Source organism: Bacillus sp. RAR_M1_44 (genome assembly GCF_020165935.1).
Classification (GTDB): Bacteria; Bacillota; Bacilli; order Bacillales; family Bacillaceae; genus Bacillus; species Bacillus altitudinis.
Window position 1 is genome coordinate 57,672 of record NZ_JAIUKX010000001.1, and the last position, 113,528, is coordinate 171,199.

The 113,528-nt window shown below is 40.5% G+C and carries 128 protein-coding genes, 2 other RNA genes and 1 riboswitch (2 of these 131 cut by a window edge); of the genes, 34 read left to right on the forward strand and 96 right to left on the reverse strand.

Features of this window, described 5'->3' with window-relative positions:
* The 3 genes from LCD34_RS00220 to LCD34_RS00230 form a co-directional block, all read right to left on the reverse strand.
* A protein-coding gene (locus tag LCD34_RS00220) for a bifunctional 2-methylcitrate dehydratase/aconitate hydratase (RefSeq protein ID WP_224558386.1) crosses the window boundary here: on the reverse strand, positions 1-673 show its beginning. The gene continues 764 nt to the left of window position 1, outside the view; the window shows 673 of its 1,437 coding nt (coding positions 1-673); the start codon lies at positions 671-673; the stop codon falls past the left edge of the window.
* Between the two features lie 2 nt (positions 674-675).
* Positions 676-1,818, reverse strand: a complete 1,143-nt coding sequence (gene mmgD, locus LCD34_RS00225) for a citrate synthase (protein ID WP_224558387.1) — start codon at positions 1,816-1,818, stop codon at positions 676-678.
* 167 nt (positions 1,819-1,985) lie between these two features.
* Positions 1,986-2,525: a DUF420 domain-containing protein gene (locus LCD34_RS00230; RefSeq protein WP_008346516.1), complete on the reverse strand. Its 540-nt coding sequence runs from the start codon at positions 2,523-2,525 to the stop codon at positions 1,986-1,988.
* Positions 2,526-2,729: 204 nt separating this feature from the next.
* Between LCD34_RS00230 and LCD34_RS00235 the strand changes: the two genes are divergently transcribed.
* A complete protein-coding gene (locus tag LCD34_RS00235) occupies positions 2,730-3,236 on the forward strand; it encodes a GNAT family N-acetyltransferase (protein WP_019743302.1) in 507 nt (168 codons plus the stop codon).
* A gap of 149 nt (positions 3,237-3,385) precedes the next feature.
* Here LCD34_RS00235 and LCD34_RS00240 read toward each other — a convergent pair whose 3' ends face one another.
* The 8 genes from LCD34_RS00240 to LCD34_RS00275 form a co-directional block, all read right to left on the reverse strand.
* A complete protein-coding gene (locus tag LCD34_RS00240) occupies positions 3,386-4,177 on the reverse strand; it encodes a LysM peptidoglycan-binding and 3D domain-containing protein (protein ID WP_007500712.1) in 792 nt (263 codons plus the stop codon).
* 256 nt (positions 4,178-4,433) lie between these two features.
* On the reverse strand, positions 4,434-6,215 hold the full coding sequence (recQ, locus tag LCD34_RS00245) for a DNA helicase RecQ (protein WP_058214060.1): 1,782 nt from the start codon (positions 6,213-6,215) through the stop codon (positions 4,434-4,436).
* 135 nt (positions 6,216-6,350) lie between these two features.
* A non-coding RNA gene (gene ssrS, locus LCD34_RS00250) (6S RNA) lies at positions 6,351-6,536 on the reverse strand.
* Between the two features lie 133 nt (positions 6,537-6,669).
* The gene (locus tag LCD34_RS00255; protein WP_224558388.1) at positions 6,670-7,170 is read right to left on the reverse strand and encodes a TraR/DksA family transcriptional regulator; all 501 of its coding nucleotides are present in this window, start codon (positions 7,168-7,170) and stop codon (positions 6,670-6,672) included.
* A 91-nt stretch (positions 7,171-7,261) separates the two neighbouring features.
* Entirely contained in the window at positions 7,262-7,909 is a 648-nt protein-coding gene (locus LCD34_RS00260) for an SDR family oxidoreductase (RefSeq protein ID WP_017367442.1), read from the reverse strand.
* Positions 7,910-8,086: 177 nt separating this feature from the next.
* Positions 8,087-8,428: a PH domain-containing protein gene (locus LCD34_RS00265; RefSeq protein WP_008346505.1), complete on the reverse strand. Its 342-nt coding sequence runs from the start codon at positions 8,426-8,428 to the stop codon at positions 8,087-8,089.
* A gap of 277 nt (positions 8,429-8,705) precedes the next feature.
* A complete protein-coding gene (locus LCD34_RS00270) occupies positions 8,706-8,843 on the reverse strand; it encodes a YozQ family protein (RefSeq protein WP_017359491.1) in 138 nt (45 codons plus the stop codon).
* A gap of 49 nt (positions 8,844-8,892) precedes the next feature.
* Entirely contained in the window at positions 8,893-9,105 is a 213-nt protein-coding gene (locus LCD34_RS00275) for a DUF6501 family protein (RefSeq protein WP_017367443.1), read from the reverse strand.
* Between the two features lie 208 nt (positions 9,106-9,313).
* Here LCD34_RS00275 and LCD34_RS00280 point away from each other — a divergent pair, with 208 nt between their 5' ends.
* From LCD34_RS00280 to LCD34_RS00295, 4 genes are all read left to right on the forward strand, one after another.
* Entirely contained in the window at positions 9,314-10,798 is a 1,485-nt protein-coding gene (locus tag LCD34_RS00280; protein WP_017359492.1) for an aldehyde dehydrogenase family protein, read from the forward strand.
* A gap of 100 nt (positions 10,799-10,898) precedes the next feature.
* Positions 10,899-12,776: a prenyltransferase/squalene oxidase repeat-containing protein gene (locus LCD34_RS00285; RefSeq protein WP_224558389.1), complete on the forward strand. Its 1,878-nt coding sequence runs from the start codon at positions 10,899-10,901 to the stop codon at positions 12,774-12,776.
* Positions 12,769-13,593, forward strand: a complete 825-nt coding sequence (locus LCD34_RS00290) for a superoxide dismutase (protein WP_224558390.1) — start codon at positions 12,769-12,771, stop codon at positions 13,591-13,593. The genes LCD34_RS00285 and LCD34_RS00290 overlap by 8 nt, the downstream gene beginning before the upstream one ends.
* 150 nt (positions 13,594-13,743) lie before the next feature.
* The gene (locus LCD34_RS00295; RefSeq protein WP_008346493.1) at positions 13,744-14,694 is read left to right on the forward strand and encodes a bile acid:sodium symporter family protein; all 951 of its coding nucleotides are present in this window, start codon (positions 13,744-13,746) and stop codon (positions 14,692-14,694) included.
* A 31-nt stretch (positions 14,695-14,725) separates the two neighbouring features.
* Here the strand turns inward: LCD34_RS00295 and odhB are convergent, their stop codons facing one another.
* The 7 genes from odhB to cdaS all read right to left on the reverse strand — a co-directional run bounded on the left by odhB (position 14,726) and on the right by cdaS (position 24,968).
* On the reverse strand, positions 14,726-15,982 hold the full coding sequence (odhB, locus tag LCD34_RS00300; RefSeq protein WP_007500721.1) for a 2-oxoglutarate dehydrogenase complex dihydrolipoyllysine-residue succinyltransferase: 1,257 nt from the start codon (positions 15,980-15,982) through the stop codon (positions 14,726-14,728).
* A gap of 14 nt (positions 15,983-15,996) precedes the next feature.
* The gene (gene sucA, locus LCD34_RS00305) at positions 15,997-18,831 is read right to left on the reverse strand and encodes a 2-oxoglutarate dehydrogenase E1 component (protein ID WP_035703265.1); all 2,835 of its coding nucleotides are present in this window, start codon (positions 18,829-18,831) and stop codon (positions 15,997-15,999) included.
* A gap of 224 nt (positions 18,832-19,055) precedes the next feature.
* Positions 19,056-20,972, reverse strand: coding sequence for a vWA domain-containing protein (locus LCD34_RS00310; protein ID WP_017367448.1), 1,917 nt, complete (start codon positions 20,970-20,972; stop codon positions 19,056-19,058).
* Positions 20,973-20,983: 11 nt separating this feature from the next.
* A complete protein-coding gene (locus LCD34_RS00315; RefSeq protein ID WP_017367449.1) occupies positions 20,984-21,862 on the reverse strand; it encodes an ATP-binding protein in 879 nt (292 codons plus the stop codon).
* 89 nt (positions 21,863-21,951) lie between these two features.
* Positions 21,952-22,530, reverse strand: coding sequence for a superoxide dismutase family protein (locus tag LCD34_RS00320; protein ID WP_007500730.1), 579 nt, complete (start codon positions 22,528-22,530; stop codon positions 21,952-21,954).
* A 77-nt stretch (positions 22,531-22,607) separates the two neighbouring features.
* Positions 22,608-23,939 (reverse strand): LysM peptidoglycan-binding domain-containing protein, encoded by a 1,332-nt coding sequence (locus tag LCD34_RS00325; RefSeq protein WP_035392632.1) that lies wholly within the window; start codon positions 23,937-23,939, stop codon positions 22,608-22,610.
* 402 nt (positions 23,940-24,341) lie between these two features.
* Positions 24,342-24,968 carry a sporulation-specific diadenylate cyclase CdaS gene (gene cdaS, locus LCD34_RS00330; protein WP_007500734.1) on the reverse strand — a complete coding sequence of 209 codons (627 nt, stop codon included), beginning with the start codon at positions 24,966-24,968 and terminating at the stop codon, positions 24,342-24,344.
* An 81-nt stretch (positions 24,969-25,049) separates the two neighbouring features.
* On the opposite strand from cdaS, the gene LCD34_RS19525 reads away from it, so the two are divergent.
* On the forward strand, positions 25,050-25,175 hold the full coding sequence (locus tag LCD34_RS19525; protein WP_003215647.1) for a hypothetical protein: 126 nt from the start codon (positions 25,050-25,052) through the stop codon (positions 25,173-25,175).
* A 59-nt stretch (positions 25,176-25,234) separates the two neighbouring features.
* Positions 25,235-26,602: an MATE family efflux transporter gene (locus tag LCD34_RS00335; protein ID WP_048003184.1), complete on the forward strand. Its 1,368-nt coding sequence runs from the start codon at positions 25,235-25,237 to the stop codon at positions 26,600-26,602.
* Between the two features lie 21 nt (positions 26,603-26,623).
* Here LCD34_RS00335 and bshB2 read toward each other — a convergent pair whose 3' ends face one another.
* The 4 genes from bshB2 to rarD all read right to left on the reverse strand — a co-directional run bounded on the left by bshB2 (position 26,624) and on the right by rarD (position 28,925).
* Positions 26,624-27,289 (reverse strand): bacillithiol biosynthesis deacetylase BshB2, encoded by a 666-nt coding sequence (gene bshB2 / locus LCD34_RS00340; protein WP_138825934.1) that lies wholly within the window; start codon positions 27,287-27,289, stop codon positions 26,624-26,626.
* A gap of 17 nt (positions 27,290-27,306) precedes the next feature.
* Entirely contained in the window at positions 27,307-27,657 is a 351-nt protein-coding gene (locus tag LCD34_RS00345) for a YojF family protein (RefSeq protein ID WP_008346474.1), read from the reverse strand.
* Complete coding sequence (locus tag LCD34_RS00350) at positions 27,654-27,935, reverse strand: hypothetical protein (RefSeq protein ID WP_035703270.1); 282 nt, start codon at positions 27,933-27,935, stop codon at positions 27,654-27,656. Before LCD34_RS00350 ends, LCD34_RS00345 begins: the two co-directional genes overlap by 4 nt.
* Before the next feature lie 78 nt (positions 27,936-28,013).
* Complete coding sequence (gene rarD, locus LCD34_RS00355) at positions 28,014-28,925, reverse strand: EamA family transporter RarD (RefSeq protein ID WP_224558391.1); 912 nt, start codon at positions 28,923-28,925, stop codon at positions 28,014-28,016.
* A gap of 86 nt (positions 28,926-29,011) precedes the next feature.
* Between rarD and LCD34_RS00360 the strand changes: the two genes are divergently transcribed.
* Positions 29,012-29,485, forward strand: a complete 474-nt coding sequence (locus LCD34_RS00360; protein WP_008346468.1) for a germination protein GerT — start codon at positions 29,012-29,014, stop codon at positions 29,483-29,485.
* Between the two features lie 40 nt (positions 29,486-29,525).
* Here the strand turns inward: LCD34_RS00360 and LCD34_RS00365 are convergent, their stop codons facing one another.
* A complete protein-coding gene (locus tag LCD34_RS00365) occupies positions 29,526-29,744 on the reverse strand; it encodes a hypothetical protein (RefSeq protein ID WP_003215921.1) in 219 nt (72 codons plus the stop codon).
* Positions 29,745-29,819: 75 nt separating this feature from the next.
* Positions 29,820-30,152, reverse strand: a complete 333-nt coding sequence (locus LCD34_RS00370; RefSeq protein WP_224558392.1) for a winged helix-turn-helix transcriptional regulator — start codon at positions 30,150-30,152, stop codon at positions 29,820-29,822.
* A 141-nt stretch (positions 30,153-30,293) separates the two neighbouring features.
* On the opposite strand from LCD34_RS00370, the gene LCD34_RS00375 reads away from it, so the two are divergent.
* The 3 genes from LCD34_RS00375 (at position 30,294) to LCD34_RS00385 (ending at position 32,845) form a co-directional block, all read left to right on the forward strand.
* On the forward strand, positions 30,294-30,911 hold the full coding sequence (locus tag LCD34_RS00375) for a nitroreductase family protein (protein ID WP_008346464.1): 618 nt from the start codon (positions 30,294-30,296) through the stop codon (positions 30,909-30,911).
* 237 nt (positions 30,912-31,148) lie between these two features.
* Positions 31,149-31,367, forward strand: a complete 219-nt coding sequence (locus LCD34_RS00380; RefSeq protein ID WP_017359680.1) for a DUF3311 domain-containing protein — start codon at positions 31,149-31,151, stop codon at positions 31,365-31,367.
* A complete protein-coding gene (locus LCD34_RS00385) occupies positions 31,352-32,845 on the forward strand; it encodes a sodium:solute symporter (RefSeq protein WP_217815866.1) in 1,494 nt (497 codons plus the stop codon). Before LCD34_RS00380 ends, LCD34_RS00385 begins: the two co-directional genes overlap by 16 nt.
* A gap of 245 nt (positions 32,846-33,090) precedes the next feature.
* Here LCD34_RS00385 and LCD34_RS00390 read toward each other — a convergent pair whose 3' ends face one another.
* The gene (locus LCD34_RS00390; RefSeq protein WP_224558393.1) at positions 33,091-34,476 is read right to left on the reverse strand and encodes a S41 family peptidase; all 1,386 of its coding nucleotides are present in this window, start codon (positions 34,474-34,476) and stop codon (positions 33,091-33,093) included.
* A 151-nt stretch (positions 34,477-34,627) separates the two neighbouring features.
* Here LCD34_RS00390 and LCD34_RS00395 point away from each other — a divergent pair, with 151 nt between their 5' ends.
* Positions 34,628-35,326, forward strand: a complete 699-nt coding sequence (locus tag LCD34_RS00395) for a class I SAM-dependent methyltransferase (protein ID WP_224558394.1) — start codon at positions 34,628-34,630, stop codon at positions 35,324-35,326.
* A 92-nt stretch (positions 35,327-35,418) separates the two neighbouring features.
* On the forward strand, positions 35,419-35,682 hold the full coding sequence (locus LCD34_RS00400) for a hypothetical protein (protein ID WP_017359682.1): 264 nt from the start codon (positions 35,419-35,421) through the stop codon (positions 35,680-35,682).
* Between the two features lie 49 nt (positions 35,683-35,731).
* Here the strand turns inward: LCD34_RS00400 and LCD34_RS00405 are convergent, their stop codons facing one another.
* The 5 genes from LCD34_RS00405 to LCD34_RS00425 all read right to left on the reverse strand — a co-directional run bounded on the left by LCD34_RS00405 (position 35,732) and on the right by LCD34_RS00425 (position 38,639).
* Positions 35,732-36,562 carry a D-alanyl-D-alanine carboxypeptidase family protein gene (locus tag LCD34_RS00405; RefSeq protein WP_007500752.1) on the reverse strand — a complete coding sequence of 277 codons (831 nt, stop codon included), beginning with the start codon at positions 36,560-36,562 and terminating at the stop codon, positions 35,732-35,734.
* Positions 36,563-36,630: 68 nt separating this feature from the next.
* The gene (deoD, locus tag LCD34_RS00410; protein WP_007500754.1) at positions 36,631-37,326 is read right to left on the reverse strand and encodes a purine-nucleoside phosphorylase; all 696 of its coding nucleotides are present in this window, start codon (positions 37,324-37,326) and stop codon (positions 36,631-36,633) included.
* Positions 37,327-37,436: 110 nt separating this feature from the next.
* A complete protein-coding gene (locus LCD34_RS00415) occupies positions 37,437-37,754 on the reverse strand; it encodes a YodL domain-containing protein (RefSeq protein ID WP_007500756.1) in 318 nt (105 codons plus the stop codon).
* Between the two features lie 54 nt (positions 37,755-37,808).
* Positions 37,809-38,417 carry a phosphatase PAP2 family protein gene (locus tag LCD34_RS00420; RefSeq protein WP_017359684.1) on the reverse strand — a complete coding sequence of 203 codons (609 nt, stop codon included), beginning with the start codon at positions 38,415-38,417 and terminating at the stop codon, positions 37,809-37,811.
* A gap of 51 nt (positions 38,418-38,468) precedes the next feature.
* Positions 38,469-38,639 (reverse strand): YozD family protein, encoded by a 171-nt coding sequence (locus tag LCD34_RS00425; RefSeq protein ID WP_017359685.1) that lies wholly within the window; start codon positions 38,637-38,639, stop codon positions 38,469-38,471.
* A 119-nt stretch (positions 38,640-38,758) separates the two neighbouring features.
* On the opposite strand from LCD34_RS00425, the gene LCD34_RS19530 reads away from it, so the two are divergent.
* Positions 38,759-38,893, forward strand: a complete 135-nt coding sequence (locus LCD34_RS19530; RefSeq protein WP_017359686.1) for a hypothetical protein — start codon at positions 38,759-38,761, stop codon at positions 38,891-38,893.
* On the opposite strand, the gene LCD34_RS00430 is transcribed toward LCD34_RS19530, so the two are convergent.
* From LCD34_RS00430 to cgeC, 7 genes are all read right to left on the reverse strand, one after another.
* The gene (locus LCD34_RS00430) at positions 38,890-39,570 is read right to left on the reverse strand and encodes a hypothetical protein (protein ID WP_008346441.1); all 681 of its coding nucleotides are present in this window, start codon (positions 39,568-39,570) and stop codon (positions 38,890-38,892) included. The genes LCD34_RS19530 and LCD34_RS00430 overlap by 4 nt on opposite strands.
* Positions 39,571-39,717: 147 nt before the next feature.
* Entirely contained in the window at positions 39,718-39,942 is a 225-nt protein-coding gene (locus tag LCD34_RS00435) for a YozE family protein (RefSeq protein WP_003215834.1), read from the reverse strand.
* A 79-nt stretch (positions 39,943-40,021) separates the two neighbouring features.
* Positions 40,022-40,303 carry a YokU family protein gene (locus LCD34_RS00440; RefSeq protein ID WP_048003315.1) on the reverse strand — a complete coding sequence of 94 codons (282 nt, stop codon included), beginning with the start codon at positions 40,301-40,303 and terminating at the stop codon, positions 40,022-40,024.
* Between the two features lie 2 nt (positions 40,304-40,305).
* Entirely contained in the window at positions 40,306-41,706 is a 1,401-nt protein-coding gene (ablA, locus tag LCD34_RS00445) for a lysine 2,3-aminomutase (RefSeq protein WP_008346434.1), read from the reverse strand.
* Between the two features lie 116 nt (positions 41,707-41,822).
* The gene (locus LCD34_RS00450) at positions 41,823-43,199 is read right to left on the reverse strand and encodes a sigma-54 interaction domain-containing protein (protein WP_224558395.1); all 1,377 of its coding nucleotides are present in this window, start codon (positions 43,197-43,199) and stop codon (positions 41,823-41,825) included.
* 155 nt (positions 43,200-43,354) lie between these two features.
* Positions 43,355-44,650 carry a glycosyltransferase family 2 protein gene (locus LCD34_RS00455; RefSeq protein ID WP_318010711.1) on the reverse strand — a complete coding sequence of 432 codons (1,296 nt, stop codon included), beginning with the start codon at positions 44,648-44,650 and terminating at the stop codon, positions 43,355-43,357.
* A gap of 18 nt (positions 44,651-44,668) precedes the next feature.
* Positions 44,669-44,989 (reverse strand): spore maturation protein CgeC, encoded by a 321-nt coding sequence (gene cgeC, locus LCD34_RS00460; RefSeq protein WP_224558397.1) that lies wholly within the window; start codon positions 44,987-44,989, stop codon positions 44,669-44,671.
* 208 nt (positions 44,990-45,197) lie between these two features.
* On the opposite strand from cgeC, the gene LCD34_RS00465 reads away from it, so the two are divergent.
* Positions 45,198-45,599 (forward strand): hypothetical protein, encoded by a 402-nt coding sequence (locus LCD34_RS00465; protein ID WP_224558398.1) that lies wholly within the window; start codon positions 45,198-45,200, stop codon positions 45,597-45,599.
* Between the two features lie 183 nt (positions 45,600-45,782).
* Positions 45,783-46,577 carry a DUF3880 domain-containing protein gene (locus tag LCD34_RS00470; protein WP_224558399.1) on the forward strand — a complete coding sequence of 265 codons (795 nt, stop codon included), beginning with the start codon at positions 45,783-45,785 and terminating at the stop codon, positions 46,575-46,577.
* Positions 46,578-46,605: 28 nt separating this feature from the next.
* Here the strand turns inward: LCD34_RS00470 and LCD34_RS00475 are convergent, their stop codons facing one another.
* Complete coding sequence (locus LCD34_RS00475; RefSeq protein WP_224558400.1) at positions 46,606-47,328, reverse strand: cytidylyltransferase domain-containing protein; 723 nt, start codon at positions 47,326-47,328, stop codon at positions 46,606-46,608.
* A 253-nt stretch (positions 47,329-47,581) separates the two neighbouring features.
* Here LCD34_RS00475 and LCD34_RS00480 point away from each other — a divergent pair, with 253 nt between their 5' ends.
* Positions 47,582-48,610 carry an SDR family NAD(P)-dependent oxidoreductase gene (locus LCD34_RS00480; RefSeq protein WP_224558401.1) on the forward strand — a complete coding sequence of 343 codons (1,029 nt, stop codon included), beginning with the start codon at positions 47,582-47,584 and terminating at the stop codon, positions 48,608-48,610.
* Between the two features lie 53 nt (positions 48,611-48,663).
* Here LCD34_RS00480 and msrB read toward each other — a convergent pair whose 3' ends face one another.
* Together msrB and msrA are read right to left on the reverse strand one after the other, a co-directional pair.
* On the reverse strand, positions 48,664-49,095 hold the full coding sequence (gene msrB / locus LCD34_RS00485; protein ID WP_224558402.1) for a peptide-methionine (R)-S-oxide reductase MsrB: 432 nt from the start codon (positions 49,093-49,095) through the stop codon (positions 48,664-48,666).
* Complete coding sequence (gene msrA, locus LCD34_RS00490; protein WP_035391726.1) at positions 49,095-49,628, reverse strand: peptide-methionine (S)-S-oxide reductase MsrA; 534 nt, start codon at positions 49,626-49,628, stop codon at positions 49,095-49,097. Before msrA ends, msrB begins: the two co-directional genes overlap by 1 nt.
* A gap of 138 nt (positions 49,629-49,766) precedes the next feature.
* On the opposite strand from msrA, the gene LCD34_RS00495 reads away from it, so the two are divergent.
* The 3 genes from LCD34_RS00495 to LCD34_RS00505 all read left to right on the forward strand — a co-directional run bounded on the left by LCD34_RS00495 (position 49,767) and on the right by LCD34_RS00505 (position 51,297).
* On the forward strand, positions 49,767-50,198 hold the full coding sequence (locus LCD34_RS00495; RefSeq protein WP_007500780.1) for a MarR family transcriptional regulator: 432 nt from the start codon (positions 49,767-49,769) through the stop codon (positions 50,196-50,198).
* A gap of 52 nt (positions 50,199-50,250) precedes the next feature.
* Positions 50,251-50,511, forward strand: coding sequence for a hypothetical protein (locus LCD34_RS00500; RefSeq protein WP_008346413.1), 261 nt, complete (start codon positions 50,251-50,253; stop codon positions 50,509-50,511).
* A 117-nt stretch (positions 50,512-50,628) separates the two neighbouring features.
* A complete protein-coding gene (locus LCD34_RS00505) occupies positions 50,629-51,297 on the forward strand; it encodes a DUF4397 domain-containing protein (RefSeq protein WP_224558403.1) in 669 nt (222 codons plus the stop codon).
* A gap of 29 nt (positions 51,298-51,326) precedes the next feature.
* On the opposite strand, the gene ypmT is transcribed toward LCD34_RS00505, so the two are convergent.
* From ypmT to ilvA, 7 genes are all read right to left on the reverse strand, one after another.
* Positions 51,327-51,524 (reverse strand): protein YpmT, encoded by a 198-nt coding sequence (gene ypmT / locus LCD34_RS00510; RefSeq protein WP_008346409.1) that lies wholly within the window; start codon positions 51,522-51,524, stop codon positions 51,327-51,329.
* A gap of 24 nt (positions 51,525-51,548) precedes the next feature.
* On the reverse strand, positions 51,549-52,115 hold the full coding sequence (locus LCD34_RS00515; protein ID WP_224558404.1) for a YpmS family protein: 567 nt from the start codon (positions 52,113-52,115) through the stop codon (positions 51,549-51,551).
* 9 nt (positions 52,116-52,124) lie between these two features.
* A complete protein-coding gene (locus tag LCD34_RS00520) occupies positions 52,125-52,886 on the reverse strand; it encodes an SGNH/GDSL hydrolase family protein (RefSeq protein WP_025207511.1) in 762 nt (253 codons plus the stop codon).
* A 69-nt stretch (positions 52,887-52,955) separates the two neighbouring features.
* Positions 52,956-53,546, reverse strand: coding sequence for a cytochrome c oxidase assembly protein (locus LCD34_RS00525; protein ID WP_007500791.1), 591 nt, complete (start codon positions 53,544-53,546; stop codon positions 52,956-52,958).
* Positions 53,547-53,568: 22 nt separating this feature from the next.
* Positions 53,569-54,411, reverse strand: coding sequence for a DegV family protein (locus tag LCD34_RS00530; protein ID WP_081114628.1), 843 nt, complete (start codon positions 54,409-54,411; stop codon positions 53,569-53,571).
* A 187-nt stretch (positions 54,412-54,598) separates the two neighbouring features.
* Positions 54,599-54,850 carry a YpmP family protein gene (locus tag LCD34_RS00535; RefSeq protein WP_008346400.1) on the reverse strand — a complete coding sequence of 84 codons (252 nt, stop codon included), beginning with the start codon at positions 54,848-54,850 and terminating at the stop codon, positions 54,599-54,601.
* Between the two features lie 36 nt (positions 54,851-54,886).
* Positions 54,887-56,155, reverse strand: a complete 1,269-nt coding sequence (gene ilvA, locus LCD34_RS00540; protein WP_008346398.1) for a threonine ammonia-lyase IlvA — start codon at positions 56,153-56,155, stop codon at positions 54,887-54,889.
* A gap of 180 nt (positions 56,156-56,335) precedes the next feature.
* Between ilvA and LCD34_RS00545 the strand changes: the two genes are divergently transcribed.
* Together LCD34_RS00545 and trhA are read left to right on the forward strand one after the other, a co-directional pair.
* Positions 56,336-57,304, forward strand: a complete 969-nt coding sequence (locus tag LCD34_RS00545; protein ID WP_224558405.1) for a sigma 54-interacting transcriptional regulator — start codon at positions 56,336-56,338, stop codon at positions 57,302-57,304.
* Between the two features lie 13 nt (positions 57,305-57,317).
* Positions 57,318-57,953 carry a PAQR family membrane homeostasis protein TrhA gene (gene trhA, locus LCD34_RS00550; RefSeq protein WP_008346394.1) on the forward strand — a complete coding sequence of 212 codons (636 nt, stop codon included), beginning with the start codon at positions 57,318-57,320 and terminating at the stop codon, positions 57,951-57,953.
* A 38-nt stretch (positions 57,954-57,991) separates the two neighbouring features.
* On the opposite strand, the gene LCD34_RS00555 is transcribed toward trhA, so the two are convergent.
* The 12 genes from LCD34_RS00555 to LCD34_RS00610 all read right to left on the reverse strand — a co-directional run bounded on the left by LCD34_RS00555 (position 57,992) and on the right by LCD34_RS00610 (position 68,849).
* A complete protein-coding gene (locus LCD34_RS00555) occupies positions 57,992-58,615 on the reverse strand; it encodes a lysophospholipid acyltransferase family protein (RefSeq protein ID WP_224558406.1) in 624 nt (207 codons plus the stop codon).
* A 19-nt stretch (positions 58,616-58,634) separates the two neighbouring features.
* Positions 58,635-59,123 (reverse strand): type 3 dihydrofolate reductase, encoded by a 489-nt coding sequence (gene folA, locus LCD34_RS00560; protein WP_017359700.1) that lies wholly within the window; start codon positions 59,121-59,123, stop codon positions 58,635-58,637.
* Positions 59,120-59,914 (reverse strand): thymidylate synthase, encoded by a 795-nt coding sequence (locus LCD34_RS00565; RefSeq protein ID WP_017367468.1) that lies wholly within the window; start codon positions 59,912-59,914, stop codon positions 59,120-59,122. The genes folA and LCD34_RS00565 overlap by 4 nt, the downstream gene beginning before the upstream one ends.
* 103 nt (positions 59,915-60,017) lie before the next feature.
* Positions 60,018-60,545, reverse strand: coding sequence for a phosphatidylglycerophosphatase A (locus tag LCD34_RS00570; RefSeq protein ID WP_008346387.1), 528 nt, complete (start codon positions 60,543-60,545; stop codon positions 60,018-60,020).
* An 18-nt stretch (positions 60,546-60,563) separates the two neighbouring features.
* Complete coding sequence (locus LCD34_RS00575; protein ID WP_024718552.1) at positions 60,564-61,181, reverse strand: YpjP family protein; 618 nt, start codon at positions 61,179-61,181, stop codon at positions 60,564-60,566.
* Between the two features lie 266 nt (positions 61,182-61,447).
* Positions 61,448-62,245 (reverse strand): class I SAM-dependent methyltransferase, encoded by a 798-nt coding sequence (locus LCD34_RS00580; RefSeq protein WP_224558407.1) that lies wholly within the window; start codon positions 62,243-62,245, stop codon positions 61,448-61,450.
* 65 nt (positions 62,246-62,310) lie between these two features.
* Positions 62,311-62,745 (reverse strand): BrxA/BrxB family bacilliredoxin, encoded by a 435-nt coding sequence (locus LCD34_RS00585; RefSeq protein WP_008346384.1) that lies wholly within the window; start codon positions 62,743-62,745, stop codon positions 62,311-62,313.
* An 81-nt stretch (positions 62,746-62,826) separates the two neighbouring features.
* Positions 62,827-64,503, reverse strand: a complete 1,677-nt coding sequence (gene ilvD / locus LCD34_RS00590; protein WP_007500822.1) for a dihydroxy-acid dehydratase — start codon at positions 64,501-64,503, stop codon at positions 62,827-62,829.
* Positions 64,504-64,813: 310 nt separating this feature from the next.
* Positions 64,814-65,953, reverse strand: coding sequence for a conserved virulence factor C family protein (locus LCD34_RS00595; protein ID WP_206115516.1), 1,140 nt, complete (start codon positions 65,951-65,953; stop codon positions 64,814-64,816).
* 30 nt (positions 65,954-65,983) lie between these two features.
* The gene (locus LCD34_RS00600) at positions 65,984-66,607 is read right to left on the reverse strand and encodes an HD domain-containing protein (RefSeq protein WP_061419408.1); all 624 of its coding nucleotides are present in this window, start codon (positions 66,605-66,607) and stop codon (positions 65,984-65,986) included.
* Positions 66,608-66,609: 2 nt separating this feature from the next.
* Positions 66,610-67,092 (reverse strand): glutathione peroxidase, encoded by a 483-nt coding sequence (locus LCD34_RS00605; RefSeq protein ID WP_224558408.1) that lies wholly within the window; start codon positions 67,090-67,092, stop codon positions 66,610-66,612.
* A gap of 74 nt (positions 67,093-67,166) precedes the next feature.
* Positions 67,167-68,849: a formate--tetrahydrofolate ligase gene (locus LCD34_RS00610; protein ID WP_045035054.1), complete on the reverse strand. Its 1,683-nt coding sequence runs from the start codon at positions 68,847-68,849 to the stop codon at positions 67,167-67,169.
* Positions 68,850-68,987: 138 nt separating this feature from the next.
* Here LCD34_RS00610 and metA point away from each other — a divergent pair, with 138 nt between their 5' ends.
* Positions 68,988-69,896 carry a homoserine O-acetyltransferase MetA gene (gene metA, locus LCD34_RS00615; protein ID WP_079919897.1) on the forward strand — a complete coding sequence of 303 codons (909 nt, stop codon included), beginning with the start codon at positions 68,988-68,990 and terminating at the stop codon, positions 69,894-69,896.
* Between the two features lie 228 nt (positions 69,897-70,124).
* Positions 70,125-71,276: a diglucosyl diacylglycerol synthase gene (locus LCD34_RS00620; RefSeq protein WP_007500831.1), complete on the forward strand. Its 1,152-nt coding sequence runs from the start codon at positions 70,125-70,127 to the stop codon at positions 71,274-71,276.
* 35 nt (positions 71,277-71,311) lie between these two features.
* Here the strand turns inward: LCD34_RS00620 and LCD34_RS00625 are convergent, their stop codons facing one another.
* Entirely contained in the window at positions 71,312-72,013 is a 702-nt protein-coding gene (locus tag LCD34_RS00625; RefSeq protein WP_007500832.1) for an AIM24 family protein, read from the reverse strand.
* A 267-nt stretch (positions 72,014-72,280) separates the two neighbouring features.
* On the opposite strand from LCD34_RS00625, the gene cspD reads away from it, so the two are divergent.
* Positions 72,281-72,481, forward strand: coding sequence for a cold-shock protein CspD (gene cspD / locus LCD34_RS00630; RefSeq protein WP_003215784.1), 201 nt, complete (start codon positions 72,281-72,283; stop codon positions 72,479-72,481).
* Positions 72,482-72,532: 51 nt separating this feature from the next.
* Here the strand turns inward: cspD and LCD34_RS00635 are convergent, their stop codons facing one another.
* From LCD34_RS00635 to LCD34_RS00645, 3 genes are all read right to left on the reverse strand, one after another.
* Entirely contained in the window at positions 72,533-72,715 is a 183-nt protein-coding gene (locus tag LCD34_RS00635; protein ID WP_008346368.1) for a hypothetical protein, read from the reverse strand.
* 171 nt (positions 72,716-72,886) lie between these two features.
* Entirely contained in the window at positions 72,887-73,069 is a 183-nt protein-coding gene (locus tag LCD34_RS00640) for a zinc-finger domain-containing protein (RefSeq protein WP_008346366.1), read from the reverse strand.
* A 1-nt stretch (position 73,070) separates the two neighbouring features.
* Complete coding sequence (locus LCD34_RS00645) at positions 73,071-73,742, reverse strand: ribonuclease H family protein (protein WP_007500833.1); 672 nt, start codon at positions 73,740-73,742, stop codon at positions 73,071-73,073.
* A 94-nt stretch (positions 73,743-73,836) separates the two neighbouring features.
* Between LCD34_RS00645 and LCD34_RS00650 the strand changes: the two genes are divergently transcribed.
* The 3 genes from LCD34_RS00650 to LCD34_RS00660 are packed head-to-tail and all read left to right on the forward strand — an operon-like array spanning position 73,837 to position 75,092.
* Entirely contained in the window at positions 73,837-74,526 is a 690-nt protein-coding gene (locus tag LCD34_RS00650; RefSeq protein ID WP_007500834.1) for a queuosine precursor transporter, read from the forward strand.
* 1 nt (position 74,527) lies between these two features.
* Positions 74,528-74,923 carry a reverse transcriptase-like protein gene (locus LCD34_RS00655; protein ID WP_017359712.1) on the forward strand — a complete coding sequence of 132 codons (396 nt, stop codon included), beginning with the start codon at positions 74,528-74,530 and terminating at the stop codon, positions 74,921-74,923.
* Positions 74,924-74,966: 43 nt separating this feature from the next.
* Positions 74,967-75,092 carry a hypothetical protein gene (locus LCD34_RS00660; protein ID WP_057079415.1) on the forward strand — a complete coding sequence of 42 codons (126 nt, stop codon included), beginning with the start codon at positions 74,967-74,969 and terminating at the stop codon, positions 75,090-75,092.
* 37 nt (positions 75,093-75,129) lie between these two features.
* Here LCD34_RS00660 and LCD34_RS00665 read toward each other — a convergent pair whose 3' ends face one another.
* The 7 genes from LCD34_RS00665 to LCD34_RS00695 all read right to left on the reverse strand — a co-directional run bounded on the left by LCD34_RS00665 (position 75,130) and on the right by LCD34_RS00695 (position 82,917).
* Positions 75,130-76,017, reverse strand: a complete 888-nt coding sequence (locus LCD34_RS00665; RefSeq protein WP_057079414.1) for a 5'-3' exonuclease — start codon at positions 76,015-76,017, stop codon at positions 75,130-75,132.
* A 275-nt stretch (positions 76,018-76,292) separates the two neighbouring features.
* Complete coding sequence (locus LCD34_RS00670) at positions 76,293-76,556, reverse strand: YpbS family protein (RefSeq protein ID WP_008346351.1); 264 nt, start codon at positions 76,554-76,556, stop codon at positions 76,293-76,295.
* A 41-nt stretch (positions 76,557-76,597) separates the two neighbouring features.
* On the reverse strand, positions 76,598-80,191 hold the full coding sequence (locus LCD34_RS00675) for a dynamin family protein (RefSeq protein WP_224558409.1): 3,594 nt from the start codon (positions 80,189-80,191) through the stop codon (positions 76,598-76,600).
* A 131-nt stretch (positions 80,192-80,322) separates the two neighbouring features.
* Positions 80,323-80,430 (reverse strand): Fur-regulated basic protein FbpC, encoded by a 108-nt coding sequence (gene fbpC / locus LCD34_RS00680; protein WP_306172627.1) that lies wholly within the window; start codon positions 80,428-80,430, stop codon positions 80,323-80,325.
* A gap of 64 nt (positions 80,431-80,494) precedes the next feature.
* Positions 80,495-81,004, reverse strand: a complete 510-nt coding sequence (locus tag LCD34_RS00685; RefSeq protein ID WP_017359716.1) for an isoprenylcysteine carboxyl methyltransferase family protein — start codon at positions 81,002-81,004, stop codon at positions 80,495-80,497.
* On the reverse strand, positions 81,004-82,101 hold the full coding sequence (locus tag LCD34_RS00690; RefSeq protein WP_025207522.1) for a type III polyketide synthase: 1,098 nt from the start codon (positions 82,099-82,101) through the stop codon (positions 81,004-81,006). The genes LCD34_RS00685 and LCD34_RS00690 overlap by 1 nt, the downstream gene beginning before the upstream one ends.
* 309 nt (positions 82,102-82,410) lie before the next feature.
* Complete coding sequence (locus LCD34_RS00695; protein ID WP_144740053.1) at positions 82,411-82,917, reverse strand: GrpB family protein; 507 nt, start codon at positions 82,915-82,917, stop codon at positions 82,411-82,413.
* Between the two features lie 480 nt (positions 82,918-83,397).
* On the opposite strand from LCD34_RS00695, the gene LCD34_RS00700 reads away from it, so the two are divergent.
* Entirely contained in the window at positions 83,398-84,252 is an 855-nt protein-coding gene (locus tag LCD34_RS00700; RefSeq protein ID WP_224558410.1) for a polysaccharide deacetylase family protein, read from the forward strand.
* 65 nt (positions 84,253-84,317) lie between these two features.
* On the opposite strand, the gene pbuX is transcribed toward LCD34_RS00700, so the two are convergent.
* The 12 genes from pbuX to LCD34_RS00760 form a co-directional block, all read right to left on the reverse strand.
* Positions 84,318-85,637 carry a xanthine permease PbuX gene (gene pbuX / locus LCD34_RS00705; RefSeq protein WP_007500846.1) on the reverse strand — a complete coding sequence of 440 codons (1,320 nt, stop codon included), beginning with the start codon at positions 85,635-85,637 and terminating at the stop codon, positions 84,318-84,320.
* A complete protein-coding gene (gene xpt, locus LCD34_RS00710; RefSeq protein ID WP_181891496.1) occupies positions 85,634-86,218 on the reverse strand; it encodes a xanthine phosphoribosyltransferase in 585 nt (194 codons plus the stop codon). Before xpt ends, pbuX begins: the two co-directional genes overlap by 4 nt.
* A 118-nt stretch (positions 86,219-86,336) precedes the next feature.
* Positions 86,337-86,436: riboswitch (purine riboswitch) on the reverse strand.
* Between the two features lie 138 nt (positions 86,437-86,574).
* Positions 86,575-88,080, reverse strand: coding sequence for a carboxypeptidase M32 (locus LCD34_RS00715; protein ID WP_129548351.1), 1,506 nt, complete (start codon positions 88,078-88,080; stop codon positions 86,575-86,577).
* 127 nt (positions 88,081-88,207) lie between these two features.
* Positions 88,208-90,145, reverse strand: coding sequence for an ATP-dependent DNA helicase (locus LCD34_RS00720; RefSeq protein WP_017367482.1), 1,938 nt, complete (start codon positions 90,143-90,145; stop codon positions 88,208-88,210).
* 75 nt (positions 90,146-90,220) lie between these two features.
* Complete coding sequence (locus LCD34_RS00725; protein ID WP_017359721.1) at positions 90,221-90,418, reverse strand: hypothetical protein; 198 nt, start codon at positions 90,416-90,418, stop codon at positions 90,221-90,223.
* Positions 90,419-90,523: 105 nt separating this feature from the next.
* Positions 90,524-91,678, reverse strand: coding sequence for a class I SAM-dependent RNA methyltransferase (locus LCD34_RS00730; RefSeq protein ID WP_224558411.1), 1,155 nt, complete (start codon positions 91,676-91,678; stop codon positions 90,524-90,526).
* Positions 91,679-91,786: 108 nt separating this feature from the next.
* Positions 91,787-92,168: RNase P RNA component class B (gene rnpB / locus LCD34_RS00735), an RNA gene on the reverse strand.
* A gap of 60 nt (positions 92,169-92,228) precedes the next feature.
* A complete protein-coding gene (gene gpsB, locus LCD34_RS00740) occupies positions 92,229-92,534 on the reverse strand; it encodes a cell division regulator GpsB (protein WP_008344631.1) in 306 nt (101 codons plus the stop codon).
* Between the two features lie 75 nt (positions 92,535-92,609).
* A complete protein-coding gene (locus LCD34_RS00745; protein ID WP_263490549.1) occupies positions 92,610-93,152 on the reverse strand; it encodes a DUF1273 domain-containing protein in 543 nt (180 codons plus the stop codon).
* A gap of 49 nt (positions 93,153-93,201) precedes the next feature.
* Positions 93,202-93,438, reverse strand: coding sequence for a spore coat protein CotD (cotD, locus tag LCD34_RS00750; protein ID WP_072368252.1), 237 nt, complete (start codon positions 93,436-93,438; stop codon positions 93,202-93,204).
* Between the two features lie 314 nt (positions 93,439-93,752).
* A complete protein-coding gene (locus LCD34_RS00755) occupies positions 93,753-95,000 on the reverse strand; it encodes a ribonuclease H-like domain-containing protein (protein ID WP_224558413.1) in 1,248 nt (415 codons plus the stop codon).
* Positions 95,001-95,023: 23 nt separating this feature from the next.
* Positions 95,024-97,270, reverse strand: coding sequence for a DEAD/DEAH box helicase (locus tag LCD34_RS00760; protein ID WP_224558414.1), 2,247 nt, complete (start codon positions 97,268-97,270; stop codon positions 95,024-95,026).
* 160 nt (positions 97,271-97,430) lie between these two features.
* Here LCD34_RS00760 and LCD34_RS00765 point away from each other — a divergent pair, with 160 nt between their 5' ends.
* The gene (locus LCD34_RS00765; RefSeq protein ID WP_025207530.1) at positions 97,431-98,549 is read left to right on the forward strand and encodes an NADH-dependent flavin oxidoreductase; all 1,119 of its coding nucleotides are present in this window, start codon (positions 97,431-97,433) and stop codon (positions 98,547-98,549) included.
* 49 nt (positions 98,550-98,598) lie between these two features.
* On the opposite strand, the gene LCD34_RS00770 is transcribed toward LCD34_RS00765, so the two are convergent.
* The gene (locus LCD34_RS00770) at positions 98,599-99,105 is read right to left on the reverse strand and encodes a PTS glucose transporter subunit IIA (protein WP_065460619.1); all 507 of its coding nucleotides are present in this window, start codon (positions 99,103-99,105) and stop codon (positions 98,599-98,601) included.
* 168 nt (positions 99,106-99,273) lie between these two features.
* Here LCD34_RS00770 and LCD34_RS00775 point away from each other — a divergent pair, with 168 nt between their 5' ends.
* Entirely contained in the window at positions 99,274-99,693 is a 420-nt protein-coding gene (locus LCD34_RS00775; RefSeq protein ID WP_144740044.1) for an Hsp20/alpha crystallin family protein, read from the forward strand.
* Between the two features lie 21 nt (positions 99,694-99,714).
* Here LCD34_RS00775 and LCD34_RS00780 read toward each other — a convergent pair whose 3' ends face one another.
* The 3 genes from LCD34_RS00780 to LCD34_RS00790 form a co-directional block, all read right to left on the reverse strand.
* Complete coding sequence (locus LCD34_RS00780; protein ID WP_224558415.1) at positions 99,715-100,167, reverse strand: YppG family protein; 453 nt, start codon at positions 100,165-100,167, stop codon at positions 99,715-99,717.
* Positions 100,168-100,275: 108 nt separating this feature from the next.
* Positions 100,276-100,656 carry a YppE family protein gene (locus tag LCD34_RS00785; protein ID WP_224558416.1) on the reverse strand — a complete coding sequence of 127 codons (381 nt, stop codon included), beginning with the start codon at positions 100,654-100,656 and terminating at the stop codon, positions 100,276-100,278.
* 49 nt (positions 100,657-100,705) lie between these two features.
* Positions 100,706-100,939 (reverse strand): DUF5446 family protein, encoded by a 234-nt coding sequence (locus tag LCD34_RS00790; RefSeq protein ID WP_224558417.1) that lies wholly within the window; start codon positions 100,937-100,939, stop codon positions 100,706-100,708.
* Between the two features lie 196 nt (positions 100,940-101,135).
* Between LCD34_RS00790 and sspM the strand changes: the two genes are divergently transcribed.
* The gene (gene sspM, locus LCD34_RS00795) at positions 101,136-101,240 is read left to right on the forward strand and encodes an acid-soluble spore protein SspM (protein ID WP_017359731.1); all 105 of its coding nucleotides are present in this window, start codon (positions 101,136-101,138) and stop codon (positions 101,238-101,240) included.
* Between the two features lie 23 nt (positions 101,241-101,263).
* Here the strand turns inward: sspM and LCD34_RS00800 are convergent, their stop codons facing one another.
* Positions 101,264-102,220 carry a DUF2515 domain-containing protein gene (locus LCD34_RS00800; RefSeq protein ID WP_050827322.1) on the reverse strand — a complete coding sequence of 319 codons (957 nt, stop codon included), beginning with the start codon at positions 102,218-102,220 and terminating at the stop codon, positions 101,264-101,266.
* A 46-nt stretch (positions 102,221-102,266) separates the two neighbouring features.
* On the opposite strand from LCD34_RS00800, the gene recU reads away from it, so the two are divergent.
* Positions 102,267-102,902, forward strand: coding sequence for a Holliday junction resolvase RecU (gene recU, locus LCD34_RS00805; protein ID WP_050827323.1), 636 nt, complete (start codon positions 102,267-102,269; stop codon positions 102,900-102,902).
* Positions 102,903-102,921: 19 nt separating this feature from the next.
* On the forward strand, positions 102,922-105,609 hold the full coding sequence (locus tag LCD34_RS00810; RefSeq protein ID WP_148779975.1) for a PBP1A family penicillin-binding protein: 2,688 nt from the start codon (positions 102,922-102,924) through the stop codon (positions 105,607-105,609).
* Between the two features lie 35 nt (positions 105,610-105,644).
* Here the strand turns inward: LCD34_RS00810 and LCD34_RS00815 are convergent, their stop codons facing one another.
* The 9 genes from LCD34_RS00815 to panC form a co-directional block, all read right to left on the reverse strand.
* Complete coding sequence (locus tag LCD34_RS00815; protein ID WP_148779976.1) at positions 105,645-106,154, reverse strand: YpoC family protein; 510 nt, start codon at positions 106,152-106,154, stop codon at positions 105,645-105,647.
* Positions 106,151-106,813: an endonuclease III gene (nth, locus tag LCD34_RS00820; RefSeq protein ID WP_008344602.1), complete on the reverse strand. Its 663-nt coding sequence runs from the start codon at positions 106,811-106,813 to the stop codon at positions 106,151-106,153. The genes LCD34_RS00815 and nth overlap by 4 nt, the downstream gene beginning before the upstream one ends.
* 17 nt (positions 106,814-106,830) lie before the next feature.
* Complete coding sequence (locus LCD34_RS00825; RefSeq protein ID WP_007500879.1) at positions 106,831-107,535, reverse strand: DnaD domain-containing protein; 705 nt, start codon at positions 107,533-107,535, stop codon at positions 106,831-106,833.
* Positions 107,536-107,632: 97 nt separating this feature from the next.
* Entirely contained in the window at positions 107,633-108,925 is a 1,293-nt protein-coding gene (gene asnS / locus LCD34_RS00830) for an asparagine--tRNA ligase (RefSeq protein WP_024718525.1), read from the reverse strand.
* 116 nt (positions 108,926-109,041) lie between these two features.
* Positions 109,042-109,527, reverse strand: coding sequence for a cell wall elongation/penicillin-binding protein regulator TseB (gene tseB, locus LCD34_RS00835; protein WP_224558418.1), 486 nt, complete (start codon positions 109,525-109,527; stop codon positions 109,042-109,044).
* Between the two features lie 12 nt (positions 109,528-109,539).
* Positions 109,540-109,710 carry a YpmA family protein gene (locus tag LCD34_RS00840; protein WP_008344594.1) on the reverse strand — a complete coding sequence of 57 codons (171 nt, stop codon included), beginning with the start codon at positions 109,708-109,710 and terminating at the stop codon, positions 109,540-109,542.
* Between the two features lie 132 nt (positions 109,711-109,842).
* A complete protein-coding gene (dinG, locus tag LCD34_RS00845) occupies positions 109,843-112,635 on the reverse strand; it encodes an ATP-dependent DNA helicase DinG (RefSeq protein ID WP_224558419.1) in 2,793 nt (930 codons plus the stop codon).
* A 115-nt stretch (positions 112,636-112,750) separates the two neighbouring features.
* Entirely contained in the window at positions 112,751-113,134 is a 384-nt protein-coding gene (panD, locus tag LCD34_RS00850) for an aspartate 1-decarboxylase (protein ID WP_017359738.1), read from the reverse strand.
* On the reverse strand, positions 113,127-113,528 hold the 3' portion of the coding sequence (panC, locus tag LCD34_RS00855) for a pantoate--beta-alanine ligase (protein WP_017359739.1). The gene runs 465 nt beyond the window's last position; the window shows 402 of its 867 coding nt (coding positions 466-867); the start codon falls outside the window, past its right edge; the stop codon is at positions 113,127-113,129. The genes panD and panC overlap by 8 nt, the downstream gene beginning before the upstream one ends.

A 113,528-nucleotide genomic window follows, 5' to 3' on the forward strand; every position in this document is an offset into this window, starting at 1 on the left:
CCCCTGCTGCCCACGATTTCCTTGATCCTGTGTTCGGGGCATGCCGGTATGTTCTAAGCGGTGAATTATCCACAAAAGCTTGTGATAACACATGCTGCACATCTTCTTTCGTTCCGCCAAGCATTGCACATACGACTGCACTTGATGCCACCTTGACAAAAAGAACATGATCCAAGCCATTTCGATTCAAACAATTTTCTAAAGCAAGAACACCTTGTATTTCATGTGCCTTTACAATCGCATGCAGTACGTCATTCATCGAAAGCGGTTCTTCTCCGTTTGCAAGCCTCGTTCTGCTGATATAATCGCTTATAGCCAATATCCCGCCCAGGTTATCTGAGGGATGGCCCCACTCCTGTGCAAGCCACGTGTCATTATAATCTAACCAACGGATCATACATCCTATATTAAACGCCGCTTGAACAGGATCTAATACAAATGAAGTGCCGGGCACTCTTGCTCCGTTAGGGACAACAGTTCCAGGTACGATGGGTCCAAGATGCTTCGTACATTCTGGAAAGTTGAGCGCCAGCATTCCGCAGCCGAGTGTATCCATGAGTACATACCGAGCTGTTTCAATGGCCTCTTTGCTCGTAATTTCTCCATCCACGGCATAGGCTGCGATGTCTTCTAATAGTTGATCTGTTTGATTGGCTACTGCTGTTTTATTCATCTTCATTCCCCCGTTTTTCCTTCATCATTTGAGACTTTTAATCCTCTTGGTCCTAAATACCTTACTCTCGGTCTAAAAATCCGATTGTGTGAATGCTGCTCGATGACATGCGCTGCTAATCCGCTTGCTCTCGCAGCAAAGAAAATCGGTGTATATAGTGAAATAGGAATGCCGAGCACGTAATAAATCGGTGCTGCGTAATAATCAAGGTTTGGATAGAGGTTTTTCTTTTCTTTCATGTATGCCTCGCCTGCGACGCACATGTCATACAACGTCGTGTCTCCTTTTGATTCGGTAAGCGTTTTCAACGATCGTTTTAAAAGAGCCGCTCTTGGGTCCATTTTTCTCATATATACCCGGTGTCCAAAGCCCATCATTTTTTCTTTTGCGGCTAATTTACGTTCGATGAGCGAAAGGAAACCTTCTGTTGTTTTGCCTTCGAGCAGCATGTGCATGACTGCTTCGTTTGCGCCTCCGTGTAAGTCACCTTTTAATGAAGAAATCGCTCCAGTAAAAGCACCATACATGTCAGAATGAGTAGATGCAATGACTCTTGCTGCAAATGTTGAATTCGGCAGCTCATGCTCACTATAAAGCGTGAGTGTTTGGTCAAATGCTTTGATTTCGTCTTGTGCCGGAGTGCGGCCTGTTAACATCGCTAGAAAGTTTTCAGTGTAGGATTTGGTCTGGTCTGGAGTAGGTGTGGTGTCTTGTGTGAGAATATGATAGCTTCCCGCAACAATCGCTGGCAGCTGGCCAAGTAATCGAACGGCACGCGCTTGTTGGCATACTTCTGATCGATCATTCAGTTGTTCATCGTACCCTGCAAGAGCAGATAAACACGTTCTCATGGCATCCATTGGGTGAGTGGTTTTTGGCAGTTTTGTCAAAATGGTTTGAATGGTTGGATGTAAGCTTGTTTGTGAGGAAATATCTTGCTGAAATTGGTGATATTCCATTGCATCTGGTAATCTTCCGTAAATGAGCAGATAGGCTGTTTCTAAGTACGTCTTGTTTTGTGCCAGCTCGATGAGGTCATAACCGCGAATCACAATTTCTTCTTGCTGGACATCTAGGAACGAAATTGACGTTTCGCTTGCCACAATGTCTTCAAGCCCCGGTTTGTACTGCAATTGTTCAGTCATCATATAACCCCCGTTTCGTTCAATTGTGTTCTCCAAACGAGCAAACGGCCAGACATGATGTGATTCTATAGGTGGGAAGATACCGTGCAAGTCGGATACCCAATTCCCATTTTATCCAAAGCACTTCATCTTGTAAATAAAAGAACGTATGTCCAAATGGACATACGTTAGCTGTAGTATGGAGAAATCATGATATATACGATGACACCGGTTAGACTGACATAGAGCCAAAGAGGCATGGTCCATCTGGCAATTTTACGATGACGTTCGACTTGCATTTGTGCGCCTCTAAAGAGAGTGATCAGTGCAAGCGGTACAATGACGGCAGATAAGACGATATGTGTGATGAGAATAAAGAAGTAAATCGGACGAATGATTCCTTCTCCCCCGAAGTGTGTATCAGCTGCCATTGAATGATACGTCACATACGAAATTAAAAAGACAAGTGTTGTTGAAAAAGCCGCAAAGATAAATCGTCTATGGGCTTTAATGTTCTTTTGTTTAATCATAATGAGCGCTGAAAGTAAAAAGATAAACGTAAAACTGTTCATCACGGCATTCAGTAACGGCAGAAATGTAATATCCAGATGACTAAATTTATCTGTTTTTGGCATGAAAAATAATAAAGCAATTAAGCCATTTATGGCAATTGTTAAAAAGACAACAATGCCGGTGAAATTTTTCGGTTTTTGATTCTGTTCGTTCATGTTTGAAAACCTCTCTTTATTAGTTCCGACTAAGAGTATGTTATTTAACTTTCTCTCTAAAGTCAATGAATTCGCTGTCTTCGTCGAATTTTAGACAAACTTGCCGATTGCCTGCCTTCTAGCGGCTTGAAAGATCCACTCACTTCCTTTAGAATGGGAATTTGTGTGGTTTTTATCAACTCTTCTATGAAAGGAGCAATAGACTTGTCAATCTTACAGGAAACAACAAAAGATGTGAAGACATTAGAGCAAGAATTACAGCAGTTGCAGTTCCAAATGTATCGAATGCAAGAAAATATAAAAGATATTTCAAAAAAAGCAAAGATTATTGGCATTGATCAAGCGAAGGAAGATGAATGGATGATCGTCTCTGCAATTGAGAATGCAGAGACGTGCAAAATCATGTTAAGCGATTGCGAAAAAGCTTTTCGCGGACAATCTGATTTTTCCTTGATCGCGGAATATCCTGAAGAAGGAAAGATTCACATTGCCGATATTAAAGGCCCGCCTGATAATGGCTATGGATCAATTTGTATGAAGCATTTAAAAGAAATCGCAAGAGAGCAAAACATTCCAGTCATTACTGGCGACCTCGTCAAAAGAGATTGGAACCATGTGGACCGCCTGATTCATTTTTATGAAAAACACCATTTTGATGTCCAAATTAATTGGAAAGAGCAAAGCGGAGAAATTTATTGGGTGGACAGCTAACGACACAAAAACCAGCGTTGAGAGCTTATACGCTGGTTTTTGTCGAAAATGCGAATTTTTCAGAAAAATATGTGTATTTCCGGCCAAAAAAAGGTATAATAAAAGCATCAGGCCGCCACCTGATGCTTTCTTCCAAAAACAATAGACTACTAGTTAAGTACTTTCACTTTGACTGATTTTACGCCCCAATTTTTAGCTTGGGATTTGCTTGGTACGTGTACATCAATTTTGTTACCTTTAATTGCGCCGCCAGTATCTGCTGCGATGGCTTCACCGTAGCCTTCAACATAAACCTTACTTCCTAATGGAATGACATTAGGATCTACTGCGATTACTTTTGCATTTGGGTTTTTGTTTAAGTTTACCCCTGTTGCAGTGATACCTGAGATGCCACCATCATTTGCTGTATAAGCCGTAGCCGTTACAGTCATTTCTTTTTGAACACTTTGACTAGCAGAAGATGATTCTGCTTTAGCTGTTTCCTTTTTAGGAGCAGCTTTTTTCGTTGTTTGCTCTTTTTGGACAGGTGCCTGTTTTTGAACAGGTTCTGAGCTTACCGGAGCTGAGCTTTGACCAGCAACACTTAGTGTTGAACCAATCATAATTATATCTGAGTTTAAGTTATTCCAAGACTTAATATCGCTAATTGACACATTGAATTTTTGAGCGATTTTCCAGAGGCTGTCCCCCTTCTGGACTTTGTACTGCTCCTGAGTTTTCTCTTTTGAAGAGATTGTCAATTTATCTCCTACATAGATCATGTCTGTAGATAAATTGTTCCAACCCTTTAGGTCCTTTAGAGACACATCATTTTTTTGAGAGATTCCCCAAAGTGTATCACCTTTCTGTACAGTGATTTCCTTTGCAGAAGCTTGCTGTGCTCCTAATGCTGTTGTTGAGATTGCTGCAACAGCAACCAAGGACATAATAGTCTTCTTCATAAAGTAAATCCTCCCTTGTTAGCTTTTTATGGCGGCTAACGAGTGCTATCGTAACATATGTAAATGTCATTTCAATAACAAAACGATATGTTTTAGATTACAGTTCCTTTACATGAAACATCTCTCTCCATTGGTAAATCAGCCCACTAAATGGCTCAATTCCGCATCATATCAAGGTTTTGAAGAGATGGAAATCATCATGATGAAAACGCGTCCAAGTGAAACGAAAAAAATTTATTTTCCTTCTTCAAACTCTTTATTTTTTCTCTTTTTCTATAAATAAACGAATTTCTTCTAAAAAAACATCTCCATATTTCTCTCTTTTTTGTGCGCCGACACCTTTAATATTTAAAAGTTCTTCTTCTGTTTTAGGCTCTACTGCTGACATTTCCTTCAATGTTTGATCAGAAAAGACAACAAATGGCGGAACGCCCTGTTCTCTTGCCAACTTCATTCTGACCATTCTTAACTGCTCAAATAATCCATCATTTTCTTGAATAGCCTCTGCCTTTATCGCCTGCTTTTTATAGACGGTCTCCTGCCCCACTAACACTTTCTTTCCTTTTTGTGTCACTTTTAGTGTTGGAAAAGCTCCTTCAGACATGTGTAAATACTCTTCCGTAATTAAAAATTCAATGAAATCACTGATATGTTGGGCTGAATGCTGTTTCATTAAAGCATAAGTAGGAAGCCGGTCGAAACCAAAATCAAGCACTTTTTTGTTTTTAGAGCCGGCTAATACTTGAGCAATCATCATTTTTCCGAATCGTTCGTTCATTCTAACGGTACACGACAAAACCATTTGTGCTTCTCTCGTGACGTCTTCACGCTCTCTCTCGTCTAGACAGTTGCTGCATTTTTGACAAGGGGCACTTGATGATTGGTCAAAGTAGTCCATCACAAATTGCTGAAGGCACTGTTCCGTATGACAGTAGTCTACCATTTGTCTCAGCTTGAGCAATTCATGCTGATACCGTACTTCATCTTCTGTTGATTGTTCAATGAGAAAGCGCTGCACGCGTACGCCTTGCGGTGAAAACAGCAAAATGCATTCACTTTCAAGCCCGTCTCTCCCGGCACGTCCTGCTTCTTGGTAGTAACTTTCAATATCTCTTGGAATTTGATGATGAATGACAAAACGCACATTAGACTTATTAATCCCCATACCAAATGCAGATGTAGCTACCATTACTTGAATATCATCATTTAAAAAAAGATTTTGCTGTTCTTCTCTCACTTCATCATCTAATCCTCCGTGATAAACACCCGCTTTGATCTTTTGCTTTTTTAGACGATGATAAATTTGATCTGCTTCTTTTCGTGTGGCTGTATAAATAATGCCTGACTCAAGACTGTTTTTCTTCATATATTGTGTGATGAATTGGTCGCTGTTTTGCCCTTTCACTACTTGAAAAGACAAATTTTCTCTAGCAAAACCAGTAAAGATTGTTTCTTCTTCGTCCATGCCAAGTTGCTCACATATATCCTGTTGGACCTTCTTTGTAGCAGTGGCTGTCAATGCTACAATAACAGGCCTTTTTGAAAGCTTGTTTACACATTCTTGTATAAAGCGATAGCTCGGTCTAAAATCATGTCCCCACTCAGATATACAGTGCGCTTCATCTATAGCCATTAAAGGAATCGTCAATCGATCAAGCAGCTGAAAAAAACGTTCATTTTGTAAGCGTTCAGGGGTGATATAAAGCAAATCATACTCCCCCTGTTCACATTTTTTCAGCCTTGTATTCATTTCACCTGCTGAAAGTGTACTATTTAAAAAGGACGATCGTATTCCCATCTCATTTAACGCATCAACCTGATCTTTCATTAAAGAAATAAGCGGAGATACAACGATTGTCGTTCCTTCCATCATAAGGGCAGGAATCTGGTAGCAAACCGATTTCCCTCCACCTGTCGGCATAATGCAGACCGTATCCTTCCGTTTATTCACAATCGATTCAATGGCTTGTTTTTGTCCTTGTCTAAAAGCATCAAAGCCATAATATTGTTTAAGAAGTGCTTCAGCTTGTTGTAACATCCAATTCCCTCTCCGTCGTTTGTTTTGTCTATTTTAACATACATTTGTCCATCCACATTCGGTCTGTTCAAAATCGTATTTTGGACAAAATAAAAAGCCATTTTCCAAAAATGGAAAATGGCTTGAATCATCCTAGGAAAAGCTGCGGATGCCGTAATCTAAGTAAGAAAGTTTTAAACCACCACTCCTCAAAGTGGGTGTTTGCAGAAACGTTCCTGTCTTCCTCTCGAAGGAGGCGTGACATTCCGGATTCAATATAAAACTCCCTATTACAGCTTAAAGGTTAAAACTTAATTAACATTACGCGCATCGCAGCCTTTAAACTATACTACACGAAAGTTTATTAAATTTCAAGATATGTTTTTTCTAAAAAAATACTCATGTATACAAGATTTTTGTCTATGTAGACGGGGGAAAACATTATGTTGAGAAAACATAAATTCCTCTCATCATGTTATTTTTCCTCATCTACATCAACATCTTGCTCTTCTTCTAGCCTTTCATACGTATCTGAACGCATTTGATCCATTGTTTCTCTATTTGTTAAATCACGCATTTGCTCAGAGAACGAACGGTCAAATTCATTTGGATCTTGATTGGTTTCTTCATTTTTCTTTGCATCAATTGAATAACGAGTATAGGGTACTGCTTTCAAACGTTCATATGGAATGTCTTTTCCTGTTTTTTCACAAATTCCATATGTTCCGTCTTCCATCCGCTTAAGCGCTGCATCAATTTCACCTTCGAGCTGATCATCGACTTGATCCAGCGTCTGTTCGGTCATGCGGTCTAAATAGATGCTTCCGTGATCTGCGATATGGTTTCCAACACCATTTGAAATCTCATTCGATTCGGCCAGCATGGATTCTTCTTTCTTTTTTGATCCTTTCACATCTTCTTTTAATTGAATAAGTCTTTCATACAAATCAGCTTTTTGCTCTTTCGTTAAGCTCACGGTCAATCACTCCTTTCTTTTTACCTTCCCGCTCCATGCGAAATGAAAACATCAAAAAAGCCGCCGCCTCTTTGGCAGCAGCTTTCTTCATTTAAAGATTGCGAAGTGCTTCTTCTACTGGTGTATCACCTTTGATTAAGTCAAAGGCTTTATTTTTCACATTGGATTCCGTTAAGCTTTCCACTAAAACAGTGGCTACATCTTCTCTGGAAATCTCAATGTCACGATCGTCTGGAATATGAGCCGCCGCTTCTATTTTCCCTGTCTTCTCCTCATGCAGCAGTGCTCCTGGCCGCACAATGGTGTAAGAAAGACCAGACTGTTTTAAATGTTCATCGGCTTTTCTTTTCGCTTCATAATAAATCTCCATACTGCCTTGTCCTTTTCCTTGATGAGGATCGTCGGCATTATAAGAACTCAGCATCACAAAATGCTGAATATTTTCTTTTTTGGCTGTATCAACGAGGCGTTTTGCCCCCTCTTGATCAACAGCGATGGTTTTATCTGCACCTGTTTTTGAGCCTGAACCAGCTGCAAAGATGACAGCTTCTGCTTGCTTCACAGCATCTGTCACATCCTTTTCAAGATCACCGATGACAGGCGCTGCACCAAGTTCTTTTAGCGCATCTGCTTGTTTTTCATCTCGAATGAGAGCAAGCGGCTCATGTCCTTTTTCTTTTAAATATCGAATGACAAGTCTCCCTGTATGTCCGTTTGCTCCAGCAACTAATACTTTCATTGTTCATTCTCCTTTCTGTATCTGTTTCATCTTTATCCTTTTTTGATGTGATTCAAACACACGAATAGAAAAAAGCCTTTCCCACTGTAATGGGAAAAGCTTAAGGGATATGCGATAGATAAAAATAAGAACAAAGAATGAGAAAAGTGCATGTGATCTATGTAATCGCATCGTTGATCAGCAAAGATGTTTTGTTAAAATGGCCTGCACGTCACTCAAATCTGTATCTTTAGAAAAATCGAGTTCAAATACTTTTGAGCTTGTAACAAGCAGCATACCAGTGTCCTGATCAAACACGCCAGCTTCTTGAATGGCAAAACTTTCAATTGATCGATACGGCAAGGAGACCCTGACTTTCTTTTTAGAAAATACGCGGTTATCGCCAAAGATCAGTCGTTTATTAGTGAAACAAATTTGGTCGTGACGCAGTCTGTAAACAGCCTCAATTCTTTCTCCTTCAATTAATAAGGATTCGAATTTTTTATGATCATTTTGTTTACTGACAGAAAAAATACCCACGTAAACCCCCTCTTCCTGCATCAAATTCCTTTATGACAAAACGGCCACACGGCTCTGTGGGTACGTTTTATTCTCACTTATAGAATACGCTATAAATCGTCGTTATTCCATTACGAATAGATTAAATTTCATTTAACTTTTTCTTTTTGATCCGATGCTCTTTCCTCTACTTATTTAGACTGTTAAAGCAGGAAAAAAGTTTCATTTTTTTTCAAGAAATCATTCGTTATGAGACCATAAAAAAACAGTGATTATGTAATATCACTGTTTTAAATGACTATTCATCTTTCGGGGTATCAATCGTTCCTTCGGCATACACATCAGAAATCTGCTCAAGCGTAATCGCCATATCAGCATCTTCATTGTCATGCCAAGCATTTTGATGTTTTTGCTCTTCTTGCTGCTGCTTTTTCATTATCATCACCCTTTACTGTTTTTCTTAGTATGAGTGATGACCCTCAAAATCATTCAGCAGAATTGTCTTCGAAATACTCTTTGTAATACCCGCCTACTTTACCCGTATTATCAACGACAAAGAGAAATTCCTCTGTTTCATTTTTCACATCATATGTGTGTCCAACCGTTAATGCCCGGTCAACCATATATTTTTTCGCATTTGTATGTACACATTTTACTTGTTTTACCGTTTCAGCCGTTTGCCAGTTTTGATGGATCATGATTTAAAAACTCCTTTTTTCATCTATACATTTATTGTAGCCAATTTTTCGTGAAATGCAATGAGTGTTATCGATTGCTTTCAAAGATGTCGTGTAATATGATAAATGTATACGTTTACATATGTGTGCGTATAAAATTGCTTCATGTCCACTTTTTCCACCTAGAACTCGCAGAACAACCCATATCTTTAAGGAGGTTTGTTTATTTATGAGCTCTACAACACTTCAAATCAGTTCAAAACTCGAATCTTTTCTCCAAGGTACGAAAAAACTCTACATTAACGGTCAGTTTGTCACAAGTCATGATAACAAAACATTCTCTACGCCTAACCCTGCCACAGGAGAAACCCTTATTGATGTATATGAAGCAGGTGCAGCCGACATTGATGAGGCAGTAAAAGCTGCTAAAAAGGCGTTCCATGGACCTTGGCGTTCTATGTCTGCAGCCGAACGTGCCCGCTTGATGTTTAAGCTGGCAGATTTAATGGAAGAACACCAAGAAGAACTGGCCCAGCTGGAAACACTTGACAATGGAAAACCAATTAATGAAACAACCAATGCGGATATCCCTCTTGCCATTGAGCACATGCGCTATTATGCAGGGTGGACCACGAAAATGACTGGACAAACCCTTCCTGTCAGCCAGGGATATTTTAATTATACCCGCCATGAGCCTGTTGGCGTTGTGGGACAAATCATTCCTTGGAACTTCCCGCTGCTCATGGCCATGTGGAAAATGGGTGCTGCACTAGCAACAGGCTGCACCATCGTTTTAAAACCAGCCGAACAAACACCGCTATCTGCTTTATATTTAGCTGAATTAGTGGATAAAGCCGGATTCCCAGAAGGCGTGATTAACATCGTTCCTGGATTTGGTGAAACAGCTGGTGAAGCATTAACCGATCACCCTGATGTCAATAAACTGGCTTTCACTGGATCAACAAGTGTTGGGAAATTGATCATGGAGAAAGCAGCCAAATCCATCAAGCGTGTTACTTTAGAGCTTGGCGGAAAATCGCCGAATATTATTTTACCAGACGCCGATTTAAAGAAAGCCATTCCAGGTGCATTAAACGGCGTGATGTTTAACCAAGGCCAAGTGTGCTGTGCAGGATCAAGGGTCTTTGTGCACCGGAGCCAATATGATGAAGTCGTCGATCAAATGGCTAAATATGCGACATCATTAAAACAAGGAGCTGGTCTTCATCATGATACCCAGATTGGGCCTCTAGTGAGTAAAGAGCAGCATGAACGTGTGTTAGGTTATATCGAAAAAGGGAAGTCAGAAGGTGCAACAGCCGTAGTCGGTGGTGACTGCCCTTATGAAGCAGGCTATTTCGTCTCCCCTACTGTCTTTAGAGATGTAGAAGATGAAATGACAATCGCAAAAGAAGAGATCTTCGGCCCAGTTCTATCTGCGATTCCTTACGATTCCATTGATGAAGTGGTCGAACGGGCCAATCAATCTGACTATGGGTTAGCGGCAGGACTTTGGACAGAAAACTTAAAGCATGCCCACGATATCGCTGCACGCCTAGAAGCAGGAACCATTTGGGTCAACTGCTATAATGTCTTTGATGCCGCCTCCCCGTTTGGCGGATATAAACAGTCAGGCCTTGGCAGAGAAATGGGATCATATGCCCTTAACAACTATACAGAAGTCAAAAGCGTGTGGATTAATCTGCAAGACTAATCATTTAAGAAAGCCGATGACGATGTCATCGGCTTTTTTTGTGCTGGCATGTGACAGGCCGACTCCTGAATATAGTGATAAAGGAAAGGAGCATGGCCGAATGCAAGATTTTAAAACGAGAGTCTACGAATATATCGATGAACTGCACATGCAGGTAGAACGCAGACAAAGAGAAGATGGCGCATTTATTTTCTGCTTTGAAGGACCTATGATGACAAATGCTTTTTTCATTATGCTGTTAAAAGCCGTTGGTGACCCCGATCAGCAATTGATCCATCAATTGGCCGAAGCAATACATGCCAAACAAAATGAAGATGGTTCCTTTTCTTTGTATCATGACCAGTCGGGACATCTCACAGCTACAGTACAAGGTTATTGCGGCATGCTCGCATCTGGCAGATTTCAAAAAGACGAGCCCCATATGGAAAAAGCAGCACAATATATTCGCTCAAAAGGTGGACTAAAGAACGTTCATTTTATGACAAAGTGGATGCTTGCCGTAAATGGCATGCACCCTTGGCCCTACTTCTATGCACCTCTTTCCTTTTTACTCATCCCTACGTCTTTTCCGCTACACTTCTACCACCTTAGTGCCTATGCAAGGATTCATTTTGTACCCATGATGATCGCACTGAACAAACGGTATACCTCTCATGCTACGTTTCCATCATTAGCCCATCTTGATGAAAACATGTCTAAAAATCCATTTGACTGGTTTATGGCAAGAGAAGAACGTTCGACGGATCACTTCCTCATGTATATGCGGTCATATACAGCCCTCGACAGCCGGATCGACTTTTTCGGATATGAAGCGGCAAAGCGATATATGTTTGACCGTCTTGAAAAAGATGGGACGCTGTACAGTTACTTAAGTGCAACCATCTTTATGGTCTATGCCCTCATGAGCCTTGGGTACTCCCCTGGACATCATCTCATCCAAAAAGCAGTCAGAGGTATGAAAAAGCTCGTCACCTCCTGTCAAGGCAAGATATATGCTGAGAATTCCACCTCGACTGTGTGGGATACAGCGCTTGTCAGTTACGCTTCTCAAAGAGCAGGAAGAAAACGACAAGATCCCATGATCATGAATTCCTTCAACTATTTGCTGGACCGCCAGCAAATGAAGAAAGCGGATTGGGCAGTTCATAACCGGCATGCTGCTCCTGGTGGCTTTGGTTTCTCACATATCAATACGAATAATCCTGATTGTGATGACACGCAAATTGTGTTAAAAGCGATCCCAAAAAAATACGCTCCACTTCAGTGGAAACGAGGATATGACTGGCTTCTCTCCATGCAAAACCGTGATGGCGGCTTTTCTGCTTTCGAAAAAAATCAAGATCACTTTCTGCTTCGTCACCTTCCGCTTGAATCTGCGGAGGATGCGGCGATTGATCCGTCAACTCCTGATATTACTGGTCGTGTGCTCCATTTGATTGGTTTAGAAGAAAAAGATACTGCTTCACCCTCGATTCTCAGGAAAAAAGATCGATGTGTAAAATGGCTCATTGACCACCAGGAGAAAAACGGATCATGGTTTGGCAGATGGGGTGTTTGTTATATTTATGGAACTTGGGCAGCGTTAACAGGACTGAAAGCGGCTGGCATTCCCTCCTCACACCCTGCTGTGCAAAAAGCGTGCCGTTTCCTAAAGCAGATTCAGCTTGAAGATGGCAGTTTCGGAGAATCGTGTAAAAGTGCAGAACTGAAAACCTATGTCCCGCTTTCCTTTGGCACAGTGGTTCAAACCGCATGGGCGACAGAGGCGCTCCTCCAATATGAGAAAGCAAATAACGCAGCCATTTTGAAAGCTGTCTCCTTTTTAGTGAACCATCACCATACTGAAGAAGCCATGTACTATCCGGTCGGCATTGGACTGCCAAAACAATTTTACATCACCTATCATAGCTACCCATTTGTGTTTCCGATGATGGCTTGTTCTACATTTTTAGAGGAAATGAGGCGTATACATGAATAAAGAAGAATATCGCTCACAGCTCAAAGAGTGGCTTAGCACGATTCAACATGTGTGGCAAGATGATAATATCCATCGAAAAGTGGAACATTTACGACTCAAAATGGAGGATGATGATTCCAGTGAACAAGAATGGTACGAACTAGCCGAAAGGATTGCAGAAGACATGCAGCATCCACACGAAGAAGTGCGCGATGTAGCAGCTGGAAATCATCAGTTACCACCACTGCCTTATCGGTATGACGCGCTCGAACCTTATATTTCAAAAGAAATCATGTACTTGCACCATCAAAAGCATCATCAAACTTATGTTGATGGTCTAAATCAAGCTGAACTTGCGCTAAAAAAAGCAAGAAGAACCAACGACTTTACCATAATCAAGCATTGGGAACGTGAGCTTGCCTTTCATGGGGCAGGACATTATTTACATTGTATCTTTTGGTTTTCCATGAGTCCTTCAGGGAAAAGAAAACCTACTGGTCAAATGCTTCGTCTCATTGATCAATCATTTGGCAGCTATGAGGCGTTCAAGTCACATTTTTCAGCTGCTGCCAAACAAGTAGAAGGTGTCGGATGGGCGATTCTTGTATGGTCCCCTCGATCTCAGCGTTTAGACATTTTACAAGCAGAACGCCATCAGTTCCTCTCACAATGGGACATCATCCCCCTTCTTGCTCTTGATGTGTGGGAGCATGCCTATTACCTCCAATATCGAAATGAAAAGGCGCAATATGTAGACCGGTGGTGGAATGTCGTTGACTGGCGTGAGCCAGAAGCAAGACTAAAACAGGCTCAACAAGTGAAATGGACACCTTTTTGATCGCATACTCCACATAGTTCATTTACTATGTGGGTTTTATTAGTTAACATAATAATATTATGAACACCCATTACAAAATCATAGGTTGTTTTTTCAGAAAATTCATTTAAAATAGAAAAGATATGAAAAGAAAGAGAGTTGAAAGATAGTATGAACACCCTTTTACACATTAGTCACTTTGCAGGAAGAACATTCGCTATATGGGTCATTGTCTTTGCTTGTCTAGGTTTTACTTTTCCTGCGGCATTTTCTTTGATTGGACCTTATATCCCTTTTTTACTGGGCATTATTATGTTTGGCATGGGGCTGACGCTGTCTTCTGAAGATTTTAAAGAGCTTTTTAGAAAGCCTCTTTATGTATTGATCGGGGTTTTAGCGCAGTATACACTGATGCCACTCATAGCATTTTTATTGGCCTATGGGTTACATTTGCCTTCTGAAATCGCTGTTGGTGTCATTCTCGTCGGCTGCTGTCCAGGCGGGACTGCATCCAATGTAATGACCTTTTTAGCGAAAGGGAATACGGCCTTATCTGTTGCCGTGACAACGATCTCGACCCTACTTGCTCCCATTTTGACCCCTGTTTTTATTTATATTTTTGCAAAATCTTGGTTATCTGTATCACCGGGTGCTTTGTTTTTGTCGATTGTCCAAGTTGTCTTAATTCCGATTATTTTAGGTGTCATCGTCAAATTGTTTTTTAAAAAACAAGTGACGTATGCTGTACAAGCACTCCCGCTTGTATCTGTTACTGGCATTGTCGCCATCATTGCAGCTGTTGTCAGTGCAAATAAAGAACAGATTCTGCAATCTGGACTGCTTATTTTTGCCGTTGTTGTTTTACATAATGCTCTTGGTCTATTATTGGGTTACCTCATTGCAAAATGGTGTAAAATGGACATTCCTTCTCAACGAGCAATTTCAATAGAAGTAGGGATGCAAAATTCTGGACTTGGCGCAGCCCTTGCAACCGCACATTTTTCTCCACTTGCCGCCGTTCCCAGTGCCATTTTTAGCGTATGGCATAATTTATCTGGCTCTTGGCTGGCAACATTTTGGTCAAAAAGAGGCTACTCAGAAAATAAAGACCAAAAAAGCTAGTACCCTCATCGGTACTAGCTTTTTCTTTCGATTATCCTTCAAGCAATAGCTGTTCAGGATCTTCAAGTAGATTTTTAATCGTGACAAGGAACCCAACAGCTTCTTTACCATCGACAATACGGTGGTCGTATGAAAGAGCTAAATACATCATTGGACGGTTTTCAAAGCGTTCTTCATCAATTGCAACAGGGCGAAGCTGAATTTTATGCATACCTAAAATTCCAACTTGAGGACTGTTTAAAATTGGTGTTGAAAGCAGAGAACCAAATGTTCCTCCGTTTGTGATCGTGAATGATCCACCTTGTAATTCATTGAGCGATAATTTGTTATCTCTTGCTTTTTTCGCAAGATGACCGATTTCTTTTTCAATTCCTGCAAATGATAGTCTATCTGCATCACGGACAACTGGTACCACAAGCCCTTCATTGGCGGCTACAGCAATACCGATGTCATAGAATTTTTTAATGACAAGCTCATCACCTTGAATTTCTGCGTTGAGAAGTGGATATTTTTTAAGTGCTGCTACCACTGCTTTTGTGAAGAAGGACATGAAGCCCAGTTTCACATCGTTTTGTTCAAGGAAGGCATCTTTGCGACGCTTTCTTAGATCCATGACAGCTGTCATATCGACTTCATTAAATGTTGTCAGCATCGCTGCCGTTTGTTGAACTTCAACTAAACGTTTTGCAATGGTTTGTCTGCGGCGTGACATTTTTTCACGCTCAACTGGTTTCCCTGCTTGATCATTTTGCACCGCAGCATTTGCTTTTGGCGCGGCTTTCGGTGCACTTGCAGGAGCTTCATTCTTTTGGTAAGAAGCTACATCCTGCTTTCGTACCCTGCCCAGCGGATCTGCGGTTGGAATCTCAGATAAGTCTAACCCCTTCTCTCTCGCTAGTTTTCTAGCTGCTGGAGAAGCGATCGTTCTGCCATTACCAGATTTCGGCTCTTCTTTTGCTGCCTCTTCTTTTTGTTCAGCTGCTGGTTCTTCTTTCGAAGCTGGTGCAGAATCTTGCTCAGGTGCTGGAGCTGCGGACTCGCTTCCGCCAGCTTCACCTGCTGCAATCGTTCCGATGACTTCTCCAACTTGGACAGTGTCACCAGAATCTTTCAGTACTTCTTTTAGAACACCAGATTCTTCAGCTGTCAATTCGACATTGACTTTATCTGTTTCAAGTTCTAACAGGTATTCCCCCTGCTCAACATAATCGCCCGGCTGTTTTAGCCACTGAGCAATTGTTCCTTCCGAGATTGATTCCGCTAGTTCAGGTACTTTAATTTCCGCCATTTTTCATTTCCCCCTTAGTTTTTGCGAGTCAAGCTATCAGATACAATTCGTTCTTGTTCTTTTTTATGAACAGTTGGATCACCCTCAGCCGTACTTGAACGTCTTCTGCGGCCGATGTAACGTACTTTTACTTTTTCAGATGCAATTTCACGTAAATATGGCTCAATATATCCCCAAGCGCCCATATTTTGCGGTTCTTCTTGCACCCATACGATTTCTTCTAAGTTCGACAGTTTTGATAAAATGGCTTTAATATCTTTGGCTGGGAATGGATATAATTGTTCCACTCTCGCAATATGAAGCCAATCTTTTGAGTCTTCCATTTGAGTAAAACGATCACTAATATCGATCGATACCTTCCCGCTCGATAGCACAAGGCGTGTTACTTTTTCATGATCATGCACAAGGCCCGGCTGTTCAAGAACTGGACGGAACTGTCCATCTGTTAGTTCTTGGACTTCGGATAATGTGTTCGGGTTTCGAAGCAGACTCTTCGGTGTCATGATGACAAGAGGACGAATCTCTTCACGAAGCAGCATTTTCGCCTGTCTTCTAAGAATATGGAAGTATTGAGCTGCACTTGTCAGGTTCGCAACTGTCCAGTTATTCTCAGCAGCTGATTGCAAGAAGCGTTCTGTTCTTCCACTAGAATGTTCTGGACCTTGTCCTTCATATCCATGTGGCAAGAGCATCACAAGCCCTGACTTTTGTCCCCACTTGGCGCGGCCTGCTGAAATAAATTGATCAAAATACACTTGAGCCGCATTTGCGAAGTCTCCAAATTGAGCTTCCCAAATCACTAATGTTTCAGGAGAATAGACATTATAACCATATTCAAACCCGATGACAGAGCCTTCTGACAGTGGACTATTATGGACTGTAAATGATGCATTTGCATCACTCAGTTCATGAAGAGCAATGAATTCATCACCCGTTTGACTGTCGTGAAGAACAAGGTTTCTTTGAGCAAATGTGCCTCGCTCAGAATCCTGTCCGGTCATTCGAATCGGCGTACCGTCTTTTAATATAGATGCAAATGCCAGTGCTTCACCAAGTGACCATTCCACTTTGCGATCATCTGTAAACACTTTTGCACGTTTTTCAAGGATCCGCTTTAGCTTACCGAATACTTGGAAGTCTTTCGGCCAGCTAATTAATTCTTCATTCAGCTTTCTTAATACATCAAACTCTACAGATGTATCAACTGCAGGGAAGCCGTTAGATACAGGCTCTGGCAGTTCGATTTCTTGAATCGTATGTTCTTTCTTTGAAGGTACTTTTTTATAAGCTTCTTCAATTTTTGCCGTGACAGCCTGCTCAATTTCTTCTCTTTGTTCTTTTGACAGAAGGCCCTCAGTGACAAGCTTATCTGCGAAGATATTCTTGACCGTTTTGTGCTTTCTGACCGCATCGTACAGCATTGGCTGAGTAGTAGAAGGCTCATCCATTTCGTTATGGCCATATCTGCGGTAGCCAATCAAGTCAATTAAGAAATCCTTTTTAAACCGTTTACGGTATTCTACCGCCAGCTGAACAGCTGCTAAACAAGCTTCTGGATCGTCTGCATTGACGTGAACAATTGGAATCTCGAAACCTTTTGCAAGGTCACTAGCGTATTTCGTTGAACGAGATTCATTGCTTTCTGTGGTAAATCCAATCATATTGTTGGCAATGATATGGATCGTTCCCCCCACTTGATAGCCGACTAATTGACTTAAATTTAATGTTTCTGCGACAATTCCCTCTCCAGGAAATGCAGCATCCCCATGAATTAAGATGGCTAACGCTTTTTCAACGTCTTGAACTGGATAGCCTTTTTGAGTACGCGATTCTTGAGCAGCACGAGTGCTTCCTTCAATAATCGGATCAATAAATTCCAAGTGACTTGGGTTATTGGCAAGTGTGACTCTTGCACTCTTTGTATCTTCATCTTTGATTTGGCGGTCAGCACCGAGATGATATTTTACATCCCCTGTCCATCCGTAGCTGATGCCGATAGAGCCTTCTGATGGTACAAGCTCTTTATTAGGCGCATGCTGGAATTCTGAGAAAATGATCTCATATGGCTTTCCTAACACATGTGCTAATACATTTAAACGGCCTCTATGTGCCATTCCAATGTTAATATTTGAAGTCCCTTGTGTAACAGACTCGGATATAATTTCATCAAGTACTGGAACAAGTGCGTCTAATCCTTCTATAGAAAAACGCTTTTGTCCAACAAATGTTTTATGAAGAAACTGCTCAAATTGCTCGACTTCTGTTAATCTTTTGAGTACAGAAACTAGTTTATCTGCTGGTTTTTTCTTAAATAATTCACCAGACTCAATAGATTTAGAGAGCCAGTTGCGCTCTTCGAAGTCATGTACATGATCAAACTCAAATGAAATGGTACGCTTATACGTATTTCTCAAATGGTTAATGGCTTCTATGCCGTTTGAAATGTGTTTAGGTGCATCTGGACTAATAATTGATATTGGAATATTCTTAACGTCTTCTTCAGTTAAACCGTATTCCTTTAATGGAAACAGCTCTTGTAATTCCTTTTCTTTGCGAAGAGGATTGACGGAAGCATTTAAATGGCCATACGTTCTGATGTCTTCTGCCAGTTTAACGACTGATGCTATCTTTTGGATTTGTTCAGAAGTAACTACGCTATTTTCTTTTTTCCCAATTTCCTCCTTCATTTCACTCGGTGGTGCACCAAGTTCATCAAATATGCCTCTTATGTCTTCATCAACACTAGTAGGATCCTGGACATATTGATCGTAGAGCTCGAGCACGTAGCCGAGGTTCGGACCATGAAATTCTTCCCAACTCAACGGTTGTTTCACATCATTTTGAAACATTTTGAACACTACCCCCAACTTTGATCATCAAGTGATTGAACACTATCTCGATATAACTTCCAGAACACAATGACCAAATTTATGTAATAAAACGCTTCCAATCATATTCTACCACTGTTTCGGATTACTTTCTACATTCTTTGTTCAATTAAAGATAAAAAATTCAAAGAAAAACAAAAAATTTAAATCATTCCGAAAAATATTTTAAAGAAAGGGGCAAAACCTTATGCCCCAATGCTTTTATGCAGCAATTTCTTGAGTAATGGATATAGCACATCTGGCAATGTATCGACATCCGGTACAAAAATGCTGAACTTGCCATACATATCTTGGATCGTTTTCATCTGCGCCTCTTCAATCGGAGAATTGGATAAAAACACATTGATGACTTCAATTCCCTTTTTTCTCGCTTCGAGAACCGCTTCATGTGTATCCACGATCCCATTTTGTTCGTAGCTGAATGCAGCCGGCTCTCCGTCTGAGAAAACAATGAGGAACTTTTGCTCTTCTCTTCGTTTTAAAATCATTTTTGTCATTTGGCGAATCGCATAGCCGTCCCGGTTATCCTCTTCTGGCTCAAGTGACATGATGGATGGTCCTGCGTCAAATAAGGAATCTTTGAACGATACGACGGTGTTAAAGTAGTTCGGCTGACTTGTTTCAGTTGCGTCATTTGTATCTTCCCAGAACCCTACAATTTGATGAGGTACCTGCACTGATTTTAAAGCTTCATGAAACAGAACAATCCCTTTTTTTGTCTCATCCATTTTGTCAAACATACTCGCAGAACAGTCAACTAATAAAGTGAACACAGCATCAATTTGAGAAGATGGCGCTTGTTTTTTATAAAATAGTCGAGGATTGGACTCTGTAAAATAACGAATGAGCTTTTTACTGAGACGTCCTGCATGAAGATCTGTTTTTGGCCATGATTTTTTATGCTCAAGTGTTTTTTGAATCATTTGTTTTAAGCGTTTCTGATAAGGCTCGATTGCCTTTGCGTGCTGCCTGTACACATCTACTTGCTCTGGTGAAGGAGATTCTGGTGAAATCATGACTGGAAATGCATATTTGTTTTCTTTTCCATTCTCATGCGAATCTGCCCCGCTTTCTTCTCCTTCTGCCTCTTCTAGTGCTTCAAGCTTTGAATAGTCTTTTCGATGGGTTTGTTTGGCTGAACCTTGAACCGTTCCAAGCGCCTGATCTCCATCGTCACCTTCTCTTGCCGCATCTTTACCGAGATCGCTTTTACCACCGTGTTCTAAATCAAATTGAAGGAAACTTTTAGATGGTGCTTCCGTTTCTCTATGCCATACTTCCATATATTCATTATGGATGTCTTCATCCCCCTCTTTTTCCCGATCGACTTTTATATCCTCACTTAATTTTGGCTTTCTTTTGAGGTCATGGAAAAGCGGTTCTTTTGCCGCTTTTTCATAGTCCAATTCTGGGAAGAAAAAGTATGTGTTCAGCATATCCTTTTCAAGGAGCTCATCGAAGCCTTCTGTCAATTCCTTCACAATGATGGCGATATCAGATGTCGAGCGTGCGTCATATACACGTTCAAGACTTGACTCAATAAACGGAATCATTGGATCTATCCGCTCATGAAGGGGTGGAATTTCTTCAAGCGGAGATTCGGCTGTCAGCTTCACGTATATCGCACAAAAGAGTGCATCTGTTAAAATACTGCGCTCTTGGTTAATCGTTAATTGTGTTTTAAAGTGACGTCTGTAAAGCTCTCTTCTCCGTTTAAATACCTTTTTTGTTCCTGGGCGGTCACGTTTAATCCGCTCTTCAATGCGGATATCTTCAAACAGCATAAACAATTGTTTGCACACATCAGGAATGGATAATGTGTGGGCATAGGAAATGATGTCTTCAAACACTGTAAGATCGCTATACACTGTCCCTACTGCTCGCAGAAACACATCACTTTTTAGGCCTGCCATCATATCCTCTTGATGACGATCATCCCAAAAATGGCTGATGAAAATTTTCTTTTCAAACGGTTCATAGTACGATTGAACACCGTATTCAAGCTCCACATCATCACTTTTGGCAAGTGTTTTGGCTAAATCCGTTAATTCCATAAATAGAAATGAATCGATTCTGCTGTCATTAAATTTGATGAATTTCAAAAGTCAGAACCTCACTCGAATAATGTTTGAGCGATATTTCTTACCGCTGCTTTTTCCCGGTCATCTTCTAGCTTCTCTACAATTCCTCGTTCAATTGCACGAAGCGGCGGAATATATTGCGCAAGATCACATGTATCTAACAGTGCGCGAATGGATGCGGCTTCTTCACTGACCTGTCCATTGTGTGCTTGGACGATGAGATCTGATGAGAGCTGTACGAATTGATCGATTAACCGCTCATCCTTTAATACGGACTGAGTGTGCAGTACTTCTTTTAAAATGCCACCGCCAATGTAAGGAACTTCAATGACGACAAAACGGTTTTTCAGTGCTTCATTGAGCGGCACTGTCCCCACATATCCCTCATTGATTGCTGCAATCACGCCAAAACCTTCTTCTGCTCTAACGACTTCACCTGTAAATGGGTTTGTCATCATTTTTCTGTAATCAAGCACACCGTTTAAAATAGGCAGTGTTTCTGGTTTTGCCATGTTGATTTCATCAATATATAAAAGGTGTCCTTTTTTCATTGCTTTTGTAACGGGTCCTTCAATGAATTCTATAGAAGCAACTTGTCCATCATTATGGATGGTTTTATAGCCAATAAGACTTTCTGCATCAAGGTCAACTGAGCAGTTTACACTGTGCATCGGCTGTTGAAAGAAAGCGGATAAAGTTTCTGCTAGTTTGGTTTTACCTGAGCCCGTCGGTCCTTTTAACAGAACATTTTTTCCTAGGGCAAGTGCAATCATGGCATCTTGAATAATAGACGTATCTTGTGATTCATAGCCGCCTGTTCCGATAAGCGGACGAAATTCTTCTTCGAGAACTTTTCCTTTTGCTTCGATCATTGCTTGAATTTCTTCTGGGAGTGATGGTTGGTTAAACATATATGATTAATTCCTCTCTTCGATCATTTTCCTCACCAAGTATACTAAAAAAACCTTTATGCACTCAATACATAAAGGTTCGTCTTCTGTTATTTTACCATTTCTTTTGTGATGGCTCCGCAAGCAATGCGTTTCCCTGAGTTGCCAGAAGGGTTGCTTAAGTAATCATCTGCTTCTGCATGGATGATGAAACTTCGCCCGTTTTGATCGATTAATTGATTTGGGCCTCCCTTTAACGTCACATCTGGTACATTCACGACAACATCAATTTGTCCATCTGCCCCTACCTCTAAATTAGGCATATCTCCAGCATGATGCCCTTTTGGGTTGTCGAAGCCATGCTCTCTATGGGTCGGATTAAAATGTGCACCTGCTGTTTCAAAATCTGGCGTTTCACATATTCCTGTTTCATGAATATGAAAGCCGTGAGGACCTGGTGGCAGTCCTTTCGCTTTCACATGCAGATCCAGCCCATTTTCTGAGGACTCTCTTATTTCAATGCTCCCTATTTTTTGCCCGCTTTCGTTTATGAGTGACGTTGTGACTGGTGCTTGTTTAGGTGCGGCAACTTCTCTTGTTTCTTCTGTCGTTTCTTTTTTCGGCGGTGCATGACATGCTGATGCGGTAAAGATCAAACATATCATGATCATCCACACTGACTTTTTCATTTATGACTGCCCCCTTTTGATATCAGTATGGACAATCACAGCAACGGGCAAACAAAAAAAGCCGAAAATCGGCTTTTTTAGAAGAAACGTTTTGCGCCTAGGTAGGCTTTTTTCCAATAAGGATTGCTTAAGTTTGAAATTCCTACTCCGCTGTCACTTGCATGAAGGAAATCTCCTCCACCTAGGTATAGTCCCATATGAGAAGGACCTGCTTTGTACGTTGTGAAATAAACAAAATCTCCAACTTGTGGTGTGCTGACAGGCGTCATCATATTCCAGTATCCTGCTGTACTCAATCTAGATACTGATGAAACCTTATTAATGAGATAGTAAACAAAGCCGCTACAATCAAATCCAGCTGGTGTATTGCCACCCCATCTGTAAGGAATGCCTGTGAGTTTTTTACCTTCTTGAATCATTGTCGTGATTTTTGCATTCATTGGAACGTCAGTTTTATTATTGTTGACCGGTGTTGTTGAACCGTTTGACGTAGAACCATTAGATCCAGTTGAACCGGAAGCTGTTCCGTTGATTTTTAATACTTGTCCAATTCTCAGCACATCACTTTTCAAGCTGTTTGCTGTGCGGATTGATTGAACCTGCACCTTAAACTGATTCGCAATTTTCCATAATGAATCACCTGATTTAACCGTATAAGATGTTGTTTTACTACTTGAAGACTGATTGCTGTTTGAAGGCGTGCTAGGTTGAGCAGGTGCTTTCGGCTGACTTGGTTTTGACGTCACCGTTCCTTTTACCTTCAATACTTGATTTGGATAAATCATATCAGATTTTAGCGAGTTCAATGTTTTAATTTCACCAATCGACATATTTAACGAATTGGCAATTTTCCAAAGTGAATCGCCTAATTTCACTTTATATGTACTAGATGCTGACGACGAACTATTAGAATTCGTTGATTTGTTACTTGAGCTAGAATTAGATGTTGAGTTTGAATTTGTGGACTGGCTGCCGCTCGTTTTCGTCGTTCCAGACACTTTCAGCTTTTGTCCAGGACGAATGAGGTCACTGTTTAAGCTGTTCAAACTTTTCAAACTTGCAACTGACATTTTGTGATTCTTCGCAATCAGCCATAATGAATCCCCAAGCTTGACTGTATAGCTAGATGTTGTTGAAGCACTTGATTTCGTTGCTTTTGAACTTGTTGATGAGCTGGATTTTGAACTTTTTGCACCAGGAATCTTTAAGCTTTGTCCTGCAAAAATCATCGTCGTTTTTAATTGATTAAGAGATTGAAGTTCCGAAATACTTGTGTTGTACTGTTCGGCAATCTTCCAAAGTGAGTCACCGCTTTTCACCTTGATCGTCTGTGCTTCTGCCGGTGCAGCAATAACAGCTGAGCCTGCGATCGCTGAAACTGTGAGGCCGGTTACTACTTTTTTCTTCATAGATAAATCTCCGCCTTTCATGATTTCGTTCCATAAGACTTATGTACTAGTTTTGAGTTTAGCATTTAATGGTTCTGCTTCTCTTGCACTATTTTATCTTTATTTCTATTATATTACTCGACATGAAGACGTTGGGCAATACTAAATAGGTTAGAGTAGCAAACTCAAAATGCTAAAACAAAGCCATATCGTTTCTATCGGCTGTTTGCTGTATTTATAAACAATTTTTAAGGAATTTTTAAGTTGACGTTTAGAAATTTGTCAAAACAAGCACGTTGCTAGTTTCATAGTTCTATTCTACATGACAAATTTTTCTGTATCAAATGACTTTTTACTTAATTGCCTGTTTTTTCTTCTCAATAAAAAAAGCACCCTTCCCAATGAAGAATGCTGTGTTCATGTTTACTTTCTGATTTCTTGATCTTTTACAGTTAACGGATAGAGGACGCCTTCTTTCGCAAACGACATTTTCCCTGTTTCTTCTGATACAACAAGAACAAGGGCATCAGTCATGCCAGAAAGTCCAATGGCTGCCCGGTGTCTTGTGCCTAGAGAAGGGCTGACTTTTTTTGAGGTGAGCGGTAGGACATTTGCAGCGGAAACAAGCGTGTTTTCTTTTACTAAAAGGGCGCCATCATGAAGTGGGTTTCCAGGATAGAAAATGCTTTCTATTAATGATGCGCTAATTTTCGCATGGAGGTTTGTCCCTTTTTGTATATAATCCTCCACCTCATCTCTCCTTTGAATCACAATCAGTGCGCCATGCTTTTGTTTTGATAAGTTCTCAATGGCTAAAGAAAATTGAGCAAAACCTGGTGTGAATTCTTCCATATATGCTTGTAAATAAAACGAGGAAGCCTCTGCATGCATTTCATTAAACTGATCATGCAATGATTCGAGTTCACAAAGAAGGCATTGTTCCGTCTGGTCAAGCGATTCGACGATTTTCCTTGCATCCATCATAATTTGCGTTAAATGAGATTTCATTTCTAACTTAAACATCGCTTCTTCATTTGTGCGATTGATCATCTCACCATGTCCCTCCTTCTTTCGCTTGTGTCATAAAATAACAAATTGTGCACATTCTATTTGCATGGAGGTGAATTCAATATGACCATTCAAAAAGTGATTCAATATGCTTGCAGCATTTTAGGTGTTGTCAGTCTTTCTTTTATTTATGCCCAAATGTTCAAAAAAACGAAGCCCTCAAAGAAAAATAATCCGACGGAGAATTGATTTTTTTACATAGCGTGATATAATTCCTCTCGTTATTTCTGTTCAGAGAGGAACTTATGATGAGAGAAACGAATAGTATTCGAGCAAAGTTGGCACAATTTTTAACCATATTGATTCCGATTTTAATTACACAGGCAGGTCTTTCGCTCATCACATTTTTAGACACGGTGATGTCTGGAAAAGTGAGTGCAGAAGACCTAGCAGGTGTAGCGATCGGTTCGAGCATTTGGACACCTGTTTATACTGGTCTCGCTGGCATTTTAATGGCTGTTACCCCTATTGTGGCTCAGCTGATGGGCGGCGGCCGCAGGGAAGATGTTCCTCGTGCGGTCTTCCAGGCCATTTATTTATCTTTTCTTTTAAGTATCGTGGTGATTGTCATTGGATCGATGTGTGTTCCTTTTATTTTAGGGCGACTTGGGCTTGAACCATCCGTAGAAACCATTGCCCGTCATTTTCTCAGCTTCCTTGCTATTGGAATCATCCCGCTTTTTGGTTATTCAGTCATGAGATCGTTCATTGATGCATTAGGAAAAACACGTGTAACGATGTTCATTACGTTAACCGCACTTCCTATTAATTTTGTTTTAAATTATCTCTTTATTTTTGGAAACTTTGGGTTTCCAAAGCTTGGCGGTGCAGGGGCAGGTCTTGCATCTGCGCTGACGTATTGGGCGATTTTCATCATGAGTATTTGTATTGTCATCAAAGCCGAACCGTTTGCATCCTTTCGGTTGTTTCAGACATTACCTCGCTTCAACGTCGCACGAATGGGTCAAATACTGAAAATCGGTATCCCTATTGGGTTTGCGATCTTTTTTGAAACAAGTATTTTTGCAGCTGTCACACTCTTAATGGGTCACTTTGATACCGTGACAATCGCCAGTCACCAAGCAGCAATGAACTTTGCTTCTATTTTATATATCCTGCCGCTTAGTATCTCAATGGCTTTAACGATTGTTGTAGGTTTTGAAGCCGGTGCCATGCGGTATAAAGACGCAAAAAGCTACAGCTATATTGGCATTGCAACAGCTGTTTTGTTCTCATTATGTACCGCAGCACTCATCTTGTTATTTAGACCTGAGATCGCTGGTTTATATACAACTGAATCAGCTGTTTTACAAATGACACAGCACTTTTTGATGTATGCGATCTTTTTCCAGCTGTCAGATGCGATCGCTGCACCCATTCAGGGGGCTCTGCGCGGCTATAAAGATGTGAATTACACACTGATTGCTGCGTTTGTCTCTTACTGGGTCATCGGCCTTCCAGCTGGCTACTTGATTGGCACGTATACCTCATTTGGAGCGTTTGGTTATTGGGTTGGGCTGATTACTGGGCTTGCCGCAGGTGCCATCGTCCTATTTGTTCGTCTTAGGTTGATTGAAAGACGTATGCATTCTCATACAACAGGAAAAGGCAGCTGACTGAAGTCAGCTGCCTTTCATTTAGTCATTCCATTGATACGTCCAGAAAATTTCTTCATCAAACCATTTTTGAACGACTGGTTCTTTGTTTTTCAACTTTTGTTCAAGCTCTCTTAGCATGCCTTCTGTTTGTGTTCTATGCGCTCTTAGTGCATTTAATTTGATATCGGCTACATCCGTAATATCAATCACAATATCGGCATTTCCTAGCACTTCTTCTCGATTTTTCGTAATGGCCATGCAGTATGTGACGGGACGGTCTTCTTTTTTCTTGCGGTATAGAGCACGAATGACCGCTTCACCTGTCGCATCATGATCAGGGTGTACGCCATGACCTGGATAAAACGTGACAATAAGAGTTGGTTTCACTTCATCAATTATGTGTTCCATCACATCCGCTAAATACTCATCATCTTCAAATTCCAACGTTTTATCTCGAAGACCAAGCATTCGCAAGTCTGTGACATCCATTTCTTTACATGCATTGATTAATTCCTGTTTTCTTAATTCAGGAAGTGTCTCACGGTTAGCATATGTTGGACTTCCCATATTTCTTCCCATTTCTCCAAGTGTCCCGCATGCATACGTCACTGGAATTCCACGTTTTCTGCTTTGCGCGATGAGCCCTGCGACCCCGAAGGATTCATCGTCGGGGTGAGGCAGCATCACAAGTACATGTTCGTTCATCACTGTTCCCCTCTCTCCTACACCTGAAATGGTGTTTCACTAATTTGTAATGAGATCGCTAGTTTTCCGTCTGGCAGGTGTCCTGCTAACAGCAGGCGACCTTGTTCATCAAACACGTAATCGGTTAAACCTTCTGCGTAAATCCAGCCATCTTCTGTTTTCATTCCGACACGGTATGGACCTTGTCCTTTTATTTTTGCCTGTGAATAGACAACTTTTGCGTTGCGGATATACGCCACGACCGTCATATTTTGCTCATTCACATGAGCTGAATAAGAACCAGTTGTCGTTTCAAGATGAACGAAGACTGGCCGATTTAAAAACGATTCAAGATGTGCTGTGACATCTTCCGTTTGAATTGGTTTCATGAGTGGTTCCTTCCTTCATTTTGAATTAGTTCTCGCAGCTTTTTTGTATGTAAGCTAATCAGCTGTAGTTGATGACCCTGCTCAATAGCACTTTCTAAAATTCTTTCCACAGCGAGTACATACTTTTGATGTAATGACTTTCTTGCGCGAGGATGGGTGCGTGCATCAAGCAAATCATCTCGTATCGCCTCGTGTAATGAAGTCATATCCACTACATCAAGCTGCCGATTTTTCCATAAAGATTGATAAGCGTGTGCAAGCTCATCGACTGATGACATGTGATCACCTCTACAGTTTTGGTAACAACTTATTATGACATGATCCGCCTGCAAAAAAAAGCAAACTGCTTCGTCTCTTTAATGAGAATTCGCTGTTTTTTTCATTCGCAGTTGAGAGGTTGTAAATAGTAAAATCGCCACCCAAATACAGAGGAATGTCACGATTTTTGCTCCAGATAAGTGTTCGTGATACACAAACAGCCCCAAAAAGAGTGTAATGGTCGGTGCAATATACTGCAAAATACCAACTTGGTATAAAGGAATTCTTTTGGCTCCTTCAGAAAATAAAAGAAGCGGTACAGCTGTAAAGACACCTGCAAAAAATAATAGCCCAAGAGAGCCGAAGCTGCTCGGATTCATCGTGACAACAGGTTCTTTTAAGAAGAAGAATAAGTAAACAAGCGCAGCTGGTGCAAGAAGCAGTGTTTCAATGGTTAATCCAATGGCACTCGTAAAGCTCATCCTTTTTTTAATCAGTCCATAAAACCCAAAACTAAAAGCCAATACGAAAGCCACGACAGGAAATGAGCCGTACTGAACAGTTGAGATGATGACACCAGCTGCAGCAATGAGAATGGCGGTGGTTTGCATTTTATTCAGTCGTTCTTTTAAGAAAATGATGCCTAGTAAAACTGATACAAGCGGATTAATATAATACCCTAAACTCGCTTCCAGCATCAGATCGTGATTTACAGCCCAAATGTATACATACCAGTTGACCGAAATTAAAATAGCCGATAAAAGTAATGAAAAAAGTGCTTTTCCATCTATCATCAGACCTTTCACAGTCTGCATCGCTGGACGGACTTGCTTTAAATATAAAAGAATACCGCACATAAAAACAAAGGACCATATGATTCTGTGCGCTAAAATTTCGCCTGACGAAATATGCTCCATCAGTTTCCAATATAATGGGAACAATCCCCATAATGTAAAAGATGCAGCCGTATATAAGACACCTTTTGATTGTTGTTCGTTCAATCTAACCATTCCTTTCTAAACCTATCGTATATTATAGCACGCACATCACATTATGGGCATATACTAATTCAGGGCATTTAGAAAGGATGATTTGCATGTTTGACTGGAACCGATTATTCCCTTTTCAAAAGCAATTTTCAAAAGAAGCGTTAAAAAATTCAGATCCTAAAGACGTTGAGCAATATGTCAATCAAGTCATGGAAAGTGTTTTCGGCTCCAATTATTCTGCTCAATTCCCCTTTCAGGATCCGCTGTCTCAGAAGCAGAAAGAAAGAGAGACAGACGATAAAAAAAAGAAAGAGCCGAATGTTGAAGTATTTGAGACGACAGATCACGTGTTTGTCAAAATAGAGCTCGATCGTCCGAACACGGAAAAAGTAAAAATCAAACATACAGCCAATCTGCTGTTTATTGATCATTTTCCTGAAGAGAATAAACAAAAGAAGGTTGTCCTGCCTGCTGCTGTGAAAAGAAAAGGAACGAAGGCTTCGTATCAAGATGGTATTTTAGAAATTATGTTTTTAAAGCATGATGATCCAGGCATTTCTGAAATTGATATTCCATTATAAAAAGCCTGCTTTGAAATGGAAGCAGGCTTACTCTTTTTTCTTAATAATATGGTGGATATCCGCCGCCATAAGGTGGTGGAACAGGCGGTGGTGGAGGCGGGTAATATGGACGAGGATAATTAAAAATCGCACTTCCTAGAAATCCGCCAAGCAGTCCGCCGACTAAAGGAGCGCCAAAACCAAAAAACAAAGGGACTCTAGATTCATATGGCGGAATGCCAGGGGCACCGCCTCGAAAATACGGAGTATGAGGGTACATGCTTTTCTCCTCCTTTGTCATGTGCCTAACATCAGCATATTCATTAGAAGACAAAACGTTTGGGCAAACCTAAAACTAAGCTTGCTCCTTTTTTTCATGAGATCCAGCATACTCCCCTGCCCAGCGCGATACTTCTCCGAACACACCATGTAATGCACTCCCTTTTTCGGTTAGACAATAGATGACTTTGACTGGCGTTTCAGGAAGTACAGTGCGCTTTATGATTTCTTCTTGCTCAAGCTCTTTTAAGCGTTCTGCGAGCATTTTTTGACTGATGGATGGAATAATGTCCGTCAGGTCTTTAAACCGCTTCGGACCATCAAGCAATACATGAATGATGAGACCATTCCACCTTTTGCCAAGAAGCAAAAAAGCTTGCTGAATGTTTGGACATAATTGAAATTCCATATATTTCAGCCTTTCTTTTCATAATCGTTTGACAAACTAACGGTGTACAATTTAAAATATATCTCTAGTTACAATAAGTAAGTTTCTCACTTTTTTATTTATTGTACCATACTATTTGCAAAAACGGGAGGAAATATCCATATGGCGAGCGATCAAAAAACGATTGACATTTTAAAAGAAAGAGCTTCAGTAAAAGAGTATGATACAACTCATGAAATGACAAAAGAAGAGTTAAAAGAGCTTCTTGATATCACAACAAAAGCACCATCTGCTTGGAACCTTCAGCATTGGCATTTCACTGTGTTCCATAGTGCTGAATCAAAAGCAAAGCTTCTTCCAATTGCTTACAACCAAAAACAAGTCTCTCAAGCATCAGCTGTGATTGCTGTGCTAGGTGACCTTGAAGCCAATCTAAAGGGTGAAAAAATCTACAGTGAGCTAGCAGAACAAGGCTTCATCACAGAAGATATTAAAGAAACACTGATGACGCAAATCAATGGTGCTTACCAAAGCGAGCAATATGCACGTGAAGCTGCGTATTCAAACGCTTCGTTAGCTGCTATGCAGTTAATGATTGCGGCGAAAGCAATGGGATATGATACATGCGCAATGGGCGGTTTCAGCAAAGAAGCGTACGTAAAAGAATTCAATGTGAGTGGTCGATACGAACCAGTGATGTTGATTTCTGTCGGGAAAGCAGCAAAAGAAGCTCACAAAAGCAATCGTTTTGACATCGAAGAAGTATCTGATTTCCTATAAAAAACGGCACAGTCTCAGCGTCATGCTGGGGCTTTTTTATTTGCTCTGAATATTATTTTTCCATACTTATTTTCAAGTCTTTCTTTCTCATTCTTCACTATTTACCTCTTTTTAAAAATGAAAGCGTTATATTAGTATGATATTCATAAAAATGATTGTTTTTTCTGAAAATGGTCTTGTGATCTAATCTGACAACTGCTATTATTATGAAATTACAAAATATTAGAGGAGGAAAACATGAACAAAAAACTGATACTGGCGCTACTCATCGCGATTCCATTCATTGGACAGCTTGCACTGCTCCCCTTTGTGAATCGTATTCATCCATTTGTCATCGGGCTGCCTTTTTTCCACTTCTGGCTCTTACTATGGATTGTACTCACACCCGTTTGCACATTTATCATTTACAGGATGCAACATTCAAATGGAGGAACTGACGAATGCAAGGAAACTTAACAGCTTTATTGATTACTGCAAGTATCATTTTCATCGTCGTGGTCATCGGTTTTGCCGCTGGTCGTGATAAATCATCAAGACAATCAGTCGAAGAATGGTCTGTTGGCGGGAGAAAATTTGGCGGGCTTCTCGTCTGGTTCCTTGTTGGCGCAGACTTATATACTGCTTATACCTTTTTAGGGCTCACAAGTACAGCTTATACAGCGGGAAGTGTTGCTTTTTTCGCTATCCCCTATTCAGTTCTTGCTTATTTTATTGCGTATTTTTTCTTACCAAAACTTTGGACGGTTGCAAAAAATCACAAGCTGACAACACTTGCTGACTATGCACGTGAGCGATTTGACAGTAAACTGTTATCTAGTTTGATTGCCATTGTTGGTGTACTCATGCTCATTCCATACATTTGTCTTCAGCTAAGCGGGATTCAAGATACGTTAACTGTCGCTGGAACGAGTTATATTAATGTGAATGCAGTTGTTATGATTTCATTTATTTTAGTTGCACTTTATACATTTTTCAGTGGTATTAAAGGTCCTACATATACAGCCATTATTAAAGATATTCTTGTTTGGGTGATCATGCTCTTTATGGTCGTTTCCCTCCCGATTATTCATTTTAACGGCTGGACACCAATGATGAATACGTTAGCTAAGGAAGCTCCACAGCTTCTGACGATTCCTGAAAGCGGCCCTAAAGGCATTTTGTGGTTTATTACCGCATCAGGTGTTTCTGCACTCGCATTATTTATGTGGGCTCATGCAGCAACTGGTGTTTTCACAGCCAAAAGCGCAGATGCCATCCGTAAAAACAGTATGTTTTTACCTCTTTACAACATTGTATTGATTTTGGTCATCTTCCTTGGCTTCATTGCCTTTTTAGTCTTACCGGAAGATACAAATCCAAGATTTGCTCTTCTTCATTTAATTCAGACGTCATATGGCGGCGTGATGCAGGGGCTTGCGTATTCAACGATTGCACTAGCTTCTCTCATTCCATGTTCGATCATGGCCATTGGGGCATCGAATTTATTTGCCAATAATTTGTACCGTGATTTAATCCATCCAACTGTGTCACCTAAACGGTTAACGATCATTACACGTTCGATGGTATTTATCGTGATCGGTCTTGCTCTTTTATTCGGTATGCTGTTCCCGACTGCGCTCGTCACGCTTCAGCTGATCGGTGTTTCTGGAATGGTTCAAATTTTCCCAGCCATTGCCATCAGCTTGTTCTGGAAAAAACAATCGAGAGAAGCAACGATTGCGGGGCTCATCGTAGGAATTATCGTGACCTTTACAGCGAATATGACACAAATGACATTCGGCCTTTATGAAGGCTTTCTCGGTTTACTAGCAAACGTTGTGGTCATCTTGATATTGAATCCATTCTTCCAGAAGAATGTCGCATCTAATGCTGTGACAAGTGATTTGTTTGAAAAGAATGGGAAAACAACGGAACCTGTGGCTAACAAAGCATAACACAAGAAAAAAGCAGTCCCCTGATGAGGACTGCTTCAGCGTGTAGACAAACCCTCGCATTCTTTGTCAGTCCTGCGTGCTGGTGCTCACGAATGTCAAATTCGCTCCGCTCCAGTACTCGTCCTTCCTAGACTTCAAAGGTTTTCTATCACGCTGAGCTGAAAAGAAGACAAAGGGCTAAAATAAAGTTCATTTTAGCCCTTTGTCAACAATTTGAAGCAGTCCCCTGATGAGGACTGCTTTTTCTATTTCATTTCTTTTTTCAACACTTCAATGGCTTTTTTCATTTGCGTATCATTTTTCTTGAGCTTATCTTGGATGTTTGTCATCAGTACCGTCGTTGTGTCCCCTGTCAGAATACCATCAGCCTTTAGATCGTGATCTGATTGGAACCTTTTCACGATCGACTGGAATGCTTGATCATATTCTCCATTGGCTTTTGCTTTGTAGCCAAGCGCTTGGAACATTTTTTGAGCCGCTTTGACTTCATCTCCATCATCATTCAGTTGATACGTCTTTTTCGGACTTAAGTATGGCAGGTTCGCATAACTCGGCAGAGATGCTTTCACCTGTGGCTCAATTCCTTTTTTGTGAATCCAAGACCCGTCTGGTGTCAGCCACTTGGCAATGGTTAATTTCACACTAGAACCATCATTGTAGCTTTGCGCATTCTGAACAGTCCCTTTACCAAATGTCTTTTCTCCAACCAGTTGAATGCTAGAGGATTGGTGCAGAGCTGCCGCCATGATTTCAGCAGCACTCGCTGAACCGCCGTTTACAAGAACAACTGTCGGCTGATGAACTTTGCGTTCTTTTTCCGCTTTGTACACTTGTTTCTTTCCTTTTTCCTCAACCTGCATAATGACTTTTCCTTTATCGATAAAGTCATTGCTCATTTCAATTGCTTCTGTCATAATGCCGCCTGGATTATCTCTCAGATCAATGACAAAACCTTTTGCCCCTTTTTTCTCGAGGTCATCAATCGCTTTATCTAACTCTTTAGACGTCGTTTCAGCAAAAGACGTGATTTGGATTTCGCCTATTTTATCTTTTGTTAGTTTTGCATACACCGTTTCAAGTGGAATCGTATCTCTTGTGATCGTGACATCCACATTTCCAACACCTTGTCGGTTCAAATGCAGTTTGACATCCGTTCCTTTTTTCCCTCTGATAAGAGAAACGGCTTTATTCACTGACATACCTTTTGTACTTTTACTATCCACTTTTAAAATACGATCATGAGGTTTCAAACCAGCTTTTTCAGCAGGAGAGCCTTTAATCGGTGCGACAATTAAAATTTGTCCATCCTTCTCTTCTACTTGTGCACCAATTCCTTCAAATGAAGATGAAATGGTGTTGTTAAACCCTTCGGCTTCCTCCTGATCCATATATGTAGAGTATGGATCATCAAGTGATGCAATCATTCCTTGAATCGCACCGTCTACTAGTTTTTGATCATCCGTTTTTTCGTAATACTCGTTTTTTACCTTCGTATATGCAGCCATGAGTTTACTAAACTTCTCATCTCCTGAAACGCTGACAGCACCTTGTTTTGTGATCACAAATGTAATCGCTGAGGAAAGCGCTGCTGTTACCAGAATGGCTATCACGAACTTGAATTGTTTTTTCAAAAAAACACCACCTTTATCTCCTTTCATTATTATCAAGGACGATTCTTCATCCGTCAACCAAAGGATCAAACTTCTATTTGAAAAGATAAGCCATTTCGCCCTGCAATGCATAATCTTTAGAGAGAAACATGATAAAGAAAGAAGGGATCCCATGAGTGACTATGTAGAAATGCTTGCCTATTTTGGTGTATCAGGTGCCCATCCTGGCGGAATTGAGCTAACAAAAACGATGATTGAGCATCTTCACTTGGCGTCTGACGATCGTATACTGGATGTTGGATGCGGCACAGGACAAACAGCCGCCTATCTAGGACATTTAGGTTATGAAGTAGAGGCGATTGATACACACCCTTTGATGATTGAAAAAGCCAATCTGCGATTCGAGCGGGAACAACTACCTTTCCGTGCACAGCAAGCATCGATCGAACACCTGCCATTTGCGGATGACTCGTTCTCTCTACTGATCAGTGAATCTGTTTTAAGCTTTACCCATTTACCTGCTGCGCTTGCTGAGATCAAACGGGTGCTTGCTCCTGGAAAACAATTGATCGCAAATGAGGCTGTGTTAAAAGTGCCGCTCCCCTCAAAAGAACAGGCAACCATTCGGGAGTTTTATGGGTTTCACTCCCTCTTTTCATTTCCTGAATGGAAAAAACAGTTAGCGTCCGCAGGATTCCGTGACATTCAGATTCTCTCATTTGATGAGCACATGGTGCAGGAAGAGCCGACCGAAATGGAATTATCAGATGAAATACCACCTTCTCTTTATGATACATTACAGACACACTATGACCTGATTCAAACACACCGAGAACATCTGAGTCACCTTGTATTTGAATGTACAGTATAAAATGAGCGAATCTCCTATATGTTTTGTCCAAACTCTATGAAGTCTTTCGCATAGGATAAGAGTGAAAAGAGTTTGTCATAAGGAGGAAAAACATGGAGCGCTACTATAAACTTTGTCAGCAGCATATGGGGAAAGTAGCTAGAATTACTGATCGAAATGGCAGAGTACATGTTGGACGTATTGAGCGGGTGTCAAACCGCAAAGTTTATATCCGTCCAGTCGGCGGGTCCCGCAGGGGCTTAGGCTTTGGCTATTACGGAGGTTATTACGGAGGCTATTATGGCTGGGGTCCAGCTTATGGCATCGGTCTCGGTTTTATTACCGGCTTCGCATTAGCAGGTTTGCTCTTTTTTTAAAACGGCGTATAAAAGAAGGCCTCCCAGCTTCGGGAGGCCTTTTATTTGTTTATATTTTCTTCACTTTGTTCATATACTCTTCGAATGTTAAATCATGATCGTGCATCGCTTTTGCAGCTTCTTTCCCTACATAGCGCAAGTGCCACGGCTCATATTCATATTTCGTGATGTCTTCTTTCCCTTTTGGATAACGGATGATAAAGCCATATTTATAAGCGTTTTTGGCTACCCATTTACCATCAGGTGTTTCACCAAATTTTTCAGAGATTTCAAAGCCGGCACTTTTTGAGGAAATATCCATAGCTAAACCTGTTTGATGTTCACTTTCGCCTGGTAAGGCTACGGCTTCTTGGGCTTTTTCTTTCCCTTTTAGTTTCACTTCACTATCAAAAATGACCTTTTGACGATCATAGGAACGATAGCCCGATACTGCAGCAAGCTCAAAGTTTTCCTTTTTAGCACCTTTGAATAACTTCGCAAGTGCCTCCGCTGCTTCTTTTCGAATATATCGTTTTTCAATATCCTCTGAAAAAGAGAATTCCACTTTTGGTACAACGAGATCAGAAGGTTTATAGGTTCCTGGCAGTGCATATTCTTTGTTCACTAAAGCAAGCACATTTTCAGGGTTTTGAATGGTCTTCAGTCCGCTCACTACCTTGATGTCATTGAAATATTCACTCTTTAACGTCAGCTCTTGATTAGATGAATCTGCCGTATCGTTTGAGTTTTGCTGGGATGATGAACTTGCTGCGTTCTTTTGTTCGTTTGTTTTGTTAGATTCAGTGGTACCGCTTTTCTGATCCAGCAACTGGCAGCCTGATAATGCGGCCGTCAAACCAAGAATCGATGCGATTGAGAGTATTTTATAGCTTTTCTTCATGACATACCTTCCTTTTGCTCTACTAAAAAAATAAAGATGCGCTACATCGTAGCACACCCTTTATACTATTATAAAACAGAATCTAGTGCAATTAAGATCATTTCGTCAAATGTCGTTTGACGCTCTTCAGCAGTTGTTTCTTCTCCTGTTAGCACATGATCGCTCACTGTCAGAATCGACAACGCTTTTCTGCCAAATTTTGCAGCAAGCGTATAAAGAGCCGTTGTCTCCATTTCGATCGCTAGAATTCCATATTGGTCCATCAGCTCAAGTGGTTTTTCATTATAAAACTGGTCTGCTGTAAATACATTCCCAACACGCACAGCTACATTTTTCGCTTCTGCTGTGTCGTAGGCTTTTTTCAGTAAACCAAAATCAGCACATGGTGCGTAATCAATCGGTCCAAATGCCACACGGTTCATTTGAGAATCTGTTGATGATGTTTGAGCTAAGATGACGTCACGTACATTGACATCTTTTTTGATCGCTCCGCAAGAGCCAACACGGATTAAGTTTTGAACATCATAGCTTTGGATCAGCTCATTCACATAGATCGAAATAGACGGTACGCCCATTCCAGTACCTTGTACAGAAATGCGTTTTCCTTTATATGTTCCAGTATAACCATACATGCCGCGCACTTCGTTATAGCACACAACATCTTCTAAGTATGTATCTGCAATATATTTCGCACGAAGCGGATCGCCTGGCAGCAATACCGTTTCTGCAATTTGTCCTTTTTCTGCTCCAATATGTACACTCATTTTTTAGCCTCCACTTACGTTTAACATGTGTTTAGTCCCATTTATTATAAACGATTGCGTTCAAAAAAGAAAATACCAGCTGAAAGTAAAGCTGGCATCGTCGTTTATATTTAACTCATCGTCATTAGGCGTTCACTGCGTTTCCATCCTGCCGGAAAGAGCTGGTAGTAGCACTTCCCTTTTTTCTGGTCATCAATCACAACGATATCCCCAGTTGTGATAAACCGTGCATTGTAATCATTAGGGACTGTATCTTGTACATTAAATGTCGAGAATGCTTTTTCCAGTACATCAAGGTGTGTCCTGCCGCCAATCTTTGTCCGGTACACAGGCTGATGCCCGCTTTCTGCACCATATTCAGGTGTTTGATAAATGGTTAAGTGATAAGCTGAAGGTTTCTTTTGAAAAAATCTCAACGTCAATTGCATTCAAATCCCTCCCCTTTTATATAAAATTGGCTGGGATCTATGAATTTCCTTCTTCTATTTTTGTCGAATGACGGACAATTTTTCGTCAATCTTTTTACATATGAGAAATAAAGCTAGTCCTATCGCAAAGCCCCCTGCTACATCAGTGACATAATGAACACCGATATACATCCTGCTGATGCCGATCATCAGCACATAGCACCCTGTCACCATGTAGACTGCTTTTTGTCTCTTTTTCAGCCACGGAACCATTTCAATGAATAGATAGGCGATAAATGGATAGATCGTTGCTGCATTCATAGAATGTCCGCTCGGAAAGCTGTAATAGGTCTCATTCACTAGATGATCAAAAGCTGGACGCTCTCTAGCAAACAGTCCTTTCAGTTCATGATTGACCGTTTTTTCTGCTATATATAGTAGAAAAAGCAGCATAATAGAGTGGTAGCGTTTATACATAAACAGCACCACGCTAAAGATGAGCATGATTGGGACAAGCAGCGCACTGATACCAAAGTCAGTCAAAGTCAGCATGACATCATTTAAAAAAGGAAGTCTGATGTTTTCAAACGATAAGATGATCTGGTTGTCCAACTCCTGGAACATGCCAGACACCATAAGCGCTGCGATGGCGCCAAACAAAAGGAAAAAAATGATGACATACACGCGAAACAATTCCCCTCCCTTTCTACTCAGAATCTCTTCAAAGTATAGTGCCTACCACGCCTCTTCTTCAACTATCATTGCTTTCCTCAGCATATATTCAAATGTAATATCGGCAAGCTCAAACGTTTCCAGTTCAGATGGTATGTACCCTCTTTTGACCAGCTCCGTGTAGAAGAATTCTGCAATTTCCTCTGTATCAATCACCAAATCTGCTTCTTTCATTGCTTTCCGCCTCCTTTTTTATGATGTATGAACGTCGCCTTATTTTTATTACAGTTTGTCATAATGGCTCATTCCATACATATAAATGCAGTAAACGAAAAGAAAAGGGGCATGAGGCAATGAAATGGTTAAGCATTTTAGATGGACATACTTTTGATCAGGTGATGGGCCGTATCTTGAGGGGATGGTTTTATGTGATTGCTTTTTTCTGTGTTCCTTACTTTTTATTCGTGTTAGGACAAGTCTTCTTTTAACCAAAATGCTCGTTTAAACTTTCCAAAATAAAGTCCATCATATCCTTATATTCTGGGTCTTTGAAAAATTCATAGAGAATTTTATAATCATTGTAAATATCAAGAAGCTCATCCACTATAGATACAGCGAGAAATTCTAGTGATGCTTCGCTTTCTTGTTTCTCTTCTAACTGTAATAGAGCGGTTTGCACCATATCTTCCTCTATTTCTTTTGAGGTTTCTCCAACGTAATGCACAAAAAGAAGCTGATGAACAAACTGATCCATCTCATATTTTCTTAGGACAAGCGTCAAGTCTTCTTCTTCTGTTTCCAGCCATTCTCCGTCTTTTAACCTTGTCAGTTCATAAATGACATCTTCCCAGCCATCTTCAAGGTAGCGCCATATCTCAGTCCGATGGCCAATGATTTTAAATAGCTCTTTCCCGTAATCCTTTACATATACAACATCGCCAATGAGGAACTCATATTCAATGTCCAGCTTTTCTGTATCTACAATCACCCCGTCGTACTCATCGTAAAGCTGGAGTGATGTTTCAAAATAAAGCACCTCATTATGATTGACCTCATATAGATAATGTTGGTCAATTTGATGGACTTTTGTTATCGTTCCAACTGTGCCGTACATGACAACGACGACAATATCCCCTACTTTATATTTTGGTGCTTTCGCCTTCATTCTGTCTCCCCCTTGCCCGACTTTTGGTCTTAACGTATCGTATGCCGGCGCAAGGAATTCTGCATGGGCAACCACACCATGCAAAACGCCATTTTATTTCTTCATGAAAAAACCGCTTCTTCCATACGGAACAAGCGGGTGTGTGTGTTATTTTTTTTTGACTTCTACTTCGTATTGCTCAAAAGCCTCATCAAATGTCGTCATGGAGCTTAAATAGTCCCCATTTAACTCTAAATAGGCACATAGCTCATGATAATCAGTGGATGCTTTAGGAAAGCTGTGATCTTCATAAGCAGCATTTGCAAAATGACTGATTTCATCCTTCGGTTTTGGATGTCTATACTTCATTAAATAATGGTAAAACGACTTCACCTGTTTTTCCCTCCGCGACACTCTATTTTGTTGTTATATTATACAGGAATTTGATGACTTGTATAGGCGGAGGTACAACTTATGAAGAAAAATCAAAGTAATTACGCTTTAATAACCGCTCCATGCTCATTAATTCTGCATATAAGATTTTTTCTGGAAGTTTTGTTTGATCGACTAAAATTAATTGATCTTCTATCTCTTTTACTGTCTCATCCTTCTGATACGTCATCCCGCAATGCGTGCAAGAAATCGAAGGCGTTTCCAAAATCTCAATCGATTGTGTGCCCGTGATGAGTTCCCAATAGACTGTGGTCTGTCCTGCGTTCGCTTTCTTCTCCTCACACCAATCACATGTCAGCAACTTTATTTCTCCTCCTTTACGGTTTGTTCTTTTTTGAGCTGGGCTTGATATTTCTTCTCTTTTAATTCATCTCGTTTTTCACGTTTGTTTTTGAGCGTATCATGTTCAGGATTCGTTTCATAAGACTCTCTTCGTTTCATTCGGCTTAAATTTTCAGGCGTAAAGGATCTTGCTTCATCCTCAAATAGAGCAGTTATGCCAATGGCGGGTTCTTTCTTTTCTTCATAGATTTCATTAAAATACGCATCTGCTTGGCCTGCGACGTAATGTTCTGGCTCCGGATAAGAGGTGATCACACCTTCAAAGTTACGCAGGACCACTTTCTCTGGGCTTTGAGATAATAAATAATTTGGCTGTAAGGTGATCTTACCTCCTCCGCCTGGTGCATCTACAACAAAGCTTGGCACGGCATAACCACTCGTATGTCCTCTTAAGCCTTCAATGATTTCAAGGCCTTTTGAAACCGGTGTTCTAAAGTGGCCGATCCCCTCAGATAAATCACATTGATAAATATAATAAGGTCTGACGCGAATCATGACGAGATCATGCATCAGCTTCTTCATAATTGGAACACTGTCGTTAATTCCTGCTAGGATCACCGCCTGATTACCAACAGGGACGCCAGCATTGACAAGGCGCTCACACGCTTCTTTCGCTTCTTTTGTGATTTCAATGCTTGTATTAAAGTGAGTGTTCAGCCAAACTGGATGATATTTTTTTAAAATCTCACACAATTCATCTGTAATTCGCTGCGGAAACACGACCGGTGCACGTGTTCCAATTCGAATGATTTCAACGTGAGGAATGTCTCGTAAGTTTTTCAAAATGTATTCAAGCACTTGGTCATTAATTAACAGCCCGTCACCGCCTGAAATTAACACATCCCGCACTTCAGGGGTTTCTCTAATATATCCAATGGCGGCATCTAATTGCTTTTTCGGCACGCCCATCCCGATCTGACCGGAAAAGCGCCTTCTCGTACAATAGCGGCAGTACATGGAGCACTGATTTGTGACAAGAAACAGCACACGATCTGGGTAGCGGTGCGTTAAACCTGGAACAGGTGAATCCTCATCTTCATGGAGCGGATCTTCGAGGTCATATTTTGTTTTATGAAGCTCCTCTGCAATTGGTACAGACTGCATACGAATTGGGCATCTTGGATCGTCTGGATTCATCAGTGAGGCATAGTAGGGTGTTATGTTGAGTGGAATGGTTTTCGTGGAAATCTTCACCCCTTCTTTTTCCTCTTCTGTTAAGTTCACGACTTTTTCTAAATCTTCTAGCGTTTTGACCGTATGCGTCAGCTGCCAAATCCAGTCGTTCCACTTTTCCTCGGGTACGTCCTTCCAAAGTTCAATGTCCTTCCAATGTCGCGCAGGTTGATACAGTTTTTGATTCATATCCATTCCCCCTATCAGCATTCACTTTATACTATGCAAGTTATGTGCCAACATGGGAAAATGCCCCTATTCTTTACAAAAGGAGCTTTTCCGTCACATTCACCTGTTTGAAGTGCCTACTTTTCGGCATCTGTATATTTTTTTAGTTTATACTGCAATGTTTGTCGAGGAATTTTTAAAGCGGCTGCCGTTTGCTTAATATTCCCTGCGTGCTGTCTTAAAGCTTCTTGAATCAGCGTTTGTTCAAATGACGTCACTTGACTTTTTAATGAGGACTCTGGCGGATGACTTTCTATCTGATGCGTCCGCAAATGGGCAGGGAGATATGCTGGGGTGATTTCTTCTGCTTCCTTTGGCATCATCAAGACGGCATGCTCGATCGTATGTTTTAATTCTCTGACATTCCCTGGCCACTGATGGGCCATAAATACTTGGACAGTTTCTTCTGAAAGGCGGTTGACGTTTTTAGAAAATTGCTGATGATACGTTTGAATAAAGTGGCGGGATAACAACTGGATATCATGCTTCCTTGTGCGAAGCGGCGGGATATGAAATGATGACACATGCAGTCTATAAAATAAGTCTTCTCTTAACATTTGTTTTTTAACGGCTTCAAATGGGTTGATATTGAGGGCAGTAATCACTCTGACATTTACTTGAACCGCCTTTGCATCACCTATCCGGCGGACAACACCATCCTCTAACACACGCAGTAATTTTGTTTGAAGCGTAAGCGGCATCGCTTGCAGCTCATCAAGAAAAAGCGTACCACCATCTGCTAATTCAAACAGCCCCTTGCGATCTATTGCGCCCGTATAACTTCCTTTGACAGACCCGAATAAAAGACTTTCAAGCAGCGATTCTGGAAGAGCAGCGCAGTTTTGCGGGATAAAGACTTGATCTTTCCGATCAGATGCATGAACAATCGCTTGTACGAGTACCTCTTTTCCTGTCCCAGTTTCCCCGAAGACCATAACCGATGAAGGATATGCAGCAGCTTTTTTCGCTTTCTCCAGCATCTCTTTTAAGTGTGGATCATTTGTTAAAAATGAAGAAAAATCGAGCATTTGAGTGGTCTCCGCGGCACCATCCGTTCGTTTTTTTTGATCTAAACGATTCGAAAGCGCTGACAGCTTCGACACATCCTTCGCTACTTCTACCGCCCCAATTAACTTGCTGCCTTCTATAATCGGCAGTGTGGTGTTGACGGTCTCAATTTTTTCTCCATTTTTATTCAAATAGGTTTGCAAAGAATGATAAATGGGTTTTCCTGTTCTAAGTACATGCATGAGTGTACTTGTCTTTTCAGTTAATGAAGGATACACGTCCAGTATGTACTTGCCAATCACCTCTTCTTTCGCTAAACAGTCGAACTTCGCTGCATTATGATTATAAAAGATGGTAACCCCTTGATCGTCTACAACGTGAATCGCTTCATCGATGGCTTCTAAAATTAATTCAAACCAATCCGCTCTTTCGACAACCTTCCCCACTATTTCCCCCTCACTTTCTATGCCGAAAATCCGGCACGTATTGCCCAATTTTCAGCGGCTTGATGATGTTCAACGTGTTCCCCTATCCTTTTCACGTTTCGCTTTTTCCTGTCGATCTCCTGCTTTTTTCATCTATTCTAAAAAAAGCACCCCTCTTAGGAGGAGTGCTTTCGTCCTGACATCTGATAAAGAGACAAGTCAAATTCCTGAAGTGACTCCATATACAGCGGCACAATTGGCTTTCCTTCTTGAAAAAATGCAAATTGAGAAGGTTGTAGTTTGATTGGCTGATGGTAAAACGCAAATATTTTCACTACCTCAGGGACAATTCGGCAAAAGGTATCATGCACAAATAAATAGACATCTTGTTTCCATTTAAACAGCCGTCTATTTGGCGGGCTGAATATAGGAGATACTTGAATGATCTTGCCATCCTTAAACGTCTCTAGCTGCTGTTTTGTGACCGTGTATATCTCCTTTTGATGAAACTGAAAATATTGCACATCACGTCTTGAAGCAAACCGTCTTTTTGTTTGATGTTCAATATAATAAAATGTCCTGCCGTTATCTGCTGTGACGACTGTATAATTTGGGACTGTCAGCGGCTCGTTCATTTCATATTTCATCGTACATAAGGAAGGAACACGAATCGCACGCCTGTTCTTTTCATTCACCCAGCGCTTGTCAATTAGATGAAGACATCCGTGAGCGATTTGATAATAAGCGCCATCTCTTTCAATCACAGTTCCGTCAATTAAGTCGTAGGGCATACTCGAAAACATATGATGGAATGATTGTGGCGTTTTATATGTGGTATCAAGTACTTCTTGTAATGGAAAGAACGCAGCAAAATGATTCAGTCTCATCCAAAACACAGAATCAGCATGATGCCAATGTTTTGGTTCGTCGGCCCAGTATTGTCCGTATTTTTCATGAATAAACGAAAGCAGCCGGCTTCTATGCATAACAGAGCAATGGTCGACTTGAAAGGATGCATGCTCCAACACTTGATCAGCTTCTCGAACGAAGCTCGCCGTTTCCACCAAATGCTGATTCACATGCACGACACGCTGCGAGGAATAGACGATATCTATGTGAGGCTTCGATTGAAAAACCTCGACCATTTTCTCTAAACGATCTTTTCTGTAGACTGTATCATCAGTTACATAACAAACCAGCTCACCTGTTATACGTGTTAATGCTTCATTAATTAGCGTTGCATAACGTACAGTCTTCAGCCGGTTTGCAGGATGAATTTGATGAGAATACAATTGAATGCGCTTATCCACTAAATAAGGCTGCATCTTTTGGATCGTTTCTTGTTCAGAGCCATCATCCATGATCAAAAGCTCCCAATGCTGATACGTTTGTTCTACCACACTCTTTAGCACACGTTCAATGAAATCAGGTTTGTTGTAGCTTGTTAATATCACTGATACTTTCATGACCATTATCCTTTTTTAAATAGATTAAAAAGCCCCCCAGCTGACAATGTTCACATAAGGAACACTTACTCTTAGCTGATTTGTCGCATTTTTAAAGACTGCTACTGAGTCAAACAATTGTACGACAACCACGTTTTGCAGCACATCTCCATTGACTAAATGAACACGCGGCAGCGGAATGCCGAGCTCAAGCCACGGGCGCAGCAATTCTTTAATCTCTGACGCACTCCCTTCCTCACTTTCCTCTAAAAGATGAAGAAGAAGTATAATCAACACAACTTCTAGTATTCCTTCTGTTTCTAGTAATTCTTCGTTCCAGCCATTTAATAGTTGTTCAAATCCCATTCAGATTCCCTCTTTCTTCTCGTTTGATCTTTACTAGAGTATGAGGATCACTTCATTTAGCATCAGCATTTGAAAACATTTTTCAAAAATGTGTGAAGTCATTAAATGAAAAAAAGAACAAGGAATGAGCATTCTGCTTATACCAAAAAAAGAGAACGGCATATACATAGTGGTGTGTTTGAATGGATGAAGAAAGGATGGGGAAAACATGAGCGAAAAGCGTGCCGAATTAAAAAAAGAGCTATTAAAGCTGTTTTTCAAACCGCTTAGTCATGCGTTAACAGTTAATCTCGAAGAAGGAGGAGTTCAAGTGGAAGAAAAATTGAACGATTTATTTAGTGAGGTGGCTGCTGAAGCATCACCTTCAAATTCTGCTACAACACTCGACGTATCTCAACCAGCAAGATGGATTTTCGCAAGACTTGCACCTGGAACAGTCATTAGCATTGTCATGGATTCAGGTGACTTAATCGGACCCGTTCAATTCGTATCATTCGATGCTTCAACAGGTGTTGTTTTCGTCACACAAGAAAGCTCTGTGACACCTACGGGCTCTGCAACGACTCTATTAGATGTAGATAAAGTAGAAAGTGTTACGTTCACATCTTAATGTGAGAGGGCCATCATGAAGCTTCTTTATATCAGCTCTGGCTACGGTGGAATCTATCGGATGTTCGATCAATGGATAGAAGATAGCTTCATTGATTCCCCCTTTTCATGCGTCAAAGTGGAAAGGGAAACTCTACCCGCTTATATGCACAAAATCCGGACATTCTCTCCGGATTTTGTTTTCATGATGATCGGTGATCATATTCCAACAGAACTGCTTCATCAATTCAAACAAGAAAAGATCCCCGTTGTACTGTGGATGACAGAAGACCCTTTTTATATAGATGTGTCAGCTGCATGCGTAAATGATGCACAGCTGATCTTAACGATTGACGAAGGTGCTTTGTCATTTTACAAACAACTAGGCGCTAATCACACGCACTACTTTCCCATTCCAACCAATACACACGTATTTCAGAAAAAAGAATCACCACATGAATCGTGCATTTATGACATTGCACTCATTGGCTACCCTTATCCAAACCGCATCAAAGCCATCGATACACTCTTACATCAAAACAAATGGCGCATTCTCGTAGCAGGAAAAGAGTGGCATCGCGTGTTGAATAAATCACGCAGACGATATCGTGATCTCACACTGATGACCCACTGGCTGAGTCCCGAGCAGATGGCAGACATCTATCAAACATCAGCCATTGTTCTGAATCCGCACAGGCCCGCGCAATTTGCCTATAATCAAAACAAAGCCAATGTTCAAAATATGAGTCTCAACAACAGAGCCTTTGATATCGCTGCAAGCGGAGGCTTTCAGTTGACAGATCTACAACCGTCACAGGCATTTTCAAGCTTCGCTTTTTACACACATGGAAACGATTTGATTGAGCAGGTCGAGCACTATGTAACAAACCCTCAGCAAAGACAATCGGTTGCAGAGAACAATTACGAGCAAGTCATTCGCTGGAACACATTTGATACGCTGCCATACAGACTTTATGAAATAGTCAAAAGCGCCCTATGACCGGGCGCTTTTTCTAATCGACATCATCTTATGCCGTTCCTTCTGCATCTTGTCGAGCCAATAAAATCTTCTCTGCCTTTTTCCGATCTTCCTCACTTTTCACAACAAGCGATTGCGCATGATCCATCATATATGCACCAACAGATCCTTCTAAAAAGGAATGAATGCATTCTTTTGCATATGGAACATGAAACGCATAGACAGCTCCATTTAAACGTCCATACGTATAAGGGTGCTTCTGAGTTGGTACAAAAAAATAATGATTGTCCTTATACAGGCTGGCTTCATTGGTGTCATGAAGTGTCCAAGTTTCATTTGGATTTTCTAACGCCTCTGTAAAAGAAGCCGCACAATCATATCCCCCCTCTACTAGAAGCTGCAAGCAGTTCTCAATATCTGCCGTCTGCCTTAGTGGTGATGCTGGATGCAAATACAAAACAATATCAAACGTCTTTCCCTCTCGTTCTAAATAAGCAAGTGCATGCTTCACAGCTACTAAAGAAGGTGTTTGTTCCGTCACATGTGTGCTTGGCAGTTCAATCACATTTGCTCCATAGTGGGACGAAATAATTTGAGTATTCACATCCTCTGAAGATACGATGACTTCATCTAATTCAATCATTTGTAATAATGGCTGAATAGTCCAATAGATCAGCGGCCGCTCCGCCAATACGCGAATGTGTTCAGCATGATGCCCCTGCTTGCTGCTAAAAGCTGGTATCATGGCTAAAATACGATTTCCCCTATACATGTATGATCTTCTCCCCTCGCGCAGCTCAGTATCAGTGAATACATTCTGAGAGCTGAACTGATCGCCGTACTGAAGTCTTCAGGTGCCTCGCTATTCTACTTAATCTTCTATCTCTACATATTCTATTAAGTCGTCAAGCAGATGGTTATAATTGGTTCACCTAATTTATGCATGAAGTGGTTCTTTTCCTCAAACGTCTTCCTCTCTTTCACATATGATGCAAAGTAGAGAAATGAGAGTTGGGGGATTAGATATGTCCAAACAAATAGAAACGAGTTTGAAGACCTTTTTTCGTGACAAAATCATCTTGGTCACAGGCGGTACGGGTTCGATTGGCCGGCAGATTGTGAAAAAATTAACAGCCTGCTCTCCTAAAAAGGTCATTGTCTTCAGTAAAGATGACAGTAAACAATACATGATGAAAAATGAATATGCGGCGCATCCAGAGGTTGTATTTGCACTTGGAGATGTGAGGGATGCAAGCCGCGTCAGGCAGCTTGTCAAAGGGGTAGATATCATCTTCCATGCAGCTGCACTCAAACAAGTACCCACCTGCGAAGATAATCCGTTTGAAGCTGTCCAAACCAACATCATCGGCGGACAGCATGTCATCGAAGCAGCACTTGAACATGAAGTCAGTCATGTTGTCAACATTTCAACCGACAAAGCGGTTTCTCCGACAAATGCCATGGGAGCTACAAAATTAATTTCAGAAAAATTGTTTTTTCAAGCGAATGAAAGTATTTCAAATCAGAAAACGAGGTTTTGCTCTGTCCGGTTTGGCAATGTGCTTGGATCAAGGGGTTCCGTCATCCCCATCATGCTTCAACAGTTGTTAAATGAACAACCTCTAACTGTAACTGATCCTAAGATGACACGCTTTTTTATGTCTATCGAAGAAGCTGTATCTCTCACGCTTGAAGCAGCTATCATGATGAAAGGCGGCGAAACGTTTATTCTCAAGATGGAGTCATTACAGCTGGCTGATCTATTGAAAGCATTTCATGAATATGCCGGTCAGATGAACGTTCCTTCTCCTGATATTCTCGTTGTCGGCAAAAGACCTGGAGAAAAACTTCACGAGGAGCTCACATTCCCTCACGAGGCAGATGCACTGTTTGAACATGAACAATTTTACGCCATTTTACCAAGACCACATCTTCACCCTCATTTTCAAAAAGTCCATTTGACCCATTACACATCGAACGAAGCACCGCTCATTACAAAAGAGAAACTGTTTCACATCATTGAACAATTACATCATACCCACCATAAAAAATAAAAAAATCGTCACACGGAAGCAGCTGACTTCCATGTGACGATTTTTTAAATCAATTATTGAAAGATGTGTTTCAAATGACCATAGCCTTCTTTTTCAAGATCATCCTTCGGGATAAACTTTAAAGCGGCAGAATTAATACAATACCTTAGACCGTTTGGCCCTGGGCCGTCAGGAAATACATGACCAAGGTGAGAGTCGGCCGTCTTGCTGCGAACTTCAGTCCGCACCATGCCATGGCTCGTATCTACTTTCTCTTCTACCTCTTGATCTTCAATCGGTTTTGTAAAACTTGGCCAGCCGCAATGGGCATCAAATTTATCTAAAGAAGAAAACAATGGTTTGCCTGAAATGATATCTACATAAATGCCCTCTTCCTTATGGTCCCAAAATTCATTTTGAAATGGCGGCTCAGTTCCATTATTTTGCGTCACTTCGTACTGCATTTGGTTTAATTCTTTGATGCGCTGCTCTTTTTCGTTAGCCATTATTTATCACTCCAATGAGATTGAATAAAACCTGCTCTGCCCGAACCGACATGGTATCGTTCGTAGTGCATTTTGTTCTTTTTATAATAATGCTGATGATATTCCTCAGCAGGATAAAAAGGACTAGCCTCTAAAATTTCTGTCACGATTGGCTTTTGGAAAATTCCACTTTGGCTCAGCTGCTCTTTTGATGTTTCTGCAAGTTGCCTCTGTTTTTCATTGTGGACATAAATCCCTGTACGGTAGGACTCTCCTCTATCACCAAATTGTCCTCCATCATCTGTTGGGTCTATTTGCTGCCAATATAGTTCTAATAGCTTCTCATACGGAAAAACGTCTGGATCAAAGGTAATTTGAACGGCTTCTCTATGGCCTGTCGTATTTGTACATACTTCCTCATAGGTTGGATTCACTGTATGTCCGCCAGTATACCCTGATTCAACTTTGATAATGCCTGGCTGTTCATCAAAAGGTTTAACCATACACCAGAAACAGCCTCCAGCAAATGTGGCTAATTCTTGTTTTTCAGACATATTAGTGCCCCCTTCATTTAAAAAATGGTATCATCATATTATAACATGATAAAAAATAATGAAAATGATACGACTTGTATACCTAAAAACAAAAGAAAGCTTTCTGTCGTATCTTAAAATATAATGGGGGTTTAATGATTGGAACAAAGAAAACAAATGATGTATGAAATGGATACTTTACTGAGAACCGTATTTAAGCAAATACGTTATGAAATTAACAGCCTGCTTGAAAACGAATTATCTCGGAATGAATTTCTCATTTTAAATCTGCTGCGTGAACAAGGCGCAAAAAAAGTAACGGAATTCGCCTCAATTCTCGGTGTATCAGCAAGCCATATTACAGCTGTAACCGACACACTTGTAGAAAAAGGCTGGATCACTCGTATCCGTTCAAAAGAGGATCGACGCATCATCAAAATCCACTTAACCGATAAGGGTAAGGAAATTACTGAGCATTTTGAGAAAAAGAAAACAGAATACTTCATGGAACGATTTGAATCATTTGATGATGAAGAACTGAAAACGATGATCAAATTATTTAAAAAGCTGGATAAAAGTCAAAAAGATTAAGCATAGATTTTAGCGTGGAGGACATGCTACGGATAAAAAGGTGGAATGAACCATGACAAGTCCATATCTGTGTCCGAACTGCAAAACCAACAGAACGCGTTTTAATCTCATCGAGCAGCATTCAGAACCTGTGAAACTTGATCCAGCAACTGGAGCTATTGTCGAAACATATGAAGGAGATCAGCTTTCTCCTTTTCACATGAACTATCAAGGACCGAAAATCAAAGTCCAGTGCGGCGTTTGCGGATTAATTGAGGATGAAAAAACGTTCATTAAGTTGGCTGAATATCATCAATATTCATCTCCTTCTTAATACGAGAGCCTGACACTTTTTGTCAGGCTTTTTTCTATGTTTCTTTTGCCTATACAGATCGTCCCTTTCTTGCATACGCTACAAAAAACACATTGCAGAGAAAGAAGGGATAAAGACGTGCAGCAGCTCTACGAGATGAATCAATTTCTATATCGTCCATTAGCTACCTTTCCCCCATACCATCCGAGAAACACCATTTCCAAAGCTGTTATTCGATTATTTCACGCTGCACCGGATTTAAGTGAGCTTGCTGTATTTGTAAATCAACAGCCAATCCAAAAAAAGCTACCATACGGTCAGCTGTCTGCTTATATGGAATGGGATGAGGGTGTTTATGAGATAGAAGTATTCAAGCTGGCTACAAAAGAAAAAATTCTTTCTTCTCGTATGTTGATTAATGGAAACGAGACTTACACGCTATGTATCACAGGAGCTCGTACCGGCTTTGCGTTGCTCACAGAAAAGCAAGACTCGCTGATTAAGCAAGATGAGCTATCAGCACTCACGTTTATCCAGCTGTCACCAGACCTCCCTTTCATTGATATATATGAACGAGATCAAGGCATGTTATCAAAGGAGCTCGGATATGTGAACGGCACCCAAACCCACCACTTCTCTCCGAATAAGTATCACTTTGAATTAAAAGCTGCCGGTACTCAAAGTGTACTGCTAGATATTCCGAAAGTTCACCTGCAAACAAAGCGGGCCTATCTTATTTTACTTCATGGATTTGCCAACGGAGAGCCAGAGCTAATGGCAAAAGTCGTCTTGTCTCACCAAATGTAAAAAGAGCCTTTCCAAATGGAAAAGGCTCTTTACGAGACATCTTCAGCTTTTTCTTGTTTTTGAAAATCAAAAGCAAGAATCATGGTACCTAAAAATAATGCACAATAGGCGATATTTAAGTAAAACTGGTCGATATTTTCTGCTTTTAAATGAGAGGCAGCTGTCATGCCAAAGTATGCAGCAAATAAGAGCGACAGTAAACTAAAATATTGATAGACTCGCTTCATCGTTTCACTCCTGACTTACACGTTCTATTGCTTTGGATGATAATATGAGAATTCAATTTCATCATTCTCAAGATCAATTTTGTTCGCTTTGACATACATATCATTCGTCAGCGGCATTTCTGAAAGGCGCACTTCCACCGTTTTTTGGTCTGGTTTCACATGAACGAAATCAGGCAGTTCATAGAATTGACCCATGTAGCTTAAAACAAAACTGATTGGGATGCTTAATTGCCCAATTGAAAAGTCATCTACTTTCAGCAGAACATCCCCGTTATCTTCAACAGTTGGTGTAAATGATACATTTGCATTAATCGTTGAAGAAAAAGCTTTGATTGCACCTGTTACTTTCACATCTTGGTCAATCGCAACATGAAAATCGGGCATATCGCTTGATCCTTGGTTTTTCAAATAATCATTGACAAAGCTGGTGAGCGATTCTTTTGAACTAGAAATGTTAAAAGCATACTCGCTGTTCACTTCTTTTTTCGGAGCGGATTGATCGCTCGGCAGCAGCATAAAAATACCGCATACAAGAACAATCAATAGATTAATTGACAGTAAAATAAAAAATAAACTCTTCCATTTTTTCATCTTTTCACCCTATTCCTTCGGCAGTCCTTCTTTTTTCACTTCTGAGAATAAACGATTTGCCATAAGAGAGTACCCCTTTTGGTTTGGGTGGAAATCATCATCTGCCAGTAATTTTTCATCTTGATCATCTTCAAATAAATCTGCTACATCGATCATATCAGCATTGCCGTCTTTTTTTAGTTCTTTTTCGGCAGCAGCATTCCAGTCTTTGACGACCTCATCAATATCTCTCAGCTCAGACAAGCTGAACTTAAAAGGATTGTACATACTGACATACATGATTTTTGCATGGTCATTATGCTCTCTTAATTGAGCAAGAATGGTCTTAAAACGCTCTTCAAAAGGACCTTGCTCTTTTTGAAAAGGAGCAAATGTCAAGTTGAGCACATTTTGACGGACGACATGCATTAAGTCATTTCCGCCGATCGTAAAGAAAATATAATCAGCGTCTTTCAATCCATCCTGCACTTTTTTTTCTTTTAATCTTTTTAATAAATCTACCGTTCTACTGCCTTTAATGGCATAGTTTTTTAATGTAACAGACTGTACACCGTCCACCGCTTCTATCTTGTCACGGGTGATGCCGGCATACCCTTTTTTATTTTGATCTCCGATTCCTTCTGTTAAGGAATCTCCAACCGCTGCGATCGTAATATGTTCTTTTACGTTTTGTGTGTCTTCTAGTTTATCCTTTATGCCAGCCTCTTGCGCGGAACATGCAGAAAGAACAAAAGCTAGAGACATCACAATCAAAATCAAACGAGCCTTCAAACGATGATGTCCCTCCTTTTTCTGATTAAAAAAGTGTATCATGTTTTCACTCATTTGAACATCCTTATGCTAGCTTCGATTCAGTGTTTTGATGTCCTTGATGATTTCATCATATGGCGTATTTTGAACACCATCATAGTTTTTCATCACTTTTCCTTCTTGATCAACGAGGAAAAACAGAGATTGATGTATCACTTGGTCTTCGTCTTCAGGTTTTTTCACAATCGTCTTAAAGCTTTTCATTGCAAATTTTTCAATCGCTGACTGCGAGTAACCAGTGAGAAAATCCCAATTTTTAAAGGATAATGGATATGCTTTTGCAAATTCCTTTAGCTTTTTCGGTGAATCCACCTCTGGATCGACGCTAAATGAAATGATGTGCGCATCCAATTTTTCTTCTTTTAACCGTTTTTGTAGCTCTGTCATATGTGCGGTCATCGGCGGGCAAATCGTTTCACAGCTTGTGAAAATAAAATCTGCCACCCAGACTTTCCCCTTTAAATCGTCGAGCGACACCTTTTGACCATCCTGGTTTTGATACTCAAACGGCTGGATTTGATAATTTAATGCATCCTTGATTTGTCCATTTGAACATGAGACTAAAAGAAGCACGCTTATAATCGTAAGCGCACCAAATAAGGCTCCCCTTTTTGTATACATGACCATTACATCCCCTTTTCAATCAATCGGTATAAAAAGTAAAGCCTATAGCGCCCTTACCAGTATGACAGGAAATAATCGGTGTTGTATAAGCGATGTCAACTAGTGCATCAGGTGTATGATCAAGCAGTGCTGCTTTAAGCTTTTCTGCAAGTTCTAATGCGTCTGCATGTGCAATCCCAATGGCCTGAACGGTTTTCCCTTTCACCGCCTGTACATACTGTTTTGTCAAATAGCGGACAAGAGCGGAGTAACTTCTCACATTCGCTTCTGGTGTGTATATGCCGTCTGTTAAGCTGGCAATTGGTTTAATATGAAGAAGTGAACCGATCAGCGCCTTTCCTCTTCCAATTCGTCCACCTTTCACGAGATTTTCTAATGTATCGATTGTGACAAATAGCTTTGTTTTAAGACGAATTTTGTCCATTTCTTTGAGGATGTCATCACGGCTTGCCCCTTTTTTTGCAAGCTCTGCTGCTTTGGTGACTTGAAACCCTAAACCATAGGAAATAAAATTCGAATCGATGACAGTGATATTTCCGTCTACCATTTTAGAAGCGCTTTCAGCAGTTTGAACCGTACCACTCATCCCACCAGTTAAATGGATACTAATGACTTCGCTTCCATCTGCCGTCAGTTTTTCATATAATTCGACGAATTGACCGATCGCAGGTTGAGACGTTTTCGGCAGTACCTCAGCGGCCTCCATTTTTTCAATAAATTCATCTGGCTGTATGTTCACTCGGTCAATATAATCAACCCCAGAAATGGAGATATTGAGCGGAATGACATGAATGGAAAGATCATTGATTTTTTCTTGCGGAAGGTCCACAGTTGAATCTGTTACAATTTTAATTTGTTTCACTATCGTCTCATCCTTGCTGTCTTAGTCTTTACATATGATATTACCTTATTTCGTGCATACTTGAAAACAACTGTCAGAACGTTTTTGAAATTGTCACATTTTCTTCTTTTCATGTAAAAAATCCTTGCCAAGATGGGTAGCCGCTATTTAAAAATGGCCGCTCACTCTCTTTGGCAAAGATTCCAATTTACGCATTGTGTTTTAGTGTAGGCTCTTGGTAGATCTGTTCATATGTGCTCCACTTGACGTTACGTTTCACATCCTCCCTGAAAGAGTACACATGCCTCTTTCCCTTAGATACATAGACTTTTTTCAAGAAAGCTTCAAGTCTAAAGGTGAGCATGAAACCATAGGATTCATCTCCCTTTAAAACAGGGACTTCTGTTACCTTGATCTGAGCTCCATCCATCCGTCTAAAACATATTGTTTTGAGCAGCACAAACGATCAATCCTCTTTTCCAATTATCTGTTAAGCCTAAATAAATAGGTGGAATAAATCTTGATCTTTATTCACTTCAACATAGTGGAAGCCTTTTTTATTCATTCGGTCAATCAGCGCTGCATAGTCATCTCTTTCTTTCAATTCGATCCCAACAAGCGCTGGTCCTTTGCTTCGGTTATTCTTTTTCGTATATTCAAAGCGTGAGATATCATCATTTGGCCCTAACACTTCATCTAAAAATTCCCTGAGAGCACCTGCTCTTTGCGGAAAATTAACGATGAAATAATGCTGGAGTCCTTCATAAATCATGGAGCGTTCCTTGATTTCTTGCATTCGGCCAATGTCATTATTGCCTCCACTGACAATACAAACGACATTTTTCCCTTTAATCTCCTCACGATGTGCATCTAAAGCTGCGATCGGTAAAGCACCCGCTGGCTCAGCTACAATGGCACATTGATTATACAGCTCTAAAATGGTTGTACATACTTTTCCTTCTGGTACAAGACTAATCTTATCGACAACAGACTGAAGCGATGTAAACGTCTTTTCGCCAATCCGCTGAACCGCTGCTCCATCTACAAACTTATCTATTGAATCAAGTGTGACAACCTCTCCTTTCTCGTGGGAAGCATGAAGTGAGGCAGCACCAAGTGGCTCGACTGCAATAATTTCTGTTTCTGGTGCGATATTTTTCATATACGTGCCAACGCCAGATAACAAACCTCCGCCCCCAACACTTGCAAATAAAAAGTGAGGCTCCACTTCGATATCATTTAATATTTCTACAGCAGTTGTTCCTTGTCCTGCCATGACATCTAAATCATCAAATGGATGGATAAATTCCCGCTTTTCCTTATCTCCGCATTTGACTGCTTCATGATACGAATCATCAAAGGTATCTCCGGTTAAGATAATGTCAACATATTCTTTTCCGAAAAGCTCCACTTGAGATACTTTTTGCCTTGGTGTGGTAGCAGGCATAAAAATTTTCCCGTGGATACCTAAATATTTGCAAGAATAGGCAACGCCTTGTGCGTGATTTCCTGCACTGGCACAAACAATGCCGTTTTCTAGTTTTTCTTTTGGCAACTGGCTCATTTTATTAAAAGCGCCTCTTAATTTAAAAGAACGAACAACCTGCAGGTCCTCTCTTTTTAAGTAGACATTACATTCATATCGTTCAGAAAGTCGCTCATTTTTTTGAAGTGGTGTATGAATCACTACATCCTTCAAATTTTGATGGGCTTTTAAGATGTCTTTCACTTGAATTAGCGTGTTTTCTTTGAGCAACGGTTTCATGTACAAGATCCTTTCTCTTTAACCTTATTTAATTTGTCATTATAACATGAATATTCAAAAAATAAACCAATAGATCATGGATCGGAGATAAATTTCATGAACTTTTTCGTTTTTCTATACATTTGTTCTAATTGGGTGTTATAATAAAACCAATTAGAACCAAAAGAAAGGAATCGCTCGATGACCACACATCCGTTTGCTAATATATATGGAGAACACCAAGATATAAAACACGCCATTCATTTGGCAAAACAATTCACGAAAAACGATCAGCCTGTGTTGATCACAGGAGAAATTGGAACAGGCAAATCACGCTTTGCACAAGAAATGGCCCATTCATTTGCTGCGCAGGCTTCGATGAAACATATCTACTGCCCCATTGTAGATGAAGAGACTTTGCAGGAAGCATTTACTCATGCGGCAAATCATTTGATTTATTTAGACGAAGTCAGCGCACTTAGTATTCCTATGCAGCATCAGGTCATTCGTTTTCTCGAAGTTTCTCCTGCAACAAAAATCATTGCTTCTTCGTCTTTATCATTAGAGGCGATGAGCGTTTCGTCCAGTTTTTTACCTGAGCTGTTTTATCGGCTCAATGTGCTTCATATCCCTCTCCCGCCCTTAGAAGATCGAAAAACAGATATTCCTATTTTAACCGCTGCTTTCTTTCAGGAACTGAACATGACGCCTGACATCGACTCAAGTGTGTGGGAAGTCTTACAGCAATATTCGTTTGAAGGGAATATCCAGGAGCTCAAAAATATCGTTCATTATGCAGCTGCAATTCTCGAAGGGCAAACAGTTTTCTTGCATCACTTGCCACCTTTTGTATTATTACCACAACAAACAGCTGGTAAAGGAAAAAAAGAAGAACACCAGCTCACGCTTATGGAGAAACAAGAATTTGTTTTCTTACTCGAAGCCATTAAGTCTCTAAATGAAAAAGGAGAAGCAGCCAGCAGACGTATCTTGTCTGAGTTAAGCAAACAAGGCGACATCCCGCTGACCCCTCAACAAGTCAGGAGTCGATTAGATGATCTTGAGAAAAAAGCCTATGTGACAAAAGGGAAAGGCAGAGCTGGAACGAAGATTACACTTGAAGGTCTCTCATTTCTGAAGTCGCTTGATGGTTATATACCGGTTCAATAAAGGAGGACATCCATTGTTTACTGTAAAAGAAGAAATTGCCAACGCAATTACACATGGCATTGGCGTCATTTTATCCATTCCCGCCATTGTTTTTCTCGTTTTATTCGCTGTTCAATACGGCACTGTCACTGACATTATTAGCTTTTCGATATTTGGCGCGTCGATGCTGCTGCTTTATTTAAGCTCTACTTTGCTTCATAGCATTCGGCACAAAAAAACAAAAGATGTATTTGAAATTCTTGACCACTCTGCGATTTATGTATTGATTGCTGGTACATATACGCCATTTTTGCTTGGCCCATTAAAAGGCGCACTTGGCTATACTCTTCTTGCAATCGTATGGGCGCTTGCTGCAGGCGGTATCGTTTTTAAAATCTTTTTCGTCAAACGGTTTATCATTGTATCCACCCTTGTTTATTTATTAATGGGCTGGATGATTATCATCGCAATTAAACCTCTGTACATTCAATTAACAGGAGCTGGATTCAGCCTCTTACTATTAGGCGGTATTTTGTATTCAGTCGGAACGATCTTTTATATTTGGCGGAAAATTCCCTATCATCATGCGATTTGGCACAGCTTTGTTCTCGGCGGAAGTGCATCCATGTTCTTCTGCATTCTATTTTATTGCGTCAACATCCCAGCATGATCAAAAAACCAGCATCCGAATGTGGATGCTGGTTTTTTCTATGCGCGCTTTTGTGCGTAATCACTCATCTTGACCGGTGCTTTGATATGGATATCGACATTAACTGGACGAAGTCTTTTGACGATCTTCCCTGTTAACAGACGGTCTGTGCCGCTTGTTTCAACCGGAACAAGTGAGCAGTTACATTCTTCAGCAAGCGTTTCTGCCATGACACGATACTGTTCAGAAAGCAACAGACTCTGGCCAGATAGAACTCTCTCTCTTGCTTCTTCTAATAACGCCTCATCAGATTGATTCTGCTTGATCACCGCCATCTTCTTCAACCATTGTTTTAAGATGGGATAGCGAAACAGATGCGGTTTTGCCATAAAAGCAAATGGCTTCTCTAAGTGACCAATCAGCAATGTCGTTGTCACTGGATGATGTGCTTCTGTGACATAAATAACAGGACCATCTGGCAGCTTTTTTTGCTGATGAATGGTCATGACCGATCCTGATTGATCAATACACCCTCTGGAAAACCTTTTTGCATGCTCATGGATGAGATGCATTCGTTTCGTATAGGAAATGCGTGGATCCGTTAATTCATGATCATACAAATGCCTTATACTTTTTAAAAAGGATACAACAACATAAATCGTTAAAAACCAATAACGAAACAACCGTACTCCTCCTACTCACTTATCCTTCTTTTCTGTCATAGACGACAAATTCATAATTGTAGGGGTTCTTTTCGTCACGATGGCCTTTTTCACGTGATACAACCGTCCAATGATCTTCATCGTAATAAGGGAAGAAACGGTCGCCTTCAAATGAATGATGAATGTGCGTGATATATAGACGATCTGCGTATGGCATCATTTCCTCATACAGCTTAGACCCGCCAATGATCAATAATTCTTCCTCGGTCTTCGCAATGGTTAAAATATCATCGATTGAATGGACTACCTCGCATCCTTCAGCTTGAAAAGAAGAACTTGTGGTCAACACGATATTCCGGCGGTTAGGCAGTGCTCGTCCAATTGATTCAAACGTTTTTCTGCCCATGACAATGGTATGGCCACTTGTGACTTTTTTAAAATACGCTAAATCAGCGGGTAAATGCCAAGGCATTTGATTATCTTTGCCAATGACTCTGTCTTTTCCTGTCGCCACTATCATGGAAATCATACACTGACTTCTCCTTTAATATGCGGATGTGGATCATAGTTCTCAAGCACAAAATCATCAAACGTAAAATCAAAAATACTTTTGACATCTCTAGTGATGCGAAGCTGCGGAAGTGTGCGCTCCTCACGCTCTAACTGCATTTTGACCTGCGGAAGATGATTTTGATAAATATGAGCATCTCCTAGCGTATGAATAAACTCTCCTGGCTCAAGGTTTGTCACTTTGGCAATCATCATCGTTAGAAGTGCATACGAAGCAATATTAAAAGGCACACCTAAAAAGATATCTGCCGAACGTTGATAGAGCTGGCACGATAATTTACCGTTTGATACATAAAATTGAAACAAGCAATGACAAGGAGGCAGCGCCATCTGATCAATTTCTCCTGGATTCCACGCACTGACAATCAATCTTCTCGAATTAGGATGATTCTCAATATCATGGATCAGCTTGCTGATCTGATCTACTGTCTCTCCGTCTCCACTCGCCCATGATCTCCACTGCGCACCATACACACGCCCTAGCTCTCCATTTTCATCTGCCCATTCATTCCAAATACGGACACCATTTTCTTGAAGATATTTGACATTTGTATCACCTTTTAAAAACCACAGTAACTCATGAATGATTGATTTCAGGTGTAATTTCTTTGTTGTTAATAAAGGAAACCCTTCCTGTAAATCAAATCTCATTTGGTAACCGAACGTGCTGATAGTGCCTGTTCCTGTTCTGTCACCTTTTTCATCCCCGTGCTGTAATACATGACGGCATAACTCTTTGTATTGTTTCATTTTTTTCATCCTTTATTTATGTTCTTGTTGTAGTTTACCTTATTTCTGCTTTTGTTGAAACCAAAAAAACATGTCTGCATGATGAGCAGACATGTTTTTCTTTTTATGCTTGATTCACTCGATCCTGCTCTTCGTCCTTAATATCTTGGTGAGAGTGAGCTATGCGGCTTGCTGCTGCTGCGGCAAGCGCAGCGACAAGGTCATCAAGGAAGGTGTGTACTTCACCAGGACGACCTTCATCTAATTCTCTAATAATACCAAATTTCTCTTTGTCTAGATAACCGAAGTTGGTCAAACCGATTGATCCATATACATTGACAATGGAAAGCGGAATAATCTCATCAATTCCATATAGCGGTTCATCTGTTTCAACTAAATGCTGCAAAGGTTCTGGCAAAAGCTTTTTTTCTGCCAGCTGATCAAGAGCAAGTCCTGTCAAAACTGCGTGGACAATTTCCCTTTTATTCAGCACTTTTTCAACATTTTCAATGCAGACACTAAGTGGAAGATTTGGGTTGTATTTCTCTTGGAGTTTCAGCACAATATGTGCAATATCTTCTATTTTCACTCCACGCTCGTTTAACATCTGTTTTGTAATGCGAACCATTTCGTTCATTGTATACTTTTTCAATTGGCATGACATCTCCTTCTAGTGGCTCATCCAGCTCGGCGGGGTGTTTTTATCCCAGTAAATATTACCGAGTTCATGATGCGTCTGGAATCCATCTTCTGCTGTATGGTAGTGAAAGTTAAACCAATATCCGCTGTGAGGCGGCTGATCTCTCCTGACATGAAAACGAAGCAAATCTTCTCCAGTCTTTCTATTATAAATGTGGAAGATTTTTTCCCCATTTCCGCTTGAAGGCTGATCAGTTAAAACAACATCTTGAAATTTTTCGTCATCTTTGAAATTTGTTAAAAAGTCGGTTAGCACTTGTTCAATTTTGGGTTGAATCTCTTCTCTATACTCGTCCTCAATGACAGGTGTGATTTTACGACCAAATTTGAGAAAGGATTGGTTTTCTGCACTTGATAGAACCTCTTGCTTATATTGCTCAAAGGGGTCTACCCGCTCTTTGTTGTCTTCTTGCGATAGTTCCCAGCTGCGCGTATCATCTGATGTATCATAAACTGCTGTATAAGGTGATTTATCAGATGAAGAAAGTTCAGATGGCTTGTCTGTCATCAAAGCCGATGGAGGAGAGATTAAACCAAAAGTCGCAATCGTAAAGAGTGCAACAAGCGTTTTTCTCATCCACATTTTCATGATATCTAATTCCTTCCATAAGTTATCATACTGCTATTCTAGCATATAATGAATTTTCAGTCATTCAATTTGGTCATTGAGTTGAGACTTTCTTTTTCATGATAAAACGTTTACAATGACAGTAACGACGACTAAAATTTGGGAGGAATGGATATGCTTGAAGGGTTTTTCATCACAGCTTCCTTGCTGACGTTATTTTATTTTGTCTATATGGAGATCACCGATTAAAAGCCCTGAAATAGGGCTTTTTTAATTGTTAAGAGTGATTAAAGTTTTGTTGATTTGTCTTCTTCTATTGAGATATATCCGTAATGGAATTGGGCGGTTTTGCGTTTCATCACCTGAAATTGATAGGAATCAGTGGTAAATCGTGTGCTTTTCCAATGATCTTTTAAAACCACTCTTTTTCTAGCCACTCTCATTGCTTCTTTCACAGCGGTTTCATGGTTAAAATGATGCTCAGCTGCATGACGAAGCGGCATCATACTAGCAGACTCTTGTATGGTTTCTTCAAACATTGGGTCAAAATAGACGATATCATAGGATCGATCAGGGAGCTTCTTTAACTGCTCAATACTATCCCCGCTGATAACAGATATCCGTTTCATTGCTTCGTCTGCCTCTCTCACACCCGTTTCCCATGTGCTGAGTCCTTCTCGAACAAGCAATGCCGTCATCGGATTTTTTTCAATGCCTGCCACTTCTCCATTGGCGCCTGTAGCGCAGCTTGCGGTAATCGCATCTGATCCTAACCCAAGCGTACAATCTAAAAAGGAATCGCCCGGCTTTAATTGTGCTGCTTCTATTAATGGATCTTTTTCACCACGAAGGATCCGCTTCACCCTAAACATCGCTGAGCTTGGATGGAAAAAGAACTTTTCACCATTTGGCTGATACCATTCAAATCGTTCTTTCCCAACAACGAGTACATCCCCCCGCTTGATCGCAAGCTGTTTGACAGATTGTTTGCGCCGCTCGATATACTCACCATGCAAGTCCTTTGCGAGGGCCTTTGCCGTTTCAATTGTTTGTTCATTTGCTCTAAAGCTTGTTGTAATGAGCATGACGTTCCTCCATCATAATCAAGAAAAAATGCCCTGATGGATCACAGGACATTTCAACATTTGTATTAGCAATGTTTTTCAAATGCAGATAAGACGTTCTTCATAATATCTTCCATTTCATGACCTTCAATTTCGTCACGCGGGATAAAGTGAACGAGTTCATTTCCTTTTAAAAGTGCCATAGATGGAGAAGATGGCTCCTCACCTGTGAAGTATTCTCTCATTTTAGCCGTTGCTTCCCGGTCCTGACCAGCAAAAACCGTCACCATTCGATCTGGTGCTTTTTCTGCTTTCATGACAGCTTGAGTAGCAGCAGGGCGTGCTAAACCAGCAGCACATCCGCATACGGAATTGACGACAACAAATGTTGTTCCTTCTGCTTCCTGCATCGTTTTTTCTACTTCTTCTTCAGTCGTCAATTCTTGAAACCCTGCACTTGTCAGTTCTTGGCGCATTGGTACGACGAGCTGACGCATATATTCTTCATATGCCATTGACATAAAAAAGCCCCCTCTATAATCCTTATGTTGTGAATAAAGGATACTATAGAGAGAGCCAATTTTCAAATGATCAATTTCACATTAAATTTTCATGATTCCGCCTGTATTGGCTGATGTCACAAGTTTTGAGTATCTGGCAAGGTAACCTGTTTTTACTTTTGGCTCAAAGCCTTTCCAGTTTGCTTTTCTTTTTTCCCATTCTTCTTCCGGGACATCTACGCTTAAAATGCGTTTTTCGATATCGACAACGACATGATCACCATTTTCAACAAAGGCAAGCGGGCCGCCTTCTGCTGCCTCTGGAGAGACGTGTCCAATAGACAATCCGCGAGAAGCACCGGAGAATCGTCCGTCTGTAATTAAAGCAACCTTTGGACCAAGTCCCATTCCAACAATTTGTGAAGTTGGTGCTAGCATTTCAGGCATACCTGGACCGCCTTTAGGTCCTTCATAACGAATAATGACAACATGTCCTGCTTCTACTTTTCGATTAATGATTCCTTCAAGTGCTTCCTCTTGGGATTCAAATACGATCGCAGGTCCTTCATGACGTGTGATGCCGTCTTGTACACCGCCTGTTTTAATGATTGCTCCATCTGGCGCAAGGTTTCCAAATAAAACGGCTAAGCCGCCCTTTTCAGTAAATGGCTTGTCAATTGGATAAATGACGTTATAATCTTTTACCTCATGACCTGCAATGTTCTCGCCTAACGTTTTCGCTGTGACGGTCATGGTATCTAAATGAAGAGCCCCCTCTTTTTTGGACAATTCATTTAGTGCAGCGGTCACTCCGCCAGCTTCATGTAAATCTTCAATATATACATCTGAAGCTGGAGCAAGTTTCGATAAATGCGGCACACGTTCTGCGACTTCATTGATGCGTTCAAGTGAATATTCAACGCCTGCTTCGTTTGCAATCGCCAATGTATGAAGAACTGTATTTGTTGAACCACCAAGTGCCATATCTAAAGCAAATGCGTTATCAATCGCTTTTTCCGTGACAATATCACGTGGTTTAATGTCTTTTTTGATTAGCTCCATCAATTGTTTTGCTGATTTCTTCGCAAATTCTCTTCGTTCTGGTGAAGTCGCCAGAATGGTTCCATTTCCAGGAAGAGCAATCCCTAGCGCCTCTGCTAAACAGTTCATTGAGTTTGCTGTAAACATACCAGAGCAAGATCCGCATGTTGGACAGCCAAATTGCTCTAATTCGTTTAACTCCTCTTCATTAATTTTCCCTGATTGGTATGCGCCTACGCCTTCAAAGACAGAAGAAAGAGAAATTTTTCTGCCATCACTTGTTCTCCCAGCTTCCATCGGTCCACCACTGACAAATACAGTTGGGATATTCACACGCATGGCAGCCATCATCATACCTGGCGTGATTTTATCACAGTTAGGAATACACACCATGCCATCAAACCAGTGTGCAGACACCACGGTCTCTACTGAATCAGCAATGATTTCACGGCTTGGCAATGAATATCTCATCCCAATATGCCCCATCGCAATACCATCATCTACACCGATTGTATTAAATTCAAATGGAACACCGCCAGCTTCACGAATGGCTTCTTTCACAATTTTTCCGAATTCCTGAAGATGGACATGCCCTGGGACAATATCAATATAGGAATTACATACGGCAATAAACGGCTTGCCAAAATCCTCATCTTTTACCCCAGCTGCTCTTAGTAAGCTTCGGTGAGGTGCTCTGTCAATTCCTTGTTTAATCATATTACTGCGAAGTTCTGCCATCTGTTTAAAAAGCCTCCTATACTACTAGTCTTGTTGACTGTATGATTTTGAGTTCATTTTATTTTACAAATTTTCTGTTTATTTAGCCACCTATAATAGATAGTGACTGATTTCTCTGCTGAAGCAAGTGCTCAGCAAGGATTGTGTCATAAAATCTGACCTCCAATATTCTATATTGGTACTACTATATAGAGTTTTTTCTCATATTTCAACAATATTCAAAATAATTTTTCTAAAAAAATTTTTCTGCCAATAAAAAAGCCATTTTCAGAAAACAAGCTGCCTTTTATTGGCAGCCTGCTCGTCTTTCTTATGATTCTGATGCATTTTTTCTACTTTCTGTCATTTGCTTCCACACAGAGCCTTTTGCTTCTTCTCCGTGCTCAATTCGTTCGATGGCCATTTTCACTTGAAGACTGACTTCAAATTCAGGGTCCTGTTCCGCTTCTTTTAAAGCTTCTAGTGCTGTTTCGTCACCTTCTTCATAAAGGAACATGGCCGCACGCCAGCGGACAAGCTTACTTGGGTCCTTTAAGGCTTGAATCATCGCTTCAATCGCACTAGAATCACCAAGATCTGAAATACAATCTCCAGCAGTTCTTCTAACCGTCACTGTTTTATCTTCAAGCCCTTTATACAAAATAGGCAAAATGTCTGGATCTTCAATCATGCCAGCATTCACAACAGCTTGTCTGCGAATTGATGTTTTTGGGTCCTCCATCGCTTTCATTAAAACAGGTATATCTTTTTTCTCTGGCTGCATTTGCTCTAAATGAGCAAAACGTTTCTTCCAATCTTCATCGCGCAGCATCTCTTCTGTCACATCATATGCTTTTCGGTTCACTTGTTTATCTACAGCCTCTTGACCTTCCTTCACTGCCTCTGTTAAACGGGATAAACGCTCGTCGTCATATGCAGCTTGCAGCTCTTCTGTGACTTCTTGACCGATATCAGCAAATTCTCCAAAACGTACGCCATGTTCTTTCCACACACGTTCAAATACAACATTATCTGAACTGCTTCTTAGCTTTAAAATCGCTGCCTGGAAACGTTCAGGCATTCCAAATCGTTCTTCTCTTTCACCGTCTGTCAACTTCACCTGCATCGGAATCCCATTAAACATTTGAACAAACACTTTGACTTCTCCAAATGTGTCATCACCTGACTGCGATTCTCCCTGAAGACCTTCTGTTTCTTGTCCAAAGGCTTCTCTGACTTGCTGTAAAATACCTTGCCAGTCAAATTTCGCATTACGCTCAACCGCTAAGAAATCGGCTACATGGTAAACACCTTTTACACCTTCAATGGTTAAAATGCGCTTGATCATCTCTGGCGCTTCGTCTTTTTGATCTTTTTTGTAGTTATTGCTTTTACCGCCTGCAAGCGCTTCTGTCAAAATGACTTTCATTGTATTCGGGCTTGGCGTTGGTTCTATGGCAGTTATTTTCATCTATACATCCTCCTTACACACATAAAGACCCTACTCATCTGTAAGGCCGCATTCTTCTTTCCATGTCTTAATAAATAGACACATAAACTCATGCCGCTCATGAGCCAGCTGCTTTCCAGCACGTGTGTTCATCAAGTCTTTTAATTGAAGCAGCTTTTCTTGCATATGCAAAAGTACTGTGCCTTGGTGAGCACCCTCTGTATAGTGAGGCTCCCCTTTTGCACCTGCATATGTAAACACCCTTGCAATCCCAGTTGCACCTATCGCATCTAGCCGATCTGCATCTTGAACAATGGCCCCTTCTAATGTCACTGGCTTATGCTGCATATGCCGGTGACGAAAAGACATCGTTGTAATGATATCCATGATATAGCGAATATCTTGCGTGTCCACTTCCCACAAAAGGAGCTGCTGCTTGAGATCATGCGGTGAAAGCTTCCATTCACTAGACAGCTTGTCATCAATGACATCATGGACAATCGCTGCCATTTCAATGACAAAAAGCGACCCGCCCTCCTGTTGTGCAATATGGACGGCAAGCTGGCGCACACGATTGATATGAGCTTCATCGTGTCCAGTCGGTTCATTCTTTAGCTGTTTTGAAACAAAGGAGGCAGCTGCCTCCAATTGTTCTTGCTGCTTACTCGAATACATGCTTATTTCTCCAAAAGAGCGATAATGGAGCTTTCTAATTCTTTTGGTAGTGTTTTAGGAGAGAATCGTTCAGTCACTTCTCCGTTTTGGTCAACGATAAATTTTGTGAAATTCCATTTCACCGTTTTTGTACCAAGCACACCTTTCGCATGACTCGTTAAGTATTTGAAAAGCGGATGCGCATTGTCACCATTGACATCTACTTTTGCAAACATCGGGAAGGTCACACCATAGTTTAACGAACAGAATTCTTGAATTGCTTCTTCCCCTTCTGGCTCTTGATTCATAAATTGATTGCACGGAAATCCTAAAATTTCAAGGCCTTTTTCATGATATTGATCGTATAACTCTTGTAATTGTTTAAATTGAGGGGTCAGTCCACATTTGCTCGCTGTGTTCACGATGATCAGTACTTTCCCTTTGTAATCTGCCATTGATTTTTCCTGACCGTTAATGGTCTTGACCTGAATATCATAAATTGACATCTCATAGCCTCCTAGGATTCACTTTTTCCTATCGTAACATGCTTCTTTTAGAAAATCGCTTTTTATGCTTCCTGCTAAAAGAGTCCAGTCACACTGCCGTCTTCTAATAAATCCATCTCAAGTGCCGCAGGTTTTTTAGGGAGACCTGGCATGGTCAGAATGCTTCCCGTTAGTGCAACGATAAAACCTGCTCCTACAGATGGTTTTAACTCTCGAATCGTAACGGTGAAGCCTTTTGGTCTGCCGATTAAAGCCGGATCATCCGATAGTGAATATTGCGTTTTTGCCATACAAACCGGCAAATGGGCCCAGCCATTTTTCTCAATTGCAGCTAGCTGCTTTCTTGCTTTTGATGTAAGGTTGACGCCGTCTGCACCATAAACCACTTTGGCGACTTTTGACAACTTTTCTTCAATGGAATCTTGCTCCTCATATAAATAAGAAAAGCTGTTTTCATTCTTTTCAATGAGTGTCGTGAGCTCTTCGGCAAGTGCTACGCCGCCAGCTCCCCCTTCTTCCCATACATTGACGGCTTTGACTGGATGTCCATTCGTTTCGCACCAGTTTTCTATTGCTTGAATTTCTTCTTTTGTATCGGTAATAAAACGGTTCACTGCAACGATGTATGGTAGACCGAAGGCTTGCACTGTTTCAATATGCTTCTCTAAATTATGTATACCTTCTAATACAGCCTGTGCATTTGCTTCCTTGAGCTCTGTTTTCTGCATTCCGCCATGCATTTTTAGCGCCCTGACAGTTGCTACAATGACAACAGCGCCTGGTTTAAAATCACCAGCTCTTGTTTTGATGTGAAGAAATTTTTCCGCGCCGAGGTCTGCACCAAATCCCGCTTCTGTTACGACGTAATCTGCTAGTTTTGCCGCCATTTTTGTGGCAATTAAACTATTGCATCCATGTGCAATGTTGGCAAAAGGACCACCATGAACAAGCGCTGGAGTTCCTTCAATCGTTTGAACAAGGTTTGGTTTCAGCGCATCTTTTAAAAGCAAGGTTAATACGCCTTCATACCCTAGATTTCCAACTGTGACCGGTTCACCTTCTTGATTGTAGGCAACAACAATAGAAGAAAGACGTTTTTTTAGATCGTTTAAGTCGTCTGCTAAACAGAGGATGGCCATCATTTCGGATGCAACCGTAATATCAAATCCATCTTCTCTAGGGTACCCATTTAATTGACCGCCAAGTCCTACGACCACTTGTCTTAGAGCACGATCGTTTAAATCTAACACTCGTTTCCATACAATTCGGCGTGCGTCGATTCCAAGCTCATTTCCGTGATGGATATGATTATCAATAAAAGCAGATAAAGCGTTATGTGCAGATGTGATCGCATGAAAATCCCCTGTGAAATGAAGATTAATTTCTTCCATAGGCAACACCTGTGAATATCCGCCGCCAGCTGCACCGCCTTTAATACCCATTGTGGGACCTAGTGAAGGTTCACGCATGGCAATAATCGCTTTTTTCCCAATTTTCTCGAAGGCTTGACCGAGGCCAACTGTTACGGTGGACTTCCCCTCACCTGCTGGCGTTGGGTTGATCGAAGTCACAAGAATCACATTTCCTTCTTTTTGTTCCTTTAAACGGTCAAAAATAGTCAAAGATATTTTCGCTTTTGTGAAACCATAGCATTCTAATTCTTCGTCATGTATGTGTAATTTTGCTGCGATGTCTTGAATCGGTCTCAGCTTTGCCTTTTGGGCAATGTCAATATCTGATAAATGCTTTGTGATCATGATTAATGGCCTCCTTTTTTGACAGAAACAGCTTTCTTTTTTGCTCTATTTTTCATTGTAACATAATTGAAACATTGAAATATCGCCAGAAAGTTCCTATAATGAAGTGAAATTAGCTTTGGTTCAGGGGGTGGCGAGTTGCCTATTAACATACCAGTTCATCTGCCGGCAAAACAAATACTAGAGAGCGAAAACATTTTCGTCATGGATGAGACAAGGGCATTCAAACAAGATATCCGTCCTTTGAATATCGTGATCTTAAACTTAATGCCAAAAAAAATACAAACTGAAACGCAGCTGCTGAGAATGCTCGGAAATTCTCCTTTGCAAGTGTATTTTACATTTTTGATTCCAAGTACACATACACCGAAGAATACATCGAGAGAGCATCTAGATGAATTTTATACGACCTTTGACTCGATTCGCCATAAAAAATTTGATGGCATGATCATTACAGGTGCACCAATTGAGCATTTAGCTTTCGAAGAAGTTTCCTATTGGAAAGAACTGCAGGACATTTTGGACTGGAGTAAAACGAATGTGACGTCTACTCTCCATATATGCTGGGGGGCACAGGCTGGTCTGTATCATCATTATGGCATTGAAAAAATCAAGCTTCCAGAGAAAAAATTCGGTGTTTTTGAGCATCTTGTCAAAGAGAAAAAAGAAAGATTAGTAAGAGGTTTCGATGAAGTATACTATGTCCCACATTCTAGGCATACAGATATTAATACAGAACAATTAAAAAACACGCCGAATCTAAAAATATTGAGCACGTCTGAGGAAGCTGGTGTTTGTTTAATTGTTTCAGATGATGATAAACAAGTATTTTTAACTGGACATCCTGAATACGATACAGATACATTGAAGCAGGAATATGAAAGAGATTTGTTGAAACATGATACAGTCAAAAAACCCGTCCACTATTTCATAGAAGATGGAGACACATTAGTTCCAGTGAACCGCTGGAAAGCCCATGCTACTTTGCTGTTTATGAATTGGCTTAATTACTATGTTTATCAAGAAACACCATATGTGTGGGAATAAAATAGACTGTAGTCTGATGATAAATGCTTAAAATGTGTTAAAATACAAATGGCTCTGTCTTCCATTATCAATTTAGTCTGTTTGTTTTTTAAAATTAGTTTAATTCTTTCGTAACGAATGATATGCTCTCGCTGTTTATATGTTATCTTTATGTATATGTAGACCTATGAGATTTATAGTTTTCGTACGAAGTTTTGTTGTTGTTGATTACATTTGAGGTGAATATTCTTGAATACCAATAAAAAAATATTAATCTTGACCGCAAATTATGGAAATGGACATATGCAGGTTGCAAAAACACTGTATGATGAATGCAAATCCCAAGGGTTTGAACATGTGATAGTTTCTAATTTGTATCAAGAATCAAATCCCATTGTGTCTGAAGTGACTCAATATTTATATTTAAAGAGCTTCTCCATTGGGAAACAATTTTATCGCTTGTTTTATTACGGTGTAGATAAAATTTACAATAAACGCAAATTTAACATTTATTTAAAGATGGGAAATAAGCGTCTTGATGAATTAATTCAATTACACAATCCGGATATCATCATCATTACATTCCCGATGATTGTTGTACCTGAATACCGAAACAAAACAGGTAAAGTCATTCCAACATTTAATGTGATGACAGACTTTTGTCTTCATAAAATTTGGGTACATGAAAACATTGACCGATACTATGTTGCAACCGATTATGTGAAACAAAAGCTAGTAGAAATCGGCACACATCCAAGCGATGTCAAGGTAACAGGCATTCCGATTAGACCACAATTTGAAGTAGACGTGCCTAAATCGATCATCTATAAAAAATATGGATTATCATCAGACAAAAAAGTCCTTCTCATTATGGCGGGTGCCCATGGTGTACTAAAAAATGTGAAGGAACTGTGTGAAGCACTACTTCTTGACAGTGAAGTACAAATTGTTGTTGTGTGCGGTAAGAATGCAGCGCTGAAGCAATCGCTTAGCGAACTTGAACAAGCACACCCAAATCAATTGAAGGCGCTTGGATATGTGGAACAAATTGATGAATTGTTCAGAGTAACGGACTGTATGATTACAAAACCGGGCGGGATTACATTAACAGAAGCAACAGCAATTGGTGTCCCAGTTATTCTTTACAAACCTGTTCCAGGACAAGAAAAAGAAAATGCTCTTTTCTTTGAAGATTACGGCGCTGCCATTGTCATCAACAGACACGAAGACATTTTAGAATCTGTCACCAACTTGCTGCAAGACGAAGAAAAATTAGAATCCATGAAACAAAACATCAAAAAATTACACTTAAAACAATCTTCTCAAACCATTTTAGAAGATATCGTCGAACAATCAGATCTGATCATGAGCAACAAATCGTATGCTCAAGCATTATCATAAAAAGGTGTCCGTCATTGACGGACACCTTTTTTCTTTTAACCTTGATTTCCATTCGTTGTATATACTTCTTCAAACGGCTGAACAACAACAAAGCCACTTCCGCTAAACTTCATTTGAATGGACTCTCCGCTTCCCCTGCCAATAAACGTTTTGAACGATACATCTGTCACAAATTCAGTCTGCAAATCTCCTGACCATGCGACCGTCGCATTCGGATCTGTATAAACAGAATCACCTGGCTGAACAATCAGCGTCAGCGGTTCGTAATGACTTGTGATTGCCACAAGACCTGGTCCTTCAAGTTTGACATTAAATAATCCGCCTGCAAGCATGCCAGACACCTTTTTCATTAATTTAATATCCCACCGAACAGACGGTTCAAATGCGAGCAAGTCGTTTCCATTAACGAAAATAGACTCCCCTTGAGCCAATCGAAGAATCGAGATTTTTTTCCCTTGGTCTGCTACATATAATTTCCCATCACCTGTGGCCTTCATCAAAGAGGTTCCTTCTCCTGATAACATTTTTTTGAACATCTTTGAGACACCGTGTTCAAACACACCTTCACGTTCAAACTTTATTTTCCCGCGATATGAAACCATGGAGCCTGTTTTTGCCCAAATGGTATCCGTTAAATTAATTTCTAACAATCTTGGTGTTTCAAGTTCAAAGACCCCTTCCCCTTTGTCTTCTTGCTGCGTATTCTGAACAAACTCCTCAATTGTGTAACGATTCATGACGCACCTCTTTCTGTATTTTTACTATATACGGACAAGTTATACGTTAGGTTTCATGAGATTAGGACGTTTTATAGATAAATGTCATTCACTAAAAAAACAAAAAAATCAAACATTCTGCTCAAAATTTGGCTTGCCTGCTTGACGCTTTACTTTTGATGGTGTATAGTGGAACCATCATTTAACAACTTCTTAAGTCGTTAGGTGATGAAAAATTTTTTTTAGTATGCCAAAAGGTGTGCTACAGTACTAGGAGGAAAAAGCAATATGCAAAACGGTAAAGTAAAATGGTTCAATAATGAAAAAGGTTTCGGCTTCATTGAAGTTGAAGGCGGAGACGATGTATTCGTTCACTTCACAGCTATCGAAGGTGACGGTTACAAATCTCTAGAAGAAGGACAAGAAGTTTCTTTTGAAATCGTTGAAGGTAATCGTGGACCTCAAGCTGCAAACGTAACAAAAATCTAATCAACTCAATCAATGATGAAACGACAAAATAAAGAGAGGCGTATGCCTCTCTTATTTGATTTTCAGCTGAATTTCAATCGCTAAAATATTTTGCTTTAATCTTTGTTCAATTTCAGAGATATCTTTTTCGAGAAAAGGTCTTCCCTTCTTTGCTACATCTACCAGTTGCTCTAGATCACTGTACACCTCTTGAAATGTCCGATGTAATACCGTTTCAAAATCCTTATTATCCATGCCGGCCTTCCCCTTTTCCTCTATTATCCGTCACTTAGTCAAAAAGTAACTCAACCAAAACTTTCTATAGTTATATCGGCTCATTTTTCAGAATATGTTCTTTTTTTACACATTCTATTCGTTTTTTTTCGTGAGCGTATGATACATCTAGGGGAAAACCGGAGTGTATGCTTATTTTTTGAGTAATTCATTCCCGTATTGTTTGATCTTCTCTCCTACCGTGCATTGCTGTATACAAAAGGAGTGCGCATATTTTTTGCCAAATTCTTTACGAAAGTGCTTCTTAATCAAACAATCTGAACAATACGTGTCTTGAAGATCTGTTAATTCTTTTACTGCTGTTTTTTTATCCACTTTATTCAGCTCCGTCTGCTTCTAATTTCAACTTACTTTCGATGGGGACGTCTGCAAGTATCTGTCTGGCAAGCTGATCTGCTTCTGCATTTTGTTTACGATCGATGACTTCATATGTTGGCGTGAGCTTCAGCTCTTTAATCGCAGCCTCAATTCGGTCGAGCCATTTGTTATGTATATCATCATAACAAGGCCATTCCCCTTTGAGCTGATTCATCACAACAAGAGAATCTCCTCTAATCGTAACAGAGTTTCTGCTGGCTCCCAGTTCTTTTAAAGCTTTTACCGCTTCAAATAAAGCCGCATACTCTGCCTCATTGTTCGTGGTGCTCTGAAAAGGCTGATTCTTCCTTAATCGGTATGCATCCTGTCCGAGCTGATAATACACGACAATTCCAAGCCCAGCATCACCTGTTTCTTTGCGAAAACTCGCATCAAAATAGACCTGAAGCTGATCGGGTTCAAGCCTAAGTTCTTCGTTTAGCTTTTCAAGTTCTTTCGTCGACCACATCGCACCCTTTTCATCTTCAAATGATAAAAGTGACTGCGGTTCTTTTTTGTCTATATGTTTTGCTAAAAGCAAGGCCTCTTTGAGCTCCATCCAATCTTCTTGGAAAAAAGCAATGGACCCAATCGATTTCACTTTCATTGTATAGTGCGCTCTTAGTTTCATTGATCACATCGCCTTCCCATACTTTTAAGGTAAACGTTCGTTATGCTATAATCAAAAAGTTACATTTTACATTTAGAAAGGAAGTTCATGTCACTTGTTTAATGAAGGTATTTGGATCTTATTTGCGATCATTAATTTTATCATTGTTCTTCTATTTTATAAAGGATTTGGCAAGATGGGGCTTTTCGTCTGGATTGGTTTTGCAACAGTTGCTGCCAATTTACAAGTGGTCAAAACCGTTGAATTATTTGGCTTAACGGCAACACTTGGCAACATTTTATACGGCAGTGTGTTCTTTGCAACGGACGTCCTCAATGAAAAATATGGACAAACCGAAGCGAAAAAAGCTGTCTGGATTGGCTTTGCCACCCTTTTAACATTAACTGTTGTCATGCAGGAGGCTTTGCTTTTCCATCCCGCTCCATCTGACATTTCCCAATCATCATTAGAAACGATATTTGGCTTTATGCCAAGGGTCGCTCTTGGTAGTCTTGCTGCTTATATCATCAGTCAAATGTTAGATGTTTATGTATATTCGTTTATTCGCCGGATATTTCCTTCAGATGGTGCGCTCTGGCTGCGAAATGCGGGGAGTACAATGATTAGCCAGCTGCTTGATACACTCGTTTTCACAACCATTGCCTTTCTTGGGACCTACCCATTCCATATATGGATCGAAATTTTCATCACGACTTATGTGATTAAATTTATCGTCGCTGCCATTGGCACACCTTATGCCTATGCGGCGAAAAAAATGGTTCCGATTGATGAAAGGGGGAAATAAATTGCCAGCTGAAATATATATTGACGGTGCTAGTGCCGGAAACCCAGGTCCATCTGGCATCGGCATATTCTTGAAATATGACGGAAAAGCTGAGTCTTTCTCCATTCCTCTTGGCATCATGAGCAATCATGAAGCAGAGTTTTCAGCGCTCATTGAAGGCATGAAAATTTGCGTAGAAAAAGGATTACGGACCGTTTCATTCCGCACTGATTCACAAGTAGTGGATCGTGCAGCCAATGCAGGATTTGCTAAAAATCCATCTTTTCGTCATTTCATCGAAGAAATGCTGCAGCTTCAAAGCGAATTTGATTTATTTTTCATTAAGTGGATTCCGAGCAAGGAAAATCAAGTGGCTGATCAGCTCGCTAGAAAAGCGATTCACCTTTCAAAAGGATGAATCGCTTTTCTTTTGGTTATGCTAATGGGTGAGGTGATACGAATTGGGTAAAGAGAACAGAGGCCGTGTCACAAACGGAACGACTCCTCAAGGTGATGCGCAGACAAAAGATAAACAGCCAATATCGCAATTAGAAAATAAGGCGAAAAAAAGCAACACAAAGGGCTAAAATGAACTTGATTTTAGCCCTTTCTTTTTTTCTAACCTTAACTGATTCCTAATTGATTTAAGCGGTTAACCATTGGTTCGATCCCTTTAATTTGATGCAAGCGAAGCATTGCCGCTGCCCGCTCTGGGTCCATTTTTATTTTTGTTTCGTCAATCGGACAGCTGAGTGGTACATCACATTTAATTTCTGCCAGTATACGAGAAAGCTTCAGATCTTCTAATCCTGCTTGCATTTTCTTTTGCTGAGCTGCCGTTAATGCATGAACATTTTCTAACAGTCGATCAATCGTTTCATACGTTTGAATAAATTTCAATGCTGTTTTTTCGCCGATTCCTTTTACACCAGGATAATTATCGCTAGAATCACCCATCAGCGCTTTCATATCAATCAGCGCCTTTGGAGAAATGCCCATTTCCTCTTCAAAAATGGCTTTTGTATAATGCTTATAATTCCCGATGCCTTTTTGCATTAAAGCCACGTTCACTTGTTCATTCAAGATCTGCAGCAAATCTTTATCTCCTGTTAAGACGGTCACATGTGCTTCGTTTTGATAGATTGATGCAAGCGTTCCAATACAATCATCTGCTTCAAAACCTGTCACACCAATGTTCATGATCCCCAGTTCTGCTGTCGCCTCTTTTGCTAAATCAAACTGCGGGATAAGCTCAACAGGCGCCTCGCCTCGATTGGCTTTATAATCTTGAAACAATTCGTTCCGGTATGTCTGGCTTCCCATATCCCAGCAGCAAACGATATGAGTCGGCTCAAATGTTTGGACAGCTGTTAACAAATGCTTCAAATAACCATTCACTCCATTTGTCGGCACACCACGATCATTTATCATAAAATTGCGATGGACAGCCGTCGCATAAAACGACCTAAAAAGAAGTGCCATTCCATCTACAAGTAATACGTGTTTATTCATTCATCTAAACTCCCTTTTTATAAACAATACTCCTATTCTATCATAGAACATCGAAACGAACATAAAAAAGGCGCCTTCTTCTTTTTGATAAAGAAGAGGCAGCCCGATTACTTTTTACCATATTGCATTTTTTTCGTTTCCGCTTCTGCGTAGGATGGCATGCCTTTTTCCTTCGGCATGCGCTCCTCCTGCTGCTTTACGTTTTGCTTTTTTGCCATGATCATTCCCCTTTCTGGTTCATTTGTTAAGATGACCAAAAATGAGAAAGTTACTCTTTACTTCTGTTTACGCTGGGTGTATTCCTCCACCATCTCAATCGTGACATGTTTACGAAGGGGAACAATTCCGCCTCGGGCAAGCTCATTCATTTTAGACGTAATGGCATTGATCTCATCTGTTGAAAATGGTTCATTGTGTTCACATTTTTTCACAGCCGATTCAATCGCCTGCTCTCTTTTTTGTTCAAGTGCAAGAAAAGATTGGATGTGGGCATGTTGTTTCTGTGAATGTGCAGAAATTTCTTCGTGTACGCTCGTCATCGTCTATCAACTGCTTTCTTTTTTATATAGTCTATCATGAATCATATCGTTTTCAACTGGTTCTTCCATTCATTTGTTTGTTCATAAACTTGTTCAATGACCGCCTGTTTTTCAGCATCTGTTGTAAGGCTCGTCATAAATGTCTGTTTTTGCTCATTGAGCTGTTGGAGAGCATCTTGTTCGTACCTTTCCGTATAGGTCTTCACTAGCTTTTCATATCTGCTCAGCAACTCTTCTTTTTCGTTATCTGCCCAACGTGTTGTCATTTGATGTAGAATATCTCGAATGGCTTCAATAAACGTAGCCTTTTCATTTTGTTCAAAGAAGGCTTTCGCTGATTTTTGTTTCTTTAAAAGTGGCTCAAATGGTGCAATCTCTGCTTCGACTTCAATTTGTTTTAGCTCAGCATTTTTCTCCTCAGGGGCTGACAGGCTGAGAGAAAAGTAAGGATCTTCCGCACATGCAGCCTGCATCCCTTTTTCCCACTCCTCCTGGAAATAATGGTGGATAAACGATTCCATTCGGATATCAAGCGCCTTGAGCTCCTGCACAAATTCAAATTCATACTCCTTTAACGCTTTCTCAAGTGCCTTTTTTAACTGCTGACCAAAATTCCCTTGAGATATGCCAGGATAAAAGGCAGACTTTAACAGATCATTCGCAAATAATGAAAGCCGCTGTACAATATGATAGAGCTGTTCATGCACGTCTTTTTTTACGCTTTCAGTCACAAGCTTAGACCGTTTCACAACTTGCATTTTTTCGAGAATGGCTTCATAGGATGTCTTGATGTTTTTCTTTTCAGCTTCTTTCTCATCTTCTGATTGATGCAAGGTCGCACGTAGTCTATCGACCGTTGTACATAATGTATTAGCTTCAAAATGCAAAAGTTCAATGGCATCTTTCGTTAATTCTTCCTCAATAAAATAGTCGAGCTGTTTTCTCAGTGTTGCATATTGATTATAAGATGTCGGCTCTTTCCCTTCGATCTCTTCCTTACTAGACACATGATGCAGGTTTGGATTGCGGATGCCTTCTTTTGTGAGCTCGCTTCGTACATAGTCAAATACGGTTTCAAGCTCTGCTTGATCCTTAGCCAAATCAGCTGCATTGATGATAAAGAACATTTTATCCATGCTAAAGGAATCTTTTACGAGTCCAAGCTTCCGTAAAAATGAGCGATCAGCTTTTGAGAAAGAATGCTGATAATACGTTAAATAAAGAAGGGCGTCTGCATCCTTCATATACTGGAAGGCGATTTCTGTATGACGCTTATTCATACTACTTGCACCTGGTGTATCGACAATCGTCAGCCCTTTATCTGTCAGAGGTGTACTTAAATACACCGTCACTTCCTTCACCACACAAGAAACAGATTCTTCCGCTACATAAGGCTTTAATTCTTGAAGTGTGACATGTAAATTCGTTTGGTTGTCAATGTCATCATGAAACTTGGCATAGGCTTGTAGAAAATGTTCTACAATGATTCGGTGATCCTGTTCGAGCTGCCGTTTTTTCAGTACTCTTTCCAGCTTTGCCTGAAACGAATCTCCTTTTTCTGTTGTGATCGAAAATCCAAGAATCTGATCGAGTTCCTCTAGAATGTCCTGCTTCGTTTTAAACACCACTTTGACACTTTCATGAGGATGATCTTCCGTAGGTCGTGTCAGTTTGTTAATTGTTGCAGTTGTTGGCGTAGGAGATGATGGTAACACCTTTCGTCCAACAAGTGCATTGGCAAAAGAAGATTTTCCAGAACTAAAAGCGCCAAATAAAGCGAGTGTAAATTCTTTTGCCTGCAGCCGCTCTGTTCGTTTTTCAAAGGAATCTCTTTGAGACTTTAGAATAGCTAAAGGCGATAAAATGCGGGAAAGCTCTTTAAATTGTGCAATCGATTGTGCTGTTGTTAAATGCTGCGATTGACGGTATTGATCGCGCTCTGTCCGTTCAGCAGCTTGATCGCTCTCTTTAACATGAATTGATGCGTGATTCTTCTCCAGCTGGTCGTGCTGCATCCATTGCTTTTTCGCATAAAACCAGTCGCCTGGGATATGATCATCCGTTCCGTTTTGCCAAATATCCCATAAATGCTGAATATCCTGTCTTATTTGTTCATTTTTTTCGTTATACCCCTCAAGGCTCTGAAGCTCTTGTTTCGCTTGCTCCCGTTTTTCCTCTTGCTTCTCCTGTTCATTCTTGAGCTGGTCTTTCAAGGTTTCAATCATCTGTTCAATCAATTGAAGCGCTTGCTGTTTCGCCTGTCTTTTCAATGCTTCACCAGCATCTTTCGCATATTGAAGAACGTATTCGTTAGAAAAAGTTGCCCCTTGGTGAATGACCTTTTCAAGCAGGGATTCTTCAATAGGTGTCTCAAATGCCATGGCTTTGTCTAATAACGCTTCGCCAAGCTGATGCTGTTTTATTTCTTTTTTAAGGAGCTCGGCAATGTGCCAGTCAACTTCCGCTTTCATTCTCTTTTTTACATCTGCTAAGAAATCATTTGCCCGCTTTTCCTTTTCCTGCTCGGTTTTATTTTTTGCAAAAAGTAAACCCACTTTAAAGCCAGGTGCTTTTGATTCGATATAGTCACTTGCAAGCTCTCGCATCTTAAATGGCGTGAGGTTTGCATTTTTTAAGATGTTCTCTACTTCAGAAGACACTTCATCTTCTACCTGCTTTGCACCATTTTCAATAAATCGGCGTTTCTCTTCTAGTTCTTTCACTTCATTCCTTTTTTCTTGCAGCCGCGCGTCAAGGTCCTCTTCATGCAGTTCTTCTTTTAACGAGTCTATATGTTCTTTTAAAACATGTTCGATTTTCTGCTCTGTATAGGCTCGAAGCGATGCTTTAGGCATGGTTTGTAATTCTTGTAGTTTCTTCACTAAACGGATCATTTCGTTTTTTGGGTGTGCCTCATCCGTCACAGAAGTAAAATATAGATGTTCTTCCTCAATGCCTTCTTTTAAAAGCATCTCAACGACTTGTTTTTTGTAGTCTTCAAAAGTTGTCTCTTGTTCATCGTGCCGATCCACTTGATTAACGATGAAATAAAGATTTGGTACTTTCTCTTTAATCGAGCGAATGAAGCGAATGTTTTCTTCAGAATGGACATGGTTATAATGAACGACATAAAAAAGAGCATCCGCTTGATGAAGAATCGAAGCAGCGGATAAAAAGTGCGCATGATCCGTTGAATCAATTCCCGGTGTATCGATGAGTGCCACTTTTTCTTCAAGTCCACTATAATCACCGCTAATTTCCACCATCTCAATTTGTTCCCCATCTTTACAAAAACGCTGCACCGCTTCTTTATCATAAGAACCGCTCATTTTTGCAAAACGTCCATCAGACGTATGGAGCTGAACTTCACTGACCCCTTTCCTGACAACAACCAAGTTTGCACTCGTTGGAATTGGGCTTGTGGGCAGGATGTGATCATGAAGAAGATGATTCACTAGTGATGACTTACCAGCAGAATAGTGGCCGGTAAATGCGATATATACTTCTTCTTCAGCTTCCTTTTTCATAATAGATGCAAGTTTGGCTGCGCGCTCGTGATCATCCCTTTTCAGAAGGCTTTGATATAAAGCACCTGTAGTTTGAACGAGCGAATCTCGAATAGACAAGTCTTTCATGACGATAAACCCCTTTGTTTTTAGAAAAGTCAGTTATGTATGTGTACCATTTTACACAAAATAAAGAGATTTTTCTTCTGATCTGAGGAAATAAAAAAATCTGCTGCCCGATCAGTCGCAATGGACTGCAATCAGGAAGCAGATTTTTTTGAAACACCTTTTAATACGAAGCCAATCAATAAGCTGTATACACAGACCGTACCGAGTAAGAAAATCATTGTCATGTGATCACCGTCCATCCTTCATGATTGAGAATGTTTATCATTAATGAAAGTGTAGCACAATTGATAATGATTTTCAATATTAATTTAGTAAATACTGATTCAGTGCTTTTTCTTCTGTTTGAATTCTGACCATCATCATCCATCCATTTAAACACGTAAACAAAATGGCAGTAATAAATGCGTTAAATAGCAGCGGAATGAACATCAGTTCAATCGCCACCACCACATAGTTAGGATGCTTTAACCAGCGATACGGCCCCTTTTTCACAATCATCGCATTTGGAACGACTAAGATTTTTGTATTCCAATACGTCCCAAGTGAACATAGTGCCCAGTACCGAATCACCTGGGTCGCAAGCAGGAACACAAGCAGCAATAGGAAAAAACGAGACGGTTGACGATGCAGCAGCCATGTCTCTCCAATAAGCGAGAGGAAAAAAGCTGCATGCATAGCGACCATATAAGGATAATGGCTTGCACCAAATTCAATCGCTCCGATCGCCTTCACCTTCTTTTCATTTCTTTTCGCCACAAGCACTTCAATGAGGCGCTGACAAATGAAAATGCCAATCACTATCCAGAAAATCATCACGAGAGTCCCTCCCATTTCATGAGCAATAATTCTGACGAAAAGCCTGGACCAAGTGCTCCGCAAAGCCCCACCTGTCCTGCATCTAGTGACTGATGTTCAAGAAAATGCTTCATGACATATAAAACAGTGGCAGAGGACATGTTTCCATGCTGTTTCAGAACCTCTTTTGAAGAAAATAGCTGATGCTCTTGTAAAGATAGGCTTTCAAGATAGGCATCAATCACTTTTTTTCCTCCAGGGTGAGCAAGAAAAACAGATACATCCTCTGTTGAAAACCCTAGCTGATGTAAAAATTGATCCACTTGCTCTTTTAACCACCCAGAAATGATGGACGGAATATCACGTGAGAAGATGACCCGAAATCCGTCGGCGGTAAAATCCCAACCCATCACATCTTCAGAATCTTTCATGGTCACTGACTGCGTGCCAAGCACTTTAGGTACTGTTTTTAACCGCGTATACTTAGAGGCAGCCTTTTCTCCAGTTAAAAGAACGGCCGCCGTCCCGTCACCGAACAGCGAGGTTCCAATTAAATTGCTTTTTGATTGATCTTGTGGCTGAAAAGTGAGGCTGCAAAGCTCACAGGCAACAACGAGCACTTTCGCTTCTGGATACGCCCTGATGTATTCATAAGCTCGGGATAAGCCTGCCGCCCCGCCCCCGCAGCCTAACCCCCAAATTGGCACTCGTTTCGTATAAGGAGAAAATGGAAGAACATTCATCAGCTTTGCATCAAGACTTGGCGTTGATAACCCTGTACTGGAGATGAAAAACAAAGCATCAATCTCATCAAAAGGAACTGGCTTTGTAAGGAACGCTGTTTCATGCAGACAGTGAAAAACGGCTTCTTTCGCATGAGCCAATGCTTTTTCGACATAGAGATTATTTTTCTCTTCAAAAGAGTGATGTTCTTGATACCAATCAATAGGCTGTACAAACTGCCTGCTCTCTATTTCGCCATTATTAAAAGCTTTTAATAGCCGATCAATATCTTTAAACGATCGTTTAAATTGAGATCTTGCAAATTGAGCAGCTGCTTGCTGATCCACATGATGTTTTGGCAGACTTGTTCCAACTGAAAGAATGTATGCCATCGGCTTCACCTCTTTTTTCGCTTAATATCCCCAATCAAAAAAAGGATATACATGCCAAAACGACACAATTCAGTCAAAATATTTTCCTTCGTCTAACTTTTTGTCTTGACGACAATTGATAAATATTGGATAATATAGGTGAAAACATGATGTAGTTTTCCTCCTTCACAGGTTCGTTCCAAGCCAAGCGAACCTGCTTTTTTTATGCAATTTATGTTCGGTGATTTAATGAAAAAAAAGAACTCCGTTAATTGGGAGTTCCTCTGTGACATGACCTCTCTTATGAACATCTTAAGAGCAAACCCTCACCTAAATCTTTTCGAGGATTGACTTAATAAAAGCAGTTTTTTCATGTGCGTATTTGTGTTTGTCATTTCCATGTAATCTTGATAATTTAAGTTTAAGCTGTTGGTACTCACTTCTAGCTTGCTCATTATTTCTCAAGTAATCTCTGAAATTTAACTGTTCAAGTAAATACTTATTATGTCTTTGATACATATGGATTTGATGTGTTCGTGGTTCTCCTTTATTAAAGTAGTGTCTTTCAGGTAATACGTCTGTTCCTTTATATGAGTAACCGAGTCCTTCCAACGCTATTACACATTTTTCTCCATCAAAAAAATGTTCTATTTCAATTGCAATATCAATAATTGGCTTAGCGCTTAAACCTTTTACTGCCGTACTTCCAATATGATGTACATTGATTGTGTATGGACCAATATCAGCTATTATCTGGCGCTTTTCTTTTTCATATTCGTTTTTCCACTCCATAGACCAAGGCACTAAAAAAACTTCCCCTCTTGGTAATCCCAACATTTACTTATCCCACCTTTTAACACCCATTTGGAGAATGTTAATAAACCAACTTTATCATAGGTCCCATATGGAGAGAGCAGACAGATTTCAACAATCATCCTATTCGTTTAGATCTATTTCTTGGTTGATGTCATTCAATACGATTCTTAACCATTCACTCTCATCTTAGTTTTATATCTAAAGAACAAAAATGATTATTAATAGAGTTAGTTAACATAGCTTTATGCAAAAAAACATCTCTCAAATGAGAAGTGCTGACCGTAGACAAACCCCACCTTTCATTTAAACATGAATGGATCACCTTTTTTTCTGATCAACACAAATAGATAACCATAAAATGCTAATTTATTTGATAATTTTATATGAAAAGGGGGTTTTTTCCTGTATACTTAATCAATATGAGCACCATGAAAAACAGTGAAAAAAGACAGAATCTACTACATGATTCGGCACAAAATTTAATTGACTGGAGTGATTGTCATGAAAAAGGTGTCCAAAAAACAAACACCCTACAACACGATATTTCTCTCGAAGATAATTGGTTTAGTGCTTCTTACACTGTTTCTCTTTTTTATCTGGGATATGTCTAAACCCCATTTGCAGGCGACAAATGGGCAAGCAACAATTGTTACTAGCAGTGACTTCCGAGACACAAGTATCAGTCTGAAAGCAAAAGATCATTCTACAAGAACATTGGATCAACAATTTAAGACCAATCCAAACCAACAGACAACGAATAAAACGGTCTTTTTAACATTTGATGATGGTCCTTCTGCTACATCAAATCAGCTGTTAAATGTCTTAAAAGCACATCAAGTGAAGGCGACATTCTTCATGCTTGGACCGCAAATCCAAGCTCACCAAGCAGCTGTGAAAAGACTTTATCAAGAAGGACATCAATTAGGGCTTCATGGCATGACGCATGATATAAACCGCTTTTATCAAAGCAGTGAGTCTCCCGCAAATGAAATGAGAGAAGCTCAGCTCATTCTTGCTTCTGTTACAGGCGTTTACACCCGTCTTGTGAGAACACCTTATGGCAGTGTTCCAAATTTAACATATGATCAAAAAGTACGTTTAAACCAAAATGGCTTTATTTACTGGGATTGGACAATTGATAGCCTTGACTGGAGATATAAAAACTCACAATATGTTCCAGAGGTATTGAATCAACTGCAAATGTTTGAGAAAAATAAACCATGGGAACCAAAAGTGATTTTAATGCATGATCAACCCTCTACCACGAACTATTTAGATAGCCTGATTACACAACTAAAAGCAAGGGGCTATACATTTGCAGTCATTAACGAAACAATGCCGCCGGTACAACATTAATAACACTAATCACAACAAGCCCGTATCCAAAGGATGCGGGCTTTCAGCTCTCCAAAGAGAAGTGATTACATAACAGATTGCTTAGGTTCTTCCATTAGCTCCTGCTCTGTTTCTTTTTTAAAAGGAATCATGTGATAAATAATATGAAGCAAAATAGCGGTAAAGCTTCCGGCGACAATTCCGTTACTTGTTAACAATTTAATCGATTCTGGCAAATGCTCAAACATTTGCGGCACAACCGTTACTCCGAGCCCGATGCCAACTGAGCATGCGACAATGAGCAAGTTTTCCTGTTTGGCAAAATCGACGCGTGAGAGCATTTTAATCCCGTACGCAATGACCATTCCAAACATGGCGACCATTGCACCGCCTAGAACGGATTTTGGAATAATCGTTGTAAATGCCGCGATTTTAGGAAAAAGGCCAAATACCATTAATAATACACCTGTCACCACAATGACCTGATTTTTCTTCACACCTGTTAATTGGATCAATCCAACGTTTTGGGAGTAGGCTGTGTATGGAAAAGCGTTGAAGATACCGCCTAATAAGACGGCAATTCCCTCTGCACGATATCCCTTTGCTAAATCCTTCTCTTTTAATGAACGATTCGTTAAATCTCCGAGCGCAAAGTATACACCCGTTGATTCGACTAATGACACAATGGCAACTAATGTCATCGTCATGATTGGTGCAAATTCAAAAGTAGGCAGCCCAAAGTAAAAAGGCTCAATGATGCGGAAAACTTGTGCATTCGCCACTTCTGCTGTCTCCACCTTCCCTAAGAAAGCAGCAACTGCTGTCCCAAGTAGAATGCCGATTAAGATGGCAATGGCTTTCATGAATCCCTTTGTAAATCGATAGAGAAGGACAATGATAAACAATACAAGAAAAGCAAGTCCAAGATTCTCAAAAGAACCATAGTCTGCACTTCCTTCACCACCTGCCATATTGTTCATGGCGACCGGAATTAAGGTAATTCCAATGATCGTGACGACGGAACCTGTGACAACGGGCGGGAAGAATTTCACAAGCTTCCCAAAGAAAAATGAAAGAGCAATGACAATACACCCTGCGGCGATAATACTTCCATATATAGACGAAATTCCATATTTAGAGCCAATCGCAATCATAGGAGATACCGCAGTAAATGTACAGCCTAGTACAACAGGCAAACCGATGCCAAAAAAGCGGTTTTTCCATACTTGAAGCAGTGTGGCAGCGCCGCACATGAAAATATCTGCCGAAATTAAGTACGTCAGCTGGGCTGGCGTGAGCCCAAGCGCATCTCCAACAATGAGCGGGACAAGAACCGCACCTGCATACATCGCCAGTACATGCTGTATCCCTAGCGAAAGGGTTTTGGCTTTTTTAGCGGCACTCATGATTGTACCTCGCGTACAAACGTGACTTTTCCTTCCTCGAGCGATTCGATACGTGCGAGTGACTCGACTCTATAGCCCATTTGCACAAGTTCTTTTCTTCCAGGCTGGAATGATTTCTCGATAACAATTCCAAAACCAGCTACTTTTGCTTTCGCTTGCTTTGCGATTGCAGCTAGTCCCTTAGCGGCTTCTCCATTTGCTAAAAAGTCGTCGATAATTAACACACAATCATCCTCACTAAGGTGCGTGTTAGAGACAGCAATCGTACTTTCTACTTTTTTGGTAAAAGAATACACTCTTGCTGTCAAAAGGTTATCCGTTAAAGTCAGTGATTGCCGCTTTCGGGCAAAAACAACTGGCACATGAAGGGCAAGTCCAGCCATGACAGCAGGTGCAATACCAGAAGATTCGATTGTGATAATTTTAGTAATTCCATCATGCTTAAATAATCTAGCAAACTCTTGACCGATCTCATGCATTAACACAGGGTCAATTTGATGATTTAAAAAAGCATCTACCTTTAGCACTTGATTTGACAGAACGATTCCTTCGTTCTCGATCTTTTGACGTAACAATTCCATCATTCTTCCTCCCAGCATATTAGCAACTTTCATTTTTTTGCATAAAAAAAGCATTGCTGTCCATTAAGGAGCAAGCAATGCGAAAACGATCCACGGGATCTTCAGCTCATACAAAAGCTGTTTCATTTTGCTCACTCATAGTCGGACGGTATCGGTGTCCGGTAGAAACTTGCGTGCCTTCATCACGCGATTATATGAGTGTTTCATAGTGTTCAAATTATAACAAGATTTCAGACGCTTGGAAAGCACTTTTCTAGAAAAATACCGAACTTAAATAATCATTAAGCTTTAAACGTTCGTTTTTAGAATATTCAACCAGCAAAAAAGCACCCTTCTGATCAAAGGGTGCCTTTCATTTATGATAAATACAGTTTCGTGTACTTATCTGTTAAATAATCAATTAAGTATTGAACATTTAATTCTTCACCAGTTGCGTCTTGAATGATTTCAGATGGCTTTTTCCGTTTTCCATGCTGATGGACATGTTCAGTTAGCCATTCTTTTATCGGTGCAAAAGACCCATTTTGAATCAGTTCATCAAAATTCGGTAAATCTTTGATCATTTGCTGCTTTAATTGCGCCGCATACATATAACCAAGTGCATATGAAGGGAAATAACCAAAACTACCATCAGACCAGTGAACATCCTGCAAAATACCAAGCGCATCGTTAGGCGGCGTAATGCCAAGATATGCTTTATATTTTTCATTCCATAACGCCGGCAGATCTTCAACGGCTACTTCTTCATTGAAAATGGCTTTTTCAATTTCATAGCGAATAATAATGTGAAGTGGATACGTGAGTTCATCTGCTTCAATTCGAATGTAAGTCGGCTTCGATTCATTCACCGCATGAACAAATTCTTCTAAAGTGACATCTTTAAATTGTTCAGGAGATGCCTCTTGCAGCTTTTGATAATACGTTTTCCAGAAATCTTCATGTCTGCCGATAAAGTTCTCAAAGAAAAGAGACTGTGATTCATGAATACCCATTGATGTGCCGTCACATAAGAGCGTTCCGCTCAGTGCCTCATCAATATTTTGTTCATAAATGGCATGGCCGCATTCATGAATGGTGCCAAAGATCGCCATGCGAAAATCGTACTCATCATAACGCGTCGTCACACGTACATCCCCTCTGCTTAATGTCACAGCAAATGGATGAACCGTTGTATCAAGTCGTCCTGCGTCAAAGTCATACCCTAACTCTTTTAAGAAAAAGAGACTCAGCTCTTTTTGTTTGTCGATCGGGAAGCTTTTCGATAAAAACGAAGTATCCGGTTTATTTGGCGAAGCTTCAATTTTTTTCACGAGAGGAACGATGGCGTCTCGAAGTGCACCGAATTTTTGATCGAGTTGTTCAACCGTCATATCCGGCTCATAATTATTGAGCAGCACATCATATGGTGTTTTTTTCACGCCCCAGTATTGAATGAAACGCTTGTTAAAATCAATCAGCTGTTTTAAATAGGGTGCAAAGAGTGAAAAATCTGATTTCTCCCTTGCTTCTACCCAAACATGTTCTGCTTTTGATTGTAGAATGGAGTATTCTTTAAATTCTTCTTTTGGAATTTTGCTGTTTTCATCATATTCTTTTTGCGATAATTCGAGTGCCTTCTGCGTGTCTTTTGAAAGCTTTTCTTTCTCTTTATTTAATGCATCAAGAAGATTTCTCATTTCATCAGAAGTCTTCATATTAAAGATATCGCTGGATAATTGACCGATGGTTTCTGCTCTGAAATCAGCACTTTTTTTAGGCGCTTGTGTTCGAGAGTCCCAATAAAGTAAATGAAGCGCCTCTGTATAATGGGCGATTTTTCCTAGTAATTGATAAAACGCTTTCTCTTTTGATTCAAGACTCATGCGTTCGTTCCCCCAATCAATAAAATATGTATGTACGTTTCAAGGCTACTTCAATAAATGTTCTTTTGTCAATGAAAAAGGAGGATACGCTGATCGTATCCTCCTCTTATTGAATGGTTTTCTATCATTAAGAGATCACTGGCTTCACTGGAAGAACGGATTCAATTTTACTTTGTAGCTCAATATCTTTCTGACTGCCAAAGTAAATATGAATGCTGCCAGCATCTTGGCTTGTCCGAATCAGTCTCCCAATGCCCTGCCTTAGACGAAGCAGCATGTATGGAAGGTCCACTTCAGTAAATGCATCTTTCGCTTCATTCCGTTTTGCTTCAAATACTGGGTCATGCGGTGGATATGGAAGTCCCCAAATAACCACATTTGTTAGAGACTGTCCTGGAATATCCAGCCCTTCCCACAGGTGAACGGAACATAACACAGATGTTTCATCCGCTTGGAACTTTTGAACAATGGTACTGATCTCCTCGTCTCCTTCAAAATACACATGGAAAGGCAGTGATTCATTTGATGCATCGAGCTGCTTTCTAAATACATGCAGTTCATCAAATGAAGGGAATAAAATAAGAGATCGACCGCCATTTTCTTTTACCTGAGCCAGCACGTGCTGACCTTTTACATCTGACTCTGTCATTGGCTGCTGAATTCCGTGGAAATACATTTGCATTTGCTCCTCATAATCATACGGCGAAGCCACACTCATAGATAAGTAATCTTTGATCCCAAGGCTTTCAGCTAAATAATCAAATGATTGGTTTTCAGACAATGTTGCAGACGAGAAAATATAAGGGATTTTTTGTGAAAATACCTTTTCACCAAGCACCTCTGCTACCGTTTTTGGCATGACGACAAAGGTTGTATCTAATTCCTGTTTCTCCAGCCAGCTAATGGCATTTTTCTGATAAAGCGACAGAGAATACGCCATCTGTTCAATGTACTCTTCCACAACAGACAATTCATATTGATCAATTGTGTACATCTCTGATTCAAATACGAGCGCTTCTCCAATCTTCTCAAGCAAATCACATAATTCACTTGCTGAACGCTTCACCTCATCTACACGACCAATTTCAAGGCGGTGTGATCCTTTGATTTCTTTGGCATTCGTTTTTAAGAGGTAAAAGAATTGATCGTTTGTTGCAAGTGCATCTTCAACAAGCTCTGCAAACTCTTCACGAATATCATTTTGCAAAAGACGCTCCAAAAACGTCTCAAGTGTTGATTGTTTCACTCGGTATGTTAGCGCTTTTTGTGCTGCAAATTCAAGAAGATGTCCTTCATCAAATACAACAGAGCTATGCTCAGGAAGGAGCGGCAGCTGTCCTTCACGTTTACGTGACTCCTTTGTCCATACATGCTCCATGTAAAAGTCATGAGAACAAATGATGAGGTCTGTTGCTTTTCGGTAATGGTCTCTTGATAAATTCAAGCCACAGCGGTGCCGCATGTCGCACGTTAAGCAGTCCTGAAAAGAGTCATAGCCAATTCTTGACCACTCATCATTTGTTAATTCTGGATACTCTTTTCGATCACCATACGGATAAAATGTCTGCATCCCATGAGATTCATGAACAAATGAAGGAAGCGATTCATAAATGTCGAGCCACTTCTCATCATCTTCACGTTGCATCGTTTTCTCTAGTTTCTTTAAGCATAAATATTGATCATGCGATTTACTTAATCTCGCATCTATTTGAATATCAAGGTGATTGGCAATTTTATAGATATCACCTTCTTGTTTGACGAGCTGTTCAATTAACGTTTCATCTGCACATGCAATGATCGCAGGTTTCCCTGTATACCTTGCATATGTGACCGCAAATAAAAGATAAACGATTGTTTTGCCTGTGCCTACCCCAGCTTCGGCAAACATCACACTTTTTTCTTTAAAGGCTCTTTCTAACTGAAAAGCCATGAATATTTGTTCATCTCGAAGATCAAAGCCCTTTTCTGGCAAAATGTCATAAAACACATCACCAATCCAGTTGCCCAGTTCTTCGTAAAAATTATGTTCTTTTGTTAATGAAAAAGGCAAACGAGACGCTGTCACCTGCTTCAACCCCCAACTTTTGAATCATTCAGACATTCAATAGTACCATTTATGCTGGGGTATGACAATCTTTTTTTAAGAGCGCAGGCGATGTTGGTAGCTTTCCTTCATTAAAAATGCGTGCTCTGAATGGTCTATGTAGTTTTGAGCCATTGCTAAGTTCTCGATGGCTGCCGTAAGTTTAGCAGATTGTCCTGTTTCAATCCCTTCTATTTCTCGGGCTGTTGAAGCGAGTGCTTTTTGAATTAACTGAAATTGATCATAATGAATCATGAAGACACCTCTTTTTTTAAAATCAAGTTCAGTTTATTCCGTCCCGTCAAGACTTATACCTGTTTAGCATAAAAAATCCACACCTTCTCGTGGTGTGGACATTTGTTACAATTCAGTTGTTTCTCTTCTAGGTCGGCGTTTTCCCCAGTATTGATAATAGTCTGTTTTAATAAATCCATTAAACAGTTTTCTCTTTTTCGTCGCTTTTCTTCCGAAACATTCTTCGAATTTTTCATGTGACGTTAAAATGTAAATGGACCACGTATCTAGGTTTTTCAATGCTTCGCCCATGCCTTGATACATTTTTTCCACAGCTGGCTTATCGCTGAGACGTTCACCGTAAGGCGGATTTCCGACAATCACACCATACTCATCTTTTGTTTGAAAGTCCTTCACTTGCATTTGCTTAAATTGAATCAGTTCACTAAGTCCAGCTTCTTCTGCGTTCAGTTTCGCGATCTCTACCATACGATGATCGATATCGCTCGCGATAATGTGAAGCGGCTGATCATAGTTCGCCTTTTCTTCTACTTCAAGGCGTGCTTTGTTCCAAACGTCCTCACCAATCCATTCCCATGATTCAGATGCGAACTCACGGTTAAATCCAGGGGCAATGTTTTGTCCAATCATCGCTGCTTCAATAGCAATTGTGCCTGATCCGCAAAAAGGATCGACAAACGGACGGTCAGGTGTCCAGTTCGTTAATAAGACAAGCGCCGCTGCAAGGGTTTCTTTAATCGGAGCGCCCCCTTGATCTGCACGGTATCCACGTTTATGAAGACCCACACCTGACGTATCGAGCGTCAGCAATACTTTATCTTTTAAAAGTGCTACCTCGATTTTGTATTCAGGGCCTGTCTCTTCTAGCCATTCAGACTGTATGTTGTAAGATGATCTAAGTTTTTGCGCGATAGCCTTTTTGACGATGCGCTGACAATCCGGCACACTGGCAAGCTGAGATTTAACAGATTTACCAATGACAGGGAATGTACTATTTTTCGGTAAAAAAGCAGCCCAGTCAATGGCTTTTGTCTGCTCAAAAAGCTCGTCAAATGTTCTAGCCGAAAATTCAGCAACTTGGACCTTGATTCGGTCTGCTGTACGCAGCCATAGATTCGCACGGCAGATGGCAAGCGCATCTCCTTGAAAAATAACTTTTCCGTTATCTACGGTGCACTCATACCCGAGGTCTTTTACTTCTTTTGCAACAATCGCTTCAATTCCCATTGGCGCTGTTGCGATGAGTGTATAGGTTTTCATTTGTTTATCACCTGTTTTCTCGTTCTTTTCTTAATCAAGATAAAAGCTCTCCATATGTAGAAATAGGAGAGCTTTGATTTCATCATGTTTATGATAACGGATATAACGTTCTGTAAGCCATGTTTTGTTCCATCGTACTGCAAACGGCAAAAGCCTCGTACTCAGGTGGTAATCATCTATCTACAGAATTCTCTGTCCTTCTCTCCGTTTGGTTCCTTTGAGAAAGTTCCCCTACCAAGTTTGGGTTTCTCGCTCGAGGGGTTTACCGCGTTCCACTCTCACCATTTCTAGTGAGACTTCGTCACTGTGGCACTTTCAAGGATACTTTGCCATATCCTAAAAGGACGTAGGCATTTTTCCTGCCGTCAGCCTTTCCCAGGCTGCCCTGGCTTATTTTTTCGCCAGGCACGAACACTACGGGCATCTCAGCACCGTGCGAGCATGGACTTTCCTCTGCAATGTCAAAGCATTACAGCGATTACCCGAACGTTAATCAACATGCGTTATTATAAACGACAATGTCATCTGACACAAGCTTTTTTGGTATTACTCAATCATAAAGTTTGCTGCCGAAAACGTGTTTCTCAAGATTAGATAGTCTTTTTAAAATATCAAAGTTTGTTGTATTGGACTGTGCAGGCTGTCTTTTCCCTTGCTCAACCGCTTCTTCAAGCTGTTTTGACAAGTGAAGGTTTTCTTGTTGGAGTTTTTCAATTTCTTGATGGAATGTCTCATAGTCTTTAATAACCATATCTAGAAATTTATCGACTTCTTCTTGTTTATACCCTCGGACACCTGTTTTAAATTCTTTTTCTAAAATTTCTTTCGCAGAAAGCTTTACTTTATCAGCAAGCATCTTTTTCACCTCATATCGTGAATTCATAGTATATTTTTTCAGAAATACGTGACGTTGTCAAATTTTCTCTTGCTTTTAGTCAAAAAACGGATCTTCCGCCTCAACCTGTGCTCTTAAATCATCCATTGTGATATACATAATTGGGTAGTCGGTATAGGTTTCAGCTTCTTTGATCATATATTTTGGCGAGCCTTCGTGCTCGGGATCATATAAGACGAGAAGGCCGTCCGTTTTTTCAATAAAAAAGCGGTTCTTTTGTTTAAATTGTGCCGGACTTTCATACGGTCTATGCGTGACACTTTCTACAAAATCAGCTTGTGCAAGAACGCCTTCATACAGCTCTTTATTTTGTTCAATCCAGCGCTCTTCCTGTTCATAAAATGGTGTAATGACAGCAAGTTTTAAATCTGGAAACTCCTCTTGAAGTTCAAAGACCACTTCAGCTGTCCATATTTCTGCCCCTAACTGACCTGAAATGAGCACCCATTCCAGCCCGTCTTCAATGAGTGCCGTCAGCCTTTTCCGAAGTTCCGCTTTTATGTATTGAAGTGCAGGCTCGTCTTGTTTGAAGATCCCAAGCTCAAATGGCTTGTACCCTGTGACAGCAATAATTTTCATTTTTTCACCTGCTTTTAAAAAAAGGGACTTATAAAAGTCCCATTTCACTTTATCTGTTACAGCAAGGTCCACCGCAGTTAAAGTGTTGATGTGTTGCCGGGTCCACCTGAGAAAACGTATGCGGGAAGTAGTGAACATGTTGGAAATTTTGGTGATGAACATTTGTTACATGCTGCGGGTGGATGTGCGGCACAATTGTAGTTGACTCACTATGCGTACAGCAGTGATTCGTTGGATGTACAATTGGCTGTGTAACATTTGGATTGCAATGATGATGATGGTACATGTAGCATTCCCCTCTCCTTGATTTTCTTACATTATCAATGTATGAATCAAGAGGTGTACATGTACTAATGCATTAACCTATTTTAAAAGTTTGCAAGAAAAACATCTTTATAGTTTGAAAACACAAAAGCGACCAATATGACAACAAGAAAAAACAAGTAGAAAAGACCCTTATACATGCTCTACGCTCCTCATTCAATATCTAACGTTATTTTACAGGATTCGTGAGTTTTCTACAATAAAAGTGCTAAACAATTTTTATTTTCGGCCGAGAGCCGAACGTTGTCATTTTTTGCGCTTTCCCAGGCAATAATTTCATTGCCCAGCTTTTCTTAAGAGCCGCTTTTCTCGCTTGTCAAGTTCCACAATGTCTCGTTCACTTAAAGACGATTGTGATAACAATGTTTGGGTAATGGAAAGGGCTGCTTTTGGATCTTTTTGACGGTGTTCTTCATACTTTGCTAGCTCTACACCCGCTTTTAATCTTAAATGAACATCACTTGATTCAAATAGACGCCTCCATATGCATGCCGCTTCATCCCATTGTTTTAATCGCTTGTACTGTAATGATAGGTCATAAGCTGCTTGATCCGCATGCTCAAACGCTGCTCCCGTTAATTCTTGCAGGTGCTTTGTTGCTTCCTGCACATCACGGTGAGCAAGATGCCACTTAGCTAATGCATATTTCTCATCGTCTTCCTTCACCGCATCTTTGGATAAGATTTTTTTAGACAAATGAATGTAGAGACTGATTAACGATAAGACATCAAGTTCATTGTGAGTCAAAATTCCTTCAATCAGTTTCGGGTTTTGTTCCTTTAAAAAGTGAAAATAGATCATTGGTGCGAGGAACCCCGGTGTATCTCCCTCTCGATTGACGTCCAGTTCCTCTTTTTCTACAACCGAAAGAGCCATACGCTCATATTTATGTTTCCACAATCTCCTTGACCCATGCAGAAGGTCAAAATGACCAAATTCAGGTAGAGCAGGTATTTGATCGCGTAATAATGTATGCCTCGTTTTGACTTGAGGCCAGTCAAATGATTTTCCATTATATGTCACGAGTGATTCGACATCCACCTCACTAAGAAAGCTTTTGTAAAGTGCCGCTTCATTTCCTGGATTCGTGAGCAGATGTTGTTTTACCACTACTTTATCTGAATAAACTCTCGCATGCCCAAGCAGAAAAATCATATTTCCCGTTCCGCCAGACAGTCCTGTTGTTTCTGTATCGAAGAAAAATAGCTCGTGAGGCTTGTAGCCTTTTGCAGAAAGAGAATGCTGAATCTCACTTTTGTTCCATGCACTCACCATCTCCGGCAGTTCTGCAAATGAATATCGCCCATGCTGATGCTCAAGTGGATAGGTCACTTCCCGAATGAGGCAGAAAGAGTCTTCAAAGTAGTAAGGAGCTGCACTTAATTCCCCCCACTCTTTTAGAAATGGGATGGTTTCAGCCGTCACAGTGTGCGTTTGTCCCTCTTTTACTGCCACACGCTTTTCATCTGACTGATTGTGCGACAGGTGTTTTTTCATTCTGTTTAATTTTCCTTTTAATGACATGAGTACGTCTATTCCCCCTTCCCTTAAAATCCTGCCATCAATTGAATGATACTGCTTTTTCCATCGATCTCTTTCATTTCCATGCCAATACAAGATGGACAGCCGTTCTCGCAGCTGCATCGCTCAATCAGCTGAGTGGCTGCACGGGCAATTTCATCAAAGCGAGCCTGCACCTCTTTACTTAAACCGATTCCACCTGGGTAATGATCATATAAAAATACGGTCGGTTTCCCGGTATGGGCTGCCTTTATTTGAGAAATGACATGAATGTCTGACCGGTCACACATGACAAACGCCGGAACAATATGCTGAAGAACATTGGCAATACCGAGCAAGAGCTGTTCAAGTGTTTTTTCTTCAAATGTCCGCTCTGCTTCATGTAATTCAAACCAAGCAGCACTCGTATGAATCTCTTCTTCAGGTAAGTGAATCGGGCCGGAACCGATATTTTCCCCGGTTGACAATCGAATTTTTTTGAAAATGGTCGGCATTGCATTGACGGTCACATCACCGTAGTGAACAGATACTGCTTCCTTCTCTGTTGTCTGATCAATTTCAAGCACCTTGAGCTGAACCGCTAAATTCGCATCTGTATAGTATTCTACATCGACTTGTTTCACATAAGCCTTAAGGTGTTCATAATCTAGCTTTTCCACTTGATACTGAACCCCTTCATGTAAATAAATCGCTTCATCATGAAGTAAGGTCATCGCACTGAATCGATCCATCTCACCAATAATTCGAACGTTCGCTACATCGGATTGATCGACAATGACGACATTTTCCTGACTTGCAGATCTCAGACTGATGCCATGAGCCGGGAACGATTGATCTGACCAATAATAACGGTTCCCGCTGAAATGAAGAACCCCTTCTTCATGTAAGTATTGCAAGATTTCTTCTACTTCCATACCGCCAAACTGTTCATCTTCTCGAAACGGTAGCTCGTAGGACGCACATTTTAGATGATCGACTAGGATGATAAGGTTCTCAGGATTGATTCTTGCCGATTCAGGTGGTCTGTTAAAGAAGTATTCAGGGTGTCTGACAATATATTGGTCAAGTGGCGATGAGCTTGCGACCATGATAATGAGTGCTTCCTCATGACGCCTTCCAGCTCGTCCTGCCTGCTGCCACGTACTCGCTACACTGCCAGGATATCCGGTCATGATACAGACTTTTAGCTGTCCAATATCTACTCCTAATTCTAGTGCGTTTGTGCTGACTACACCGAGAATGTCTCCTTCCCTTAAGCCTTTTTCAATCATGCGCCGCTCTTTCGGCAAATAGCCCCCGCGGTAACCACGGATCGATTTAGGACCAATTTCTTTTTTCACTAGTTCTTGAATATGACTTAGGATAACTTCAACTCTTACCCTACTTCTAGCAAAAACAATCGTTTGAATTTTTTCTTTTAAAAATGTTTTAGCGAGCTGATTCACAACACTGGCCGCACTTTGTCTAATATTTAATGGCTTATTGACGACTGGCGGGTTGTAAAAGACAAAATTCTTTTTACCGCTAGGTGCTCCGTTTCGTTCAATGAGATGCACCTTGCTTCCGGTCAGCTGCTCTGCAAGCTCTTTTGGATTCGCAATGGTCGCTGAAGTACAAATAAAGGTCGGGTCACTTCCATAAAATGCACAAATTCGCTTTAGTCTGCGAATGACATTGGCAACATGACTGCCAAACACGCCTCGATATGTATGAAGCTCATCAATGACAATATACTTTAAGTTCTCAAATAAACTGACCCATTTCGTATGGTGAGGCAAAATCGCTGAGTGCAGCATATCTGGATTTGTAATGACAATATGTCCTGCCTGTCTGACGCGCTGGCGAATCGCTGGGGAGGTGTCCCCGTCATAGGTTTCACTGTGAATTGGAACATCCATCTCATGAATGATTTCGTTTAATTCACTTTTTTGATCTTGCGCGAGTGCTTTTGTTGGAAATAAATAGAGGGAGCGGCTTGTCTGATCTTCTGCGATCGACTGAAGAACTGGCAGATTGTAGCAAAGCGTTTTACCTGAAGCTGTAGGTGTCACAGTCACCACATTCTCACCATCCATCACACGTTCAAAGGCTTCCTTTTGATGAATGTATAGTTCGCTCACACCTCTTTTTTCAAGCGCCACTTTGAGCCTGTCATTTACTCTTTCAGGAATTGGAGAAGTCCGTGCAGGCTTCGCTTCAATTTCATGCCAATGCTCGACCTGTTCGTCTTTTTTTAAATCTTCTATGAGTTCGTTCATTGTTTTCTTCTTCATCTGGTATCCACCTCTCATTCTAGTGTACCGAATATTTGTTTGCATGACTAGGCGGCAATTTTTTGATGCACCGCTTGTGAGCAAATATTTTGATGTGTTGTAACAATATCTATTACACTTCTATAGTGAAATGATTTTATTAAGGAAGAAGATGATGAGATTGAAAAACGAATTTAAGCCTTTATTTGAACCTTTTACATTTCCAGGGGGTGCCTCTATTGATGGCCGTTTAGTCGTTGCACCAATGACACACTTCGGTTCTCATGAGGATGGCACGATCTCAAAGGAAGAAATTGATTTTATCACCGCTAGATCAAGCGAAATGGGCATGGTCATCACCGCATGTGCAAACGTGACGCCAGATGGTAAGGCGTTTGAAGGACAGCCTTCTATTGCAAGAGATGAAGATATACCTGGCCTTCAAAAACTTGCTTCTGCGATTCAAGCGAAAGGAACAAAAGCCATTATGCAAATTCATCATGGCGGCTCTCAGGCTCTCCCTCATTTAGTCCCAAACGGTGATGTCGTTGCGCCAAGTGATGTATTTAAAGATGGAAAACAAATTGCGAGAGCTTTGACAGAAGAAGAAATTCCTCACATCATCGACTCATTTAAAGAAGCAGCAAGGCGCGCAATCCAAGCGGGATTTGATGGGATCGAAATCCATGGAGCGAACGGATATTTATTACAGCAATTCTACTCCCCGCATAGTAATCAGCGTACAGATCAATGGGGCGGAAGCGAAGAAAAGCGTCTGGCATTTCCAATTGCAGTAGTAGATGCAGTGAAAGAAGCAATCAAAGAGCATGTAACAAAACCATTTATCTTTGGGTATCGATTATCACCTGAAGAACCAGAAACACCTGGTTTAACCATGACAGAAACATTTACTTTAGTGGACGTACTTAAGACAAAAAACCTTGATTACTTGCATATTTCTTTAATGGAGATTGACGCTAAAGCAAGACGTGGTGCTGATACAAGTAAGACGCGGATGGAATTATTAAAAGAGCGCTGTGGTGACACGCTTCCACTCATCGGCGTCGGCAGCGTCATTACAGCTGAGGATGCACTGAATGCATACAATCAAGGGATTCCACTCATCGCTGTTGCAAGAGAAGTCATTGTTGATCCCGATTGGGCAGTAAAGATTAAAGAAGGCAGAGAAAACGAGATTGAGACCGTCATTAAACGCAGTCAAAAAGATAAGTACTTGATTCCAGAAGGTTTATGGACTGTCATGGAAGCAAGTAAAGGCTGGGTTCCAATGGAGGATTAATGTCCTCAATCAAAAAACTACCCTATCAACTCAGGGTAGTTTTTTTGGATTATTTCATTTTCACTGTAAAAAGTTTGGACGTCTGCTTTTCTACAGAGCCCTTAGGTTCTTTGGTAAGATGTTCTACTAAATCACCATTCATGATGACAATTGGTGTCACTGTGCTTGCCGCTTTTTCTTCAATCAGCGCTAAATCACACGTAATGAGAGGATCACCTGCTTTCACTTTATCCCCTTCTTTTATGTGTGCTTCAAAGCCTTCACCATTTAATCCAACCGTTTCAAGTCCGATATGAATCAGAAGCTCAAGCCCCGAGAGTGTTCGAATCCCAATTGCATGTTTTGTATGGAAGAGTTGAATAATTTCACCATCTACTGGTGACACAATGGTGCCGTTTTTTGGTTTTACAGCTACGCCGTCTCCCATCATCTTTTGAGAAAAAACGGGATCTGGTACATCGGTCATATCCATTAACTCTCCATCAACTGGAGAATAAATGACTTCTTCCTTTACATCATCTTGGTTTTTTCCGAAACCGAATAATTTTTTCAGCAATGTTCATTTGCTCCCTTCAAGCTTTGCTTCTAGATCTATTCAGCGTATAAACATTCTCGCTCATACACCTTGCTTCATTCAACACTATTTAATCATAATTTTTTCCTCTCATCAATTGATAACCGCCTGAGCCCCTTTTGCATAGGCTGTAGATGAGAGGTGATTCAAATGAAACATGAAAGTGAAAAGAAACACGAGTTGTTAGCAAATGAAGACATTCTATATGAAGCGATTGAACAATTTTTTGCATCATCGCCGTTTCACGACATTTTAAATAGTGCAGAGGCGCTGATGACCACGAGCCATTCACTTGCATCCATTACAACCGATGTGACAGAAGATGATCAATATGTATATATTGAGATTCGATTTCCAGACCATTTTGTCGAAGGTGATATCGCACTAGAAGTGAAAGCGCAATATTTACACTTATCGGTACAGGAAAAAATCAAAACAGACATGACTTCCTCCTATTCGAGCTTTACCAAAACCATTTTAATGCCTGCAAAAATAGATGAAACCAATATGAAGAGCGTTTGGAAAGATCAATCTCTTCGTGTGACTGCGCCAAAACAAACAACCCAATAGATGTATATCTATTGGGTTTTGCTATGCTTTAAAAATGCTTGTAAATCCTTTCGCCAATGAGCCCACTTGATTCATTGTACTCATCATTTGTCCAGCAGTATCAAACATTTTATTAAAATCGTATTGCCCATTCGTTTTTTTAAATTGTGACAGCACACTTTTAAATTGAGATGATTGCTGTTTTTGTGGCCTTGGCAAAGGATAAGGATTCATAGGTTGCTGCATAGGCATCATGCCCGGCGGCTGCATTTGCGGCTGATTCATTGCTTCAGGCTGCGGCTGATAAGGCTGGAAGTTTTCCTGATATCCAAAAGGCGGCTGATAGCCTGCAGACGGCGGCTGGTTCATTTCACCTTGATATGGGGGCATGAAATATTCTGGAGGCTGCGGAGGCTGCTGCATATCTGGATACGGAAAAGGCCGTTGCTGAAATTGATTCATTTGATAAGATGGCTGGTTTGAATAAGGGAACATGTATCTCGCTCCTCTCGCTCTGAAAACATATTGAAGTCAATGATATATTATGTTCAGGAAGCAGAAGATGTGCCTACAGCAGCCATAAGAAAAACGCAGACTGTTTCATCAGCTGCGTTTGTTGATTTCTTCTATTAAAAGGTTCAGTGTATAAATCACTGACTCAACTAAATTTTTCACACGAGGTGCATGCTGTTTGCCAAAATAAGATTGCAGCACAACCTCTTTTCCATTTTCTTGGACGGCTTCAAGCTGTTCTTGATGTAAGTATCTAGGTTTGACCTGATGAATAAATGAGGTAGCAGCAGTAAGCCACTCTTCCATTTGCTGATCAAATTTGACAACGGCCGGCTGAATATCGTTGTAAAAATCATAAACTGGGTATTCCTCTTCTGCCTTTCCCTTAAGGTACTGCTCGTATGCTTCTTCGATCCACGTGATCAACTCTTGTGTATGTTCAAGTAATGTTTGATTATCCAAAGTGTTCACCTCTATGAACCATCCTATCAAACGTTTACTTATTGCTCAAATAGAAAAGCTATCCGGCGTGATATGCGGGTCTTGCCTGCAGCTTATACTCTGCTGCATGAATTTTCAATTCACATTCCTTCACTTCAGATTCAAGACGGTCAATGATTTGTTCTTGCTCCTCTACGGCAGCGTTTTTTGTTTTTTTGACAGCTAAAGACAGTTCTTCTTCCACCGCATCAATCTTTCGCTCAATTTCCTCTAACAACTGCATAATGGATTCTTTTGATACAAATTCGCTCATCATCAGATTCCTCCTTTATCATCTCTCGTTACATTCTCTTTTCTTTTACTCCCTCCTTCATACATGACAAAACTAGAACTAAATCGCCAATCTAAGTGAAGATAAGCGCAATTTCTTCCATTTCGACACGTGCTTGTCCTTCTTTGTATGATCGCGTCCGATTGTGTAAATTCTAAGGACAAAGGAGGTAGATGTCATGAAAAAGCAGCAAGCACCAAAAGAGCAAAAAACAAAAGGGAAAGAAAACAGTACAGATCAGCTTGATAAAAAGCTCGGCGGCCCTAACCGTCCATCCACGTAAAAAAAGCAGGTACCCCCTGCTTTTTATTTATGCAAAAAATAGTGTTCTAATGAGAAAAGAAAACGAAGCTGCCTTTTTTTATGAAAATACCAGTCGGTCAGCTCAATTTGTTTTGGTAAACGCTCTGCTTCAAACAAGGATGGACTCAATTTCTTTTGAAACCAATCTTCCCTTTGATCGTCTAATGAATGTGTCATGACTGGATACACCGTTCTGAGGAAAGGGCTTGACCTTCGCGCAATCCCTAAAAACGGTTCAAAATCAAATCGAGATCCCGTATGCGGCACGGTATGCAAAAAATGATAAAAATCCGAAAACAAATCGGCTCGAAACAATAGTTTTGCTAGTTTTTTCCCTAACGTAATGCGCTCTTTTACTTGGGAAAACTTTCGTATGGTTAAGCCGTACAAATGCCCGTCTACTGTCGGAAAAACGACGGTTTGAAAATGTGCCCACTCGCTGAAAAGATATTGAATCGAGTGAAAAACATTCTTTTTCAGGAGAGGATTTTGTATAATAGGAGATTGTATAGTATATTGTTCATTTATGATGAGTGCATGCAGCAATCGCTCTCTGTCACGCTTTTGCCAAAATCGTTCCCACTCAGCGCTCATAAAACGAGACACACCGAAATGGGGCAGCAGATGAAATAAAGGCTTGCGGCACCTTTTTGACCATTCATACAAGAGAAGCTGCGGGTAAGCATCTGAAAAGATCAGCCAATTCGCTCTTTCATACGCTGTAAAGAACAGATGCCCTTGCTGATCCGTTAAACCCGGATGGAAGAGCTCGCCTTTTAAATCTGTCATCGACCATCCAGCATTTCTCGAGACAAAAGAAGCAAGCAGAGACCATTTCATCTCTGGATGACGGTCATAAAAGCGCTTGTACGCATTTGTCCTTGTCAGGTTGTCCTTATTTTTCGCTTTCGTTTCATGTAAAATATGCTGGGTAATCATGTGCTCTTGTTGTGACAACATGGTGATCTCTCCAATACAAAATGCATTAAAAGGAGGCTGAAACTTGATGATTCGGTATCCTAACGGAAAATCGTATCAGCCCATTCAACAAATTGGGACAAAAAAAAGAATCAGCGGCGAATCATCTTATAGTAACCGCGGGATGACGCTTGAAGCTGACTTAAATGAAACGAACCAGTACTATTTGGTCAACGGGATTGCAGTCATTCATAAAAAGCCTACCCCTGTTCAAATTGTCAATGTGGATTATCCAAAAAGAAGCGCTGCTGTCATTAAAGAAGCCTATTTTAAACAATCCTCCACAACAGACTACAACGGGGTATACAAAGGGCGCTATATCGATTTTGAAGCAAAGGAAACCAAAAGCACCACCTCGTTTCCGCTCAAAAATTTCCACGACCATCAAATTGAGCATATGAAACAGGTTGAAAAGCAAGGCGGTATTTGTTTTGTTATTATATCCGCATTTGGTTCCGTTTATTATTTGTCCGCTACTGACCTCTTCTTCTTTTGGGAGCGGCAGCAGCAAAACGGCCGTAAATCCATTAGCAAAGATGAATTAATGGAAGCAGGTCACCTCATGACACTTGGATATTCGCCAAGAATTGATTATATTAAAGTAGTGGAGACACTTCATTTTTCGGATGAAAGCAAGCATCATTTACGTTCGAAAAAGGTTTAACACGAAAGGTTGAGATGTGATGTCTGATCAATTTACAAGTCGTGAACAGCGACGTAAAGCAAGTCAAGAAAACAATAAGAAGCAAAAGAACAAAAAAGGCAAAAAGAAAGCAGGTCTATTTAAAAAAATATTTTTATCTTTACTCGTGATCGGTCTTCTTTGTTTAGTAGCCGGAATCACAACTTTTGCCGTTTTTGCATCAAGCGCTCCTTCTATTGATGATAGCAAGCTAAAAACGCCGTATTCTTCAAAACTTTACGATAAAGACAAAAAAGTCTTTGCAGAAGTCGGGGCGGAAAAAAGAACGTATGTCTCGATTAAAGATATACCCGACGTGGTAAAAGATGCGTTTATTGCAACTGAAGATGCACGTTTTTATAAACACCACGGGATTGATCCTATCCGTATTGGCGGTGCTCTTGTCGCAAACGTCGAGGACGGTTTTGGAGCAGAAGGTGGAAGTACGATTACACAGCAGGTTGTGAAGAACTCCCTGCTTAACAATCAAAAGACGTTAAAACGTAAAGTACAGGAAGTGTGGCTCTCGATTCAGCTTGAGCAAAAATACTCTAAAGATGAAATTTTAGAAATGTATTTAAACCGTATTTTCTTCTCTCCTTATGCTTATGGTGTTGGGAAAGCGGCTGAACAATTTTTCGGAGTGACAGATTTAAATAAACTAACTGTTGCACAGGCTGCCACACTTGCAGGTATGCCGCAAAGTCCTTCTGCCTATAACCCAGTGAAACATCCAGAGGCAGCGGAAAAACGTCGTAATATCGTTTTAGGCCTAATGAAAAAACAAGGCTATATTTCAGAAAAAGATTATGAGGAAGCAAAAGCAACACCTGTCAGCAAAACAGTTGTTTCAGCTGATAAATATAAGAGTCAAAACTCAAGTAAGTACTCTGCTTATATTGAAGAAGTCATGGAAGAAGTACAGAAAAAAGCCAAAGTAGATGTATCAACAGATGGATTAAAAATCTATACTTCTCTTGATCGAAAAGCACAGGATCATCTGGATGACATCATCAATGGGGATTCAGCCGGATTTACGAAAGGTATGCAAGCTGGAGTCACCCTGCTAGATACAAAAAATGGTGAAATTCGTGCCATTGGCGGTGGTCGTGATGTACCAGCCGGCGGCTTTAACTATGCCACTGATGCAAAACGCCAGCCGGGATCTACAATCAAACCAATTTTAGATTACGGTCCTGTAATTGAAAACAAAAAATGGTCAACATATCAGCAAATTGATGATGCGCCTTATACGTACTCTAACGGTACACCAATTAACAACTTTGACAGAAGACACTTAGGGAAAATGTCGATGAGAAGTGCTTTGGCACAATCACGAAACATCCCTGCTTTAAAAGCTTTCCAAGAAGCTGGTACAGATAATGCTGTTCAATTCGCCAATAACTTAGGTTTGGACTTACCTTCTGACATCCCTGAGTCTTACTCAATCGGCGGATTTGACGAAGGTGTCTCTTCTCTTAAAATGGCTGGTGCATTTAGTGCATTCGGTAACAACGGATACTATAATGAACCGCATGCTGTAACGTCTGTTGAATTTAATGACGGAACGAAGCTTGACTTAACGCCAGACTCAAAAGCAGCCATGAGTGATTACACTGCATTTATGATCACAGATATGCTGAAAACTGCTGTACAATCTGGAACAGGTACACTCGCACAAGTACCGAATGTTCAAGTAGCTGGTAAAACAGGTACAACCAACTTTACACAAGATGATATTAATAAATACAACATCCCTTCTGGCGGTGCGAAAGATTCATGGTTTGTCGGTTACACGCCGCAATACACAGCAGCTGTGTGGACTGGAATCGGCAACTCAAAAGATGCGGACGGCAAAATGTGGCTTACGGATTATGAACAACGTGTTGCCAAAGTTGTCTTCCAGAAATTAATTTCTCAAATTGATGATGGAAGCGGCTCATTTGAAAAACCAGATAGTGTCGTTGAAGCAACGGTTGAAAAAGGATCAGATCCAGCGAAGTTAGCTGGACCAAACACACCAAGTGATAAGAAGACAACGGAATACTTCGTCAAAGGAACTGTCCCAACAAAAGTTTCTGACACATATGAAAAGAAAGAAGCTGACAAACCATCTGACTTAAAAGCGGTGTATGATGAAGAGAAAAAATCGATTACACTCACTTGGGGTTATGATGACGATGCAGATGCAACATTTAATGTAAAGCAAGCGGTCGATGATGGCGGCTATAAAGACATTCAAAACAGCTCTTCTAAAGAAGCCGTCATCTCTGATGTGAAGCCAGGATCCACCTATAAATTCCAAGTGACAGCGACTGTAGACGATGTCACAAGTAAAGCGGCTTCTACCTTCCTCACCATTAAAGATGACGAAGAAGAGGAAGAAAAAGCAGATGATGAGAACAAAGAAGAAGAAGAGCCACAGCAACCTGATGATGAGCAGACAGATCAAACTGATGATAATCAAAACCAAGGTGGCACTGATGAACAGAAGCCTGATGATAAAAAAGATCAAGGCGGAAATACCGAAAACGGCAATGGTGGTTCAAGTGATGGCTCAGACAGTACAAATGGAAACAGCAACTCACAGAGCGATGCCAATAAAGATAAAAAGAAAGACGACGAGAAAGCCAATTCTCAAAGCTCAAATACTCAGTCAAATTCTACTTCTCGCAAAGAAGACGAATAACAAAAAAGCACTTGCCCTATGTGGCAAGTGCTTTTTTAACGATTTTGTTTAAGCTTTCTGAGTGCTTCGTATTTTCCATACTGCTTTTTGAGCTCTGTGTATAACTCGTCCAATTGAATAAAGCAATGATATTGGGTAGGTTTAAGCAAAATAAACTCTAATCGTTCTGTCCAGTTAATGGGGGCTACTGGAAACGTCTGATGTTTGATTTCCTCCCAATCAATGGTTTGAAGCTTCTCTCCTTTGATCCAGTAAAACATTGCAATCATACTGACAATGCCTTGCAGCATATCATCCTCTTCACACCGAGATTTTCTCGTTTGAAAGCGAGGAAGCATGTTGTCTTTTAATTCATTCCACAGATCAAACATCAAAGGAACAAATTCTTCCGTTTTCTGCCACGGTTGCTCATCTAGTAAAGGTTCTGAAGATAGATCAAATGCGAGTGGATTGTTTCTTAATATATCCTTCTTTTCGCCGCTTACCTCTATCTTTTTCTCTTTTAGCTTTTCGACATATGAGGTGAAAACAGCTGCCCCGCTCATGCCAGCTTCACCAGCCCTTTTTTCAGCCTCTTCTGCCCTTCTCTACACATATCAAGAAGTGGACAAGATTCACACTGTGGCCGCTGCGCCTTACAGTGATATCTGCCGAAAAAGATGAGACGATGATGGGTTACGGACCAATCCTCTTTTGGCACCTTCTTCATTAAGGTTTGCTCTACCTCAAGAACAGAATCCTTCCAGCGGCAAATCCCAAGTCGTTTGCTGACGCGCTCGACATGTGTATCTACTGCAATGGCGGGAATTCCAAAAGCGACAGACACAACGACATTTGCTGTTTTCCGCCCAACTCCTGGGAGCTTGATTAGCTCATCTCGATCTCTTGGCACTTCACCGCCATAATCTTCAATCAGCATTTGGCTTAATTTTTGAATGTTTTTTGCCTTATTACGATAAAGACCGATCGAACGAATATCCTGCTGCAACTCTTCAAGCGGCACACTTAAATAGTCTTCTGGTGTTTTATATTTTTGAAATAGATGTTTGGTCACTTTGTTCACTAGAACATCTGTACATTGCGCTGAAAGTGCGACAGCAATCACTAGTTCAAATGGATTGGAATGAACAAGCTCACACTCAGCCTCTGGAAACATATCCCCTATAATATCTAAACATTCATTGATTTGTTTTTTTGATAACATGCCTTCTCCTTTATTGGTTATTGTTCCAGCCAATTATAAAAAGGAACTTGTCGTTTATATGAAGATGTTTCTTCTTTTGAAGGTGGGGCTTTTTGCTGCGAACGGAAATGCTGGCTATGCTCTTTCGCTTCTTCCGCTGTTTTCAGCCCTTTCTTTTTCCACTCAAATAAAATTCGATCGATATAGCGAAAATTTAATTTTCCGGATAAAACGGCTTCTCTTAGAGCAAGACGAATCATCTCAGCATCATGATGGTCTTGATCCATCCAGATCGAGAGTGTTTCCCCTTCAAGAGGAGAAAGTGGTCTACCAAACTCATCTTCAAATAGCGCATATAAAGACTTTTCAGCCTGCACATGATTCTTTTGCAGGTCTTTCGCCTGTTTTGCTTCTAAAAAGTCATACAGCACACCCCATAAGGGTTCTACCGAGTACCGGTCATGCTGAATACCAGACCTGTCTTCAAACGGCTGGATCGAAATAAACCCTTTTTGAATCAAATACTGCACCATATAAGCACATTCTTCGGCCGAAATGGTCATACCATGTGAAAGCTCTTCAAATGTCTGAAAAAAGACGCCTTGTTCTTCATTCATTTTAATCTTTAACATGACCATCATTTGTGATTCATTCAGTCCTAATTGCTCATAATGGGCAATCAGCAAATTAGGCAAACTGGTCGAACCCATTTTCTGCATATCTATAAATTGCTGCCTTTTCATCGGATACACCTCTTCACTTTCAGTATATCACGTTTTCTCATACGTGCTGTCCTTAAGACGTTTGAAAAAGCCTCCATATATTGGAGGCTTTCACGTCTTAAGGATATAAACGGTTTAATAATCTTGGGAATGGAATTGTTTCACGCACATGCGGCGCTCCGCTAATCCAAGCAACTGTTCGTTCAAGTCCAAGACCAAAACCTGAATGTGGTACAGAACCATACTGTCTTAATTCTGTGTACCATTTGTACGTTTCTTGATCTAGCCCATGTTCTTTTAGTCTTGCTTCAAGCAGATCTAAATCATGAACACGTTCAGAACCGCCGATAATCTCTCCATAGCCTTCTGGTGCAATTAAATCTGCACAAAGGACGACATCATCACGGTCTGGTGCAGGTTGCATATAAAATGGTTTTAATGAGGTTGGGTAATGAGTGATAAAGACTGGTTTATCATAGCTTTCGGCGATCGCTGTTTCGTGCGGCGCACCGAAGTCATCTCCCCATTCAATGTCATCAAATCCTTTGTCCTGCAAGAATTTAATCGCTTCATCATATGTGATGCGCGGGAATGGTGCTTTGATGTTTTCTAATTTTGCTGTATCACGGCCAAGTGTGTGCAGTTCTACTTTACAGTTTTCAAGTACACTTTGAACAACGTGAGACACATAATTTTCTTGGTACTCAAGGTTCTCATTGAATTCAACAAATGCCATCTCAGGCTCGATCATCCAGAACTCGATTAAATGACGTTTCGTTTTCGATTTTTCTGCTCTAAATGTTGGACCAAATGAGAATACTTTTCCGAGTGCCATCGCAGCAGCTTCCATGTAAAGCTGTCCACTTTGAGAAAGATATGCATCTTCATCAAAATATTTAGTAGCAAACAGCTCTGTTGTTCCTTCTGGAGCACTTCCTGTTAAGATTGGCGGATCCACTTTCACGAAACCTTCTTGATGGAAAAACTCATATGTAGCACGAATAATTTCATTACGGATTTTCATAATGGCATGCTGTTTTTTAGAACGCAGCCATAAATGACGGTGATCCATTAAGAATTCTGTTCCATGTTCTTTTGGTGTAATTGGGTAATCTGTTGCTTCGTGAATCACTTCAATGGATTTCACTTGTAATTCAAAACCAAGTGGTGAACGTTCGTCTTTTGTTACTTGTCCTGTGACATAGACCGATGTCTCTTGTGTCACTGATTTCGCAAGTTTAAAGACTTCCTCTTCCACCTCTGCTTTTACAACGACTCCTTGAATAAAGCCTGTCCCATCGCGAAGCTGCAAGAATGCAATTTTCCCGCTTGAACGTTTATTGGCAATCCATGCGCCGATTGTTACTTCTTCATCGACGTGTTTAAACACTTGATTAATAGTTGTTTTCAACATATTTCCCTCCAAAGCCAGAAAGAAACTCACCTTGTTAGATAGGTGTGATTCTTTTTTCATACATTTTATTATAACCGTTCTAAATCAGCATGGTCAACGCAAGACAGAAGAAACTATGGTGTTAAATTTTTTTCCACTCGTCCTGTCGTAAAATCAACATAGCTGAAACTATATTGGTTGTTCTCATTTAAGTACGTTACTTCCCAAAGGAGGACGTCACCTTCTCGTGCTAATTGAACATTTTTTAGCTTAGAAATGGTGTTCTCCTTTTGAACGGCTTGTACTGCTTGGTTTGAAGTAATGCCTTCTTTTGCTTTTTTAGCAATGACTTTTTCTTTTTTGCTGGCAGGTACCCACACATAGATCGCTTCGTTTTGTTTGTTTTTACCTTCCACAATAAATTGCTTTTCTTTCCCAACAAAGGTATCCACTTGCTCTACTTGTGCTAATGATGCTTGCTTTTTTGCTCGTTCAATCGCTGCCTCATGACCTTCTTCTTTTTGACCCATGGCCATTTGATAAATCCACGAAAAGCTAATGATGCCAATGAGTAAAACGAGCGCAGCAATGGATGAAATAATCCAAACTATTTTTTTCATGTCAAGCTTCCCCTATGTGCGATATATGGTAAATATCGCTTGATTTTGATCTTCTTGATCTAATGCTAATCCAAACATAAGATCTTCCCTTTTAAGCGTTCTGTTCAGCAAATCGACGATTTTGTATAGGTCTTCTGAATGCTTAATTTGAACAGTTGAAAGTACCTCTATTTTACTTTCCACTTCTAATTCCTCCTCGGTACGTAAATATTGTTAGTCATACTTTTCAATGTGAGAACCGATACTATTTTTACAACGGAACATAAAAAGCCGTTACGATAAATTAACTCCAAACCCACACCAGTGAAAGGCCGCTTATGACAGCGGCTTTTCGTTGTTAAGCTTTTCTATAAACGCCTCAAGCGACTCTTTGGACATCTCGTGAACTGGCGCATGATGAAGTGATTCTAAAAATAGTTTTCCATACGAAGCGGTTTTCACTCGGCGGTCTAAAATCAGCAATGTTCCGATGTCTTTTTCCGAGCGCAGCAAGCGGCCGGCTCCTTGCTTAAAAGTTAACACAGCTTCCGGGAGAGCGACGGCTTTAAACGGATTCTTCCCCTGTTTTTTTGCAGCTTCACATTTTGCTTCAATGAGTGGTGAATCGGGTGGTCGGAAAGGAAGCCTTGCCATAATGACGGTCGTTAGCTCTGAGCCAGGAAAATCCACACCTTCCCAGAAACTCCCTGTTCCTAGCAAGATGGCTTGCTTCGCCAATTTGAACATTTTTGTCAATTTTACAGGGCTCCCGCCTGTCAAACCTTGAGCAAACAATGCCGATTGCATACCTTCTGATTTCAGCTCTTCATACACTGCTTTTAACATCTCATGTGAATTAAATAACACCAATATTTTCGCTTGATCCTGCTTTTCCATGATCTTAATATATGTTGCAGCTTGCTTCACATATTCGCGTTCATCACGGTTTGTGATCGGCGGCATGTCAGCCGGTACAACGACCTTAAGCTGTTTTTCAAGTTCAAAAGGTGAATCAATTTGGACAAGGTGCGGGTAAAAATCTTGCAGGCCAAATCGTTCCAAGCAATAATCAAAGCGTTGATTGATGGTAAGCGTCCCTGATGTGAGGACAACGCTTTTTTTGTTCATAAAAAACCGATCAGCTAGCAGCTCCCCTGTATCTAGCGGCTGCGCGTGCATAAAGACAGCATTCTTGGCACCCTTTGCATCAATCTCAATCCAAACGGTTTCATCATTGTTTGGTTCAAAGATAAACCGGTACAGCGTACTGCAGAATGTCTGCATAAACGACATCACTTGATCGTATTCTTCTGCTTCAAATGCAAAGTGTTCTATGAACTGATCACTTTTGTGAAGCAGCTCATTTTTTTGCTGCTCATACAGTTTCTCACAAGCAATCAATAATGAACAAAGCTTACTCGCTGATTCTTTAATTCGGACCCACTGAGCATGTTTTGAATGATGACGGACTCTATGAATGAGACGATTGATGTCCGCTTTTGGTTTTGTCCTTTTGACAAAAGAATGTACGGTACTAAAAAATGCGTCACTTTCCATCTGAAGCTGCTGAAGATACTCGTCCATTTCAATAAAGGTGTCAGTTGATAAACCTGCCCCATGAAATCTCTTTTTCAATTTCTTAAGCAGCCCGCCATGCAAAGAGCCAAGCTGCGTTAATTTCGCATGAAGCTGGATATAAGACGCACTGTCACCTAGCGTTTCATTGGCTGTTTTTTCAAATTGGTGGGCCTCATCAATCACATAGACGTCTGCATCCTGAAAGATAGAGGCTCCTTCCGTTTGGGATAAAAGCAGACGGTGATTCGTCAAAATTAAGTCAGCGGTTTGAGCCTTTCGTTTAGCCCGTTCATAAAAACAATGTTCTTTAAAACGGCGTTTTTTCGATGTAAATGGCATGTGTACACAGGAGATACGGTCTTTTATATTTGCAGCTCCTGACGGTAAATTCAGTTCAGACAAATCACCTGTTTCAGTGACAAGGAGCCACATTAAAATTTGCGCTTTTGTTAAGACAACATCATAGTTATCATCTTCCTCATGCAGCACATGCTCAAACTTATCTAAACAAATATAATGTGCCCGCCCTTTAAACACACAGGCGGCTGGCTCAAATGGGAGCAATTGCTTGAGTAGCGGAACATCGCGCTGAAGCATTTGCTGCTGCAGTAAAATAGAATATGTACTGATAATGACAGGTTTTCCTGATTTCTTTGCTTCTAAAGCAGCTGGTATAAGATAAGCGAGTGTTTTCCCGATTCCTGGCGCCGCTTCAATTAAAGCATAAGCTCTTTCATGGAACGCATCTCTTACTTTGTTCATCATCGTGAGCTGGCCTTCTCTTACTTCATAGCCTTCTAATGTTTGAGGAAGTTTCTCTTTTATCTCCTCAAACAGCTGCTCGTCGTCAGCGCCTACTGCATATGTCGATTCAGTGATAGGATTGGTCACATCTTTCACAGCAAAAGATCCTACTTCTACAAGCGAATCATCCTGACTCGTGTGATTGGTTTCAAGCTGCTTAATTAATAGTCCTATATCACTTAGAAGATAAGAGGATAATCTGCGCAGCTGTTTTAACACATTTGGCGGTGTATTCCTTAATTGATCTAATAAGGTTAAAAATAACATGGCAGTAACTTCCGCATCACTATCCGCCCTGTGCGGGTGGTCATGTGGAAGCATGAGCTCTTCGCTTAATTCAGTTAACTTATAACCTTCAAGCTCAGGATAAAGAATTCTAGAAATTTCAACCGTATCAATCGCTAGCACATCCAGCTCATTTTTCCCGCATGCTTTTAGTTCATCGTTTAAAAAGTTCAAATCAAAATGAACATTGTGCGCAACAAAATAAGCGCCCTGTATGAGATCATACACCTCTTGGGCAATGTCCTCAAAAAACACCGCGTCATCAACCATGTGCTGCTTAATACCTGTCAGCTGTTCAATAAATCCAGGAATCGTTTTCCCTGGGTTCACATATTTTGAATACCGTTCGACAATTTGTCCATTTTCAATGACCACCGCAGCAATTTGAATGATTTTATCACCTTTTTTTGGTGAATTCCCGGTGGTTTCAATATCAACGACAACAAACCTTTGATCGGTCATAAAATGGACACCTCAATTCCTCGTTCCACTCATAGTGAAACACACTCTGGGCAATATAGCTGAAACAGAACAGCTTCCTTATGATGAAACTGTTCTGTTTCCATGTGAGCGTGCGTTATAAAATCGTTCTTGCAGGCTCTTGCCCAATCATTTGTTCAATTTGATTTTGTTTATTTAACACGACCACTTTAGGTGTGTGCGATTTCGCTTCTTCCTCTGACAACATCCCATAAGCGATAATAATGACTTCATCTCCTGGCTGAACCAATCTTGCTGCCGCACCATTTAAACAAATGACACCGCTCTTTCTTTCTCCAGGGATGATATATGTTTCAAGTCTAGCACCATTGTGATTATTGACAATTTGCACTTTCTCATTTGCCATCATGCCTGCCGCATCAAGCAAATCTTCGTCGATAGTAATACTACCTACATAGTGTAAGTTTGCTTCAGTCACTGTCGCTTTATGAAGTTTCGAGGTCATAAAAGTTCTATACATGTTTTTCACCGCTTTCAGGAACATGGAAAATCACATTATCAATCAGTCTTGCCCGGGAGAACTTCACAGCAATGGCAATGATCACTTGCCCCGTTAAGTGCTGAAGGGGTTCAAGCTCTGGATAGGAGTAAATGTCAATATAATCGATTTCTCCACTTGTTTGAAGAATCTCCTCTTCCACTAATTGATAAATACGATTTACATCATGTTCACCCTTTTCTACAGCTGTCTGTCCTTTTTTTAATGCCCGGTATAAAGCAGGTGCTTCTTGCCTTTCTGTTTCAGACAAATACACGTTTCTTGAACTTTTCGCTAAACCGTCTTCTTCTCGAACAGTAGGAACAGACACAAGGTGAAGATCAAAAAAGAAATCCTTGATCATCGCATCGATAAC

Excerpts from the sequence above, each read along its gene's own strand:
- mmgD (WP_224558387.1), bottom strand. The coding sequence starts at position 1,818 with ATGACTGAACAATTGCAGTACAAACCGGGGCTTGAAGACATTGTGGCA.
- LCD34_RS00230 (WP_008346516.1), bottom strand. The coding sequence starts at position 2,525 with ATGAACGAACAGAATCAAAAACCGAAAAATTTCACCGGCATTGTTGTC.
- LCD34_RS00240 (WP_007500712.1), bottom strand. The coding sequence starts at position 4,177 with ATGAAGAAGACTATTATGTCCTTGGTTGCTGTTGCAGCAATCTCAACA.
- recQ (WP_058214060.1), bottom strand. The coding sequence starts at position 6,215 with ATGTTACAACAAGCTGAAGCACTTCTTAAACAATATTATGGCTTTGAT.
- LCD34_RS00260 (WP_017367442.1), bottom strand. The coding sequence starts at position 7,909 with ATGAAAGTATTAGTTGCTGGAGCAAACGGACATACAGGGAGACTTGTC.
- LCD34_RS00270 (WP_017359491.1), bottom strand. The coding sequence starts at position 8,843 with ATGAAAAAGCAGCAGCAAGAAGAGCAAAAACATCAAAATGCTTGGCAT.
- LCD34_RS00275 (WP_017367443.1), bottom strand. The coding sequence starts at position 9,105 with ATGATCCATCAAAACTGGCAAACGGCTGAAACGGTAAAACAAGTAAAA.
- LCD34_RS00280 (WP_017359492.1), top strand. The coding sequence starts at position 9,314 with ATGAGCTCTACAACACTTCAAATCAGTTCAAAACTCGAATCTTTTCTC.
- LCD34_RS00285 (WP_224558389.1), top strand. The coding sequence starts at position 10,899 with ATGCAAGATTTTAAAACGAGAGTCTACGAATATATCGATGAACTGCAC.
- LCD34_RS00290 (WP_224558390.1), top strand. The coding sequence starts at position 12,769 with ATGAATAAAGAAGAATATCGCTCACAGCTCAAAGAGTGGCTTAGCACG.
- LCD34_RS00295 (WP_008346493.1), top strand. The coding sequence starts at position 13,744 with ATGAACACCCTTTTACACATTAGTCACTTTGCAGGAAGAACATTCGCT.
- odhB (WP_007500721.1), bottom strand. The coding sequence starts at position 15,982 with ATGGCGGAAATTAAAGTACCTGAACTAGCGGAATCAATCTCGGAAGGA.
- sucA (WP_035703265.1), bottom strand. The coding sequence starts at position 18,831 with ATGTTTCAAAATGATGTGAAACAACCGTTGAGTTGGGAAGAATTTCAT.
- LCD34_RS00315 (WP_017367449.1), bottom strand. The coding sequence starts at position 21,862 with ATGTTTAACCAACCATCACTCCCAGAAGAAATTCAAGCAATGATCGAA.
- LCD34_RS00320 (WP_007500730.1), bottom strand. The coding sequence starts at position 22,530 with ATGAAAAAGTCAGTGTGGATGATCATGATATGTTTGATCTTTACCGCA.
- LCD34_RS00325 (WP_035392632.1), bottom strand. The coding sequence starts at position 23,939 with ATGAAGAAAAAAGTAGTAACCGGCCTCACAGTTTCAGCGATCGCAGGC.
- cdaS (WP_007500734.1), bottom strand. The coding sequence starts at position 24,968 with ATGATCAATCGCACAAATGAAGAAGCGATGTTTAAGTTAGAAATGAAA.
- LCD34_RS19525 (WP_003215647.1), top strand. The coding sequence starts at position 25,050 with ATGACCATTCAAAAAGTGATTCAATATGCTTGCAGCATTTTAGGTGTT.
- LCD34_RS00335 (WP_048003184.1), top strand. The coding sequence starts at position 25,235 with ATGAGAGAAACGAATAGTATTCGAGCAAAGTTGGCACAATTTTTAACC.
- bshB2 (WP_138825934.1), bottom strand. The coding sequence starts at position 27,289 with ATGAACGAACATGTACTTGTGATGCTGCCTCACCCCGACGATGAATCC.
- LCD34_RS00345 (WP_008346474.1), bottom strand. The coding sequence starts at position 27,657 with ATGAAACCAATTCAAACGGAAGATGTCACAGCACATCTTGAATCGTTT.
- LCD34_RS00350 (WP_035703270.1), bottom strand. The coding sequence starts at position 27,935 with ATGTCATCAGTCGATGAGCTTGCACACGCTTATCAATCTTTATGGAAA.
- rarD (WP_224558391.1), bottom strand. The coding sequence starts at position 28,925 with ATGGTTAGATTGAACGAACAACAATCAAAAGGTGTCTTATATACGGCT.
- LCD34_RS00360 (WP_008346468.1), top strand. The coding sequence starts at position 29,012 with ATGTTTGACTGGAACCGATTATTCCCTTTTCAAAAGCAATTTTCAAAA.
- LCD34_RS00365 (WP_003215921.1), bottom strand. The coding sequence starts at position 29,744 with ATGTACCCTCATACTCCGTATTTTCGAGGCGGTGCCCCTGGCATTCCG.
- LCD34_RS00370 (WP_224558392.1), bottom strand. The coding sequence starts at position 30,152 with ATGGAATTTCAATTATGTCCAAACATTCAGCAAGCTTTTTTGCTTCTT.
- LCD34_RS00375 (WP_008346464.1), top strand. The coding sequence starts at position 30,294 with ATGGCGAGCGATCAAAAAACGATTGACATTTTAAAAGAAAGAGCTTCA.
- LCD34_RS00380 (WP_017359680.1), top strand. The coding sequence starts at position 31,149 with ATGAACAAAAAACTGATACTGGCGCTACTCATCGCGATTCCATTCATT.
- LCD34_RS00385 (WP_217815866.1), top strand. The coding sequence starts at position 31,352 with ATGCAAGGAAACTTAACAGCTTTATTGATTACTGCAAGTATCATTTTC.
- LCD34_RS00395 (WP_224558394.1), top strand. The coding sequence starts at position 34,628 with ATGAGTGACTATGTAGAAATGCTTGCCTATTTTGGTGTATCAGGTGCC.
- LCD34_RS00400 (WP_017359682.1), top strand. The coding sequence starts at position 35,419 with ATGGAGCGCTACTATAAACTTTGTCAGCAGCATATGGGGAAAGTAGCT.
- LCD34_RS00405 (WP_007500752.1), bottom strand. The coding sequence starts at position 36,562 with ATGAAGAAAAGCTATAAAATACTCTCAATCGCATCGATTCTTGGTTTG.
- deoD (WP_007500754.1), bottom strand. The coding sequence starts at position 37,326 with ATGAGTGTACATATTGGAGCAGAAAAAGGACAAATTGCAGAAACGGTA.
- LCD34_RS00415 (WP_007500756.1), bottom strand. The coding sequence starts at position 37,754 with ATGCAATTGACGTTGAGATTTTTTCAAAAGAAACCTTCAGCTTATCAC.
- LCD34_RS00425 (WP_017359685.1), bottom strand. The coding sequence starts at position 38,639 with ATGAAAGAAGCAGATTTGGTGATTGATACAGAGGAAATTGCAGAATTC.
- LCD34_RS19530 (WP_017359686.1), top strand. The coding sequence starts at position 38,759 with ATGAAATGGTTAAGCATTTTAGATGGACATACTTTTGATCAGGTGATG.
- LCD34_RS00430 (WP_008346441.1), bottom strand. The coding sequence starts at position 39,570 with ATGAAGGCGAAAGCACCAAAATATAAAGTAGGGGATATTGTCGTCGTT.
- ablA (WP_008346434.1), bottom strand. The coding sequence starts at position 41,706 with ATGAATCAAAAACTGTATCAACCTGCGCGACATTGGAAGGACATTGAA.
- LCD34_RS00455 (WP_318010711.1), bottom strand. The coding sequence starts at position 44,650 with ATGGTCATGAAAGTATCAGTGATATTAACAAGCTACAACAAACCTGAT.
- cgeC (WP_224558397.1), bottom strand. The coding sequence starts at position 44,989 with ATGGGATTTGAACAACTATTAAATGGCTGGAACGAAGAATTACTAGAA.
- LCD34_RS00465 (WP_224558398.1), top strand. The coding sequence starts at position 45,198 with ATGAGCGAAAAGCGTGCCGAATTAAAAAAAGAGCTATTAAAGCTGTTT.
- LCD34_RS00470 (WP_224558399.1), top strand. The coding sequence starts at position 45,783 with ATGATGATCGGTGATCATATTCCAACAGAACTGCTTCATCAATTCAAA.
- LCD34_RS00475 (WP_224558400.1), bottom strand. The coding sequence starts at position 47,328 with ATGTATAGGGGAAATCGTATTTTAGCCATGATACCAGCTTTTAGCAGC.
- LCD34_RS00480 (WP_224558401.1), top strand. The coding sequence starts at position 47,582 with ATGTCCAAACAAATAGAAACGAGTTTGAAGACCTTTTTTCGTGACAAA.
- msrB (WP_224558402.1), bottom strand. The coding sequence starts at position 49,095 with ATGGCTAACGAAAAAGAGCAGCGCATCAAAGAATTAAACCAAATGCAG.
- msrA (WP_035391726.1), bottom strand. The coding sequence starts at position 49,628 with ATGTCTGAAAAACAAGAATTAGCCACATTTGCTGGAGGCTGTTTCTGG.
- LCD34_RS00500 (WP_008346413.1), top strand. The coding sequence starts at position 50,251 with ATGACAAGTCCATATCTGTGTCCGAACTGCAAAACCAACAGAACGCGT.
- ypmT (WP_008346409.1), bottom strand. The coding sequence starts at position 51,524 with ATGAAGCGAGTCTATCAATATTTTAGTTTACTGTCGCTCTTATTTGCT.
- LCD34_RS00515 (WP_224558404.1), bottom strand. The coding sequence starts at position 52,115 with ATGAAAAAATGGAAGAGTTTATTTTTTATTTTACTGTCAATTAATCTA.
- LCD34_RS00525 (WP_007500791.1), bottom strand. The coding sequence starts at position 53,546 with ATGTATACAAAAAGGGGAGCCTTATTTGGTGCGCTTACGATTATAAGC.
- ilvA (WP_008346398.1), bottom strand. The coding sequence starts at position 56,155 with ATGAAACCGTTGCTCAAAGAAAACACGCTAATTCAAGTGAAAGACATC.
- LCD34_RS00545 (WP_224558405.1), top strand. The coding sequence starts at position 56,336 with ATGACCACACATCCGTTTGCTAATATATATGGAGAACACCAAGATATA.
- folA (WP_017359700.1), bottom strand. The coding sequence starts at position 59,123 with ATGATTTCCATGATAGTGGCGACAGGAAAAGACAGAGTCATTGGCAAA.
- LCD34_RS00565 (WP_017367468.1), bottom strand. The coding sequence starts at position 59,914 with ATGAAACAATACAAAGAGTTATGCCGTCATGTATTACAGCACGGGGAT.
- LCD34_RS00575 (WP_024718552.1), bottom strand. The coding sequence starts at position 61,181 with ATGAAAATGTGGATGAGAAAAACGCTTGTTGCACTCTTTACGATTGCG.
- LCD34_RS00580 (WP_224558407.1), bottom strand. The coding sequence starts at position 62,245 with ATGCTCATTACAACAAGCTTTAGAGCAAATGAACAAACAATTGAAACG.
- LCD34_RS00585 (WP_008346384.1), bottom strand. The coding sequence starts at position 62,745 with ATGTCAATGGCATATGAAGAATATATGCGTCAGCTCGTCGTACCAATG.
- ilvD (WP_007500822.1), bottom strand. The coding sequence starts at position 64,503 with ATGGCAGAACTTCGCAGTAATATGATTAAACAAGGAATTGACAGAGCA.
- LCD34_RS00595 (WP_206115516.1), bottom strand. The coding sequence starts at position 65,953 with ATGAAAATAACTGCCATAGAACCAACGCCAAGCCCGAATACAATGAAA.
- LCD34_RS00600 (WP_061419408.1), bottom strand. The coding sequence starts at position 66,607 with ATGTATTCGAGTAAGCAGCAAGAACAATTGGAGGCAGCTGCCTCCTTT.
- LCD34_RS00605 (WP_224558408.1), bottom strand. The coding sequence starts at position 67,092 with ATGTCAATTTATGATATTCAGGTCAAGACCATTAACGGTCAGGAAAAA.
- LCD34_RS00610 (WP_045035054.1), bottom strand. The coding sequence starts at position 68,849 with ATGATCACAAAGCATTTATCAGATATTGACATTGCCCAAAAGGCAAAG.
- LCD34_RS00625 (WP_007500832.1), bottom strand. The coding sequence starts at position 72,013 with ATGAATCGTTACACAATTGAGGAGTTTGTTCAGAATACGCAGCAAGAA.
- cspD (WP_003215784.1), top strand. The coding sequence starts at position 72,281 with ATGCAAAACGGTAAAGTAAAATGGTTCAATAATGAAAAAGGTTTCGGC.
- LCD34_RS00635 (WP_008346368.1), bottom strand. The coding sequence starts at position 72,715 with ATGGATAATAAGGATTTTGAAACGGTATTACATCGGACATTTCAAGAG.
- LCD34_RS00645 (WP_007500833.1), bottom strand. The coding sequence starts at position 73,742 with ATGAAACTAAGAGCGCACTATACAATGAAAGTGAAATCGATTGGGTCC.
- LCD34_RS00665 (WP_057079414.1), bottom strand. The coding sequence starts at position 76,017 with ATGAATAAACACGTATTACTTGTAGATGGAATGGCACTTCTTTTTAGG.
- LCD34_RS00670 (WP_008346351.1), bottom strand. The coding sequence starts at position 76,556 with ATGACGAGCGTACACGAAGAAATTTCTGCACATTCACAGAAACAACAT.
- LCD34_RS00675 (WP_224558409.1), bottom strand. The coding sequence starts at position 80,191 with ATGAAAGACTTGTCTATTCGAGATTCGCTCGTTCAAACTACAGGTGCT.
- fbpC (WP_306172627.1), bottom strand. The coding sequence starts at position 80,430 with ATGGACGGTGATCACATGACAATGATTTTCTTACTCGGTACGGTCTGT.
- LCD34_RS00685 (WP_017359716.1), bottom strand. The coding sequence starts at position 81,004 with ATGATTTTCTGGATAGTGATTGGCATTTTCATTTGTCAGCGCCTCATT.
- LCD34_RS00690 (WP_025207522.1), bottom strand. The coding sequence starts at position 82,101 with ATGGCATACATTCTTTCAGTTGGAACAAGTCTGCCAAAACATCATGTG.
- LCD34_RS00695 (WP_144740053.1), bottom strand. The coding sequence starts at position 82,917 with ATGTTGGGATTACCAAGAGGGGAAGTTTTTTTAGTGCCTTGGTCTATG.
- LCD34_RS00700 (WP_224558410.1), top strand. The coding sequence starts at position 83,398 with ATGAAAAAGGTGTCCAAAAAACAAACACCCTACAACACGATATTTCTC.
- pbuX (WP_007500846.1), bottom strand. The coding sequence starts at position 85,637 with ATGAGTGCCGCTAAAAAAGCCAAAACCCTTTCGCTAGGGATACAGCAT.
- xpt (WP_181891496.1), bottom strand. The coding sequence starts at position 86,218 with ATGGAATTGTTACGTCAAAAGATCGAGAACGAAGGAATCGTTCTGTCA.
- LCD34_RS00715 (WP_129548351.1), bottom strand. The coding sequence starts at position 88,080 with ATGAGTCTTGAATCAAAAGAGAAAGCGTTTTATCAATTACTAGGAAAA.
- LCD34_RS00725 (WP_017359721.1), bottom strand. The coding sequence starts at position 90,418 with ATGATTCATTATGATCAATTTCAGTTAATTCAAAAAGCACTCGCTTCA.
- LCD34_RS00730 (WP_224558411.1), bottom strand. The coding sequence starts at position 91,678 with ATGAAAACCTATACACTCATCGCAACAGCGCCAATGGGAATTGAAGCG.
- gpsB (WP_008344631.1), bottom strand. The coding sequence starts at position 92,534 with ATGCTTGCTGATAAAGTAAAGCTTTCTGCGAAAGAAATTTTAGAAAAA.
- LCD34_RS00745 (WP_263490549.1), bottom strand. The coding sequence starts at position 93,152 with ATGAAAATTATTGCTGTCACAGGGTACAAGCCATTTGAGCTTGGGATC.
- cotD (WP_072368252.1), bottom strand. The coding sequence starts at position 93,438 with ATGTACCATCATCATCATTGCAATCCAAATGTTACACAGCCAATTGTA.
- LCD34_RS00755 (WP_224558413.1), bottom strand. The coding sequence starts at position 95,000 with ATGTCATTAAAAGGAAAATTAAACAGAATGAAAAAACACCTGTCGCAC.
- LCD34_RS00760 (WP_224558414.1), bottom strand. The coding sequence starts at position 97,270 with ATGAAGAAGAAAACAATGAACGAACTCATAGAAGATTTAAAAAAAGAC.
- LCD34_RS00775 (WP_144740044.1), top strand. The coding sequence starts at position 99,274 with ATGAAACATGAAAGTGAAAAGAAACACGAGTTGTTAGCAAATGAAGAC.
- LCD34_RS00780 (WP_224558415.1), bottom strand. The coding sequence starts at position 100,167 with ATGTTCCCTTATTCAAACCAGCCATCTTATCAAATGAATCAATTTCAG.
- LCD34_RS00790 (WP_224558417.1), bottom strand. The coding sequence starts at position 100,939 with ATGAGCGAATTTGTATCAAAAGAATCCATTATGCAGTTGTTAGAGGAA.
- sspM (WP_017359731.1), top strand. The coding sequence starts at position 101,136 with ATGAAAAAGCAGCAAGCACCAAAAGAGCAAAAAACAAAAGGGAAAGAA.
- LCD34_RS00800 (WP_050827322.1), bottom strand. The coding sequence starts at position 102,220 with ATGTTGTCACAACAAGAGCACATGATTACCCAGCATATTTTACATGAA.
- recU (WP_050827323.1), top strand. The coding sequence starts at position 102,267 with ATGATTCGGTATCCTAACGGAAAATCGTATCAGCCCATTCAACAAATT.
- LCD34_RS00810 (WP_148779975.1), top strand. The coding sequence starts at position 102,922 with ATGTCTGATCAATTTACAAGTCGTGAACAGCGACGTAAAGCAAGTCAA.
- LCD34_RS00815 (WP_148779976.1), bottom strand. The coding sequence starts at position 106,154 with ATGAGCGGGGCAGCTGTTTTCACCTCATATGTCGAAAAGCTAAAAGAG.
- nth (WP_008344602.1), bottom strand. The coding sequence starts at position 106,813 with ATGTTATCAAAAAAACAAATCAATGAATGTTTAGATATTATAGGGGAT.
- LCD34_RS00825 (WP_007500879.1), bottom strand. The coding sequence starts at position 107,535 with ATGAAAAGGCAGCAATTTATAGATATGCAGAAAATGGGTTCGACCAGT.
- tseB (WP_224558418.1), bottom strand. The coding sequence starts at position 109,527 with ATGAAAAAAATAGTTTGGATTATTTCATCCATTGCTGCGCTCGTTTTA.
- dinG (WP_224558419.1), bottom strand. The coding sequence starts at position 112,635 with ATGACCGATCAAAGGTTTGTTGTCGTTGATATTGAAACCACCGGGAAT.
- panD (WP_017359738.1), bottom strand. The coding sequence starts at position 113,134 with ATGTATAGAACTTTTATGACCTCGAAACTTCATAAAGCGACAGTGACT.